The sequence below is a fragment of the Flagellimonas beolgyonensis genome, assembly GCF_003992615.1.
GTDB classification, from domain to species: domain Bacteria; phylum Bacteroidota; class Bacteroidia; order Flavobacteriales; family Flavobacteriaceae; genus Flagellimonas; species Flagellimonas beolgyonensis.
The window spans coordinates 1-102187 of record NZ_RZMY01000013.1; the positions used below are offsets into that span (position 1 = coordinate 1).

Here is a 102187-nt window from a genome sequence, read left to right on the forward strand (position 1 = left end):
GTCGATGTCCGCCTGTATCAGGGCATGGGTGCCCTCGAAGACCCAGTCCTCCCCGACACTGAGGATTCCGTCGTTGTTGTCGTCCTCATTGGGCAGCAGCACGGGTGCCGGCTCATCTATCTGGTCGTCCTGCAGATTGATGGTGTGCAGGTCCACGTTGCCGATGTTGGTCACGGTGAAGGTATAGGTGATGCCGTCCAGACAGCCGTTGTTGTCGATGTCGATGTTGAGAACACCGGATTTGATCAGTTCTATTGATGGAGTTTGACAGCTTGTGAGATCTGTAGAAGTAATCTGATTTTCTAAAACACTGTCATCATCGGAAAGATCTTCTGTGCTAAGCCCAGGAAAACTCCATACATCCGCGGTTACCGTAGCTTGGTTATCCACTTTTCCCGCAAGGATGTCATCCGCAGTGATAACATAAGAAGCCGTATAGGTCCAAACTTCAGTATCTTCCAATCTGGAATTAATGTTGTCATCCCCATTTGGACCATCTATGACAAGTGGAAGATTATTATCAGTTAATTGTACGTTTTCAAATGTTAGACCGGTACCCCCTTCATTGGTTACCGTAAAAGTATATTCAATGGTAGAACAATCTGGGCTTACTACTGCTTCTTTTATCAAAGCAATTTGTGGGGTACAGCCTGAAATGTCCACGACTGTTTCCCGATCTAGGGCTGTATCCGCAAAATCGGAAAGATCTTCAATATTCAAAATGATACTGCCCGCATCTACTGTTCCTGTCACCTTGGCTTGATTTGTCACTGAACCATTAAGTATATCGGCCGTAGTAACGGGTTGGGAAGCTGTAAATATCCAAACCTCTCCAGGGCTCAGTAACCCATCGTTAAGATTATCTGTTTCCGGTCCCGTTATGGTCATGAGTGGAAATGTTAGGTCTGTGACCGTTACATCTTTCATCGGTGCGGTTAGATCACTACTTTCATTGGTTACTGTGAATGTATAGGCAATTTTCTCACAACCGGGTCCATCTCCGACGGCATTCACCACCTCTCCCGTTTTTATCAGACTAAGTGAAGGGGTACAGGGTGAAATATCAATTATGGTGGTGTTGTGTCCATTTAAATCCACGGGATCGGAAACATCTGTAATAAGGATATCTGGACTTTGATTGGCAGATTTTGCTTCAACATACCCCTGAACCTCTATTTTACCGGCCAACCATTCTTCTGCAGTTGGTACATAGGGTACCTTATAAATCCACACTTCGCCTTCATCCAAAATTGATATGTTAATGTCGTTGCCAGCGTCTGGCTCTAAAATATCCCCTACATTGGGATCTTTCAACACCACACTTTCAAAGGTTTCTCCAACAAAACCGGTATTGTGCAGTTCATATGTAAGTTCAACGGATGAACAGCCACCATCGATACCATTACCATCTTTGGTAACACCTGTTAAAATGAGACTTATACCCACGCCACAATTGCTTATTTTGGTCAATGTTGGTCCATCCAAATTCATGTCAGAGGGGTGGGAATCATCGCTAACAATGGAACCAAGACCCACCACTGTAGCTTCAACATGAGCTTGGTGGAACACTTCCCCAACCTGCATATCTGTTGCTGTGATGAGTTTAAATGCTTCATAGGCCCAAACTTCCCCTTCATCAATTTGATTGTTGAAATTGATATCTCCCGCAATCAAATCCCCGATGACCACATCAGGTGCAATGTCTATGGTAATGTTGTTCAATGCTTCACCATTGGTACTGGTATTGAATACCCGTATCACAAATCTAATGTTGGTACAACCAGGAGAATCTTTATAATAGGTTTGGGTGGCGGAGCCCATAGTGGCCGCAATGCCTGGCGCAAAAAAATCGGCATTGTTCCAAGAACCAGAAGCCATGGGTGGTGCCAAATCGTGGTTTAAGGCGACATCGAGGTACTCTTGAGTTACTTTGTGATCATTTTTTTTGAAAGGAACGCCTATTAATATGGAGGCAATCCCAAACAAGAGCAACGATATAAAAAGAAGGTCTTGTTTTTTGAACGGGTAAGATTTGGAGTAGAACATGGCTTCTTCATTGAAAGTTCTAACTCACAATTTTAAGGTGCTCTACTAAATATATAGTATGCTGATTGATGGATACCCCTAACCATTTGATGAAATGGGGATATGGATTTACCGAAAAAGACACTATTTTTTGAAAACCACCGTTTGGAGGTTTAAGAAGAAATGAACGAAGTAGATATGATCTACAACTGAATCACAACTTTTCCTTCAGGTATTTGGCGGTATGGGATTCTAAGTTTTTAACGATTTCTTCAGGAGTACCTTCCATCACCAATTGTCCGCCATTTTCGCCTCCTTCCGGCCCCAGGTCGATAATATAATCCGCACATTTGATGAGTTCAATATTGTGCTCGATCACAATCACCGAATGGCCCTTGGCTAGCAATTCATCAAAGGATTTGAGCAGTTTTTTGATGTCATGAAAATGCAACCCGGTAGTAGGTTCATCAAAGATGAACAGGGCTTTTTCCTTGGTATGGCCCTTAACCAGAAAGGAGGCCAACTTTATCCGTTGGGCCTCACCGCCGGAAAGGGTAGAGGAGGACTGACCCAACGTCACGTAGCCCAGTCCCACATCTTGTAACGGTTGTAGCTTGCCAACAATTTTATCTTGCTTGTGATTTTTAAAATGGGCGATGGCATCGTCTATGGTCATGTTCAAAAGGTCGTCGATGTTCTTCCCTTCAAACTGCACCTCCAAAATGTCTTTTTTAAATCGTTTGCCATTACAGGCATCACATTCCAAATGCACATCGGCCATAAATTGCATCTCCACGGTGATTTCCCCTTCGCCCTTACATTTTTCACAGCGACCGCCATCCACATTGAACGAAAAATGCTTGGCCTGATATCCCCTGAGCTTGCTCAGTTTTTGGGAAGCGAAGAGACTTCTAATATCGTCATACGCCTTTATATAGGTAACCGGATTGGATCTTGAAGATCGCCCGATCGGATTTTGATCCACAAACTCCACGTGTTTAATATGACTGTATTTCCCTACAATGGAGGTGTATTGCCCTGCTTTTTCGCCATAACCCCCAATTTCCTTGAGAATGGCCGGATATAATATTTTTTTGACCAATGTACTTTTACCGCTTCCTGATACACCGGTAACCACCGTTAACACATTCAATGGAAAGGTGACATCAATGTTCTTGAGGTTATTTTCCCGAGCTCCTTTTATTTGGATATAGTGTTTGGAGTTTCTTCGTTCCTTCGGGACTGCTATCTCCATAGTCCCGTTCAAGTATTTTGCGGTCAACGAATCGGCTTTGAGGATGGTTTCCCAGTTTCCTGTGGCCACCACTTCACCACCAAGGGTGCCGGCCTCGGGGCCAATGTCGATGATTTCATCGGCAGCCTTCATAATGTCCTCGTCGTGCTCCACCACAATTACGGTATTCCCGAGATTTCGCAACGATTGCAATACCTCGATCAAATTTTCGGTATCCTTTGGGTGCAAACCAATGCTTGGCTCATCCAAAATGTACATGGAACCTACCAAACTACTGCCCAAGGAGGTGGCCAGATTGATACGCTGGCTTTCCCCACCAGAAAGCGTGTTGGATTTTCGGTTCAACGTAAGATAACCCAAGCCTACCTTATTCAAAAAGTCCAAACGCGTGGTGATTTCCTTTAAAAGCCTGTTGGCAATGGTGTTATCGTGTTCGGAAAGTTCAAGCGTTTCAAAAAAAGGAATCAGTTTTATAATGGGCTGTTCAATCAATTCAGAAATGGATTTACCGCCTACCTTTACATAATTGGCCTCGTTCCGAAGCCTTTTCCCTTTGCAAACGGAACATTTGGTCTTTCCACGGTAGCGCGACAGCATTACACGGTTCTGAATTTTATAGCTTTTCTCCTCAAGCTGCTCAAAAAATTTATGGATGCCGATAAAATGTTCGTTGCCGTCCCAGACCAATTGTTTTTGTGCTTCGGATAGTTGGTACCACGGTTTGTGGATGGGGAAATCAAATTTGTAAGCGGAGTTTACCAATTGGTCCCGATACCATCCCATACTTTCACCCCGCCACGGAAAAATGGCGTTTTCATAAATGGACAATGCGGTATTGGGAATAACCAGGTCCTCATCAATGCCAATGACATCTCCGTACCCTTCACATTTGGGGCAGGCCCCATATGGATTGTTGAAACTGAACAGATGCACGTTGGGTTCCAAGAACTTCATGCCATCCAACTCAAATTGGTTGCTGAACGATTGGGTGTTATTGGTTTCCAAGTTTTGAATGGCGCACACGCCCTTGCCTTCGAAAAAAGCATTGTCCACCGCATTGGCCAATCGGTTGTAAAAATCCTCATCATCCTTTAGAACGATACGATCCACCACTAAATCAAACTTGCGACCGATATCCTGGGGAGCCTGGTCGATGCGAATAACTTCACCTTTATAGGTTATACGCGCATATCCTTGCTTGGAAAATAGCTGCAGGGCCTTTAAGGGTTCACGGTCTTTCGGCACTTGCACTGGGGCCAACAAAAGCATTTTGCTACCCTCTTTGGACTCCTTTATATAGTTCATCACATCGGTGACCGTATGTTTCTTTACTTCTTTTCCAGAAATGGGAGATATGGTCTTCCCAATTCGGGCATATAATAATTTAAGGTAGTCGTAGATTTCGGTGGTGGTCCCAACCGTAGATCTTGGATTGGTGGAATTCACCTTTTGTTCTATGGCAATGGCGGGGGCTATACCTTTTATGTAGTCCACTTTGGGTTTGTCCAATTTGCCCAAAAATTGACGGGCATAGGAAGAAAGGCTTTCCACATACCTCCGTTGCCCTTCCGCATAAAGGGTGTCAAATGCCAAACTCGACTTGCCAGATCCGGACAACCCCGTTATCACAACCAGCTTGTTTCTGGGGATGACAACATCTATGTTTTTGAGATTGTGCAGTTTGGCACCTTTAATGATGATATGCTGCTTTGGATCAACGTTGATATCGATTGCCATATGTTAAAATTAGGGATTCAAAGATACGATACACCACACTTAATACGTATATTGTACCAGTTAACATATAAAAATCGTCATCTCACAACATAGTTTTTAGGTCGCCTGCCTAATTATCTATATTCGAAGTGTAATTAAAATACTGATAGGCCTATACAGCAATAATTACTTTTTTAAGATTAAAGACTAAATACCTACTGTCCTCCCTGGAAAGGGATGACCTTGATTTTAACCAAAAAAAGTAATTTGTATGGAACTACAGATTAATGACTCGATTTTAGTAAAAAACTACATTGCTGGAGACGAAAAAGCTCTAGAAATCCTTATCAACAGGCACAACCAACGAATTTCCAGTTTTATTTACTCCAAAGTATTGGATAGGGATGTGGCCGAAGACATTTTCCAGGACACCTTTATTAAAGTGATCAAAACCTTGAAAAAGGGAAATTACAGCGAAGAAGGAAAATTTTTGCCCTGGGTTATGCGAATCGCGCACAACCTGATCATCGATTACTTCCGTAAGAACAAGCGAATGCCCAAGTTCGAAGGAAGCGACGATTTCAATATCTTCTCCGTGATCAAAGACGAGAAGTTGAACGTAGAGAAACAGATCATTAAAGATCAGATCGAAAGCGATCTTACTCTTTTGATCGAAGAATTGCCCGAAGATCAGAAAGAAGTATTGATCATGCGCATCTACAAGGACATGAGTTTTAAGGAAATATCCGAAAATACTGGTGTCAGCATCAATACGGCTTTGGGTAGAATGCGTTATGCACTGATTAACCTCAGAAAAATAGTAGATCGGAAAAATATCGTTTTGACGAATTAATTTAACACTTTGTCGAAACGGACAATATATCCATTCTAGCGGCGTTATCTATATGAAACATTTATGCTAGAATATGGAAAACATTTACTCTGAAGAACAAAAATCCGTGAAAGCGGTAAAGGCTAGCAAGCAAACCATCGATTTCTTGCTCAGCTATTCAAAATCGATTCATGTAGTTGACTACAAAAAACACCAGTTTGAAGTAACATTAAATTAATTTAAGGATCAAACTGACGAAAAGAGCCGCCACTAGCGGCTCTTTTTGTTTTTAAGGTATTCGTTGATCACCGTTTTCCGGCCAATGGTGCGGGTAATGATATCTTTTTCCAAATCCCAACCTCTTGCTGGGGAGTATTCCCTACCGTACCAAATGATCTGTAGGTGCAATTTGTTCCATACGTTTTCAGGAAACAAACGCTTGGCATCGCGTTCGGTCTGCACCACATTTTTGCCATTGCTGAATCCCCATCGATACATGAGTCTATGAATGTGGGTATCCACAGGAAAAGCCGGGATTCCAAAAGCCTGTGATACTACCACACTTGCCGTTTTGTGACCCACGGCAGGCAATTCCTCCAGCAGTTCAATTTCTTGGGGGACTGCTCCATCATACTTTTCAATCAATATTTGGGATAGGCCATGGATTCCCTTCGACTTCATGGGTGACAGTCCAACAGGTTTGATAATATCCCTGATCTCTTCCACGGATAGTTTGACCATGTCATAGGGATTATCAGCTCTTTCGAACAAAAGCGGGGTTATTTGATTCACCTTTACATCGGTACTTTGGGCCGATAACAATACAGCTATCAATAAAGTATACGGGTCTTTATGGTCCAACGGAATGGGAATGGTCGGATACAATTCATCCAAGGTTTTTATTGTGAAATCTACCTTTTCTTGTTTGGTCATTTTTGTTTAACTTTGAGTAATAAACACTTAAACATTTAAATCAAGACAGAACGCCATGAATATGTTACAAGTAGGGGATAAAGTACCTGATTTTTCAGCAAAAGACCAAGACGGAAATACAATAAACCTTTCCGATTACAAAGGAAAAAAGTTGGTGGTGTTTTTCTATCCCAAGGCAAACACACCCGGTTGCACAGCAGAAGCTTGCAATTTGAGGGACAATTATGCCGAGCTGCAGTCGGCAGGTTTTGAACTTTTGGGGGTTAGCGCCGATTCGGAGAAACAACAAGCCAATTTTAGGAACAAGTTCGAATTTCCGTTTCCCTTGTTGGCCGATGAGGACCATACCGTGATCAATACCTTCGGGGTATGGGGTCCCAAAAAGTTTATGGGCAAAGAATATGACGGCATCCATAGGACCACATTTGTGATCAACGGTGATGGGGTAGTGGAAAAAGTTATAGATAAAGTGAAGACCAAAGACCACGCAGCCCAATTGCTGGATTAAAAAACAAAGGCGCCAAAATTGGCGCCTTTTATTATTCTTTCTCTTCCAACACTTTCCGTGTAAACAAGTGTTTTTTCTTAATGATTTCTGCAATACCCTCTGGGAGTTCATCTTCCCAGCCATCTTCATTGGCAATGATTTTCTTGAGGACATCGCGTGAAAATATGTGCAATACTTCAGGATCGTAATCGATGATATCCATTACCTTTCCATTGTACTTGAAGAATTTGTACAATTCCTTCATTCGTGGATGCACCTTCACATTGTTGCTGGTCAAAATTTGACCGGTTTCTGGATCTTTCATGGGGTATAGGTATACCTTAAGATCCTTAAAGAACAATTTTCCGAAGGCCTCCAGAATGCCACCACTCAAATGACGGTAATATTTTTCATCAAAAACGTCGACCAAGTTGTTCACGCCCATGGTCAATCCAATTTTTGCCTTGGTGTAATTGTTGAAATACTCCACCAGTTTAAAATACTCCTGGAATTTGGAAATCAGTACGGTATGGCCAAGAGAACAAAGTAGTTCTGCCCGGTCCATAAAATCCTGTTCATCGATTTCCCCAGATGCTTTTAGGTTGGATAGGGTTATTTCAAATACCACAATCGTGTTCTCCATGTCCACAGTCTGTTCCCTTATAAAAATCTCATAGGATTTTTGGAACATATCCATGTTCACTTTGGTCACCGGTCTAAAACTTCCGCGCAAAGCCAAGATATTTTTCTTGTACAGCACAGCTGCCGGCAACAAGTTATTCCCATCTGGACCGAACATCACGGCATCCGTCATGTCGTTCTTGATCAACTGCAAGCTCATCAAGCGGTTGTCCACTTCCGCAAAATTGGGTCCGGTGAAATTCACCATATCAATTTCAAGGGTATCCTTATCGATATGATCGTAGAGGTATTTCAACAATTTTTTCGGTCTATCGAACTTAAAGAAAGCACCATAGATCAAATTGACTCCCAAAATACCCAAGGTTTCCTGTTGCAAGCGGGCCTCGTTCTGTTTAAAACGAATGTGCAGAATGATCTCATCATACTCTTTCTGGTCAGGATCCAATTGAAAACGGATTCCAACCCACCCATGACCTTTGTATCGTTTTGAAAAGTCGATGGTCGCCACGGTATTGGCATAGGTAAAGAACAGGTAATTTGGATTGCTTTCCCTACCGATACGCTCCTCTACCAAGCGCATCTCATGGTTCAACATTTTTTTCAAGCGGGACTGCGTTACATAGCGTCCATCTTCCTCAATACCATAAATGGCGTCACTAAAGGATTTATCGTAAGCGCTCATCGCCTTGGCAATAGTACCTGAGGCACCACCAGCCCTAAAAAAATGTCTCGCCGTTTCCTGTCCAGCACCAATTTCTGCAAAGGTCCCGTAAATATCCGGATTCAAATTGATTCGCAGGGTTTTGGCCTTAATGGAAGGTATATTTTCAAAAGCATTTTCCTTGCTTGGTACGGTAGGCATATCCGAAAATTTAATGTTGGACAAAGTTACACTCTTCATTCAATCTATTAAATAAATAAGTTATAATTTTGGTTTTAATGGATGATAGGATGACCATCACTTTTTTGGGCACGGGTACCTCCCAGGGCATACCGGTTATCGGAAGTAATCATCCCGTATGTCTCAGTAAGGACCCCAAGGATAAAAGACTTCGCGTTTCCGTACTGGTTTCTTGGAATAATTACAACTATGTGGTGGACTGTGGGCCGGATTTTCGACAACAGATGCTTACCCACCCCATAGAACGTTTGGACGGTATTTTATTTACCCATGAGCATGCCGACCATACGGCCGGTATTGACGATATCAGACCTTTTTTCTTTCGACAGGGCGACATTCCCATATATGCCCATAAGCGGGTGATCCAATCCCTTAATAGGCGTTTTGATTATATTTTTGCAGATGAAGACCGTTATCCGGGTGCGCCTGCCGTTCAAGTTTTTGAAGTAAAAAAGGATGTGCCCATAGCACTTGGCGATATTGATGTAATACCCATTGAGGTATCGCATAACCGACTTCAGGTGTTTGGCTATCGATTCGGGGAATTTGTGTATTTGACGGATGTAAAACGGGTGGAGGAATCAGAAATCAAGAAAATGAAGGGCGCCAAAGTACTGGTGGTCAATGCACTTCGTATGGAACCCCACCATTCCCACTTTAATCTGGAGGAGGCCATTGCCTTTGCGGAAGAAGTAGGCGCTGACAAAACGTATTTTACACACATAAGCCATTTATTGGGATTTCATGAGGAAGTAGAAAAATCGCTTCCCAAAAACATGCATTTAGCGTACGATAACCTACAATTGAACATATAAACCATGAAAAGTAGAATTTTTTTATACCTCTTTGTATTTACGGCCCTTTTGGTGCTTTTTCAGTATGTTTCCGCAAACAATATGCAAAAAGCATTGAACTCCGATGTAGATCGGTTGACCACCAAAGTCGAAAAGTATGAGGACTCCATCCAATCCCTGCATCTGAAAATTTTGGACATGCAGTATTTTACGTTGGAAAACAATGATGATGCCTTGGCCTATTACGACCATTTGGATTTGGAGAATCCATCGCGCTACATTGAGGACAAACTATTGGAAACCAATGAAAAATCGGGCGATAATCCGTTGATTCCCTACGAAGGAATGGAAAGTGATTTCAAGATCAATAAGATTAAGGTGCTGAACCATAAATGGATCTTGGCCGATTTCTCCGATGGAAAATATTGGGGCGATCTGATCATCAAATATGAATTGAAGGATAATCTAAGTGTCGACTTCACCCTGATGGATCATTTGTTGTACACCAGGAGCAATTAATTTCCTAAATGTCATTTTGAGCAAAGTGAAGAATCTTCTGGGCATATGGTTAGATTCTTCAGGAGTTTTCACTCCTTCAGCATTCCAAGATGCTCACAACTCATTTTTGAGGAATCAAATGTGGTCTTCCAACCACTTTTTGAAGGCGTAAAAATTTTGTTGGGAAACCCCGTGGCCAATCGGAAATTCCTGGTAGGTAGGTTTAATGCCCAACTGCTTTAGAAAATCAGGGGCCCGTTGTGCCCATTCCAAAGGAATGACCTGGTCCACTTGCCCGTGGGAGATGTAAAAATTGAGTTTGCCCAAGTTCTTTTCCGAATAGCCTTCCTTTAAGATTCGTTCATTTATGTAACCGCTCAAAGCAACAACATTCTTGATTTTTTCAGGATAGGAAAGGGCCACGGCATAACTCAAGATGGTGCCTTGGCTAAACCCGAGCAAAGTTATGTTGGTCTCATCCAAATTGTAGGCAGCAATGGCCTCATCGATAAATTTCACGATTTTTTCCCGCGATTCCTTGGCTTGTTCGTCGTCGCTCCATTTTCCTTGTTCCGCATCAAAATTAATGGCATACCAAGCATGGCCAAAAGGTTCCAGATCATAGGGTGCCTTTACCGAAAACACCATCAATTCTGCTGGTAGTTCGGGCGCAAACGAAAACAGGTCTTCTTCGTTACTGCCATACCCATGGAACAAAAAGATCGCCGGCTTTTTGGCAACATCGGAGTTGGATGATCGCAATAAATACTCAAGGGACAATGGGGTGGGGGACATAAGTTGTTGTTATGAAATGAAAGTAAACCATTTTTGAAAATAGGCGCCCAAAAAAGGTAGGGGCTTGGTTTTGCCGTTCAAGGCCTGTAGAAACCCAAAATTCCAAAGGGCGAAATAGAGGATGTAAATGGGGAAAGCCAGATAAACAATCTCTGTATAGGTCAAAATAATGGCCAAAGCATGGAATAAGATGTGTATTCCAAAAGCCTGACGAATGTGAAACCGGGCAAATGCATTTTTGGGTTCAAGGTTCATGGTGAGGGCAATCAAACAGCCCACTATGGTAATATAGGCCACAATGGCCGTAGTTTTGCCAGTTTCAACTTCTCCCATTACAATGTAATTTGGTCGTTATTGATCACCCCATATACCTTACCCTTCAATTCGGCGTTCAGGTACATGCTGTTTTTGGAGGTAGATAAGATATTATCATCCGAAAATATAAAGGTTTCGTCCGGATTGAACAGTGTAAGGCATGCTTTATCACCTTCCTTTATTTTTGGGATCTCCAAGCCAAATCGTTGGTGCCCTTTGGTCAGCAGTACAATGCTTTCTTCCATTCCCATTAGGGTATTTAAAGCACCAAAGGCAGATTCAAGCCCTATGGATCCATCCATGGCGTTGTCAAACTCCACGCGCTTGTGTTCAATATCGATGGGAATATGATCGGAAGTTACGTAATCGATGGTGCCTTCCTTCAATCCTTTCAGCATTGCCTTGACATCCGATTTTTCCCGAAGTGGGGGCGATACTTTGAAGTGGGTGTCGAAACCGGTCAAAGTTTCATCCGTAAAGAACAGGTTATGGATTGCAACGCTACAGGTGACATCCAATCCCTTCTTTTTGGCATTGGCCACAAGCTTTACCGAACCAGCAGTTGAAATGGTGGGGATGTGCAACTTACCTCCCGTATATTCCAAAATATAAAGGTCGCGTGCCACTTGCAGTTCTTCCGCCAGTGCAGGGATACCTTTAAGTCCCAACGTTGTGGAAACCTCACCTTCATGGGCAATGCCATGACCTTTTATGTTATTATCCTGCGGGAAGGAATAAATGAGTCCTCCAAAATTCTGGGCGTACAACAAGGCTATTTTCAACAAGTTGGAGTTTGAAATCTCTTTTTTAAAGTCGTAAAACGCCACAGCTCCTGCATTGTGCATATCAAAAAGTTCGGCCAGATCCACACCTTCTGAATTTCTTGTAAGAGCTCCCAATGGATGCAACCGAGTGGATTTGTTTAGTCCGCGTTCCTTTAGAAAAACGATGTCGGAACTGGTATCGGGAATCGGATGGGTATTTGGGTAAAGCACAATATCCGTAAAACCACTTTTCGCCGCAACTTTAAGTCCGTTGGCAATGGTTTCCCGTTCCTCAAAGCCCGGTTCACCAAAACTCACGCCCGTATCCAACCATCCCAAAGATACATGCAGATTGGGCAAATCCACTATTTTGGCACCGGAAGGGGCTTCCAAACTTGCGCCAACTTTTTCAATAGTACCTTTTTTGATCAGGATATCCCGCTTTTTCAAGTGCAATTCCTTGTTTTCTGGGCATACGATTTTTGCAGACTTCAGCAGAATGTTCATGAAACGAATTTTTGAATGATAACTTCAATGAGCGCCAGAAGCAATGCTAAAATAACAAACCATTTCCAATAAGCGGCAATGTTATTGTCAGCTTCCAAATCCTCAAAAAGTGATGGGATTGATTCTTCGATAGTTAAATTTTTAAACGTTGCCAAATCCAAATAGGAGAGCTGGCTCTCATCCCGTGGGTAATTAAAACTTATGTGTTTTAGCGTTTGCCCATTGTTTTCAATGGAATAGATGCCATCTTCATTGGGTATTTGATCAAAAGTGAGGTTGACCTGATTGGGATACACCTGTTGCATCGGAATAAATTCGTATCCTTCCTTAGCCACTTTAAGCGTGTTGTCGTTACCCAACTGGACAGCCACCGTCACATTGGATTGCCGCCCTAGTTCATGGTAGAGCTCCGGCATCTTAAAACTGGATTGGGCCATATTGTAAAAAGTGGGCACGATCACAGGGGAACTTTTAAAATTGGTGCTCCCATTTTCCAACGATGTGGTGAAAAGGTATAGTCCGTTCAAGCCGACCAAAAAGGCATCTCCTCCTTCCAATCCCAAAATCGTGGGCAGACCTGTACGGATCTTAAAATATTGGTTGACCGTAGGATATTCAAAATTGGTGACCCTGCGTTCAAAAACATTTCGGTATATGGGATGGTCGTACGTTATGGTGGTTACCTTGGAAGTTGTGTTCACCTTTTCCGAAAGTCGGGTATTGGAAAAAGCGGTGAGCAAGGAATTATAGGTGTTAAGATCGGCTTCTGGAGAAGGAATAATGATCAGTGACCCTCCATTGGCGGTAAAGCTACGGAGCGCCTGTTGCAAACTAACAGGAATTTGATCCAGATTATCCAACACCACCACTTGTTGCTTTTCCAAAGCACTATAATCCAATTGGTTCAACTCAACCTTTTGTAATTCAAATTCATCGTTGGTAAACAATCGATTCAAATAATCGCTGCCCGTATTACCGATAGCGAGCACTTTTAGTTTTTCCCTGGAATCGATGTTGAAATAGAAGGTATTGTCAAAACCAAGCGCATTGTCGGCGATGGTAAGTTTGCCATTGATTTCTTGGTTTGCCGGAATGGAGAAAACCACACTTGTTCGTGAGGTTTCATCAAATTGTGCGGCCGATTTTGCTATTAAGTTGGGTCCGTTGTATACTGAAACGGGAACATTTTCATCGGGAGAGCCCCCAGAAAGGAATACTTGGAGCAATGCCGGGTCGGCGGAAGGATCTTGAAGCGCCACTGAGTCGATGGAAATATTTTTACTTTCCCTGATTCGCATTGGAACTGCAAAAGAAGTAATGGTAGAATCGATACCTGCAGTAGAGGGAGCCATGTTTTCCTGAAAATCGGAAAGAATGATCAAATTTTTAATGGATTCCGGTGATTTGGTGAACAATGTGCTGGCCTTCAGATTAATTTCATCCAAGCTCAATTGCTTATAGGTGAAGGGCATCGACAATAAATTGTTCTCTATATCCGCCAAGGTTACGTTGGCAAAGGAATCTTCATTGGTAAAAAGGCTAAAAACCGTTTTGGCGTCCATACTTTTGATTACATCCTGAACCGCCCGTTCCAGCTGTGAAATCCCATTGTTTCTGGCTTGCATACTGAAGGAGTTGTCCAAGTAAATGACGGTTTCCATTGGCTTAAAAGCGGTTTCCTTGGAGGTGAAGGGCTGTGCAAAGGCCATGACCAAAGCAGCCAAAAGCAACAATCTCGTAAACAGCAACAACCATTTTTTCAGCGAATTGCTCTTTCTGGACTCCGCTACCACCTTTTGCAACATGGCAACATTGGTGAACGGTGTTTTTTGAAACCTTCGTAATTGAAAAAGATGGATAATGATAGGAATGACCAGGAGAAAAAGGGCCCAAAGAATTTCTGGATGTTTAAACTGCATTCCCAACTTAGATTGAACAAATATAGGCATTAAAATATTCCATCTTCCCAAATTTCATTGTTAAGACGATGCCAAATTGAAATGGGGCAACTTCAATCGTATCAGCAAAAGAAAAAATAATCGATCATCGGGCTTTGCCCCAATTTTTTAAAATAATCCCGAATTTCCATTTGCGCCTTACTGTTGGCCACGGTTACAATGCTTTGAGGATTTCCCAATGTTTCCAACTCATTAAAATGAACCAATTCTTGGGCGTAAATCTTTTTTCCAATTTTATTGGGATTGTCGCAAAGCCAAGTAAAGGAGATGCCCATCTTTTTAAGCCCTTTGGCTACAGCCTTGCCCTTAAAACCAGCTCCCCAAACCACCAACGGTCGATTTGGGTTAAAATCCAGTTTAAGGAAATAGTGCAGTTTAATATCCAAAAAATAATTTTGGGCATAATGCTCATGTGTACGGGAAGTTCGGGTATCGTAATCCCGCCAAAGATGGAGTACTTCAGTGTTCGGTATTATTTTCAATCCTTTTTCATAAAAACGAAAAGTGAGATCATAGTCTTCTGGGTAGCGATGTGGGTCGAAGGCGCCACTAGCCTCAAAATCCGACCTGTGAACCATCCAACAAGGGGAGGGGATAACGCACTCTTTATATATTTCTTGGTAGTTTTCGCCTTTTGAGGTTAAGTTGTTCAGCCATTTTTCATAACGGGCATATCCATTGCTGATACCTCGGTTCGAAAAATACTTCACCTGTCCGACCGACACATGCCCTGTTCCATTTTTTTGCAAAGTTTCCACCATATGTTCCAAACGGTTGGGTTTCATAATATCGTCGGAATCCATTCGGGTCACAAAATCCCCTGCACTATGGGTGTACGCGGTTTGAAGTGCAGGAATGATGCCTTCTCCTTTATTTTGGAACACTTTTATACGCGAATCTGACCTGGCATAGTTTTCCACCAGTGTGAAACTGGCATCGGTGGAATGATCGTTCACGGCCAATACTTCCCAATTGGGATAAGTTTGGTTTTGGATGGAGTCCAAACATTCCGAAAGATAATGGGCGGTATCCTTAAAGGGGATGATGATGCTTACCTTGGGATTTTGCATTGTACAAAATAACAAAATCCCTAAGTAAGCCGATATCTTTAGAAAAATGGTTCCCCAGTGGCAGCCACATAGGATTGTTTCGCAACTTCATCCAGAAACACATCATACGTATAATGACGACCCAATAGCGACTTGAAATCAGATGTCAATACCGGAAACTCCATAATAAACTCGTTAAAGTTGTTTGCGGTAGATTTTTGCCTAAAATGTTCAACAATGTGTACGGAAGCCACAGTAATCGTAACATGGTATTTGTCTCCTTTCCCGTGCATAATGTCAAACGCCTTGATACCTTGACACGTCTTTACAATAGCTTTTTCCTTGGCATTATGTTGTAAATAGAGCCAAGCCAACCTCAGATGGGCTTCGTGGGTAAATAGACTTGGCTCCAATATGCCCTTCTCAAAACTTTCAAGGAATTCTTCATCCTGTAATTGTGAGTGATGTGTAGGTTCCTTTTTGAATCCATTGTATGAAGTGCAACAGTTCATGGTGTAAAAAGCTTATTCTTTAGAAATATCTTTGAACATCAGCATATCCCATATCCGTTTGGATGCACCATCATAAAAACCGGCTTCATGTTCATAGCCTTTTGGATTGTTGAAAGTGCCAAACAATATATCGAACAAGGAAATATCGGAATAGTTATACGCATGTATGCCCTTTGCATGGTGTACGGTATGTGCCTCCGGTCGTTGGACAAAATACCCGATCCATCTTGGGGTACTTATATTGGCATGTTGGAAAATGGCCAAAAAAGTGGTGATCAAGATGAACAAGGTTGCCGCTTCAGGTGTAAATCCAGCCACAACCACCAAACAAAGGCTGCCCAACAAAGTAAACCCTATCATATCCATTGGACTGAAATAAAAAGCACCATAACTGTCCATACGTTCGGCACTGTGATGCATTTGATGGAAAATTTTCCATAAAGTATCATTCTTATGCATGGCGTAGTGCCAAACATAGAGTCCAAATTCATAGATCATGACGGCCACAAAGGCACCCCATCCAGCACCAAGGGAGGTCAAATCAAAAATTTGATAGTCCACTAAATAGGTGTCCCAAATTAATGGGAAATAGGTGGATAGGTAAAAGAACACGGCAAAGGAGGTAAGCCCCCTTAGTTTCCAGTTTTTGATTTTTGGTAGTTCCCGTGCAGGTGCAAGGGCCTCCCAAAGCATCAAAATGCCATACATGGCCAATACGATCAGTGAAATGGGGTCGATGAGCACTTCCCACGGATTTGGTAAACTTTTTAAAACTTCTAACATTTTTTAATTGATTTGATGTTGTTACTTTACCTGTAGGGCATAAGTTTTTAACTTACATTGTAAGTTTTGCCAGAAGTTTTTTACTAGAATGTCCAGTTATGGGGAGTTTCCGGACTATAGGTGCAAAACGTGCCGGTTTTAATGGCATTGGATAAATGTTTTGCCATTTGTGGGTGTAGGTTGTCTATTTTTTTAATGGCATTTCGAATACGCCATGTAACGGCAGCCCTTGCTTTTTCATGGGATGCACCTGTGGTTCGAATTTTTCCCTGAAGACCGGTAACCTTGCCGATATGAAGTAGCAACGTTTCAAATTCGTCTTTAAACTTTTCCGCTTTTTCCACCATGCCCAGTTCCTCTGCATCTGTAATATCGGCCTGGAGTGATTTTAGTTTGGTTTTATACGCCTTGATGGCTTTTTCATCTGTCATAGCCGTTCCTTTGGCTTCCACCGAGGATCCCATAAGCGTTTCACAATGGAAATCCTTTTCCGGCTGTTTCAAAAGTCTGGCGATATCATGCAAACCCTTGCAATTCTTTATGGTCACCTTCAAGCCTGCATAATTCAATTCCCAAACTTCCCCGAGGTCTATAAAGCTTCCTTCAGACTCATTGTCCAATAATTTTTGAGGTGTTGGGACCTTGGTTGTGGATTTGCCCAAAATAAAATCCCAAAACGGTTCCAGGTTGCTTTTCCCCTTGTATGGATTGACCACTTTTTGCCATGCAACAGCTTCTTCATTTGTCGGCTTTTTACCCTTATTGATGCAGGTCTTAAAAATAGCAAGATACTTGTTCCAGTACATTTGAACCTTATCGTACTGTCCCAGATAATAATAAATGGCAGCGACCATGGCCGGAAAGTCGACCCACGTGGCCAAATGGGTTACCTGAAGACCCAGCCCTAGGGCCTTGTTGAATTCCCCTTTTTCAAAATAGATCAACATACCCATGGGCAAAAAAGCGTTGGGCTGCAATGGGTTCAGGTTTTTTGCTCTTAGATAAAGTTGTTCTGCTTCATCCAAATAACCCAACCATAGTAGACCATTGGAAATGGAAACCAGGTTATTGGCATCGTTGGGATTCATTTTTAGCGACTTTCTGAACAAGTGTTCCGATTTCTCAAAGTCGCCCAAGTACAAAAAGGTGCGACCGAGCACCGCCAACGAAATATAATCGTTCTCATCCAGCTCAATGGCCTTCAATGCATTTTCATGGGCCCCCATCTGGCTGACCTCCCATCTGTCCCATAATTGACAGCTCCATTCGTTGAAATAGGACAGTGAAATTCCCGTGTAGGCCCTGGCAAACATCGGATCGATTTTCAAGGCAGCTTCAAAATAGCCCCGGGCTTTAAGATCACTCTCTGTGGTACCTTTTTTAATTTCGTTCATCCCCAACAACCAATTTTCATAAACGGCAAGATCCACGGATTCCTTTTTATAGGAGTAGGAGAGAAGATCCTGTTCTATTTGCTTTTGCAGCACGCTGACCACTTGTTGGGTGATTTTATCCTGGAATTTTAAAACAGACTCCAAGGTTTCATCGTGGTTGCCGGCAAAAACTATTTTATTGTCGCGTGTTCTAACCAATTGAATGCCAATCCGAAACCCCAAATCTGTTTTCCTGAAGCTTCCTGTAATCAAATAGTCTGCACCTAATTTGGAGATGGCATTGCTATCGGAGAGGTCATGGATATTTTGGGTGGATAATTGGGAAATGACCGACAATCCGACAAATTTGGAAAAATTGATGATCAGATCTTCGGTAAATCCTTGGATCAAGGGACTGATGGATTCGTGTCCCCCTATTACCTGAAAAGGGAGCACGGCCAAAGTAGTCTCTTTATTTTCAATCAGTTCCACTTAAAAAATACACTTGAGCCCCAAAGTTACAAAAGTTGGCTTGCGCGAGCTGATTAGTGGGCTGTTTCTACATGGAAATATCCAGAATCTACATTTTGGACAAACTGTCAATGGCCTCCTTTACCAAACTTTCCATAATATCGTAGCCCGCTTTGGTAACATGTACCTCGTCCGTGGTCAATGCTGCTGGAAGACCATTTCTGTTATCCGCCATTTTTGAAAAATAGTCCAGATACATGGCTTTTTCCTCCATGGCCATTTCTTTGAGCATTGCATTGAGCTTAGGAATTTTGATATTGGGCTCCAGTCCGGGTCGCCATGGGTAGTCGAAAGCAGGCAAAACGGAACATACAATGGGAAAAATTTGATTGGCCTTGGCCAATTGCACCATGGATTGAATGTTATTTCGAATTTCTTCCAAGGTCATGGGTCCCGTGTTTCCGGCTATATCGTTGGTTCCGGCCAAAATAACCACAATGGTCGGCTTTAGGTCAATCACATCTTGACGGAATCGGAGCAACATTTGGGGAGTGGTCTGTCCACCGATGCCTCGGTTCACATAGGGGTTTTCACTAAAAAATTCCGGATGGGCATCCTGCCACATTTCGGTAATGGAATTTCCCATGAAAACCACTCGGTTCTCACCTCTTTCCGGTGCGCTCAGGTTGGCATTTGCCTTTTTGTATTTTTCCAAATTGGGCCAATCTTGGGCCGAAGTTTTGGTAGGGGTTAAAAAACCTAAAAATGAAAACATAACCCAAAGTAGTGTTCGACTTTTCAACATGCGACTGTTTTTGCTAAATGTAAGGATAATGTGATTATCTTAAAAGTAGATAGAGCACCAAAAAGGCAATAATCGTTAAAAGAACGGCCCACCAGGTCCTTCTGATTTCCTTCTCCCGTTGACTGAACATTTGTTTACGAATACGTAGTAAATCCCTTTTCGTGGCTTTTTTGAAATGCAGTTGGGTCACACTATCCTTGCCATAGACGTCATCTTTGGATTCATGCTCCCTCTTTTTTAAAAGAGACCTATTGAACTTGTCTGCTATTTTTGCATGAAAACCGAATCCCATAGTATTTTATGAGTGCCCTATTTTCTTAAGTTGTTACAAAAAAAGGGCAGGAATTACTCCTGCCCTTTTGTATAAATTTATTCCATTCTAATATTTAGCACTCTTTCCGTTGGCCTGGGTCCTTATTATAAAATTACGGATGTCCTCGTTGGCCGATTTCAAATCTTCATGGCGCAGGTACATCATATGCCCCGAACGGTAGCCCTTAAACTCGAAACGATCTTTCATACGACCGCTTGGATCTACTTGTGACATGGTGTATTTGGCCGCAAAATAGGTACAGGCACCATCATAATAACCGGATTGTACCAACACATTCAAATAGGGGTTTTGCGCCATGGCCTGACGCAGATCGTCACGCACATTGTCATTGCTATCGTCCCATGGGCGAACAGGTCCGAACATATTGTATTTAATGTCCGTTTTGAAGCCCAGTTCTTCCTGTAAATAATAGTTGATGGCCGGGGTAAAGCTATGCAACCAAGAAGTCAATTCCGGCGCATAATCGGGTCGTGTTCCAAAAAGGGTCTTGTCGATACCTAAGTAACGGCTGTCCAAACGACCAATAGTGTAGCCCCCGTTGTCCTTCAATAAGGCTTTCCAAAAAAATTGGGTGGGTACCACCAAATTGTGGTCGATAATGTCCTTGGCCTTCAAGCCCGTAAAGTAGGCCATTTTTTCGGCAACCGCATTGCGCTCTGCCTCGGGGATAAATCCACCTTTGGCGATTGCGGGCAACAAGGTGTTGATGGTGTATTCCTCCACTTCGGGCAGCATGTCCAACAGGTCTTTACTTTGTAAAGCAGGTGGCAACATTTTATGGTGCCAAGCCGCAGCAGCAAAATAGGGAAGATTTAAGGCCGCGGACACGGGATCGTTATCGCGGAACACTTTATAATCGGCTGGGGAAACCATGATCACGCCGTTCAAATACATCCATTGTTGGTTTTGAAGCGCCAAAGAAAGACCCATCACACGGGTACCACCATAACTTTCACCCACGATATATTTTGGAGATCTCCAACGATTGTTACGGGTCACAAAGGTGTTCAGCCATTCGGCCAAATATTTGGTGTCAGCGTTGATACCAAAGAATTTGGAACGGTCCACTTCCTTTCCGGTTTCTGGAATGGTTCGGGAATAGCCTGTATTGACAGGATTCACATAAACAATATCAGTCACGTCCAACACGGAATATGGGTTTTCCTTTACGCCATATGGCTGTACGGGATACCCTTCATCATCAATTTTCAATACGCGGGGACCGGTATAGGCCAAGTGCATCCAAACGGAACCGGAACCTGGTCCACCGTTAAAGGAAATCAATAAAGGACGGTCTGCACGGTTCTTCACCCCATTTTTAGTGTAATAGGTGTAGTGCAAAGAGGCAATGGGTTTGCCCAATTCGTCCCAAACAGGCTGTGTACCAGTTGTAGCGGTATAATCGATACGTGCACCATTAATGGTCACAGCATGTTGTGTGGTGATCGTGGTATCGATCGGTAATTTTCGTTCTTGTGCGAACGTAAGGCCGGCGCATACAAATACGCCCAACAGAAGCAGTTTTTTCATAATGTAAGGTTGAATTAGTCTGCCCTAAATTTAAGGTTTTTGAAACTTCTTTTTTTGTTAAAGGAATGGTAAAACCCAAAAATGATCATTGTTCACGGATTCTTTTTAATTTTAAGAGCAAACCAAAATCCATCGCCATGAAACCTATCGACCGAAGAACCTTTAATCAAATGATGGCCAAGGGATCCGCTGGTGCCGCCATTTTATCCGCCGCTCCGTTTGCCTGTGCCATGGGCAGCACACAGGAAAAGCAAAAATTGGGCATCGCTTTGGTCGGTTTGGGAAGTTATAGTACATACCAGTTGGCCCCAGCTTTGCAGGACACCCAACACTGTTACCTCGCGGGCATTGTTACCGGAACACCGGAAAAAGAAAAGGCATGGGCCACTAAATACGGTATTCCCAAAGGGAATATTTACAATTACGACAACTTCGAAAACATTGCCAATAACGATGCTATAGATGTGGTGTATGTAGTACTACCCAACAGCATGCATGCCGAATTTGCGATTCGGGCGGCAAAAGCGGGCAAACATGTGATCTGTGAAAAACCGATGGGCATCAGTGTGGCGGAATGTGATGCCATTATCGATGCCTGTAAAAAGGCAGGGGTAAAGTTGGGTATGGGGTATCGTCTCCATTCCGAACCGTATACCCAGCAGGTGAAGCAATTTGTAAAGGATAAAACATTTGGCGATATCCAATATGTGGGGGCAGAGGCTGCCTATCGATCCACAGGGAATCCGGATCAGTGGCGGTTGAACAAAAAATTGTCCGGTGGTGGGGCATTGATGAACATGGGCGTCTATGCCATTCAGAGTGCCATTTACGGTACAGGTAAGAACCCGATATCGGTTTCTGCACAGGAATTTAGTACGCGACCTGATTATTTTAAAGATACGGATGAGACCATTATGGCCCAATTCGAGTTCCCGAGCGGGGCGGTGGCCAATATGTCCACTTCGCATAATTTCAATGCCAACAGCATGTATGTTTCAGGTACTTCGGGATGGTTTCAGTTGCAACCGGCCAATAATTACGGGCCGTTGAGAGGACGAACCTCGAGAGGGGAAGAGCTCAAGTTTCCGCACGAAAGCCAGCAGAAATTACAAATGGATGATTTTGCCAAGCATGTGTTGTTTGGTGAGCCCAACAAAGCTACGGGCGAAATGGGCAAACGGGATATGATGATCGTAGAAGCGATTTATGCGTCCATCGCCAAAGGTGGGCAGACGATGGGCTTGGATTTTGAACCTGGATTTGGGTTTGGGGGGTGATTAATCAATTTCCTCTGATTGTCTAAAACCCCTCAAAAACCCCTAATCCAAACAAGGCAAAATCATACTTCACCGGATCATTGGGGTCCATTTTACGAAGATTTTTGTCAAGTTCCAACAAGGCCATGGCATCGTTTTGTTTACGTTTCAGCAATTTCAGTTTGCGGCCCACGTTGCCGGTGTGCACATCCAACGGACAGGACAGTTTGCTGGGGGAAATGCCCTTCCACAGGCCAAAATCCACCCCTGTACTGTTGTCACGGACCATCCACCGCAAAAACATGTTGATACGCTTTGCGGCTGAACCCTTGTTGGGATCGGAAATATGTTTGGTAGTCCGGATTTGGTGGGGCAGTTCAAAAAAAACTTCCTTGAATTTGGCAATGGCCGGTTGCATGGAATCCTTTGCTTGATGGGAAGTAAAAACCCCTTCCAATCCGTCGTGGTGGGTATAGATGTTTTGAAGACTGGTTACAAAGTAACCTAAATCGATAGCATTAAAAGTACGGTGTACAAAACCATGGAGTTTTTTCAGGTCGATCTCGGTGTGGTTCATCACAAAATCGTAGGGGGTGTTGCCCATCAAATCCATGAGCTTGGATGCATTGTTGATGATGCTCTTGCGATTGCCCCAAGCAATGGTCGCAGCCAAAAACGCACTGATCTCTATATCTTCCTTTTGCGTGAACCGATGGGGAATCTGTAGAGGGTCATCCTCCAAAAACTTGGGATGGTTGTATTGGAGGACCTTGGCGTCCAAAAATTCTTTGAGTTCGGCTTTGGTCATATCAATTCTTGGAAACGATCACGCCATCCACCATGGTCAGTTTTCGGTCGGCCATGTTCGCCAATTCCATATTGTGGGTTACCAAAACAAACGTCTGTCCAAACTCATCACGCAGTTTAAAAAACAATTGGTGCAGGTTATCCGCACTTTCGGAATCGAGGTTACCACTGGGCTCATCCGCAAAGACCACAGCAGGGTTGTTCATCAGCGAACGGGCCACGGCCACGCGTTGTTGTTCCCCGCCCGATAAGGCATTGGGTTTATGGTCGTACCGATGGGATAGCCCCAAAAAGTCCAATAGTTCTTTGGCGCGTTTTTCGGCTTCGGCCTTGGGTGTTCCTTTGATGAATGCCGGAATACAGACATTTTCCAAAGCGGTGAACTCAGGCAACAATTGGTGAAATTGAAAGATGAACCCAATATGTTCGTTTCGGAACTTGGCCAAGCTCTTTTCGTTGAGTTGGTTGATGTCCGTATCCTGAATCAGCAGCGTACTTTCACCTTTGTTGGTGGGCACATCCAACGTACCTAAAATTTGCAAAAGGGTGGTTTTTCCTGCGCCGGAGGCGCCCACAATGGATACCACTTCACCCTTTTGGATTTCAATGTCCACACCCTTCAGGACCTTAAGATCCCCATAACTTTTTTGAATGTTTGTAGCCTTGATCATAGAAGAACTTCTGTGGGTGAAAATACGGATTACGGGCGAGTGCGCAAAGATGTACGATCCAGAATTAGTTTTTTGGTTTGTCACCGACTAATTCTTGAATAAATAGTACTTGGAAAAATAAAAATATACACAAACTTTGTTTAACTTTGATGAATAATGAATGAACAAAATAATATTCCTGTAGAAACCGCCATTTTTGCTGGCGGTTGTTTTTGGTGTACCGAGGCGGTTTTTCAACGGTTGCAAGGCGTTATTGACGTAGTTCCCGGATACACCGGTGGAAGCATCAAAAATCCAGCGTATCGTGAAATCTGTACTGGACGAACCGGCCACGCGGAAGCTATAAAAATCACATTTGATCCTTCCCAAATTTCATACACTGAGTTGTTGGAAGTATTTTTTGCCACTCACAATCCCACCACCTTGAACCGACAAGGGAATGACGTGGGCACCCAATATCGTAGTGAAATATTTTACACCAGCGAAGATCAAAAACGCTTGGCGGAGGAGTTCATAGCCTTATTGGAAAACAAAAAAGTATTTTCGGACCCTATTGTAACGGTTGCTTCTGAAGAAAAACCCTTTTATTTGGCAGAGGAGGAGCACCATGATTATTACAATGGGCATGGGGAACAACCCTATTGTCAGTTCATCATAGATCCAAAGATCAAAAAATTGAAGACCTATTATTCTAAAAAATTAAAGAATGGCACCCTATAGATACCTCGAAGAATACAACATTGACATTACCAATGAAGTTAAGGATCACTTCTCCAAGATTGTGGACGACATTGGGGAGGATGTCACACGTGAAGGCTTGTTGAAAACTCCGGAGCGGGCTGCCAAAGCCATGTTGTTCCTAACACAAGGGTACAAACAGGATGCCGAGGAAATTTTACGTAGTGCCATGTTCGCTGAAAGTTATGATGATATGGTGATTATAAAGGATATTGAGATGTACTCCCTTTGTGAACACCATATGTTGCCCTTTTTTGGAAAGGCACATATTGCCTACATTCCAAACGGCCATATCGTGGGATTGAGTAAAATTCCTCGGGTAGTGGATGTATTTGCCCGAAGGTTGCAGGTGCAGGAACGATTGACGCATGATATTCTGGAATGCATCAATAATACCCTAAAGCCCAAAGGGGTAGCTGTGGTTATCGAAGCATCTCACATGTGCATGATGATGCGCGGGGTACAAAAGCAGAATTCGGTAACAACTACATCTGGATTTCGAGGACAGTTCGAAAAAATTGAGACCCGTAACGAGTTTTTGAAGTTGATCGGGTCAAATTTGTCCTGACCTATTTTTCCAATTCGGGGGGAATGCCTATTTTTCGTGCATGACAACCGAAAAGGATTCAAAATACCGTAATTTATTATTGGGACTGTTGTTCGACGGTATTGGTATGTTGTCCTTTGTGATTCCCGGTATCGGTGAATTCTCCGATGTGATCTGGGCGCCCATTGCCGGATGGTTGATGACCCGTTTGTACAAGGGCCGAGTAGGACAAGCTGCCGGTTTGATCACTTTTGCCGAAGAGCTTGTTCCCGGATTGGACTTGATACCTACCTTTACCCTGACTTGGATCTACACGTATTTTTTGGCCAAAAAAAAGGGCAACAAATAAAAAATCATCTGCTGCCCGTTCTTATTATCCGCTTCTTTTTATAACGGAATGCTCACATTGAAGGCAATGTTTCTTCCAATGTTCGCAATGCCATCTGGTTTTAAACGGGATAGATGCGAAATATAGTTTTTATCAAATAAATTGTTTCCACTGATCTTATATCCGATTTTTTGGTTGAAAAGAAGTATATCACCACCAAAACCAACATTGAATAGATTGTAGCGTGGTGTTTTGGTTTCAAACTCAGCTACCTTGTTTTGGTCAAAAAAGGTCTGAAGAGTAACAAAGGCGTAACTATTGGACTTGGTCGCTTTGTTGCTCCATTCTACCCGGAAGGTATTGGTCCAACGGTTGGCCGGAATCAAGGGTAGGTTGGTATCGTCTTCCAATTGACCGTATACAATATCGTAGCTACTTTCCAAATGCAACCAGTCTATGGGGTGTGGGTGAATGTGGAATCCAAATTCTCCACCATACAAGGTCGCATTTTGCTGTTGGAACACATAAATGGGATCAACATCCCTAAATTCACCTGTTGGCTGTAAGTAGATGTAGTTGTTTACACCGTTGAAAAACCCGTTGATATATGCTTCCAAGTGTTGGTTGCCGTATTCCAAGGCCAAGTCTATCTGGAAGTTCTGCTCACTTTTAAGGTCTGCGTTTCCAATTTCAAACCGGTTGGCTCCACTGTGCGAACCATTGGAAGTCAATTCTGAAAGGTTCGGCGCCCTAAATCCGGAGGCTAGGTTTAAACGGGCAATAATATTGTCGGAAACATCGGCACGGTAACCTACAGCAGCATTAAAACTGCTAAAATTCCTGTCGATGGCCGGTATGTATTCCTCATCACCCACAATGCCGCTTTCATCGCCATTTATGGACCGTAGATCATAACGAAGACCCAACTGCAGGTCACTTTTTTCGAAGTGGATATGCGAGGTCGCCAAAATGCCAAAATCGTTGGTAATGGCATCTGGAATCAAGACTTCTTCCCCAAAATTCTCATTTTTTTGATGCATGCCCTGTATGCCAAAAATGGTGGTCATTTTACCCCATTGTGGGTTGAACTGGATGTTATAATTGAAAGTGCTCAATTCCATATGAAGTGCCGGACCCTCTTCCTCTTCTTCCAAAACGGGTTCGCCTACAACCGGTTCCTCTTCCTCATGGTGATCTTCAAATTCCTTTCGATCGTTGAAGGTATACCCGAAGGTGGCTTCCAAGCTCGATTTTTTGAAGAAGAAATTATTCTTTGAGCTTAAGATGTGTGTCGAAATTTCTTGATAGGGCAACAAAGGATCGCGGTCGTTGTTCTGCACACCAATTTCTTCTGGAATACCCAATTCGGAAGCGTTATAATTATAGCGTAACTCTGTTTTAAACCTACTGGCTTGGTAGGCCACACCTGTTTTCAAATCAGCTTCCTTAAATCGGGAGTTGGTTACACTGGTACCATTCCCGGTTTCGTAATCGGCATTGGAGGCATAAGCACCCCTGGCCAAAAACTTCAGTTTTTCCCCTGAGGTCTTAAAACCTGCGTTGGCCCCATACCCCAACGTATTTGTAAAATAGTTCATGTTGATATCGCCAGAAGTCTGACCGGGCAACGCAAAATTCTCAGGATTCAAGTAAAGAACACCACCCAAGGCATCCGAGCCATAGAGCAGGGAAGCGGGTCCTTTGATCACCTCAACACTGGAAATACCTGCATCGTTTATGCCCAATCCGTGTTCACCGCCAAACTGTTGGTTTTCCAATCGAACTCCTTGCGTGTAGACGAGCACGCGGTTGAAGCTCAATCCCCGAATCACTGGTTTGCCAATACCCATTCCGGTGGAAACCGAGGAAACGCCGGGAATATTGGTAATCCCGTCTGCCAAAGTTATGGCACCATTACTTTTCAGTTCTGCAATGGATTTCTGTTCCACCTTCATTACATTTTCCCGTTCCAGTTTATGAAAGGGGGTGGAGAGGACCACTTCATCCATTTCTATTACAGAAGGTACCATAGCGTAGGAGAAGCTATTGTTTCCTTCATTGATTTCAAAGGAGGTGGAATAGGTTTCGTATCCTAGGTAAGAAACCACAATTTTGTAGGTTCCTTCTGGCACATTGTTTATGGTGAAATTTCCGTTTTCATCGGTTATGGTCCCTTTTTCCAATTGTGGAATATAAACGGACACTTGCTCCAAAGGACCACTGTTTTCGGCATCGGTAATGGTTCCGGAAATGGTGTTTTGTGAGAATATGTAGATTGGGGCCAATGCCAAGAGCATTGAAATATAAAGTTGTTTCATTGTTAATGTTAAAAGAGGTTAATAAGAACTAAACAGCTAGAGACAATGAAACGCCGGGTGGCCCCCGAAGGGTCTGAAAATTGGTTTTAAAAGGTTTAAAAACAAAGGAGTAATAGGTCTCAAAATGACCTATCTCTTGAATTTCCACCAACTCATAAGTAAATGTTGTGGAAATCAGTAATTTGGAAACAAGCGTAAAATCATGGAACTCACAACCAATATCCGAACTATGGACATGATCGGTTCCTTTAGCAACACATTGCTTTTCCTGGGAATGGCCGTTAAACGCGTGATGCAGTTTGACCAAGGTGGGGGTGAAAATCCCCAAGGTCAATACCAAGGCTATAAAAACGTAGATCCGCTTGTATACTAGTGAGGCCATTGACGCAAATTTAACCAAGTGAAGGGCTTACATTGTGTTAACAAAAACCTAAACTATGGCACCAAAAAGCCCAAACCGATCCGTTTGAGCATTTTTTTCTCAAAATTCCAGAAAAACTCGAATTGGCCGAACAACCATCCAATGCCTACGAGCAGAATTTGATAAATGGGAAAAATAAGGAGGATACGTGAGGTCCAGTAAATTGCGCCATGTACGGAATCACCGGTTAATCCGATCCAATGGGTTAGGGGTGCTGCCAACTTGCCTGCCAAACTTCCAGTAATGGCAAAAACGATAAAAATGGCAATCATTTCCCATTTTTGGTTCACCTTCCATTTGTGTTCCAATTTTTTGAAGCACCACAAAAAGAAACGAACCATTGCAAAATAGAGGGCCAGGCAAATTCCAATAGTGAAGATCCATTCAATGCCGGTATTGTTCAATTCAAACGCATGCAACAAACGTCTGGCAATCCAATAGGCAAAAAGCATGGTAAGTGCTACACCCAATAAGGGGAACAACAACTGCCAATTCTTTTGGATTTCCCAACGCGCTCTAACTTTATCCATAGCAATAATAAAATCAGGGCAAAAATAACATATTAAATCCGGGGAAGAAAGGGCCCTAGACGTTGGTTGTATTTTCGTTGAAAGTAAATGAAGTAATTGTAGAGTTTGTAATTTACTTCGTAGCCATAGTCTATGTTGGGATCGTAGTTGATCTGCATTTCATAAAGATTGGGGTTGAATCGAGTGGGCTGCAATACCCGATTGTTCCAAGTGGTTACCATAATAAGGTTTCTGCTTTCCAAAAAATTTTGGGAATAATAGCCTTCCGGACGCGCAATGGAATTGAGCCAGGTATAAAAACCGGGTTCAATGATGATGATGTCATATTCCGTATCCTCATCCTTGATTTCAACGGGCTCCTCTTCCTTGGAATTGAACACACTCTGCTCTTGGTCTGAAATATCCAACAACTCTTTCTGTGCAGTACAGGAAAGTACCAGCAATCCAGCAAATACAAGGGAAAACAATTTAAACAATAGGTTCTTTTTCATATCCTTAAGGTACAAAAAAAGCCATTTGAAATTCCAAATGGCCTTGTTAAAATACGTTAAGTATTGGTGCTTATTTTCCAAAAAGACCACCAAGCATACCCCCGAGTCCGCCTTTCTTGGAACCTCCACTATTGAGGACCATTCCGGCCAAATCGTCGATAACACTTCCGTCTCCATCGGAATCCAAGAAAGATTCAATCAAAGATTGTTGTTTGGATGCTGCCTTACCGCCGCCCATCAATCCACCCAAAAGGCCGTTCAACCCATCTGGACTGCTCACATTCTGTTGGCGGGTCTGTTTGCCCAAATAGCCCAAAAGAATAGGAGCGGCAATCTGAAGAATTTGCGAAATGGTTCCCGCATCCATACCTGATTTACTGCTTAGGGCATTTTCTACCTGTGGTTGTTTGGAACCCAAAATATGTCCCAAAATACCGGCACCATCGTTCATCACACTCTGGTCCACACCACCGCCGAACAATCCACCCAAATCATCCAAAATGCCGCCATCGTGTTTGGAAGAAAGGGCATTCATAAGGCCTTGTGCGCCTCCGGGGGTAGAGGTATTTTTTTTCATGGCACCCATCAATAAAGGCATGGCCATGGTCAATACATCAGCTGTTTTACTTTCTGGTTGACCGGTTTGCCCGGCAACACCACTGATCAATTGTTTGCCCATTGGGCTATTGATTAAATCCAAAATTCCTGACATGTGTTCTGTGTTAAGGTTAGAGGGACAAGGTACGAAAAAGTGGGTTTTAACAACTTGGATATGTCATATTAATTCCCAATTAATTCAAGGTTGCAATTACCTTTTGGGCCAATTCAATACCAATACGTTGCTGTGCCTCCACGGTTGATGCTCCAATGTGTGGTGTCATGGAAATTTTGGGGTGCATCAAAATCTTAATTTCGGGATGGGGTTCCGATTCGTATACGTCCAATCCCGCGAATGAAAGGTGATCATTGTCCAGAGCCTCCACCAAGGCAACTTCATCCAACACGCCGCCGCGGGAAGTATTAATGATGCCAGCACCGGGTTTCATCAATCCAATTTCCTTGGCTCCGAGCAAATAACTGTCCTGTGCGGGCACATGAAGGCTTACAAAATCGGAATTTGCCAATACGGTTTCCAGATTATCTGCCTTCAATTTGAATTTTAAAGATTGTCCGTCGAAGAAGGTTGCTTCAATTTCCGTTTCCGTAATGGTATGATCCGTAAAAAGAACTTGCATACCCAGCGAAAGTGCCATTCGGGCCGTTGCTTGGCCAATTCGGCCAAACCCGACAATGCCCAATGTTTTGCCCCGCAATTCCGTGCCTCCGGCATAGCTTTTCTTCAAGAATTTGAACTGGCTATCACCTTCCAAGGGCATATTTCGGTTAGAGTCGTGCAGAAAGCGAACCGCAGCGAACAAATGGGCAAACACCAATTCGGCCACCGATTCGGAAGAGGCTTCCGGGGTATTGAAAACTTCAATGCCTTTGGATTCGGCATAAGCTACATCTATATTGTCCATGCCAACACCACCACGACCAATCAATTTAAGGTTGGAACAAGCGTCGATTACTTTTTTGTCCACCTTAGTGGCACTGCGGACCAAAAGCCCCTCAATTTTATGTTCATTGATAAAGTTGGCCAGTTGTTCTTGGGCAACTCGTGTTTCGATTACTTCAAAACCTTCTTTTTCCAAAAGATCTTTACCGGTTCGGGCGATACCGTCGTTCGCTAAAATTTTAATCATTTAGGTTATCCTTTCTTTTCCAATTCACTCATGATATCCACCAAAACTCCGACACTTTCAATGGGAAGGGCATTGTACATGGATGCACGGTAGCCACCCACGGAACGATGTCCGTTGATACCACTGATGCCCGCTTCTTTGCACATAGCGTCGAATTCATCTTTGAGTTCATCATCGGTAATGTTGAAGGTTGCATTCATGATGGAACGATCTTCCTTGGCGGCAATGCCTGAGAAAACAGGGTTCAACTCAATTTCAGAATAGATCAGATTGGCCTTACGCTCGTTGATTTCCTCAATGGCAGCAATGCCACCCAAATCCTTAAGCCATTGCAGGGTCAACATAGAAACATATACTGCAAAAACAGGTGGTGTATTGAACATGCTTTCCTTGCTCACGTGTACTTTATAATCCAACATGGATGGGATTTTACGGCTTACCCTGCCCAAAATGTCTTCCTTCACCACAACCAATGTAGTGCCCGCAGGTCCCATGTTCTTTTGGGCCCCAGCGTAGATAAGGTCAAATTTGGAAAAATCCAGTTGACGGGAAAAAATATCCGAACTCATGTCACAGACCAAAGGCACATCCGTTTCGGGAAATTCCTTGATCTGGGTACCATAAATGGTATTGTTGGAAGTCAAATGTAAATAATCGAGGTCTTTTGGAACCTTGTATCCCTTTGGGATATGGTTGAAATTTTGTTCTTGGGACGATGCGACTTCCACAATCTCACCCAGCAGACGGGCTTCCTTAATTGCCTTTTGGCTCCAAGTACCTGTATTAATATAACCGGCCTTTTTCTCCAACAAGTTAAAGGCCGTCATTAAAAATTGCATGCTGGCACCACCTTGAAGGAAGAGGGCCTGATACCCTTTGCCCTCCAGTTCCAACAATTCCAGGGCCAAGGAACGGGCCTTTTCCATAATGGCCACAAATTCCTTGCTTCGGTGAGAGATTTCTATGAGTGATAATCCAATACCGTCCAGTTCCAAAACGGCCTCGGATGCCTTTTGCATTACCTCTTTGGGCAATATGCATGGGCCTGCGCTAAAATTGTGTTTTTTCATTTCCTTGGTTTACGGGGTAAAGGTCTAAAAATTTCTTGGTTCAAAAAATGGTAAAGAGGGTTAGTGTCAGCCTAAAGCTGCAGCAAAAAAGCCATCGTATCCACACCATCGGCATAATCATCCAATCTGGGTTTTTGGGTTTCACCGAATTTAACTTCGGAACCTATTCCTGTGGCAGTAACCAGACATTGTATGTCTTCCTTCCTGTTTTCCAAAACCTGCGTTAATTCTTCTTTTGTTTCATAATTGGAATAGAACAACACAGAAATAGGGGAAGCAAGTGATTCTTCTTCCTTGAGTACCAGAAAACCATTATCCAACAATTGGAATTCACTCATCAAATAAACGGCCTTGTTGTAATCATAGTTATTGGCGTATTTATGTTGGTGAATGATGTCCTTGTAGGCATACATGGCGTTGAAAAAGGGTTCAAAATCATAGCCTTTGGGGACATAGAGCTTGGACACGTTTCGACATCCCAAACCATAATATCTGAAAACATCCTCGCCCAACGCTTCCAGTTCTTCCTTCGATTCCTCACCGGTAAGAATGGCCACGGAATTTCTGTTTTTTCGTATGATGTTTGGCTTCTTGCCAAAATAATACTCAAAATAACGGCCCGTATTGTTGCTTCCTGTGGCAATCACTGCATCAAAATTCTCCATTTTGCCCTCAACGAATTGTATACGATGGGCCAGTTCTGGATTCACTTTGATTAAAAAATTGGCCAGAAACGGCAATAAAATTTTATCATTGGATGATAGTTTTACCATGACTCGATGTCCGGAAAGCAATACACACAAAAAGTCATGGAAACCGACAAGGGGAATATTGCCAGCCATTACAATTCCCACCGTTTTGGGTTCATCTAGGGGCTTTATTCCATATTTGGAAATCCAGCTTTCCAATTGGTCCTTGGTCAATAAATTGGCCCATTGCTCCAATGCGAATAGAATGTTCTCTTTGGTAAACCAGCCATTGTGTTGTTCTGCTTTGGATATGGCTTCGACCAACGCCATGTCCTGATTTCCAGATTCATTTTGCTGATTTTCGCAAAAATCGGACAAGTATTTTCCAAGTTCGACAAAAGCTTCAATTGTTTGGATATACGGCGCCATTAAATTTGTACACTAATTTGGTAGGGTTTATTTTTGCCAAAAGTAAGCATGCTGAATCGAATCAGCCCAAAAGGAAAAGAAAATTATGGCGATAATTATTACTGATGAGTGCATAAATTGTGGTGCATGTGAGCCAGAGTGCCCAAATACGGCAATTTATGAAGGTGCGGATGAATGGAGATATAGTGATGGTACCTCTTTAAAAGGGGATGTGGTACTGCCCAATGGCAAGGCCGTTAATGCCGATGATGTTCAGGAACCCGTAAGCGACGAAATCTATTATATTGTACCGGACAAGTGTACGGAGTGCAAAGGCTTCCATGAAGAACCACAGTGCGCTGCAGTTTGTCCCGTGGATTGCTGTGTGCCCGATGAGGACCACGTAGAAAGCGAAGAGGTACTGCTGGGCAAGCAACAATTTATGCACCCCAACGGATAAAAGATAAATTCATGTAATTTTACCCGGGCCTAAAAGTGTCCGGGTTTTTTATGGAACAAAAGGAAAAGGAATACAACGGGATTTGGAAACAGGCTGGGTGCATCCTGTCCTTGGTGGCCATTTTTGCCATAATAGCCTTGGTGGTCATGGGCTTCTATCTACTCATCGGTAAATATTAGACCGCAAACCAAAACTTCAACTTATATTTGCACCCTCAAAATAGATAGGATTTAGATGAAAGCTGGTATCGTAGGATTGCCCAATGTCGGAAAATCGACACTCTTCAACTGTTTGTCCAACGCAAAGGCCCAAAGCGCCAATTTTCCATTCTGTACCATAGAACCGAACATCGGCGTGGTAAACGTTCCCGATAAACGTTTGGAAAAATTGGAAGAACTGGTGAATCCGGAACGCGTGGTACCTGCCACCGTGGAGATTGTGGACATTGCCGGATTGGTAAAGGGTGCCAGTAAAGGTGAAGGGCTTGGCAACCAGTTTTTGGGGAACATTCGGGAAACCGATGCCATCCTACACGTTTTGCGCTGTTTTGACAACGATAACATTGTGCATGTTGACGGTTCTGTAAATCCTATCCGTGACAAGGAAACCATTGATATGGAGCTGCAGCTAAAAGATTTGGAAAGCGTTGAAAAAAAGCTGGACAAAGTGAAAAGGGCAGCCAAGACGGGAAATAAGGAAGCCCAAAAAGAAGAAGCCGTTCTGAATGCCCTGAAACAGGGATTGGAAGCGGGCACCTCTGTACGGGCCATCGAACTAAGTCCGGAAGACCGTGCCGAATATGTGAAACCCATGCAATTGATCACGGATAAACCAGTCATGTACGTATGCAACGTGGATGAAAGTGCTGCCACTACTGGAAACGATTATGTGGAACAGGTGCGTGATGCCGTTGCCCATGAAAATGCCGAAGTCATCTTTTTAGCCGTGGGCACCGAGGCTGACATTACCGAATTGGAAACCTACGAAGAGCGTCAAATGTTCTTGGAGGATTTGGGATTGACAGAACCTGGGTCTGCTAAATTGATTCGAGGGGCCTATCGTTTATTGAACCTCGAAACCTATTTTACCGCTGGTGTAAAAGAAGTTCGGGCCTGGACCATTCCTGTAGGTGCCACGGCACCACAAGCCGCAGGGGTGATCCATACCGATTTTGAAAAAGGCTTTATCCGAGCCGAGGTGATTTCCTATGACGACTACATTAAATTCGGTAGCGAGGCCAAGGTGAAGGAAGCAGGCCGCATGCGCGTAGAGGGTAAGGAATACATCGTGAAAGACGGTGATATTATGCACTTTAGGTTCAACGTGTAGTTGCTGACCATTGTAATTTTCCATTGAAGTATTAAACTTCCCATTCGGGTTTCGACTAGTTTTGAGGCATGTCGAACAAAAGCTTGGGGATCATTTACGGTATTCTTGGCGTAGTGCTGTTTTCTTCCAAAGCGGTCATGGTCAAGTTGGCTTACGAGTATCAGGTGGAGACCTTGGACCTTTTGCTGTTCCGCATGTTGTTCTCGTTGCCTTTTTATCTCTTCATCCTTTTTTTGATCCGAAAGAAAAAACCTTTGGTCAACATTACCATAAAAGATTATGCATGGTTGTTTCTTTTTGGTTTTGTAGGCTATTATCTCGCCAGTTATTTTGATTTTTTGGGCCTCAATTACATCAAGGCAGGCTTGGAGCGTATCATTCTGTTCGTGTATCCAACCATTGTGGTGTTTCTCTCCTGGTTATTTTTTAAACAAAAAATCACCAAAGTCCAAGCCATTGCCATAATGATCACCTATATCGGTGTGGTCATTACCTTTTGGAGTGAATTGGACATCAATGGAAACGGGGTACTAATCGGTGGCTTTCTCGTTTTGCTGAGCGCTATTACCTATGCCTCTTATTTGGTGGGGAGTGGCTGGTTGATTCCCAAGTTCGGGGTGCTTCGGTTTACCAGTTATGCGATGGTGGTTTCCACTTGCTGTATTGGGGTGCACTATTTGATTTCCGGCAATTTTGGATTATGGGAATATCCAGCTGCAGTGTATGGCTATGGTGTGGCGATGGCCATTTTGGCTACCTTGATTCCATCCTTTTTGGTATCAGCAGCCATCGAGCGGTTGGGCGCCTCCAATTTTTCCATATTGGGGAGCTTGGGTCCCGTGTCCACCATTTTGTTGGCCTTTGTGTTTTTGGACGAAAAACTGACTTATTGGCAATTGTTCGGGATGTTGGTGGTGATTTTCGGGGTAACCTATCTCTCCATAAGGCGGAAAAAAGGCGCTGGGGCCTGATATGTGTTAACAAAAACCCATGTCCATTGTTGATTACTTTCTTTGATGAAGACTTTTATTTTTGCCCCTAAATTTTATATTAGCAAGGATATTCCCCAGAGTTATGGCAGAAACCCAATATACAGAGGATAATATACGTTCACTCGATTGGAAGGAGCATATTCGCATGCGTCCCGGTATGTACATTGGTAAATTGGGCGATGGTTCCTCGGCGGATGATGGTATCTACATCCTTTTAAAGGAAGTTATCGATAACTGTATCGATGAGTTTGTGATGGGTGCCGGCAAAACCATCGAAATCACCATAAAGGACAATGTGGTGCATGTGCGGGATTATGGCCGTGGCATTCCCTTGGGCAAAGTGGTCGATGTGGTTTCCAAAATGAATACAGGTGGAAAGTACGATACCCGTGCTTTTAAAAAATCCGTAGGACTGAACGGAGTGGGTACCAAGGCAGTGAATGCCTTGTCCACTTACTTTCGTGTGGAATCCAATCGGGATGGGCAATCCAAATCGGCCGAATTTGAGATTGGGAACCTTGTCAATGAGGAACTTTTGGAAGAATCCTCCAGAAGACGCGGCACCAAGGTAAGCTTCACCCCCGACGAGACTATTTTTAGAAATTACAAATACCGAAACGAGTATGTGGAACGCATGCTCAAAAACTATGTTTACCTCAATCCAGGATTGACCATAATTTTCAATGGGGAAAAATACCAATCCGAAAATGGTTTGAAGGACCTTTTGGAGGACAATAACAACCAAGACGACTTTCTATACCCAATCATCCATCTGAAGGGAGATGATATTGAAGTCGCCATGACGCATAGCAAAACCCAGTATAGCGAGGAATACCATTCCTTTGTGAACGGGCAGCATACCACACAGGGAGGTACCCACCAAGCCGCCTTTCGGGAAGCAGTGGTAAAGACCATCCGCGATTTCTATGGCAAAAACTATGATGCCTCCGATGTTCGGAAATCCATTATTTCAGCCATCTCCATCAAGGTGATGGAACCCGTTTTTGAAAGCCAGACCAAGACCAAACTGGGCTCTACTGACATGGGGGGCAATTTGCCCACGGTTCGCACCTATATCAATGACTTTTTAGGGACCCAATTGGACAATTACCTGCATAAGAACCCACAGACTGCTGAGGCTTTGCAACGAAAGATTGTTCAGGCAGAACGTGAGCGCAAGGAGCTTTCAGGTATACGCAAGTTGGCACGGGAACGGGCCAAAAAGGCAAGTCTGCATAATAAAAAGTTACGCGACTGTAGGGTGCATCTTCAGGATATGAAGAATGAACGAAGGTTGGAAACGACACTTTTCATTACCGAGGGGGATTCTGCTTCCGGTTCGATCACCAAATCCAGGGATGTGAATACCCAAGCAGTATTTAGCTTGCGGGGTAAGCCGTTGAATTCTTATGGCATGTCCAAGAAAATCGTCTACGAAAACGAAGAATTCAATCTATTGCAGGCTGCACTCAATATTGAGGAGTCCATGGAGGACCTTCGGTATAACAATATTGTGATCGCTACCGATGCCGATGTGGATGGTATGCACATTCGATTGTTGTTGATCACTTTCTTTCTACAATTTTTCCCTGAATTGATCAAGGAAAATCACCTATACATTTTACAGACTCCATTGTTCCGTGTTCGGAACAAAAAGGAGACCATATACTGCTACAGTGAGGAAGAGAAAAGGAATGCCATACAAAAACTGACCGGAAAACCGGAAATTACCCGATTCAAGGGATTGGGTGAAATTTCCCCTGATGAGTTCAAGCACTTTATCGGTGATGATATCCGACTGGAACCCGTGATGCTCGACAAAGCCATGAGCATCGACAATCTGCTCCAGTTCTATATGGGCAAAAACACCCCGGACCGGCAAGAATTCATCATCAACAACCTTAAAGTGGAACTTGATTTGATCGAAGAAAACCAACTTTAAATAAACCCTATAAATGTTGCCCTTCTAAATGGAAGAGAACGAAGAATTGAATGAGGAAGGTTTAGAAAACCATGAAGAATCCCACGATAGTCTTGTCAAGGTTACGGGGATGTACAAAGACTGGTTCCTGGATTATGCGTCCTATGTAATTTTGGAGCGCGCGGTTCCGGCCATTGAGGACGGGTTCAAGCCCGTTCAGCGCCGAATCATGCATGCCCTAAAGGAGTTGGACGATGGGCGCTACAATAAAGTGGCCAATGTGGTGGGGCATACCATGCAATACCACCCCCATGGTGATGCCAGTATCGCCGATGCCATGGTGCAGATCGGACAAAAGGACCTGCTGATCGATACCCAAGGAAACTGGGGAAATATTTTGACCGGAGATGGAGCAGCAGCACCACGATATATTGAGGCAAGGCTTTCCAAGTTTGCATTGGAAGTGGTATTCAGCCCAAAAATTACAGAATGGCAATTGTCCTACGACGGACGAAAAAAGGAGCCCGTTAACCTTCCGGTAAAATTCCCATTGCTTTTGGCCCAGGGCGCAGAGGGTATTGCGGTAGGACTGTCAACGAAAATTTTGCCCCACAATTTTGTGGAATTGATAGATGCTTCCATCAAACACTTAAAGGGTCAGCGATTCACCTTGTATCCCGATTTTCCAACGGCTGGTATTATCGATGTCACCAATTACAACGATGGCATGCGCGGCGGCAAGATCAGGGTCAGGGCCAAAATATCGACGTTGGACAAGAACACCTTGGTGATCACTGAAATACCCTATGGAACCAACACCTCCTCTTTAATTGATTCCATCTTAAAAGCTAATGATAAGGGTAAAATCAAGATCAAAAAGATAGAGGACAATACAGCGGCCGAAGTCGAAATCTTGGTGCATTTGCCCAGTGGCATATCACCGGACAAAACAATTGATGCACTTTATGCCTTTACGGCCTGTGAATCGTCCATTTCGCCCTTGGGATGCATCATCGAGGACAACAAACCGAATTTTATCGGGGTTAAAGAAATGCTTGAACGTTCAACGGATAATACTGTTGAACTACTGAAATCTGAGCTTGAAATACAGTTGGACGAATTGGAGGAACAGTGGCATTTTGCATCGTTGGAGCGCATCTTTATTGAGAATCGTATCTATCGCGATATTGAAGAGGAAGAAACATGGGAAGGCGTTATTGCTGCCATCGATAAAGGATTGAAACCCCATACTGCCCACCTAAAACGCGCGGTTACCGAAGAGGACATTGTTCGCTTGACCGAAATCCGAATCAAACGTATTTCCAAGTTCGACCTGGAAAAGGCGCAGCAGCTCATTGAAGGGCTGGAGGAAAAGATTGCCCAGACCAAACACCATTTGGAGCATTTGGTGGAATATGCCATCGATTATTTCAAGGAATTGAAAAAGAAATATGGCGCCGGTCGGGAAAGACAATCGGAAATCCGGATTTTTGATGACATCGAGGCCACCAAAGTGGTTATCCGAAATACCAAACTGTACGTAAACCGAGAGGAAGGGTTTATTGGAACTTCCTTAAAACGTGATGAATACGTAACGGATTGTAGCGACATTGACGATATTATCGTATTCACCGAAAAAGGTGAAATGATGGTCACCAAGGTGGATTCCAAAGTGTTTGTGGGCAAGAACATCATCCATGTGGCCGTGTTCAAGAAAAAGGACAAGCGCACCATCTACAACATGATATACAAAGATGGGAAGGGCGGGCCATCTTACATTAAGCGTTTTAATGTGACCAGCATTACCCGAGACAAGATGTACCAATTGGCAGGCGAAAAAGCTTCTGCTGAAGTACTATATTTTTCCGCCAACCCCAATGGTGAGGCCGAAGTGGTCACCGTATTGCTCCGTCAATCCGGAAGTATCAAAAAATTAAAATGGGACCTCGATTTTGCCGATGTCCTTATCAAAGGAAGGGCTTCCAAAGGAAATTTGGTAACCAAGTATCCTGTTAAGCGCATTGAACTGAAAGAAAAAGGAGTATCTACACTGAAACCACGAAAAATTTGGTTTGACGATGTGGTAAGCCGCTTGAATGTCGATGGAAGAGGGGAGTTGCTCGGTGAATTCAAAGGAGACGATTTGTTGCTGGTCATAGACCAAAAAGGAATTGTAAAAACCATTCCCCCAGATTTGTTGACACGTTTCAACGATGATATGATCGTATTGGAAAAATGGAATCCGAACAAACCGATTTCCGTAGTACATTATGATGGTGAAAAGGACCGCTACTACTTGAAACGCTTTTTGGTTGAAAACCCCAATAAGGAAGAGTTGGTCATCTCCGAAGCACCTAAATCACATTTGGAACTGGTGTCCACCGATTGGAGACCGGTAATCGAACTCGAATTCGTGAAACCAAGGGGCAAGGATGCCAAACCCAACCAAGAGATCAATGTGGAAGAATTTATTGCCGTAAAAGGGATCAAAGCATTGGGAAATCAACTGACAACGGACAAAGTAAAGAGCATAAATGTCTTGGAATCATTGCCTTTTGAAGAACCAAAAGAACAAAAAGCCGAGGATATTGAAGTTGTGGATGAGGAAAATATAGAAGATACCAATACCGATATTGATACAAATAATGGAGGTTCTGATCAGACTTCTTTGTTTTGAACCAATTTCTGCCTATATTTTCACTCTTGAGTTACACACCAAAAATTACCTCTTAACAAACTATATGGACTTTACCAACCCCCTGGTATATGGCGTACCTGTTTTTATTGCCTTTATATTGCTTGAACTTACATACAGCAAAACCCATGGCGACGACCATCTGTACAATTGGAAAGATTTAGCCGCCAGTGGATTTATGGGAGTTGGCTCCGCCATTTTGGGGCCATTGTTTAAAGTGGCTTTTGCCATTGTGCTTTTTGAGGGCGTTTACGAACTCTGCAATCCGATAGTCGATGGGGTCAGAACCAATTTCCTGGGTTTTCAATCATTCAGTTATGCTTGGTATGTATGGATTTTGTGCCAATTGGCCGACGATTTCACCTATTACTGGTTTCATAGGGCCAACCACGAAATCCGGATTTTATGGGCGGCGCATATTGTGCACCATTCGTCCGATAATTACAATTTGGGGACCGCCGTTCGTAACGGATGGTTCACCATATTGTACAAACCTTTCTTTTATGCATGGATGCCTGCCATAGGTTTTCCACCTGAAATGGTAGTGGTCTGCTTGGGAATCGAGGCATTGTGGCAATTTCAACTACATTCCGTCTATATCCCAAAATTGGGTTTCTTGGAGAAATTCATGAACACACATACCATGCACCAAGTGCACCACGCCCAGAATGTGGAGTATTTGGACAAAAACCATGGCGGTTTCCTTAATATATTTGACAAAATGTTCGGTACTTGGAAAGAATTAGATGAGGAAATCGACGTGAAATACGGTGTTATCCATTCTCCCGATTCGTTCAACCCCGTTGTTATTCTTACCCATGAATTCAAGGATATTTGGAACGATGTCAAGAAATCGAACAAATTATCGCACAAGTTGATGTACATCTTTGGCCCTCCGGGATGGAGCCACGATGGAAGCACACTTACGGTAAAACAACAACAACGTCTTTTTGAAGAGCATAAAACGGCCAATCCAGAGCTGGCCTACCAGCGGCCGAACTAGGCTTTAATGCTTATCCAAGGCTCCCTTACTTTCTTCAGGATTGGTGTTTTTCTGAATCCGAAGATTTAGAAACTCCACCATTAGCGAAAAGGCAATTGCGAAATACAAATACCCTTTGGGTATGGACCCAACTTCGTTCTTAAATATGATAAGATGTGAAAGGTGGGCTGATTCGGCAATTAGCATGAACCCTATCAAAATCAAAAAGGACAATCCCAGTACTTGGATGGAAGGGTGACGGTTCACAAATTCCCCTACAGGATTGGCAAAAAGCATCATGATCACCACCGAAATGACAACTGCGGTAATCATCAAGACCAAGGCGTCTGTTGGGTTGGGTGAAATTCCGTTGGTCATACCAATGGCCGTGAGTATGGAATCGAAGGAGAAAACAATATTGATTACCGTAATTTGAACTATGGCATTCATTAAGGATGAAGACCTAGACTTTTTCACTTCGCGCTCATCATGTCCACGATCTTCAATTTTTTCATGGATTTCGCGTGTACTCTTATACAACAGAAACAGCCCTCCTGCGAATAATATTACTGCTTGCCAGCTAATGCCACCAGTAATCCATGATTCATTAAAAACCAAAAAAGGTTTTTTCATCTTGGTGAGCCAAGTTATCCCGAACAAAAGGATGATCCGCAAAAGCATGGCCAGAACCAATCCGATATTGGTGGCTTTTTTACGATTTTGTTTCTCCAGTTTCCCTGCAGCGATGGAAATGAAGATGATATTGTCGATACCCAGCACAATTTCCAAAAAAGTCAGGGTCAAAAGAGCCATCCAGGCATCGGGACTGGTGAAGATTTCAAACATGGTCAGTGTATTTTATAGGCAGTTCCTTTAAATTTCCGCTTATCGCCAATGGCGTTGTATTCAAAAGTATACGTGGAGTCTGTCGTGGTCAATATTTTGATATGGATGGATTTTTCCTCCTCCATATTCTTGGGGTTCATGTTTCTTAAAACATATTCACAATCATTGATCCAACGAACGGTGGAGGAATCTATCTTTCCTTCAAATTCATCCACTTCCATGTCCATAGTTCGCGTAAAATAAGTTGTTTTTTCCTCTCCGTTTATGGTGGTGGTAAACGAAAACTTACCAGTTTTAAAGTCAGTACAATCCCTTTGGGGCGGTTGTTTACAGGCAAGAACGAACAGCAAAAGCATACCGAGGAAAACATGTTTTTTCATGTTTACAAAGTAACGGAAAGAATAGGAAAGGGTCAATCCTTTTTTGGGTTGAAAACCTCAAAGGTTCCGTCTGTATAGAACAGTGCGATTTGTTTGGTCTTAATTGTTTTAGAGCCAATGCCCTTGGTGGTTATCGATTCAGTTTCAGAGGGAACGATCGGCGGAGCAATTGTCTTCGTTGTATTCTCATCAACGTTTTGCTTGGATTCAATTGTGGCAGGAGGGAAGCTGCCCTCTCCTTTTAACAACCAATACAAATCCACTTCAGGATACGCGGTGATCAATTTGAGAACAAAATCAAGACTGGGTTTATTTCTGCCATTGAGCAAATGAGATATACTGGATCGTTGCACACCGATCTCATCCGCAAAGGCAGAAACCGTTAAACCGTAGAAGTCTATTACTTGCTGAATCCGTGTAACAATCTCTTCGTTCACAAATGTAAAATTTATAATTCAAAGGTAGAACAACTTCCACTTCTCACCAAGAATAATAGTGATATTGATAATCATAATCTCAACAAAGAGTTTAATTAAATAAAATTAATTATCTGATATATTAGGTGTTATAATTTACTACAAACTAAATGTATGCAATTGTAACAAACTCGACACATACCGATAAATAATAAGTTACATATGTAAATTTAATTATCATTATTGATGATACATTTGTAAACTTATTGATGTTTACTTTTGTCAATGGATCGCAAACCTTCACTATGATTGCTTATTCCCTATTCAAGGAAAAATCCCTATCCGGACGATACATCACTATGGATTTATTAAATGCTACATGCTTTTCGAAGCTCAATGCTCCCATTGTGCAAATAGGTAAATCGGTAGATGGGGAAATCTTGAAGGCATTTTCGATAGGAATGGGCGCCAAGAAAGTTTTGATGTGGTCCCAAATGCACGGTAACGAATCGACCACCACAAAGGCGGTTTGGGACATGGTCAATTTTTTAGGGACACAAGATGAATTGGCCTTGTCCATTTTGGAACAATGCACATTAATGATAGTCCCAATGCTGAACCCCGATGGCGCAAAAGCCTATACCCGTGTGAACAGTAATCAGATAGACCTTAATAGGGATGCCAAGGAAAGGTCGCAACCTGAAAGCCAAGCATTACGCCAATTGTTCCAAAACTTTAAACCCCATTTTTGTTTCAACTTGCACGATCAACGCACGTTGTTCAGCGCTGGAAATGTGGCCAAGCCCGCAACCGTTTCGTTCCTATCCCCAGCGAGTAATAAGGAACGTGACCTTACGCCCAATCGTGAAGTGGCCATGCAGGTGATCGTTGCCATGAACAATAAGCTTCAAGAATTGATTCCGGGTCAGGTTGGGCGGTATGATGATGGTTTTAATGATAATTGTGTGGGTGACGCTTTTCAGATGGCGGGTGTTCCGACGATTTTATTTGAAGCAGGACACTATCCGAAGGATTACCAACGGGAGAAAACCCGGGAGTACATCTTTTATGCCCTGGTGGAAGCGCTGACCACCATTGCAAATAATACTTTCCCCAACTATAGCACATCCGATTATTTCAAAATTCCGGAGAACGAAAAACTTTTCTTTGATATTATAGTGGATAATGCCAATAGTGTAAATCCGAATATAGAAATAGGGCACAGGATTGGTATACGGTATAAGGAAGTCTTGGAAAAAGGTGCCATTTTGTTCAAACCAGAAATTGCAGAAATCGGATTATTGACCGAATATTTTGGGCACGAGACTTGGGATTGTTCGGATTCCGTGGAAAACCTGCCTGCCGAAATTATGGACTTGGTGTTAACAGTCAGCTAATAATCAACAAATTCCACTTCTCTCTTGCATTTTATTTAAAAAAGAACCAATTTTATTATGTAAATTTCCTTAATTAACTAATTTTGTTGAAAATTTCCATACATGAATAAAGTTAAGCTTGACGAAATCGACCATCAGATATTGGATATGCTGATCGATAATACCCGAACTCCCTTTACCGATATTGCCAAGAAATTGTTGATTTCGGCAGGAACAGTTCACGTTAGGGTGAAGAAAATGGAGGAATCTGGCATCATCAAAGGCTCTTCATTGACCTTGGATTATGTAAAACTCGGGTATTCCTTCATCGCTTATGTTGGTATTTTTCTTGAGAAAACCCATCAGACCAAATTCGTTCTCGAAAGGCTGAACCAAATACCCTATGTGACCGTTGCGCACATTACCACCGGAAAATTCAACATTTTCTGCAAGATCAGGGCCCGCGATACCACCCATGCCAAGAACATCATTTTTAAGATTGATGACATTGATGGTATCAGTAGAACGGAAACCATGATTTCCTTGGAAGAAAGCATCAACGACAAAAAGCGTTTGATGCATACTATTTTCAACGAACTTTAATTAGGTCGTTTAACCATGTTTACCTCAGAACTTCCCACTTCTGAATACAATCCGTATTACCACACCTATATTTTGGCCTTGGGAGAAGTAGAACTCATGGCCGAATTGGAAAATGGCAAGAAGAAATTTTTTGCACTCATGGAAAGTTTTCCAGAGGAGAAGTTGGGCCATGCTTACGCTGAAGGCAAATGGACCTTGGCGGAATCTTTGGTTCACATGTTGGATACGGAGCGGGTTTTTCAATACAGGGCGCTTCGTTTTGCAAGAAACGACAAGACCGATCTCCCTGGTTTTGATCAAGATGCCTATGTTCCGAATTCCAATGCTGCGAACCGGACCAAAGCCGATATACTGGAAGAATATAAAGCCGTACGCGAGTCTACACTAACGCTTTTTCGCTCTTTTTCCGATGAAGTGCTGGAACGTAGGGGCGTGGCAAGTGGCTCACAAATGAGTGTACGTGCCTTGGGCTATATTATCTGTGGGCACCAGGCCCATCATGTAAAAATTGCAAGGGAAAGATACTTGAAGGATCAGTAATCGGATTCTGAATCCACATCCTCGCTATCAAAATCAGTGTTCCGGAACGAATCCTCATCAAATTCCGATACTGCTTCGGGAACAAGGTCTTTTTCCAATTCCTTTTCGATGGTTTCCTCAAAATTGGCAATAAAGTTGGAAAGGCTCTTGCTGATTTTCACCAGATATACCGTATCATCCGTTCTGATTTCCACTGCCTCGATAACCTCCCCATTCGGTTTTTTGATGGTAATGATGTCATCATCGCCATAACCATCTGGATAGGAATCAATTAGAATTGATGCCGCTGTGTGGTCGAGTTTCTTGTAATCGATCAAAATTCGTTTCATAATGGTTAGTTATTTGTTTGTTTCCCTAATCTAGGGATTTTCGAATTTGATGGATTCAAAGAGTTGCGAACGCAAAAAAATAGTATATGAAGCCGCTAATCCATGTAGTAAGCAAAGGCTTTAAGAATCAAATTTTCAGGCACTTTAATATCGGTCACAGCGTTTCCAATACCGTGCAATAGCACAAAATTGACATCGCCGTGCGAGTTTTTCTTGTCATACTTCAGCAGTTTCATAATGGCATCGATATCGTGCTCATTAAAACTCACCCGATCAAAATAGTGCAGGAAGGTCGTTTTGATCTCGTCAAGGGATAAACGGGACAACCCTTGCAGTTCGTGGGATAGATAGGCTTCCAATATCATCCCAATGGCAATGGCCTCGCCATGCAGCAGTGTTTTTTTATCGTAATTCTCCAAGCAATACGATTCGATGGCATGGCCCAGAGTGTGTCCGAAATTGAGGATCTTGCGTAGCCCTTGTTCTGTTGGGTCGATCATGACCACTTCATTTTTAAGTGCTATGGACCGCTGAATGTTTGTTGGATCGGAAAAGGCTCCTTCATTTTTAAGTACATCCCAATATTCGGCATCCTTGATCAATCCGTGTTTCAACATTTCGGCAAAGCCGCTGATCACCTGTCTGTTTTCCAACGTTTTTAAAAACTCTGGGAAAACAAGCACCATTTGGGGCTGGTTGATCACCCCAATCTGGTTTTTAAGGGAACCTAGGTCCACACCGGTTTTGCCACCAACAGAGGCGTCCACCATGGATAGCAGGGTAGTGGGGATATTGATGAAATCGATGCCCCTTTTAAAAGTGGAGGCCACAAATCCGCCCATATCGGTGAGCACACCTCCACCAAGGTTGATCAAGAGGCTTTTTCGATCGCCATCAAAATTGGACAATTGCTCCCAAAGGCTTAAACAGGTGTGTATGTGCTTTTGTTCCTCACCAGACTTGATTTCCAGTATTTCGTCAATGTGTCCGGTAAAGGTTTTACTGAATTCCGGTAAACAAAATTTTCGGGTGTTTTCATCCACCAAAACAAAAATTTTGGAATAGTTCTTCTTTTCAACATGCTGATTCAGTGCAGCCTGGGCCAAGGCACCAATGTGGACTTCGTAGGATTGTGATTTTACCGACTCCATAATTCAAATTACTACGCTAAATAAAGATTATTTTATAGAAATGATTCTGTTTTCCGTACTTATATTTGAATCATTAAATGGAATACAAATAATGCAACCCAATTTTGAGAATACCGCAATAGCGTTCGAGCTAAAATCCGACTCCCAACTGGAGCGAGCCTACTTTCTTTTTAAGATGATCGCCAACGAACCCTTGGTCCGTATCGGCACTGCCGTGACCAATTTTGCCATTAAGGCCCATTTGCCCGTGGAAGGGTTGATCAGGGCCACGGTGTTCGATCACTTTTGTGGTGGTGTCAACGAAGAGGATTGCCTGCCCATTATCGACAAAATGTACGAGAAAGGTGTGTGTTCCATATTGGATTATTCGGCCGAAGGCAAGGAAGTGGACAATCAATTTGATTTTGCCATGGAGAAGACGTTGGAAGTGTTGGACTTTGTAAAGGAAAAAGATGCGATTCCCTTTGCCGTGTTCAAACCAACGGGCTTTGGCAGGTTCAAATTGTTCGAAATGATGAGTGCGGGGCTCGAGTTGACCGATGACCAGCAAGCGGAATGGAACCGCATTGTGAACCGCTACGAAAAAGTTTGCAAAAAGGCCCACGACCTGGATGTGGCCTTATTGATCGACGCCGAGGAAAGTTGGATGCAAAAAGCGGCCGATGACCTTGTATTGAAAATGATGCGCAAATACAATAAAGAAAAGGCCATTGTTTTCAATACTTTCCAAATGTACCGATGGGACCGAATGGAATACATTAAACAAGTCCATCAACTGGCCAAGGAAGAGGGCTTTAAATATGGTGCCAAGGTGGTTCGCGGGGCCTACATGGAAAAAGAAAATGAAAGAGCGCAGGAAAAAGGGTATCCCACCCCCATATGCAAATCCAAAAAGGAAACTGACGAAAATTTTGATGCGGCCATTCAGTATTTAATGGACCATCTGGATATTTTCACGGTGTTTTCAGGTACGCACAATGAACAAAGTTGCCATAAATTGGTTTCCCTGATGGCTGAAAAGAAATTGGATCCAAATGACAATAGTGTTTGGTTTGGCCAATTGTTCGGCATGAGCGACCATATCACCTACAATTTGGCGGCAGCTGGTTACAATGCCGTTAAATATGTACCCTACGGGCCGGTAAGGGATGTAATGCCCTATTTGATCAGAAGGGCAGAGGAGAATACCTCTGTGGCCGGACAAACATCACGAGAATTGGCTTTGTTGCAGAAGGAACGTAAACGAAGAAAGTTGGATGATTAATCCTTATAATCCACCAATCCCTAGGTTTTAAAATAGTTTAATACCAAAAAAATCAAATCAGATTTATAAATCCGACGTGAGATTTATAAATCGCACCAACCTTCATTTGCAATTTTTGCTTTTTGCGGGGACATTTAGTCCATGCAAATATTTCCGAAAGAAATCATAGAGAATACCATACAAGCATATTTACCCAAAAACGGTGTGAAAAGCATGGCTATTTATGGTCTTTTGCTGGGTTCCGTATTGTTGGCCATTGTAGCCTTGCCTTTCATTAAGGTAAAAGTATATACGTCCGCCAACGGGATTATAAAACCGACCATAGAGCGAGCTGCCGTTTCAAGCCTTAATTCGGGGAAAGTCCTATTGACCAATATTGAAGACAATAAATACGTAAAAAAGGGAGATATTTTACTTGTGTTGGAAAGCAATGTGCTCTCAGAGCAAATTGCCCTGACTGAATACGATTCTGAAAGATTATCGGAACAGATTAAGGATTTAAAGTATCTGCTCAATACAGCGTCAATACAAAAGGATAGCATTCGTTCTTCAAAATATCAAAAAGAGTACTTCCATTTTTTGGAAAAATCAAATGAATACTTAACTCGTATAAAAAAATTAAGGATAGATTTTGAAAGGAACCACAAACTCTTGTTGAAGGGTGTTATTGCCAGAGTGGAGTTTGAGAATGTAAAATTGGATTATGATTTGGCAAGGAATGCCTACGGCCAATTTAGGAAACAGCAAACAAATTCATGGCAGACCAGTTTAACAGAAATGGAGCACCAACTAAGGATCTCGCAAAACAAAAATGCACAATACAGGGAAAGTAAAAAGGAATATGTTGTTACTGCACCTATCAGTGGATCATTGATCAATATTTCAGGAATTGAACGCGGAAGTATTGTTACTTCAGGAATTGCCCTTGCTGAAATTTCCCCAGATACAGAATTATTGGCCGAATGCTACATAAGCCCATTGGATATCGGTTTGATCGATAAAACTAAGTCGGTAAACTTTCAAATTGATGCCTTCAACTACAACCAATGGGGAATTGCAACCGGAAACATCCAGGAAATATCGAAAGATATAATCTTTATGGACAATCAACCTGTTTTTAAAATGCGCTGTAAAATCAACGAGACATTTTTACAACTTAAGAATGGAACAAAGGGGAGCATAAAAAAGGGAATGACTTTCAATGCAAGGTTTGAACTTACTGAACGGACATTATATCAATTATTATATGACAAAGTTGATAATTGGATGAACCCGGATTTACAGCATGACCCAATCACTTCCAACAATTGAAATGGTAAAAATCAATATAAAACAACATGATATTACAGACTGCGGTGCAGCTTGTTTAGCTTCTATATCAGCACATTATAGATTTCAAATTCCCATTTCCAGAATTCGGCAATATGCAGGTACAGATAAAAAGGGAACAAATGTTTATGGACTTATTAAGGCTGCAGAAAAATTGGGATTTGAAGCCAAGGGTGTTCGAGGTGATTTTGAAAGCTTATTTAAAATTCCAAAACCGGCAATTGCCCATATCATTGTCAAGGAACAATTGCATCATTTTGTCGTAATCTATGAAACGGGCAAAAACCACATTAAGGTGATGGATCCCGGTTCTGGCAAATTGGAAAAATACTCCCATGAAGATTTCAAAAAAGTATGGACAGGTGTTCTCGTACTTTTATTGCCCAGCGAAGATTTTAAAAAAGGAAATGAAAAAGTGTCTGTCTTTAAGCGGTTTTGGTTTCTGTTGCGGCCGCATAGGGGCGTCCTCTTTCAAGCCTTTATTGGCGCTTTGGTCTATACGCTATTGGGTTTTTCAACTTCAATTTATATCCAGAAAATCACGGACCATGTTTTGGTCAATGGCAATATTCAATTACTTAATTTGTTGAGTACAATAATGGTGATCCTATTGGTGGTTCAACTTTTTATCGGGTATTATAAGGATACTTTTCTGTTAAAGACTGGTCAACAGATAGATGCGCGATTGATACTGGGGTATTACAAGCACTTATTGAAGCTTCCTCAACAATTTTTTGACACCATGCGGGTAGGGGAGATCATATCTCGAATCAACGATGCGGTCAAGATCAGAAACTTTATCAATGGTGTATCGTTGAACTTAACAGTAAACGTCCTAATCGTTATTTTTTCATTTGCCCTAATGTTCACCTATTATTGGAAATTGGCCTTGATCATGCTCATCATTGTCCCTATCTATCTTGCCTTATATTGGGTAGTGAACAGGTTGAACAAAAAAGTGGAACGTCGGGTGATGGAAAATGCCGCCGAACTTGAAAGTCAGTTGGTGGAATCACTCAATGCGGTTGGAACGATTAAAAGGTTTGGGTTGGAAGACTTTGCCAATGTTAAAACCGAAACACGTTTCATTACATTGTTAAAAACAGGATACAAATCTGCCTTGAACTTTATTTTTTCCCAAACGTCTTCCAAGGTCATTGCATAGGTATTTGTTATCATCCTACTTTGGACTGGATCGGGTTTTGTGATTGAACGACAGATAAGTCCAGGGGAGCTACTCTCATTTTATGCCATCATAGGATATTTTACAGGTCCCTTGGGTAGTCTGATCGGGGCGAACAAAGAAATTCAAAATGCGTTGATTGCTGCCGACCGCCTTTTTGAGATCATGGATTTGGAGCGGGAAGAAGATGGTGACAAAATCAGTCTCACCCAAGATAAAATCGGTGATATAACCTTCTCAGAAGTTTCTTTTCAGTATGGGACAAGGGTCGAAGTCTTTAAAAATTCAAACCTGACCATTCAAAAGGGCAAGATAACTGCCTTTGTGGGGGAAAGTGGTTCGGGAAAATCGACCCTTGTATCCCTTATCCAAAACATTTATCCGATCCAAAAAGGAAAAATTCGGATTGGGGACATAGATATCAGTCACTTGGAGAACCTGAGCGTTCGAGAATTGGTGAGCGTGGTCCCTCAAAAAATTGATCTTTTTGCAGGAAACGTAATTGAGAATATTGCAGTGGGGGAACTCCAGCCCAACTACGAAAAAGTATACAGAATCTGCAAAGAGATTGGAATTTTGGAGTTTATCGAAAGTCTACCTCATAATTTTAACACCTATTTGGGTGAAAATGGTGCCACTTTGTCCGGAGGACAAAAACAGCGGATTGCCATTGCGAGGGCATTATACAAGGATCCTGAAATTTTGGTGCTGGATGAAGCCACCTCTTCATTGGACGGCAGTTCGGAGAATTACGTACAAAAAACAGTACGCAATTTACGGTTAAAGGGTAAAACAGTGATCATCATTGCCCATAGATTGAGCACAGTGATCCATGCAGACAAAATAGTGGTGTTGGACAAAGGACAGGTATTGGAAGAAGGCTCCCATGACGAACTTTTTGAAGCCAAAGGAGCTTATTTTAATTTATGGCAACAACAGTTTCCATCGTTTTTGTCCGTGTTAAAACCTATTTACTAATGATATAAATGTTTAACAGTATGGCAAAATTGACCCAGCAAATAGCATTAATGGAGCGTATGGATCAATTGATCCGGTTAAAGGCAACAGGCAGGCCAAGGCAATTGGCTAAACGATTGAATGTATCGGAGGCTACCGTGTTTCGAATGATTGAGACCATGAAAGAAATGAATGCGCCCATTTGTTATGACTTGGTAAGGCAAAGCTATGTATATACTGAAAGTACCCGATTTAAATGTGGTTTTTATGTAGAGGATTTGGATGATGTGACGGAAAAGAACCTTTCTGGAGGATATAGTTTTTCCAATATGGAGCAAGTGCTCGCATTTTAACAATTTTATTTTCTTACTCTCATTTTTTGAGAGTATCAATCCCCATATTTAAAAGGTAATACAAAGCGGCGCGCAACAGAATTCCTGGCTTTGGTTGCAAGAATCAATGTTTAATTAAAAAATAACACTTATGGAAAACCTAGAATGTTATGGGGTATTAGAACTTAAAAGAGAAGATATTAAAGAAGTAAATGGAGGATTCCTTGCCTTTTTGGGAGGATTTCTATTAGGCTCAGCAATCGCTATGTTGCTATTTGATAAAAAACAGGATTAAATTAAAAATCAATGTCATGAAAAATTTAGAAAATTTTGGAACACATGAATTAAGTTCGGTTGAATTAACAGAAGTTAATGGTGGATTTCTTTTTTTAGGAGGTTTACTTGTGGGATTCGTTGCGACCGCTTTGGCCCTTCTTTCTAATTAATATTTGTTAATAAAAGGTTATCAGAGGGATGGTTTTACATCCCTCTTTTCTCAGTTATGGCTTTTAATTATATACCGCTTAATTTTTTTTTCATTTCACTCCTATTGTTTGCTCATTGTGGTTTTTCACAAAATACTCAAGTAAATGATAGCCTTTACAAAACACACACCTACAACTTTTCAATTATCAACGGAGATAATTTGTTTACCATGCAGCAAACAAACACAAATTATGTATCTGTAAATCGAATATTGTCTAGGTTAATCAATAAAACCCCTTCTAAAGTCGATAAGTTTCTACAATTTGGAATTTCGTTTTTAGGGGTATCAATTACTCATGAGGAGGGGCATAGATCAATATTGACTGATTTAGAAATAGGGTCGGTAAGTCAACCTTTCTCGATATTAAAAGGTGTTGCCTACGTTAAAGGAGTTACAGACCAAACCTTGATTGAATTAAGGAATAACAATTTGGATGATTATATCAGGTTGCATACAGCAGGATTGGAATCAGACTATGCCCTATTGACAAGAACAGAAACACTTTTGGCCTTTGAGGAAGATAACTTCAAAGACCTTGGTATAGATTATATAACAAGGAAGGCTTCTCTGATTGGGTATTATCTAACAAATTTAATTCCTAGTTTGTTTTCGGAAATAGAAGAAGAAGAAAATGAATTGGAAAGGGATATTGTGGGACATGACATATATGGGGCCATAAAAAACCTTTACCGCCCCAATGAAGCATTTTATAGATACACCAATTATAAAGATTTGTCCATTGAAGAAAAAAAATTCACCAAAAAAATAGGTTGGTTGTCCTTACTCAATTTAGCCAACCCTATGCTTGTGGGTATTAACAACTTCAGAATAAATGAAAATTTAAAGGCAAATGGGGGGATAGGTTATACCATGGCTCCATTTGGTGGTTTCATGGATGAAAATATTTGGCTAATGATAAAGAGCAAACACAAACTCCATTTATACTTTAGACAGTTTCATAACAGAGAAAAACTATTTTTCGGAACTGGATTAAAACTTTTCAATCATTCACTATATAGGGATAAAATTATTCTTAACTCGGAATTTCACATTTGGAACCAACCAGAAGATATGAATTTTCGTGCTTCCAAATCAGATTCTGGCGTAGGAGGAGCAATAGATGTTGGATACAGAGTTTTGAATAATAACAATAATGCTTCAAGTTTCTATTTAAATCTAGGTTTAAGCCACAAATCTGAAGGATTCTTACCGGAATATGCTAGTTTGGACAAAAGGACCATGCTCAAATTGGGATTTTCATTGGGTTGGTGAGTTGTAACATTTAACATTAGGCGTGGACCAAAATTGGAGACTGTCAATCCCCATGTTTGGAATGTTATCTATATTAGCGAGTAACAGATTTTTCGTCTTTGTTTACAGAACAAATGGTGTGATTAAAATTTATTTGAAACGAGGAAACTAGAAAACTTCGATGTGAAAGAACTCCCTGTATCTTCATCAAATACAAATAGCTGGGTACGTGTACTATTATTTGTTGTACCATATGTTGTAATTGTTGGCCTATTTCAACTTTTTGGCGGTTTTATTACCGGGAATGAACTTTCGTCAGAGTCAGCAAATGCCACTACTGAACAACACCTAATTACTTCATTATTTGGCTTTTTGGGCACTTTCTTGGTGGTCTATGTATTTGTTAAATGGGTAGGTAAAATACCATTGATTAACATTGGCTTTCATTTAAAAAATCATCTAAAAGATTTGTTATTGGGTCTTATTGCAGGGGTTGCCATAATGGCATTGGGTTATTTTGCCCTTGACATATCTAATGAGTTTCAGTTTGTTAAGACCGACTATGAAGGAGGGGAGTTTTTCTTGACCATACTGGTATTTCTGCTTGTTTCAGTATCTGAGGAAATGCTATTCCGTGGCTATGTGCTTAGAAACCTCATGGGGTCCATGAACAAATTCCTAGCATTGATAATTTCAGCAATTTTGTTTGCATTGCTGCATGCGGCCAACCCCAATCTTTCTTTAGTTGGAAATATTAATCTTTTTTTGGCCGGGATATTGTTGGGGCTGCCCTACATCTATACCAAAAACTTGATGTTTCCAATCGCTTTTCATTTTAGTTGGAACTTTTTTCAATCCATTTTTGGCTTTAATGTAAGTGGCTTGGATTCTTATTCCATGCTTACATTTCAAATTTCAGATAAGAATATATGGAATGGTGGGGATTTTGGGTTTGAAGGATCTATATTGGCCATTTTTCTCCAAATGGTAAGCATTTATTTTTGCTTTGTCTACTTTAAGAATTTGAAGGGTAAAGAAAATGGAATTTTGTCAAATTGATACCGAACTCAGCACACTATGCCGAAATACGTTTAAAAAACAGACCTGGAGTGACCCCAATTTTCTCCTTGAAAGCTTGTGTGAAAACACCCGTGGAATTGAAGCCATACATTTCTGCAATCTGGATCATGGATTTGGATTTGATTATTTCTGGGTTTTCCATTATGTGATTGATTGCATAGTTAATTCGAACATTTTTTAGGTAACACGCAAAGTTTTTGCCCTTTAATGTGTTAATTGTACTCGAAAGATAAGAGGTGTTTGTGTTCAACACCTTAGCCAAACTTTGCAAGGTTATTGTATTATCTAAAAATCCATTTTGCATTTCCCAGGAATCAAGGTTTTCCAAAATGCTATGATAAATCTCTTCTTTGAGTTTTGATTTCTTCTTAAATTTAAAAATTTGCGAGGAAGTGGATTTTATCTTATTTATCTTTCTAAGTTCAGTTACGAAAATTCCAAGGGAAATCATAAAACCTGCATTAATTTTCTATTCAGTAAGAAAAATAATACTTGCTTGGTGTAATTAGTTTACAAATTGATGGATACACCATTTGAATTGACCAAATGTTTAGGGAACACTATTATTTAATAATAAAATGTCTTCCACAATAACTTGCTCTTTACAGTTTTTGACCTGTAGTTCCAGTTCTTTCCCATTGTTTTCATGCGAAACAAAATAAACTTTACAAGGCTCGGACTTGGTATCGCTTTTACCAAAATCCACATCCCCGTCCATTAAAAATGTCATGATCAGGCTTGTGTCGCGGTATTGCTCCGGCAAGTCTTCTCCAAAGGTCAACGTTTTGGAACGCATATCCTTCAATACTCTACAATTGGGGAAATAGCAGATTTCGAAACCACCTTCACCCGATTTTTTCTTTAAAAAGAAGACCAGAAATAGCATTCCAATGGATAGCCCTACCAAATACCAGCCCAATCGTTTCAAAAACCCCATCTATGTTAAAAAATAAGAAAGTTAATATCACTTGAGTTCATCCCAAACCAATCCCCAACAGATTTATTGGTCAATATCCCGTGATACATGTAAAGTCCGCTCCGCAGTCCTTTATCGAACCGCAGGGAATGCTCCAAACCACCGTCTTCCCCGATTTTCAAGAGATATGGGGTAAAAATATTACTGATGGATATGGAAGATGTTCGCGGATAGCGGGATGGAATGTTGGGTACCCCATAATGGATCACACCAAATTTTTCAAAAGTCGGTTTGCTGTGGGTCGTAACTTCAGAAGTTTCAAAACAACCACCCATATCGATACTGACGTCAATAATCACTGCCCCTTTTTTCATGTTTTCTACCATTGAACTCGACACCACAATCGGTGAGCGGTCTTTGCCACGAGTGGCGCCAATAGCCACATCGCAACGTTTTAAGGACTTGATCAAGTTTTTGGGCTGTATGGTGGAAGTATAGAGCGTTCGGTTCAGATTGGTCTGGAGGCATCTTAATTTACTGATGGAATTGTCGAACACTTTTACGTTCGCCCCAAGTCCCAACGCCGATCGGGCTGCAAATTCGCCCACTGTACCTGCTCCAATGATTACCACTTCCACAGGCGGCACCCCACTGATATTTCCAAACATTAGTCCATTCCCTTGTCCGGTATTGGCCATCAATTCCGCCGCGATCAAAATGGAGGATATTCCGGCAATTTCACTCAGGGAACGCACGGCAGGGTAGTTGCCATCTTCATCCCGAATAAACTCGAACGCTATGGCGGTCAACCGTTTTTTGGCCATGGCCTCAAAATATTCTTTGCGCTGCGTTTTAATCTGGAGCGCAGAAATAACAATGGTCTGGGGATTAATGAAATCGATTTCCGATAGGGAAGGAGGTTCTACCTTTAAAAGAATAGGGCAGGAAAATACCTTTTTAGTATCCCGTGTGATCTCTGCTCCGGCATTGGTGTAATCGATGTCTGAAAAATTGGCGCCTTCACCGGCACCGGATTCAATAAGCACCCTATGACCGTGTGCGGTAATGGCATTTACGGCATCGGGGGTAAGACAAATCCGTTTTTCCTGATATTGGTTTTCCTTGGGAATCCCTATAAAAAGTTCCCCTTTTTGCTTCATGACCTCCAAGGTCTCTTCTTGCGGCAATAACTGCTGTTTGCTGAACGGGGAAGAAGGCTGGTTCATAGGCTGTAAATCGATTCAATGGGCACCAACGGGTACGTGAACAAATTTACATTTTTTTTGAAAGGGATTTTTGGCGCTCTTCCAGTTTCTGTCGCTCTTTACGCAACTCCTCTTTTTCCTTTAAAATCTGTAGTTCGGTATCCATGGCATCCAGGTCGATTCCGTGTACGTGTTTGTCCACCAATTTTATCCTAATGAAGTATACCACGGGGACAACGACCATGGTTACAGCAACCACATACAGTATCTCGTTTTCATCAATTCGTTCACTATTGGAGTAGTTCAAAGCAGTGAACAACTGGAAACTGTACATTGCAAGTGGTATGAGTATAGCGTGGTACCACCAATTTTTGGATGTGACAAACCATATGATTAAAAGAAGTAAAGGAACAAACTTGTTAAAATAGTAATAGATAGCAGTTGCTACCTCTCCAAAGTTATTTTCCTTGAATTCTATTCCCCAAAATGTCCACGATGTGCTATTGGGCGGTATTGGAAGATATTTATAACAATAGAACATTAGAGGGGTGATGGCAATTAAAAATGCAATGGCCCCTTCAATAATAAAGCGTTTTCTAACCGTAGATTTTTTACTCATTACTTTGTAAACTCAAAAAATCCCGGATTATTGTAAAAAAATAACCCCTTTTCGAAAAAAGGGGCTATTATAATCAGTGGATGGAAGTGAAATTAGATTCTTACCAATTTCTTCTTCTCAATACTTACCTTTTGGTCTTTGTCAATCGTTGCAGTAGAAACAGCGGTCATTGCCAAAAAAGCAACAGCAAGTAATCCAAAAAAAACTTTTTTAGTGTTCATCGTAAAAGAGTTTTTGGTTAATAAATGAATTCATTCACAAAACAAATGTAGGAAAATATTTCAACTATCCCTACACTTTATCGATAAATTTGGTTTTTTAACGTAAAAACCTAACATTTTATCGAATCAGACTTGCTTTGTAAAAAGAATGCTTTGAAGATAGCTGGAATGTCCGTTAACATACATTTAACTCGATTGAACGTGTTTTTTCATCGATGAAGTGCAGGTTTAACCTTACAGCGTCTTCAGGAATCAGGGAAGCAATCTTTTCCGGCCATTCAATAAACAACCAGGCATCCGAGGCGAGATAATCATCAAAGCCCATGTCCAGAGCCTCCATTTCATCATTCAATCGGTAAAAATCGAAATGAAACGCCAATTGCCGGCCATCACTATCGGCATATTCGTTCACCAAGCCAAAAGTGGGGCTATTGGCTATATCCACTGCACCCAGTTCCTTTACCAAGGATTTGATCAATGTAGTTTTGCCCACTCCCATGTCGCCATAAAAGCATAGGGTCTTGTTCGGAGCGGCTGCCAAAACCTCTTGGGCCACCCTGTCGATTTCGGATAACTGAAACGTAGTCTTCAAAAGATTTTATTTTGGGTCCAAAACTATAAAAGGAACAATTATTTCTTCCAATGAAACACCACCATGTTGATACGTATTCCGATAATAACTTACATAATGGTTGTAATTGTTGGGGTAGGCAAAGAACAGATCGTTTTTTGCAAAGATGAAACTACTGCTCAAGTTAATATTGGGCAAATGGATTTCCTGCGGATTCTTTGTGGCCAAAACATCCTTTTCTTCATAGGTAAGACTTCTGCCGGTCTTGTACCTAAGATTAAGACTGGTTTCCCGGTCCCCGATAACCTTGGAGGGTTGCTTTACATTGATGGTGCCGTGGTCAGTGGTCAATAACAATTTCATGCCCAGACTTTGGGCCTGTTGTATAATTTCCAACAAAGGGGAATTCTTGAACCAGCTCAAGGTCAAGGAGCGGTAGGCCTTGTCGTTGGAGGCCAATTCCTTTACCACTTCCATCTCGGTTTTGGAATGGGAAAGCATATCCACAAAATTGTAGACCACAACGGTAAGGTCATTTTCCTTTTGGGACCTAAAATTTTGCGCCAGCTGTTTTCCTTGTTTCAGGTTGCTGATTTTATGATACTCCCATTTGAGGTTCAATCCCAATCGCTTTAACTGTTCGCCCAAAAAGTCGGCTTCGTGCAAATTTTTACCCCCTTCGTCCGTGTCGTTTTTCCACCATTTGGGATAACGCTTCTCCATATCCAATGGCATGAGGCCTGAGAACAGCGCATTTCGGGCATACTGGGTGGCCGTGGGCAAAATACTGTAATAGGAGCATTCCTGTTTCTTTTTATAGTGCACGGAAAGAGTTTCTTCAAACGCCAACCATTGATCGTATCTTAAATTGTCTATGACCACCAGTAGGGTTTTGTTCCCCTCAAGTTCCGGTTGAATCTTATTTCGGAACAAGGTATGCGACATTACGGGCCCATCCCCATCCTTGAACCAACTCCGATAATTCTTGTCCACAAATTTCCCAAACTGGGAATTGGCCTCCACTTTTTGGGATTCAAGGATTTCAAACATGCCGGAATCTTCGATTTGTTCCAGTTGCAGCTCCCAATAAATCAGTTTTTTGTAGAGTTCTGCCCATTCTTCATGTGAATTGACCATGGATAGGTCCATTGCTATCTTTCGGAATTCCTGCTGATAGTTTGCCGTTGTCTTTTCCGAAACCAACCGGGAGTTGTCCAAGCTTTTCTTCAACGACAACAATATTTGGTTGGGATTCACAGGCTTGATGAGATAATCGGCAATTTTGGAACCGATGGCCTCATCCATAATATACTCCTCCTCACTCTTGGTAATCATCACCACAGGAATGGAGGGGTCGTATTTTTTGATCTCGTTCAAAGTCTCCAGTCCCGACAGTCCGGGCATGTTTTCATCCAAAAAAACAATGTCGAAGAAGTTCTCACGGATTTCCTCCAGGGCATCCTGACCACTCTGACTGGTAACTACTTCATAGTTTTTGTTTTCAAGAAAAATAATATGGGGTTTCAATAGGTCGATTTCATCATCTACCCAAAGTATTGTAATCTTGTTCATATAGTAGTTATCTTTGTGGCATTAAAACAAAAATCCTTGGTAAAAACCAATAAGCTTAACGTTTTTAACGATCCAATTTACGGTTTTATTGGAACTCCAAACGAACTAATTTTCAGTCTGATCTCGCATCCATTTTTTCAGAGATTGCGACGGATTTCGCAAATGGGTATGTCCTACATGGTGTATCCAGGAGCCCATCATACACGATTTCACCACGCATTGGGAAGCATGCACTTGATGACCAAAGCCATTCATGTGTTGCGCATGAAGGGCATTGAAATTACCGAGGAGGAAGAAAATGGATTGCTTTGCGCCATTTTGTTGCACGATATCGGCCACGGACCCTTTTCTCATGCATTGGAAGGTTTTGTACTGAAAGATTTGAGCCACGAAAAACTTTCCATGCAATTTATGCTGGAACTCAACAAACAGTTCAACGGGCAGTTGGAAACCGCCATTTCCATATTTAAAGGCGACCACCACAAACCATTTTTGAATCAATTAGTGTCCAGTCAATTGGATATGGACCGTCTTGATTACCTTAAAAGAGACAGTTTTTACTCCGGGGTTACGGAAGGCAACATCAATTCCGAACGACTTATTTCGATGCTTCATGTGGTGGACGGGCATTTGGTGTTGGAAGAAAAAGGGATTTACGCCGTGGAAAAATTCCTGATGGCACGAAGGTTCATGTACTGGCAGGTGTATTTGCACAAAACAGGCCTTGTGGCAGAACAGCTACTGGTCCGTATCATGCAAAGGGCTCGGGAACTCTTGCAGAACGGTGATCAATTGGCGGCGAGCGAGCCTTTGTTGTTTTTCCTAAACCAGAATGAAGCAGTTACCATGGACAAGACCATATTGGAGACCTTTGCACGACTGGATGATGTGGATGTATTGGCTGCCTTGAAAAACTGGCAAACCCACGATGATTTTGTGCTCTCCAAAATGTGCAGTATGCTTTTGGACAGAAGGTTGTTGCATGTGAAAATCAAAAAGCAGCCCATGGACCAACAAAAATTGAATGAAAAGTTGCAAGGTATCATCCAAAAGTACGATCTTTCAGTAGCTGAAGCCGCTAACTTTGTGTTTCAGGGTGAGATATCGAACAAGGCCTACAATCAAAAACAACAGGCCATTTACATTCTAAAAAAGAATGGGAAAATTTCGGACGTGTTGAAAGAATCAGACCAATTGAGCTTAAAGGCATTGTCGAAGACCGTTACCAAATACTACAGCTGCTATCCCAAGGAGGCTGTTTAACAAATTTTGTTACTTTTGCACAGATGAAATTTACAGCCACCCAAATTGCCGGACTCCTAGAGGGGGAAGTTGAGGGAAATCCTCAAATCGCTGTCCATAAATTATCGAAAATCGAAGAAGGTGAAAAAGGTTCATTGACCTTTCTTGCCAACCCAAAATACACCTCCTATATTTATTCGACCAAGGCTTCCATCACCATTGTGAACAAGGACTTTGTTCCCGAACAATCCCTTTCCACGACCTTGATCAAGGTGGAAGATGCCTACAAGTCGTTTTCCAAACTATTGGAGTATTACAATCAGGTCAAGAACAATAAATCAGGTATTGAGAACCCCTCTTACATTTCTGACAATGTAAGTTATGGCGAAGGTTTTTATCTCGGTGCGTTTTCGTACTTGGGCAACAATGTGACCATAGGGGACAACGTAAAGCTCTTTCCGAATGTTTTTATTGGCGACAATGTAAAAATCGGAAACAACGTGGTGGTGTTTGCAGGAGCGAAAATTTATTCCGAAACACAGATTGGCAACAACTGTGTGATCCATGGCGGTGCCATTATCGGTGCCGATGGTTTTGGTTTTACGCCCAACGCAAATGGGGAATATAGCAAGGTGCCACAAACAGGCAACGTGATCTTGGAAGACAATGTGGATGTAGGTGCGGGAACCACAATTGATCGCGCCACATTAGGGTCTACCATTTTAAGAAAAGGGGTAAAGCTGGACAATCAGATCCAGATTGCCCATAATGTGGAAATTGGTGAACATACCGCCATTGCTGCCCAAACGGGCATTGCCGGATCAACCAAAATTGGAAAAAACTGTTTGATTGGTGGCCAAGTGGGCATTGTTGGGCATATTACCATTGGAGACAGGGTGCGAATTCAGGCCCAATCCGGTATCGGCAGAAATGTCAAGGACGATGAAGTGCTGCAGGGATCACCAGCCCTAAGTTATGGCGACTTCAACAAATCATACGTACACTTTAAGAATCTACCAAGACTGGTAAATCAAATCTCCAACATAGAAAAAAAGGTTGAAGGTGAACAAAATAAGCAATAAGCAACGTACCATAAAAAAGAAAGTGACGCTACAGGGAGTAGGGTTGCATACTGGGGAAAACGTTACCATGAGTTTTTTGCCCGCGGACGAAAACCATGGGTATGCATTTAAACGCATAGACCTTGAAGGGGAACCCATCATAGAGGCCGATGCCAACTATGTGGTAAACACCCAAAGAGGAACCAACCTTGAAAAAAACGGGGTCAAAATACATACTTCAGAGCATGTATTGGCTGCCTTGGTAGGTATGGAAATCGACAATGTCCTGATTGAATTGGACGCTCCCGAACCTCCCATTATGGATGGTTCCTCCAAGTTTTTTGTAAAAGCTTTGGAAGAAGCGGGCATTGAGGAGCAGGACCAGGAGCGTGAAGAATTTGTGGTAAAGGATGTTATTTCCTATAAAGATGAGACCACGGGGAGCGAGATTACCGTTATTCCAGCAGATCATTACCAAGTAACCACCATGGTGGACTTTGGCACCAAAGTGTTGGGCACACAAAACGCCACTTTGGACAGCATGTCCGATTTTAAGGAGGAGATTGCCGATGCCCGTACTTTTAGTTTCTTGCATGAACTGGAAATGCTATTGGAACATGGCCTGATCAAAGGCGGTGATCTTAACAACGCCATTGTTTATGTGGACAAGGAGATTTCCGAATCCACCATGAAAAAATTGGAAAAGGCCTTTAACAAAGAAAAACTGTCCGTGAAACCCAATGGTATTTTGGACAACCTGACCCTACATTATCCCAACGAGGCCGCGCGACATAAATTATTGGATGTTATTGGTGACTTGGCTTTGGCCGGAACACGGATTCGTGGCAAGGTAATCGCCAACAAGCCCGGACACTTCGTGAATACGCAGTTTGCCAAGAAGCTGTCCAAGATCATCAAGATAGAAAAGCGGAACAAGGTGCCATCCTACGATTTGAACCAGGAACCGTTGATGGATGTGAACAAAATCATGGAAAAATTGCCCCACCGACCTCCATTTTTGTTGGTGGATAAAATTTTGGAACTTTCAGACACCCACGTTGTCGGGGTTAAGAATGTTACCATGAACGAGCCCTTTTTTGTCGGGCATTTTCCTGGAGCGCCAGTAATGCCAGGGGTACTACAAGTAGAAGCCATGGCGCAAACCGGAGGGATTTTGGTACTGAGCACTGTTCCAGATCCTGAAAATTACCTGACCTTCTTCATGAAGATCGATAATGTGAAATTCAAACAGCAGGTGGTTCCCGGAGATACTTTAATTTTTAAATGCGATTTGGTCTCACCCATAAGAAGGGGGATTTGCCATATGCAGGCGTATGCCTATGCCAATGGAAAATTGGTTTCGGAAGCGGAACTGATGGCACAGATCGTTAAAACCAAAAACTTAGATTCGTAGATGAACCAACCATTAGCATATGTGCACCCCGGGGCCAAGATTGCCAAAAATGTGGTGATTGAGCCCTTTACCACCATCCATAACAATGTGACCATTGGTGAAGGCACCTGGATCGGTTCCAACGTAACCATCATGGAAGGGGCCCGTATCGGTAAAAACTGTAATATTTTCCCAGGGGCTGTGATATCCGCCATGCCCCAAGACCTAAAATACCAAGGAGAGGAGACTACCGTTCAAATTGGGGACAATACCACTATTCGTGAATGTGCAACAATCAACAAGGGTACTTCCGACCGAATGAAAACCGTGATCGGCAATAATTGTTTGATCATGGCCTATTGCCACATTGCCCATGATTGTATCGTTGGCGATGGCTGTATTTTCAGTAACAATTCAACGTTAGCAGGCCATGTTACCATTGGTCAGAACGTGGTCTTGGCCGGAATGGTGGCGGTGCATCAGTTTGTATCGATCGGCAACCACGCCTTTGTTACCGGAGGTTCCTTGGTGCGTAAGGATGTGCCTCCATTTGTAAAGGCCGCCCGAGAGCCGTTGTCCTATGTGGGCATCAATTCCATTGGTTTGCGTAGAAGAGGATTCGAGTCGGATAAAATCCGTGAAATCCAGAATATCTATCGCATTCTGTATCAAAAAAATTATAACAATACACAAGCGGCCTCCATTATCGAAGCAGAAATGGAAGCCACCCCGGAACGCGATGAAATTCTTCAATTCATCAGAGATTCGCAACGGGGTATCATGAAAGGCTATTTCAGTTCAAATTAATTATATGGCAAATACTTCCGATATTAGAAAGGGGTTGTGCATTCGATACAACCACGATATCTACAAGATTGTAGAATTTCTTCATGTAAAACCTGGCAAAGGACCTGCATTTGTGCGCACCAAATTGAAAAGTGTGACCACAGGCAAGGTGATCGACAATACGTTTTCCGCAGGTCATAAAATTGAAGATGTACGTGTTGAGACCCGATCGTACCAATATCTGTATCCGGAAGGGGATACGTTCCATTTCATGAACACAGATGACTACAACCAGATTTCCCTTCAAAAGGATGCACTGGATGCACCCGATCTTTTGAAAGAAGGTGAAGTGGTGACCATCATCTTCAATGCTGAGGACAACAGCCCGCTTTCCGTGGAAATGCCTGCCAGCGTTGTTTTGGAAGTAACCCATACCGAACCTGGCGTAAAAGGAAATACGGCTACCAATGCCACAAAACCAGCTACCGTAGAGACTGGGGCACGAATCAATGTGCCACTTTTCATAAATGAAGGCGATAAAATCAAGATCGATACGGAGAAGGGTGCCTATTTGGAACGCGCAAAAGAATAGTTTCAATGAAATTTCCCAAAGCCCATACATTAAAGGAGATCGCGGAAATCATTGGTTCCGAATTCGTGGGGAGTGATGTCTTTCCCGTTTTCGGCATGAATGAGATCCATGTGGTAGAGGAGGGCGATATTGTTTTTGTGGACCATCCCAAATACTACGACAAGGCCCTGAACTCGAGGGCCACTGTTATTCTTATTAATAAGAAGGTAGACTGTCCGGAAGGTAAGGCATTGTTGATTTCGGATGATCCATTTCGTGATTTCAATAAATTGACCCGGCATTTTAAACCTTTTCAAAGTGCTAACGGTAGCATTTCGGATACGGCTAAAATAGGGGAAGGAACAATTATCCAGCCCAATGTTTTTATTGGCAACCACGTAAAGATCGGTAAGCATTGTGTGATCCATCCCAACGTCACCATTTATGATGGTTGTGAAATTGGGGATCATGTCACCATCCATTCGAATACCGTTTTGGGAGCCGATGCCTTTTACTACAAAAATCGTCCTGAGGGATTTGACAAATTGCTTTCAGGTGGAAATGTGGTCATTGAAAACCATGTGGATATTGGTGCCTCCTGCACCATTGACCGTGGTGTTACGGGGGCCACAACCATTAAGGAAGGATCAAAACTGGACAATCAGATCCAAGTAGGGCACGATACTATTATTGGCAAAAAATGTTTGATCGCCTCCCATACGGGCATAGCAGGTTGTGTGGTCATCGAGGATGAAGTGACTCTTTGGGGCCAGGTAGGCATTATCAGTGGTGTGACCATAGGAAAAAAAGCAGTGGTTTTGGCCCAGTCCGGAATTTCAAAATCCCTTGAAGGAGGAAAAACCTATTTTGGCAGCCCTGCAGAAGAGGCGAGGGAAAAGCTCAAACAAATGGCTTCGGTCAAACAAATCCCGCAAATCCTACAAAAACTGAAAAAGAATTAAAAAATCAATAGATAAAAACACGAGTAAACCATATTTTTGCACCTATATTAAGTTAAACCTATGAGCGTCTTAGTAAACAAAGATTCAAAAATAATTGTACAAGGATTTACCGGTAGTGAAGGAACCTTTCATGCCGAGCAAATGATTGAATATGGAACCAACGTGGTTGGAGGTGTTACCCCTGGAAAAGGGGGACAAGAACATCTTGGAAAACCTGTTTTTAATACCGTTGAAGATGCGGTAAAGGCTGTTGGGGCAGATACCACGATTATTTTTGTGCCGCCCGCGTTTGCTGCAGATGCCATCATGGAAGCAGCCAGTGCCGGTATCAAGGTGATCATTACCATTACCGAGGGTATTCCCGTTGCCGATATGGTGAAAGCTTACGATTATATAAAAGATAAGGACTGTACCTTGATCGGACCCAACTGTCCTGGGGTAATTACGCCAGGAGAGGCCAAAGTGGGCATCATGCCTGGGTTTGTCTTCAAAAAAGGACATGTTGGTATCGTTTCCAAGTCTGGAACATTGACCTACGAAGCAGCCGACCAAGTGGTTCGTCAAGGATTGGGTATTACAACCGCCATCGGTATAGGTGGGGATCCCATTATCGGGACCACGACCAAGAAAGCAGTGGAGTTGTTGATCAACGATCCAGAAACAGAATGTGTGGTGATGATCGGGGAAATCGGTGGACAGTTGGAAGCTGAGGCTGCTAGATGGTACAAAGCCAGCGGCAGTAAAAAACCCATTGTTGGGTTTATTGCCGGGGAAACCGCACCGGCCGGTCGTACCATGGGTCACGCAGGCGCCATTGTAGGCGGTAGCGATGACACCGCACAGGCCAAAAAAAGAATCATGCGCGAATGCGGCATCCACGTGGTGGATTCTCCAGCAGAAATTGGCGCAAAAGTGAAAGAAGTGGTTGGATAACCAACCGTTAAATCTATTCTAAATCCCGTTTTTTAGCGGGATTTTTTTTCGTCTAAACCTAAAACAACAACTATATTTGGTAGATAACCATTCAAACAAACGCATCTTATGAAACTTTTGGAAGGGAAAAATGTAATTATAACAGGAGCAAGTAGGGGAATTGGCAAGGGCATTGCCGAAGTTTTCGCAAAACATGGAGCCAATGTGGCCTTTACCTACAGTTCCAGTGAAGCACCGGCCTTGGAATTGGAAAAGGAATTGACGGGAATGGGTGTAAAAGCCAAGGCATATAAGAGCAACGCAGCCAGCTATGAAGATTCAGAGGCATTGGTGGCCAAGGTTTTGGAAGATTTTGATGGAAGAATCGACGTATTGATCAATAATGCAGGAATTACAAAAGATAATTTATTGATGCGAATGGGCGAGGAGGATTTCGATACTGTAATTGAAATCAACCTGAAGTCGGTTTTCAATATGACCAAAGCCGTGCAACGTACCATGTTGAAGCAACGTAAGGGCTCTATCATCAACATGAGCAGTGTGGTGGGCGTAAAGGGCAACGCCGGACAAACCAACTATGCGGCTTCCAAAGCCGGTATGATAGGTTTTACCAAATCCGTGGCACTGGAACTCGGTTCACGAAATATTCGTTGCAATGCAATTGCGCCCGGTTTCATTGAAACCGAAATGACCGATAAATTGGATGAGAAGACCGTTCAAGGTTGGAGGGATGCCATTCCATTAAAACGCGGTGGTACTCCTGAAGATGTCGCCAATGCATGTTTGTATTTGGCTTCCGATCTTTCAGACTATGTTACAGGACAGGTATTGAATGTTGATGGAGGCATGCTAACATAGAATGTATGGAGATGCGCACGGTTTTACTTATTATTCTTTCTGCCGTTGCCGCACTCAGCCTAGTTTTTTATCAGTATTTTTTTAAGAATCCCAGAAAGGGTTCTTTGAATATTATTTTGGCCACAATACGGTTTTTAACCCTATTTTGTGGCCTTTTGCTTTTGGTCAACCCCAAATTCGTTGATCGGGATTATTATGTCGAAAAGGCCAAACTTATTTTTTTGGTTGATGATTCGGAATCTCTGCAGACGACTATTTCAAAAGAATCACTTACAAATACCATTAATCAATTCAAGGATAATGGCGAATTGACTGATCGATTCAATATTGATCAATATGCCTTTGGGGCTGCCATTGAGGCGACCGATAGCCTTACCCTTGCTCAACGGAGCACGGATATCGCCAATGCGTTGTCCACCATTGATCAAATTTATTTGAAGGGCAATAATGTCGTAGTGTTGCTCACTGATGGCAACTCAACGTATGGAAGGGATTACGAGTACCTTAACCTGAATCCTTCACTAACGGTATTTCCCGTGGTAGTTGGGGATACCACCCAATATGAGGATGTATCCATCGGCCTGGTCAATAGCAATACGTATGCATTCTTAAGGAACAAATTTCCAATTGAAGCCACCATCAATTACAGGGGCAATACTGCAATACGTTCGTCTGTTGCCGTAGCAGTGGATGGTAAAACGGTTCATAGGGAACAAATTACACTCAGCCCATCAGTCAACAGCAAAACAATGTCCATTGTTACCGAAGCTACCAGTGTGGGCATTAAGAACATCAAGATTTCGGTGGTTGCCCTGGAAAATGAAAGGAACACCGCAAACAACACCAAAGAAACGGCCATTGAGGTGATTGATGAGAAAACAGATGTGGTCATTGTTTCCGATATGCTACATCCGGATATAGGAGCCTTAAAAAAATCAATTGAGAGCAATGAGCAACGTTCCGTAACCATCATAAAACCCAGTGAAATCAATACACGGGCCGATGCCGACCTTGTTTTGCTATACCAGCCCAACCGTAATTTTTCCAATGTGTATGACATGCTAAAAAAATCGGGGTTGAACTATTTCACCATTACCGGAAGCAAAACGGATTGGAACTTCTTAAACCGTGCCCAACAACGATTTTTTCAAACGGGCAGCAGTCAATCCGAAGAAATAGTGCCTGTGTTGAATAACGCTTTTGGCATTTTCGGCTTGGGTGATTTTAATCTGGACAACTATCCGCCACTTATAGGAAGCTTAGGTGATTTGGAATTGAAAGTAAACAATGAGACCATTCTATTTCAGCAAATACGTGGCGTTGGTCTGAACAAACCCCTATTTTCGATACTAACGGAAGGCAAACATAAGGAAGCCGTGTTGTTCGGGGAAAATATTTGGCGTTGGAGGGCACAGACCTTTCGCAACGATCAAAGTTTTAAGCGTTTCGATGATTTTATGGGCAACTTGATGGTATATCTGGGGTCCGACAATCAGAGAAGTAGGCTCGAATTGGAATACCCTGCAGTTTTTGACAATGCAGGGATGGCAAAAATCAGGGCTTCCTACTTTGACGAAAGTTACCAGTTCGATTCCAAAGCCAATCTCTCCATAACCGTGAATGGCCCAAACGATTTCAGGAGAGAATATCCCATGCTTTTAAAAGGCAGTTATTTCGAAGTGGATCTCAGTGATTTAACTTCCGGATCGTATCAATTTACAGTTTCCGAAGGTCAATCGAACACGAAACGTTCCGGGTCTTTCAGGATTTTGGATTTTAATCCCGAACTGCAGCAAACTGCTTCGGATTATCGAAAGCTTGACCGCTTGGCACAAAAAACAGGAGGCCGAATCACCTACTTGGATTCTTTGACAGAACTTGAAACAGCTCTTGGTTCATCAAAACAATTTGTACCCATCCAAAAGAGCAGGGAGAATGTTGTATCTTTAATAGATTTCCGAATTTTACTCGGATTGATGGCCATAACACTCGCTTTGGAATGGTTCATCAGAAAATATAACGGATTAATTTAAAACAAAATACAAATGGACAGATTACCCAAAATTGCGTTGCCAGCAGTGGCAGCAGTCATTTTTTTAATCATTTTAATATCAAAATCAGCGGTCACCATTGGCTCTGGTGAGGCAGGCGTGCTCTATAGGACCTTCGGAGGAGGTGTGGTCACGGATGAACCACCATTGGGCGAAGGCTTTCAGTTGGTCGCCCCATGGAACCGAGTCTATATTTATGAAGTACGACAGCAGGAAAAGTTGGAAAAAATGAACGTACTTTCATCAAACGGACTGGATATTAAGTTGGAAGCATCGGTTTGGTTTCAGCCCAAATACGCTGAGCTTGGTAAACTGCACCAAGAAAAAAGTGAACAATACATTGACCGTGTTTTACTGCCTGCCATACGTTCCGCAGCGCGTAGCGTGGTTGGGCGATACACTCCGGAACAATTATACTCCAGTAAGCGGGACGCCATTCAACAGGAGATATTTGAGGAAACACAAAAAATTTTAAATGACCAATACATCCAATTGAACGAGGTTTTGGTTCGGGACGTTACTTTGCCACCCACAATCAAAGATGCCATCGAGCGCAAACTGAAACAAGAACAGGAATCCTTGGAATATGAGTTTCGATTGGTAACAGCGGAGAAAGAAGCAGAAAAAGTGCGAATTGAAGCGCAAGGTAAAGCAGATGCAAACCGCATTTTGAGTGCCTCGTTAACGGACAAAATATTGCAAGACAAAGGAATAGATGCCACCTTAAAGCTTGCTGAATCACCCAACACGAAGATTGTAGTTGTGGGCTCCGGCAATGATGGATTGCCATTGATTTTGGGAAATAACTAAATTCCCCTTTTTTGATAAAAAAATATGTGCTACTTTTGAAGCGTTATGAGAAAAACAAACGTACATCACCATCATTTTTATCCTTGCCCTCAAGCGAGATAGAAATGTATTGTTGTATATAAAATATATTCTAACCCGTTTGAGAAATCAAGCGGGTTTTGTTTTTTAGGTCCATTTGGTTTTTCAGACAGAAACTTTCAACAATGACAAAAATTAGAATTGCTGTACAAAAGAGCGGACGTTTAAACGAGGATTCCCTTCAAATCCTAAAAGATTGTGGCATTTCCATCGACAATGGAAGGGATCAATTAAAGGCCACGGCCCGTAATTTCCCCATGGAAGTCTTTTATTTGCGAAACGGGGACATCCCCCAATACCTTCGTGATGGGGTAGTGGACATCGCCATTATCGGCGAAAATGTATTGGTGGAAAAGGGAAAGGACATCACTGTGGCCGAAAAACTCAATTTTTCCAGATGTAGGGTTTCCTTGGCTGTACCGAAAAATGTAAAGTATACCTCTGTAAAGGATTTTGAAGGAAAAAAAATAGCCACCTCGTATCCCAATACGGTCAACGAATACCTAAAATCCCAGGGTGTCACGGCTGATTTGCACTTGATCAACGGATCGGTGGAGATTGCCCCGAACATTGGATTGGCTTTTGGCATCTGCGATATCGTTTCCAGTGGCAGCACCTTATTCAAAAACAATTTGAAGGAAGTCGAAGTCATCCTGAAAAGTGAAGCGGTATTGGCGGTTTCCCCAAAAATTTCCGAGGAGCGCAAAGAAATATTAAAAAAGATCCAGTTTCGAATTCAATCGGTACTTCAGGCCCGCCAAAATAAATATGTGTTGATGAACGCTCCGAACGAAAAACTGGATAAGATCATTTCCATTCTACCGGGAATGCGTAGCCCCACCGTTTTACCGTTGGCAGAAGAGGGTTGGAGTTCGGTGCACACGGTGATCAACAGGGATACCTTTTGGGAGGTCATCGACGAGTTGAAACAGGCAGGTGCCGAAGGTATCTTGGTATGTCCCATTGAAAAAATGGTTTTGTAAAAAATGGAAACAAGATTTTCAGTGGGATGGATTCCAGAAACAAAGTTGAAATCCATACTGAATTTGGTGTATCTGCTGAATGAAGAACGAGTATCAATGGAGCTATTGCAAAATCGATTGGAATCAATGATCCCAATGGGCTATAAATGTATTGGGGTTTATAATGAAGAAGAATTAATTGGTATTTGTGGTGTTTGGGAACTCAACAAACTATATGCAGGAAAGCATTTGGAAGCAGACAATGTTATCATTTCACCTGAATACCAAGGCAAAGGAATTGGAAAACTAATGATGGAGTTTCTTGATGAGTATGCCGTAAAAATAGGCTGTGAAACTGCCGAGGTCAATTGTTACATAAAGAACGAAAAAGGAAAAAGGTTCTGGGAAAACCAAGGTTATGAAGCACTTGGATATCATATGATCAAAAAAATTCAACCATGAACAAGATCTACAACCCGACTCAACAAGAATGGGAGGAAATACTTAGGCGTCCGACACAGTCGGTTTCTGATATTGAAGGAACAGTAGACACCATTTTTAATGAAGTGAAGACCGGCGGAGACGTAATCGTCAAAAAATATACGACCGAATTTGATGGAGCCATTTTGGATGAGCTTTTGGTTTGCCCGGAAGAAATTGCGGCTGCGTCCAAAGCAGTATCCGATGATTTAAAAAAGGCCATACAATTGGCCAAATCCAATATTGAAAAGTTTCACGCTGCCCAAAAAACAACTAGGTTGGAGGTGGAAACTCAACCAGGAGTGCAATGCTGGCAAGAAAAACGACCCATTCAAAAAGTGGGACTATACATTCCGGGAGGAACCGCTCCCTTATTTTCCACTATTTTAATGTTGGCCATTCCTGCTAAGCTGGCGGGGTGCAACAAGGTTATTTTGTGTACTCCACCAAATCAATTTGGTGAAGTAAATCCTGCTATTTTGTATGCGGCCCAGCTTTGTGGAGTCACCCAGATTTTTAAAGTGGGCGGTATTCAGGCCATAGCAGGCATGACATTCGGAACGGAAAGTATTCCCAAGGTGTACAAAATCTTCGGGCCAGGAAACCAATATGTGACCGTGGCAAAACAATTGGCCACTAAGTATGGGGTTGCCATTGATATGCCAGCCGGCCCTAGTGAATTGTTGGTGGTCGCGGACGAAACCGCCAACCCTGCATTTGTGGCGTCCGATCTGTTGAGCCAATCGGAACATGGGGTGGATAGTCAGGTGATTTTGGTATCCACTTCAGAATCCCTTATTGATGATGTGGAAAAGGAAATCAACAAACAGATCAAGAAATTGCCACGTGCTGCCATTGCTGAAAAATCCATGGCCAACAGTAGGCTGATTTTGGTGGAAAATGACCAACAGGCAATTGACCTGATCAACGAATATGGCCCGGAGCATTTTATTGTCTGCATGCAGAATGAGGCATTTTATGTGAAGCACATCCAAAATGCCGGCTCTGTTTTTATAGGCAATTATACCCCAGAAAGTGCAGGTGACTATGCTTCTGGAACCAATCACACACTGCCGACCAATGGCTATGCCAAGCAATATAGTGGTGTTAATCTGGACAGTTTCATGAAGAGCATGACGTTTCAGAAAATTTCGGAAAACGGGATGAAAAATATCGGGAATGCGATTGAGTTGATGGCGGAAGCCGAAGGATTACAAGCCCACAAAAATGCTGTTACCTTGAGATTGAACAGTATAAAAAAACAAGAATAGTGTCAAGTCGAGCGCAGTCGAGACTTTAAGGATATGATAAAAGACTTCAACATAAACAATGTGGTACGGGATTCGGTGAAAATCCTAAGCCCCTATTCATCGGCACGGGATGAATATGTTTCCGATGGCTCGGAAATGATTTTCTTGGATGCCAACGAGAACCCTTTTGATAATGGGGTAAACCGATATCCCGACCCTTATCAGCGCAGTTTAAAGAGTGTGTTGGCCGAACAAAAAGGAATTTCCGAATCGAATATGATGTTGGGCAACGGAAGCGATGAAGTACTGGACTTGATTTTCAGGGCTTTTTGTGAACCTACCCAGGACAATATCATCACCTTGCCACCAACGTATGGTATGTACAAGGTTTTATCCGGCATCAATGCAGTGGAAAACCGCGAAGTTTTACTCACAGCTGATTTTGAACCGGATGTTCCCGCCATTATGGAGGCCGTGGACAAGCATACCAAACTTATTTTCATCTGTTCGCCCAATAACCCAACTGGAAATGCATTTCAAAAAGAAGCGATTCAAAAATTGTTGGAATCATTTCATGGACTATTGGTTATCGATGAGGCTTATATTGATTTTTCCAATCGAGAGAGTTGGCTGAACAGCATTTCGGATTATCCCAACTTGATTGTTACCCAAACCCTTTCCAAAGCATATGGCTTGGCAGGTATTCGATTGGGCATATGCTATGCATCTGAAGAAATCATTGCTGTTCTGAACAAAATCAAACCTCCATACAATGTGAATCAATTGACACAGCAACGGGCATTGGAAAGGGTCATGGATCCCAACATTGTTGAAGTGGAAGTGCAACAAATTTTAAAAGAAAGGGAAGCGTTGATAGATGCTTTGCAAGGCTTGTCTTTCGTGGAAAAAATATTCCCCACAGATGCCAACTTTGTACTGGTGAAAGTGGATAATGCGAACAAAAGATATCAGCAATTGCTCGAAAAACAAGTTGTGGTGCGGAACAGAAGCAATCAACCCCTATGTGAAAATACGCTACGTTTCACAGTGGGTACACCGGAAGAAAATAACACATTGATAGCCATATTAAAACAATTGGACTAATGGGCAAAAAAGTACTTTTTATCGATCGTGACGGAACCATTATCAGGGAACCCGCTGATGAGCAGATTGATGCTTTTGAAAAACTGGATTTTTATCCAAAGGCATTCACCTATTTGGGGAAAATTGCCAAAGAACTGGATTATGAATTGGTAATGATTACCAATCAAGACGGTCTTGGAACGGATATCTTTCCAGAGGAAACCTTTTGGCCCGTGCACAACTTTATTCTGAAAACTTTTGAAAACGAAGGGGTTGTTTTTGATGCCGTTTATATTGACAGAACGTTCCCAAAGGACAACGCGAACACGCGAAAACCGGGAACCGGAATGCTCACATCCTATTTTTCAGAAGTGTATGACCTTGAAAATTCCTTTGTGATCGGTGATCGTTTGACCGATGTGGAACTGGCTAAAAATCTGGGGGCCAAAGGCATTTTCATTAACGATGAAACCCATTTGGGTACAGGTGAGATTACAGTAAAAAGGGATGAATTGGAGGGTTATATCGCCTTGGAAACCAATGATTGGGAAAAGATCTACGAATTTTTAAAGTTGGAAAGCAGGGTAGCTGAAATCGAAAGAAAGACCAACGAGACCGATATCAGAATCAAACTGAATCTGGATGGAACCGGGAAAAGCGACATACAGACCGGTCTTGCCTTTTTTGACCATATGCTCGACCAATTGGCACGTCACGGACAAATGGATTTGGAAATAAAGGTGGATGGCGATCTGGAAGTGGACGAACACCACACCATTGAAGATACCGCCATTGCCCTGGGTGAAGTATTTAGCAAGGCACTGGGCAATAAACTGGGTATAGAACGATATGGGTTTTGTTTGCCCATGGACGATTGTTTGGCACAGGTCGCCATCGATTTCGGGGGTAGAAACTGGTTGGTTTGGGAGGCTGATTTTAAACGGGAAAAGATAGGGGAGATGCCCACAGAAATGTTCATGCATTTCTTCAAATCGTTTACGGATGGTGCCAAAGCCAATCTTAACATCAAAGCAGAAGGCACCAACGAACATCACAAAATTGAAGCTATTTTCAAGGCATTTGCCAAGTCCATTAAAATGGCAGTAAAACGGGATGTGGAAAAAATGGTATTGCCATCAACCAAAGGAATGTTGTAATGAAAATTGTGATAATCGATTACGGTGCAGGAAACATCCAAAGCATCAAATTTTCCATCCAACGGTTGGGATACGAGGCTGTTTTGAGCCATGATGTGGATGAAATCCTAGCTGCCGATAAAGTAATCTTTCCAGGTGTTGGCGAAGCCAGTTCTGCCATGGAAAAACTAAGGGCCACAGGTCTGGATAAATTGATTCCCAATCTGAAACAGCCTGTTTTGGGCATTTGTTTGGGTATGCAACTCATGTGTCATTCCTCTGAAGAAGGCAATACCGAAGGTTTGGGCATTTTCGATTTGGATGTGGTTAAATTTTCGAATGCCGTCAAAGTACCGCAAATAGGTTGGAACCAAATTTCCGATTTAAAGTCCGATCTTTTCAAGGGAATTCCGGAGCAATCCTACATCTATTTGGTGCACAGTTTTTACGCTCCCTTGGGCAAGGAAACCATTGCCACCTCGGAATATGGCTTGAATTATAGTGCAGCCTTGCAAAAGGACAACTTTTTTGGGGTACAGTTTCACCCAGAAAAAAGCAGTGATGTGGGCAGCGACATTTTAAGGAACTTTTTAACCGTCATCTGATATGGAATTCATTATTTCAGAAGATAAGTCGAGGTTGAATGTACGTAAAATACATCAAGAAGTGACCTCTGTGTATTGGGGAACGAATAGAACGTGGGAACAAACCTTGACCACCATTGAAAAGAGCATTTGTTTTGGCATGTATGCAGAAAATGGGGAGCAAATTGCCTATGCAAGAATGATTACCGACGGTCTCACATTTGCCTATTTGATGGATGTGATCGTGTTCGATCCACATAAAGGAAAAGGGTTGGGCAAGAAAATAATACAGTACATTTTGGACCGTCCCGATGTAAAACAAGTGAACACTGTGGCCTTAAAAACAATGGATGCCCACAGTTTTTACGAAGGTTTCGGGTTCAAAAGAGTGGGCGATTCAGAAATGTGGATGTCCATAGATAGGGTTAAATACGATTTGACATGAGATTGATACCAGCCATAGATATTATTGAAGGTAAATGCGTGCGGTTGTCCAAAGGGGATTATGGGACCAAAAAGATCTATAACGAAAATCCTTTGGAAGTCGCCCAAAAATTTGAAGCCCACGGCATTCAACACCTTCATTTGGTGGATTTGGATGGTGCAAAATCCAAGCACATTGTAAACCATAAAGTCTTGGAGACCATTGCAACCAAAACCAACTTGAAAATTGATTTCGGTGGCGGTCTCAAAACCGATAAAGACCTTCATATTGCCTTTGAAAGCGGTGCCCACCAAATTACTGGCGGAAGCATTGCTGTGAAGGATACAGAAACATTTTTAGGTTGGTTGGAAACCTACGGGCCGGAAAAAATTATTTTAGGTGCCGATGCCAATAATGAAAAAGTAGCTGTTTCTGGATGGCAAGAAGAATCGGAACAGGAATTGATACCATTCATTAAAGGTTATCAAAAGGAAGGAATTCAGTATATTATTTGCACGGACATCAGCAAGGATGGTATGTTGCAGGGGCCTTCATTCGATTTGTACAAAAGGATATTGGACAACACCCAAGTTAATGGAAACCCAGGCATTCATTTAATTGCCAGCGGTGGCATTTCAACATTTGATGAACTCCCCAGGTTGGCAGATTTGGGCTGCGAGGGGACCATTATCGGCAAGGCCATTTATGAAAATAAGATCAGTTTACAACAACTGGAAAAATATATTCTGGACAATGGATAGGGATCAACAACTTCAGGAAGAGCTCATTTGGAACGTAGGTTATCGTATGGACGAAAGCCTTCGACAAATCAAAATTTGTTTGGACCTATTGTCCGAAGAAGCCATTTGGCAAAAACCCAACGAATCCAGTAACAGTATCGGCAATTTGATATTGCATTTGTGTGGTAATATCACCCAATACGGCATTGCCTCCATCAAAAATGAAGAAGACAACCGAAACCGGGATGAGGAGTTCTCGGCGAGTTCAGGCTATACGAAGGAAGAACTGATTACAAAATTATCAGTCGCCATCGCGGAAGCCAAACGGGCCTTTTACGATGCGCCCTTAAGTGAATTGTTGCGGAAACGTTCCGTACAGGGGTTTCATTTTTCCGGTGTTGGGAACATTGTACACGTAACAGAACATTTGTCCTACCATACAGGGCAAATTGCCTTATGGACGAAGTTGTTGAAGAATACCGATCTTGGATTTTACAGTGGTATGGACCTGAATTTGAAGAACGAATAGCGTCATTCCGAACTTGTTTCGGAATCACATCAAAATGAAACAAAGTTTTGTTTATATCATGACCAGCCAATACAGAACAACCTTTTATATTGGGGTTACTTCTGATTTGTCCAATCGCATTTTGGAACATACGGAAGGAAAAGGGTCTAACTTTACTGAAAAATACAATCTTACAGATTTGGTTTATTTCGAAGAGTTTTCTGAAATAAATCAAGCCATTGCAAGAGAAAAGCAATTGAAAAATTGGCACCATGATTGGAAAATCAATTTGATAAAAGAGAAAAATCCGAAGCTTGAAACTTTGGACTACTGATAAACAAATGAGACCCTGAAACAAGTTCAGGGTGACAAGTATTACCTATGCTGACAAAACGAATCATACCCTGCCTCGACATTAAAAACGGCAGGACCGTAAAAGGAATCAACTTTGTGGACCTACGGGATGCCGGTGACCCGGTGGAATTGGCTGCCATTTACGCCAAGGAAGGTGCCGATGAGTTGGTGTTTTTGGATATTTCAGCCACGGAAGAAAAACGTAAGACCTTAGCAGAACTGGTCTACCATGTGGCGGAAACCATTAATATCCCATTTACGGTGGGAGGTGGTATTTCTTCCGTGGAAGATGTGGATATTTTGCTCAAAAATGGGGCAGACAAGGTGTCCATCAACTCTTCGGCTGTAAAAAGACCGGAATTGATCAACGAATTGGTCGCTAAGTTTGGGTCACAATGCATTGTCGTCGCCATTGACGCCAAACAGATTGATGGACGATGGAAAGTGCATCTGGTGGGAGGGAAGGTGCCGACCGAACTAGACCTTTTTGAATGGGCAAAGGAAGTTGAAGAGCGCGGTGCAGGAGAAATTTTGTTCACCTCCATGGATCATGATGGCACCAAAAACGGATTTGCCAACCAGGCATTGGCGCAGTTATCCGATTTGGTCAATATTCCCATTATTGCATCGGGTGGCGCTGGGACCATTTCCCATTTCACCGATACCTTTAAAGATGGAAAAGCAGATGCCGCCTTGGCTGCCAGCGTTTTTCATTTTAAGGAAATTGAAATCAACACACTAAAAGAAGAATTGAAGGGAGAAGGCATCCCGGTAAGATTATAAGATATGGAAATAGACTTTACCAAAAACTCGGATGGATTGGTACCGGCCATCATCCAAGATGCAAACACCAAAAATGTTCTGATGCTGGGTTATATGAACCAAGAAGCCCTTGAGGTGACCCAAAAGACCAAAAAAGTCACCTTTTACAGTAGAACCAAACAACGACTTTGGACCAAAGGGGAGGAAAGTGGTAATTTTTTGAACTTGGTAGACCTGCAATCCGATTGTGACAATGATACCCTTTTGATACAAGTGCATCCTGTTGGTCCTACCTGCCACAAGGGAACGGATACCTGCTGGGCAGAGGAGAATGTTCAAGGGTATGGCTTCCTTTCCCAGTTGGAGGACATTATCACTTCCAGAAAAAATGATCCACAAAATCCGGATAGTTATGTGGCTTCCCTCTTCCGAAAAGGCATCAACAAAATTGCGCAAAAAGTTGGGGAAGAAGCAGTAGAGACCGTGATTGAGGCAAAGGACGATAACGAGGAACTTTTCCTGAACGAAAGTGCCGATTTATTGTTTCATTACTTAATTTTGCTACAAGCCAAGGGATTTGAATTAAGGGATGTGGTACAAATATTAGAGTCTAGACACTAAAAAGGGCTCCAAAAGAGCCCTTTTTTATTCCAACCTCATTAATTCTTGTGTATCACTTTGGATGAACCTGACAATTCACTTCTTGTGATGACCGCAGTTCCCTTGTAGTTAAGGGTACTTGCACCGGAGGCGCTTACATCTATAGTTTCATCCACGGATAGAAAAGCAACACTGGCTCCCGCAAGTTCCATGTTCAAATCGAAAATGTGAAGATCATAATCCCGCATTTCACTGCTGCCATATAGTTTGGCATCCAAGGATGAAACATTTCCATAAAGGTCCAAAGTGGAAGCACCATCAATAACAGTATGCAACGCATCTACATCTACCTCTCCATAAACATGGGAAGCCCCTGATACATGGATGCTACCATTTTGGATAACCCATGCATCATCCAACGTAAGCTCGGATGCACCACTAACAAAAAGGGTAGAAAGGTTTTGAGTGGTCACATAGGCATTCAAGGTGGCGTTGCCTTTAACCGAGGTTCTGTTTTTTAACCGAATAATCAACTGATGCCCATCCTTTTCCACCACAATCTTGTCATGTAGATTGTTGTTTGCCTCAATTCGGACACCTTCTTCGGTATCTGAAAAAATAACATGGACCTTAAAAGTATCTGAAACTCTTAACTCACTATAGCCTGTGATGTCGTGCTGTTTGGAGGTTACTTCCCCTTCGGCTTGGATGGTATCATAATCACAGGAGGTTAAAAATGTAAATAGCGTAGCCAGTGAAAAAATAATAGCTTGTTTTTTCATGATGATTGTTTTTTGATTGATTGAGATGTTACCTGGTTGGAATTGGAACCCATTTAAATGGAACCGGCAACCATTCCTCTTCGTTTTTTGTAAAAACTTGATTATTATGGGTATACACCAATTGAATTTCAATCGGCTCTTGTTTTTTGGCGTTCCTTTTCATCAGTCCAATTGTTTTTTGTACCGATTCCTTCCCATATTGAAAACGCCGAGTTTCACCCCTATACCCGCGGAAAATCCGTTGATTCTGTCCACTGGGCTTTGAGCCAAATCTATTTTGCTCGAAAATCTATACCGCATACCCGCCTCCAATTGAACGTGCCTAGAAATATTGAACAACACGTTCATGCCTGGTTCCAAAACAAAAATGGCGTCGATGTCATCATCATTCAAATCCACATTTTCATCATTTATCACCGCTTGATGGTCCACATACCCCACACCGCCACCACCGATCAATATCGGAAAGGATAGGCTTACCCTCTTTTTGCCAAACAAAATAGGTTCCAAATGCAGTCCACCATAGATGGCCACAATATCATCCCTGTTGCTCGTTCTTGGGTTGAAAATATTTTGCTCGGAATAAAGGATATTGGCCATAAAGCCGACTTCAAACTGTCTGTTGGCCACATACGCAACCTTTAACCCTCCGATATAGGTGTCTTCACCCTCAATCTCTCCAAAGTAGGTTGAAAGCCCAAGGTAGACCCCGTGGACCACATTTTTGCGGTCATTGAAAGTGATGTACTGATCATTGTCTTCTTGGGAAAAGGACAAAAGACCCATGAATAGGAAAAAGAAAAGTAAAGTCGTTTTTTGATTGTTCATTTTGTTAGGTTTTTGATTGAATTCTTTATAATGACAATGCATTTGTCAAAGGGTTGCATCTACTAGTAGATTTTAATCGTTCAATGTTACAATACCCTTTATGCCGTTGATGGAAATGCTTCCTTTTTTATCCTTGCCGTAGGTCGCCTCGATTTTTCGGAGTCTACTTCCCTTGTCCAACATATCTGAGTTTACGTTTTCGAACGATTTGGAAAGCCGTACCACACCTTGCTCCAATGTGGCATTAAAACGATGTGAAAAATGGGTGACCGAGAGCGTGATATCCGACGATTCTTGCTCTATGGCTATTTTGGAGTCAGGATTTAAAATCTGTTCTATCCGGAAATCCGCAATCTTCATGTTCAAGTCCGCATCTCCGTTCAAACGTTCCAATCTCAGTGTAGTGAACTCAAGATTTCCGTAAATGGAGCCTGCCTCGTTCAGGGATATATTGTCCTTGTTGGAATAGATTTCCAAGGTACTGGCCAAATTGATTCTTACATCGGTACCATTGCTGTTTAAACGAAGGTTTTCAGAATTTTCCATATCCAATTCCCCATTTTTCAAGGTCAAGTCGGCATATTTCAAATCCTTGGCGCGCAATTTTCCAAACTTGAGAATGATGTTGGCCCTGTCTAAATTTTCACCGATCCACAAATCCCCATGCTCAATCAATGTACTAAGAGGGCCGTTCCAGTTTTCCACAATAACGTCTCCAAATCGATTGGTGACCTTCAGCTCCGCTTTTTGGGGCAGGTACACCTCGTAATCTATCTGTACATGGCTTCGGTCAAAATCAATGGGGTTGGCCCGGTTGAAAAAATCGGCAAACCAACCTGTATTTTTATTGTCGATTTCGGAGACAATCGAGATAAATCCAATGCTCGATTTAATTTTTGGGTTGATGCGCTCCAATAAATCCTTCGCATTCTCCTTTTTTCGATGGTTTACAGTCACGGTCATAGTAACCACAACTTTTTGCTGATTCCAGCCCTTGAGTGTAATTTTCCCATACTTGTTCTCCAACTGAAGCTCCCCGGCATTTGTTAAGGGAAAGGTTTTTTCCAAAGTCTTTGATACGCGCTCCTGGGCCGTACCCACATACACCGAAAACAGCACCAACGCCATCCACAGAATTTTTCTATAATGTGTATCCATAATCATCGTTCGGTTTTTTTGATTCATTTAACTGATGTAACAAATTCTCAATGAGCTCAATACGTTTTTTATAATTGGCTATAATCGCTTCCAACACCCGCTCATTGTCCAGGTTCTTTCTCATTTCTTTTCGAAGAACGTCGTATTCCGCATCCAGATCATCCATGAAGGACAGAAACTCCTCCTTGTTCTCTTCCGTAATGTTCGGGTTGTTCTTTACCAATTGGACTTGGTAGGAAACAAGGTCTTGGTAATACATATCTATCTCCAACAATTCTTTGGAGGCATATTGGGTATCTGCCGAGCTGGCACCGAATTGATACAATCCAATGATTGCGCTAATTCCCAATACCAACACAACAGAAGCGGCTATGCGCAACATCGGTCTTTTCCAAAGTGGAATCACCTTGGGTTCTTTCTTTTGAATCTCTGCCGAGATATTTGCCCACATTTTGGCTCGGTCTGCCTTGTGGGTGTCAAATTTGGTGGCATTTTCCCGAATATGTTTTTCAAAATTGTCCATTACATTCCATCTATAATTTCCAATAACTTTTTCTTTGCTCTATGATACTGGGATTTTGAAGTACTGGTTGAAATTTCCAAGATTTCCCCAATTTCCACATGATCATATCCTTCAATCAAATACAGATTGATGATCTGTCGGTAACCGTCCGGTAATAGGGCAATGCCCCTTTTTACCTTTTCGATGTCCGTAGCCTCAGCTTCCGGTGGTTCTTCATCGGCCAAATGAAACTCATGGGGCTCCATGGGCACCACAGGTATGCGTTTGGCCTTCAAATGGTTGATGCTTTTATTGATGACAATCCGTTTCAACCAAGCCCCGAAACTACTTTCATACTTAAAGTCGTTCAAGTTCTTAAATGCATCCACAAAGCTGTCCTGCACAATGTCTTCGGCATCTTCCGTATTCCCCAAAAACCGTAATCCCACATTGAACATGGCATCCACATAGCGGGAATACAGTTCGTACTGCGAACTGGCATTGCCGGCCTTGCATTGCTCCACGATGGCTTTGTGCGTAAAACGGATGTCGGTTTCCACTGGTTTAGGTTGATGCCTTTGCTGTTGCTAAAGACAAATGCAAAAGTAAAGGGTTGCACCTTCAAGAAAAAAAATTGCAAAAAATGTGGTTTCGAAAAAATAGGAAGGAAAGTTTCTTTAAAAAAGCGGGTATATGCAACCCTTCAAATTTTGGCCTGTCTATGATGGTGAAAATTTTAAGTACAACCATCAAAGCATCAAAAAATGAACAGAAAATCACCGTTGAACCCAGCAATCAAAAGTACCGTTTGGTTGCTGTGGTTTTTCTTTATGGGCTGCATTCTGGCCATGGGTCAGACCAGTCACACCATTAGTGGGACCATTACCGATAAGAGCAATGGGGAAACCCTTTTCGGAGCCTCGGTACTTTTAACGGGAACAACTATGGGCGGCGTCACCAACGAATACGGCTTTTATTCCATCACCGCCCCGGAAGGCGAGTACGTGCTCAGTATTTCGTACATGGGCTACACGGATGTTAACCTCAAAATTAATTTGGACAGCGACTTGAAACACGATGTGGAAATTTCAGAATTTTCAACAGAACTGGATGAAGTAGTGGTCACTGCGGACGAACCCGAACGTGCCATCTTGCGAAAGCCCGAAATGAGCGTTGTGAAAATGAATATTGGGACCGTGAAGCAAATGCCCGTAGTACTTGGAGAACTGGACATATTAAAATCCCTTCAAATGCTGCCCGGTGTCACCAACAATGGGGAAGGTAGCGGAGGTTTCCATGTGCGGGGTGGCGCACAGGACCAGAATCTTGTATTGCTGGATGAGGCCATTATCTATAACACCTCCCATATGTTCGGTTTCTTTTCCGTATTCAATGCAGATGCCATCAAGGATGTAAAACTGTACAAAGGAGGCATCCCCGCACGATTTGGCGGTCGGGTCTCCTCGGTATTGGACATTCGGCAAAAAGATGGGAACAGTAAAAACTTTGAACTGAATGGGGGTATCGGCATCATCTCCAGCCGACTGACTGCGGAAGGCCCCATGTTTGGTGATAAGGGCTCTTTCTTGGTGGCAGGTCGCCGTTCCTATGTGGACCTGTTACTGAAAGCTGCCGGGGAAGATAACAGTGTCAGCTTTTACGACCTAAACCTAAAGACCAACTACAGCATAGACCCTAATAATAAGCTTTTTCTCAGTGGCTATTTTGGGCGGGATGCCTTTAAACTGGGTAATGCTTTTGACAGCAGTTACGGAAATGCCTCAGGCAACCTACGTTGGAACCATATTTTTTACGACCGCCTGTTTTCGAACCTTTCGGCAATTTTAAGTCGATACGATTACGATTTGGAATTTGCCCAAGAGGAGTTTGTGTGGGTATCCTCCATTACCAACTACAATCTTAAGTATGACTTTAAATACTATTTGAGCGATGCCTTCAAATTGGATTTTGGCGCCAATGGTATTTTTTATGATTTTGACCCGGGAGAAGTAACCCCAACAGCTGACACATCCCCTGTAAATGCATTGAAGCTGGACCAAAAGCGAGCCTTTGAAAGTGGTTTTTATCTAAATGCAGAGCATAAATTGAGCCCAAGGTTGACAGCACAATATGGTCTTCGATTTAGCACCTTCTCTAGACTGGGTGGGCAACCCATTAACCAATATATAAACGAACAACCTGTAGTGTACAATCCGCAATTAGGCATTTATGAACGGGGAGAGGTCATAGGCGAAACCAATTATGCAAAGGGTGATGCCATTGAAAACTTCGATAATTTGGAGCCTCGTGTTTCCCTTGCGTATCTGTTGAACGATGATGCATCCATTAAAGCAGGTTTTTCACGAACAGCCCAGTACATCCATTTGTTGTCCAATACTTCATCGGTAACCCCATTGGATGTTTGGACCCCCAGTGGTCCGTTTATTAAACCCCAACTGTCGAACCAGTATGCGTTGGGTTACTTCCGTAATTTTTCGAATAAGATCTATTCCTTGGAAATGGAAGCCTACTACAAAACCGTGGATAATCGAATAGACTACATAGATGGGGCGGAACTGGTAGGGCAAAATTCCATTGAGACCGAAATCTTGAATGGTGAAATGCGTGCCTATGGTTTGGAATTATTACTTCGGAAAAATGAGGGTAACCTAACAGGTTGGATTGCTTATACACTCTCAAAATCCGAACAAAGGACTCTTGGTGGCTATGCTGGAGGCCCCGGCATCAACAATGGGGAATGGTACAATGCGTTTTTTGATAGGACCCATGACATCTCCGTTTCGGGAGCTTATCGTTTGGACGATCAATGGAGTTTTGGTACCAATTTGGTCTTTCAAACCGGCAGACCGGTGACGTATCCCAATGGACAGTATCGATACGAAGGATTGTCCATTGCCAGCTATGCTGATAGAAATTCAGATCGTTTGCCAGCCTATCATCGAATGGACGTTTCCGTGAATTACAAGCCCAGAAAATATCAGAACAAACGCTTTAAAGGGGAGTGGGTACTCAGCATCTACAACTTGTATCACAGAAAGAACGCTGCCTCCATCTCCTTTGGACAAAATTTGGAAACAGGAGCCAATGAAGCCACAAGAACTGCCATTTTTGGCATAGTTCCCTCATTAACCTACAACTTTAAATTCTAGACCATGAAAACATTGAAAGAACTCTTAGCACTGATCATTATAATAATTTTCGCCTCTTGCGAGGATGTAGTGGACGTTGAAGTCCAAGAAGGTCCCAAACGCTTGGTGGTAGAAGCCTCTTTGGACTGGGAAAAAGGTACCATGGGAAATGTACAGACCATAAAATTGAGCGAGTCCACCCCATTTTTTGATACCAATACCATCTCAGCTGTGACCGGTGCCAATGTAGCGGTCACGAATCTTACAAACAACGAAACCTTCGATTTTGCCGATCAAGGCAATGGAGAATATCGCACCACAACGTTCAACCCTGTGTTAGGGCAAAGCTATTCACTTCGAATTGAGTATAATGGGGAAATCTATACTGCTACTGAAACCATGACGGGTGTTACCAACATCACCGATGTATTTCAAGCCCGTGAAGAAGGGTTCGACACCGATGCACTTGAAGTTCATGTGGTATTCACCGACCCCATCGAGGAAGGAAACAATTACCTTTTTAAGTTTCAACGGGATGGAGACTTGCTACCAGATTTAGAAGTGGGCGAGGATGAATTTGTGAACGGGAACGAGCTTGACTGGTGGTACGAAATTGAGGAAAACGAAGAGGAGAACATTACTCCTTTCGCACCTGGTGATATTGTTACCATTGAAATGTATGGTATTTCAGGAGCCTACTACGACTATATGAAAATTTTGACGGCACAGCTGGGAGGTGTAGGACTTTTTGAAACAACCCCAGTGGCGGTAAAAGGGAATTGCATCAATGAGACAAATCCTGAAAACTATGCCTTTGGCTATTTTAGGTTGACAGAGTTTGTTCGGACCAGTTACACTTTTGTGGAAGATTAGTTTAGGTTGGTTGAATGCCAGAGTGTCGGGTTTCTAGGGCCCGGCACTTTTTCTTTATCAACAGTTTCCATTTTGTTGTTGAACAAGAGCGTTAAGTTTTTTCTAAAGCAATCGTCATTACATGGAAATGCCGTAATTTTATGTAATGGCTATGAACACAAGAAAAGGGTTTCGTTTCACCAATTACGAAGCTCCTGATCAAACCCCGTTCGAAAAACTCTTTGAGATTTTTCAAGAACTCATCACGCATACTTCAGGTGATGTGGAAGAAGCTTTGGATTGGCTACGTCAATTGGATCAGGAATATGACCTCACTGATGAGGACTACACCATTGATGATTTTATTGAAGACCTAAAGGCCAAAGGTTATATCCGTGAAGAATTTGACATGGATGGGCAGCAAGGCGGTGAAGCTGAAGAAGGCGATGAAAACGGTGGCGGTGGCAACTTATCCATCACGGCCAAATTGGAGCGAGTACTGCGACAGCGAGCGTTGGACCAAATTTTTGGCAAAATCAAGCGCAGTGGGTCCGGAAACCACCGAACAGGTAAATCGGGGAGGGGAGATGAACATACCGGGGAGTTTCGTGAATATCGTTTTGGGGATTCCTTGGAACATATCTCCGTGACCGAGAGTCTTAAAAATGCCCAAGTAAACCATGGTCTCGACAGTTTTTCCCTGAATGAGGAAGATTTGGTCGTTGAGGATACCCAATACAAGGCGCAGATGAGTACGGTATTGATGATTGACATCAGTCACAGTATGATCTTATATGGGGAGGACCGCATTACACCCGCCAAAAAAGTGGCCATGGCCCTCGCTGAGCTCATCACCACCCGGTACCCGAAGGACACCCTGGACATTTTGGTATTTGGGAACGATGCTTGGCCCATTGCCATCAAGGAATTGCCCTATTTAAAAGTGGGGCCGTACCACACCAATACGGTTGCTGGACTTCAACTGGCCATGGACATGCTTCGACGTAAGCGGAACACCAATAAACAGATTTTTATGATCACCGACGGCAAACCTTCGTGTATCCGTTTGCCCAATGGCGATTACTACAAGAACAGTGTTGGCCTGGACGATTATATCGTGGAAAAATGCTACACTATGGCACAGCAGGCCAGAAAGCTGCACATACCCATTACCACCTTTATGATTGCTGAGGACCCTTATTTAATGCAATTTGTACGGGAATTTACCAAAGCGAACAAGGGGAAAGCCTTTTACACTGGGCTAAAGGGATTGGGCGAAATGATTTTTGAAGATTACGAACAAAACAGAAAAAGAAGAATCAAAGGATAATAACCTCATGAAATTGGACCACATCAAAATAAAAACACTGGGCGAGCTCAAGAATGCAGGCTATAAGAGTAAAAGCATCAAGGATGAGCTTCGTGACAACTTATTGGAAAAAATTCGAAATAAAGAAGAAGTGTTCAAAGGTGTTTGGGGCTATGAAAATTCGGTGATCCCAGAATTGGAACGCGCCATTCTTTCAAGACACAACATCAATTTATTGGGGCTTCGCGGACAAGCCAAGACCCGCTTGGCCCGTTTGATGGTACAACTGTTGGATGAATGGATGCCGATTGTGGCCGGTTCGGAAATCCACGACGATCCAATGTGTCCGATGTCCAGATACGCCATGGAGCTTATCAAGGAAAAAGGCAATGACACACCCATTACCTGGATACATCGAGATGAACGGTTCTTCGAAAAACTGGCCACACCCGATGTTACCGTTGCCGATTTGATAGGCGATGTGGACCCGATTAAAGCAGCCAACCTTAAACTATCTTACGCTGATGATCGCGTGATTCATTTCGGTATGATTCCAAGGGCCAACCGATGCATTTTCGTAATCAATGAGCTGCCAGACCTTCAAGCAAGAATTCAAGTGGCATTGTTCAACATACTGCAAGAGGGTGATATACAAATTCGAGGGTTTAAAATACGATTGCCTTTGGACATTCAGTTTGTGTTCACGGCCAATCCCGAAGATTACACCAATCGAGGCAGTATTGTAACCCCTTTGAAGGATCGTATCGGTTCGCAGATCTTGACCCACTATCCGGAAAGCATCGATATTGCGAAGAAGATAACCAAGCAAGAAGCCCGTTTGGACAATAGGCAATCCGAGCATATTTATGTGCCAGAACTGGCCATGGACCTGTTGGAACAAATCAGTTTTGAAGCACGCAAAAGTGAATATGTGGATGCCAAAAGTGGTGTAAGTGCCCGTATGAGCATCACTGCCTTCGAAAACTTATTGAGTACGGCCGAACGAAGGGCCATATTAAGTGGAGATTCGGAAACATCGGTTCGATTGAGTGATTTTATGGGCGTGATCCCATCCATCACCGGAAAAATTGAATTGGTATATGAAGGTGAGCAGGAGGGAGCTGGATTTGTAGCGGAAACCTTGATCGAGGATGCCGTGAAATCCATATTTCCAAAATTCTTCCCCAAAATTGAAAAATTGCAACGTAAGGAGGAGGAAACCGATTACGATGAATTGGTGCTTTGGTTTTTTGAAGGGGAAGGCTTTGATCTTTTGGATGATGATTCCGATGCTGATTACAGATCTAAATTGGATGCCGTGGGCCCATTGAACCAACTTATCAAGACGCATCAACCTGAAATTTCCAAAGAAGATTCTTATTTCTTGAAAGAACTATTGCTTTGGGGATTGGTCGCGCACAAAAAATTGAGCAAGCACCGTTTCGTGCAAGGGTTTCAGTTCAAAGACCTGTACGGAAGCTACATTCGAGGACTATAACGATTATTGCCAAATATTGAGATTGTCGTTATAATTTTCAAAATTATAAGCCCCAATATATTTTCTACGAAGCCAAAAAGTATAAAATGTCAATAGGGGCAAAAGGCCGTACAGCACCAGGGTTAGGATGGCCATAGGTTGAAATGTAACCGGAATAACATGTTCATCATAGTCTGATACAGAAATCAAAATCTGGTAACTGTCATAAATCTTGTAAAAATAGACTAGAAGTATGGCGTACAGCGTAAATTCTATGTTTCTCATTTTGGGATCCGGCAGTTCATACTCCCGAATTTTGAACCAAACCACATATAAGTATACAAAATGAACGGTACTTAACAACGGAAAGATATAATTGTCGGGTTTTAGAATATAAAAACTATTGGTATACACACCATAGAAATCCAAAACGACCAATAGTATTAAAATTATAGCACTGCTAAGAAGGGTTACTTTCCAATTGAAGATTTTGGTAATTACGTTCATGTTGAATCAAGATTTGGGAATTAAATTCAATTCAAAGAACGCAGTTTGGAAATTAATATTTAAATCAAATCGACAAACCGTAATCAATGTTGGATAATCAGAAAAATCTGATATCTAGCTACGATTTTATGATGCGAAAAAAGGATGTTATCCCTCAAAAAGATCGGAGGATAAATAACGATCGCCACGGTCGCAGACAATGGATACAATGGTTCCACTTTCTAAGGTCTCCGCAAGACGCAATGCCACGGTAGCGGCACCTCCGCTACTCATCCCAGCAAAAATCCCTTCTTCCTTGGCTAGCCTTTTGGCCATTTCGATAGCCTCCAATTCGCTTACTTCCATTACCACATCCACTTTACTTGGATTGAAAATCTTGGGCAAGTATTCCTGTGGCCATTTGCGTATGCCCGGTATCTTGGAGTTATCGGTAGGTTGCACTCCCACAATTTGGACATTTGTACTTTGTTCCTTCAAAAAGGTAGAAGTCCCCATAATGGTTCCTGTGGTGCCCATACTCGATACAAAATGGGTGATTTCACCATTCGTGTCGCGCCAAATTTCTGGTCCCGTGGTTTTGTAATGGGCCTTCCAATTGTCATCATTGGCGAATTGGTTCATCATAATGTACCCTTCATCCTTCACTTTGGACTCCGCGTAATCTCGAGCACCTTCTATGCCCACATCGGCTGGAGTCAAGGTAACTTTAGCACCATAGGCACGCATGGTCTGTACCCGTTCCTTGGTAGAGTTTTCCGGCATTACCAATTCGATGTCCAAACCGAAAAGACTGGCTACCATCGCCAATCCAATACCCGTGTTGCCGCTTGTGGCCTCAATCAACTTCGAGGATTTCGTAAAATCGCCCCGTTCCAACCCACTTTTGATCATGTTGTAGGCTGGGCGGTCCTTAACACTTCCACCTGGATTATTGCCTTCCAGTTTAAATAGCACTTTTACATTGGGATTGGTGTTCAATACCTTGGATTCCACCAAAGGTGTGTTTCCAATAAGATCGAGTATACTTTTAGACATTTGGCGCTGTCTTAATTTTGATTTCAGGGGTATGAAAAACGGTTGAATTTGGTGGGACTGAGGCTGTGACCCATGCATTACCCCCAATTATTGAATTTTCGCCCACAACGGTATTGCCTCCCAAGATAGTTGCGTTGGCATAAATGGTTACATTGCTCATAATGGTTGGGTGTCTTTTGGTCTTCTCCAAATTTTTGGCCACATACAAAGCTCCCAAGGTGACTCCTTGATAAATTTTTACATTATCGTGAATAATGGCCGTTTCCCCAATCACAACTCCAGTGGCGTGATCAATAAAAAACGATTTCCCGATCTGGGCTCCGGGATTGATGTCCACACCAGTCTGTCTGTGTGCATACTCCGTCATCAATCGGGGTACCAAGGGCACATTTTGTTTGTAAAGTTCGTGGGCCAATCGATATATGGAAATGGCATAAAAACCTGGATAAGCCATATAAATTTCCTGGATAGACAAGGAAGCAGGGTCACAGTTCAGGATAGCTTCGGCATCCAGGTTCAATTTTTCCAAAATTTCCGGCAAATGGGAAACATAGTTGTCCCATAACTCGTTGCTGGGTCGTTCCAACTCCAAACAAGCCATATCCATCAAGCGGTTGAACTGCTTTTCCAGCAATTCCAAATTCACCGCTACAGGCGTATTCGCATCAAAAAGAGTGTAAAAAAGGGTATCGGTAAAATCTTCGGTTTCCTGTTTGAGCCTAAAATCGAGATAGGGCAATTTTTTATGCCTGTTCAGTTCGGCTATGATTTTTTCTTTGTCCATAATATGCACTATTGTCCTAAAATTATGCAATTCCTTACCATAGGCAGGGATAAAACGGTAACTTTAGTTTAAAAATAACATATCATCGATATATGGCGACCAATAGTACGATTTCGAAACCTGCATTTGATTTTTTAAAACAACTCGAAAAGAACAATAATAGGGATTGGTTCGAAGAACACAAGTCGGAATTTAAATCCCATGAAAAGACTGTCAAGTCTTTTTTTGAAGCTGTAAAAGATAACCTGAACCATCACGATGACATCGAAAAAATGAAAATGTTCCGTATTTATCGTGATGTGCGCTTTTCCAAGGATAAAACCCCGTATAAATCCCATTTTGCAGGTTCATTTTCTCGTTTGGGAGCCCATTTGAGAGGTGGGTACTATATGCACTTAAAGCCGGGGGAATCCTTTTTGGCCACCGGTTTTTGGGCGCCGAACAAGGAAGATCTTTTTCGCATCCGCAAGGAATTGGAAATGGACGCCTCTGAGTTTAGGCAGGTTATCGGTAATCCGGACTTTAAAGCGGTTTGGGGAGAATTAAAGGGTGAAACGGTGAAAACGGCACCGAAAGGATTTGATAAAGAACACCCCGATATCGATTTGATCAAACACAAACAGTACATTTTTGTACGCAACTTTGCCGATCAAGAAGTGTTATCCCCACAATTTTTAGGAGAAGTCGACCGGTCTTATCGAGCCATACGCCCTTATTTTGATTTGATGAGCGACGTGCTTACCACCAATTTGAACGGGGAATCACTCTTGTAAAAGTGCCTCATGGTCCAATAGTTGGACCTGATCTTTCAAGCGTTCGACCACCATGTTCATCATCCGCTTGTTCAATGCTGATGAATTGGATATGTAATCTGTGTACTCCTCTACGGTAAATTGCCCAATGACCATCCCTTTCAATGAATTTCGGAATTTGATGTCCTTTTGGATGGCACGCTCAATATATTGTAGCTTTTTCTCCAAGGAAAGATCATGAAAAACACCCTTGTGTTTGTTCACATAATTCTTGAATGCTTCTACGAGCAGAAAGTTTTGAAGCTTGATCACGGGTCGTAATGTTCGGTTTTGAAACCGCTCATCAAAACTCATTTGGCTATTAAAATGTGCTTGTGGAATTTCTGGACGAATGTCCAAAAGACTCTTGGATCGTGAATCCATGGCTTTTAGTTTTATTAAAATTACATAATGATCAATCTGTCCGTTTTTAAATCCCCATTAGTTGTCAACGATGTTATGAACATCCCATGCCACAATGCGATCATTTTTTGTCCGATCATCCATTACAAGCCTGCTTATCAAGGACAACGCCTTATTTTCAAGGAATTAAAAATCCAAAAGCCCTAAAATTGCGTACTTGCTATTACGGGAAACCGAATTATTTCAAATTGATAATTATATAAAATTAGTAGGGTTTAGGATGAACAAGCAATGTGAGATCAACCTAACTTTGCGGCAATAATTAATTAGTTTCAATATGCGATTTCATACACGAAAATGGGTAAAACCCGAAGATTTGAACGCCAATGGAACACTGTTTGGCGGGAAGGTCCTGGCCTGGATAGATGAAGAGGCGGTGCTATATAGCATCATTCAGTTGGAAAACAAGAAAGTAGTTACCAAATATATGTCCGAAATCAATTTTATGAGCACCGCAGTGGATGGTGACATCATTGAAATTGGTATCGATGTGATCAAATTCGGGGTCACCTCCATTTCCCTCAACTGTGAGGTTCGAAATAAAATGACCCACGAAAGTATCGTTACCGTGGACAATATCATTATGGTAAATCTGGATGATCAAGGCAATCCTAAGCCCCATGGCAAGACCAAGATCGAATACGTAAAAGATCGTTTGGCCAAGAAGGAAAAGGAGGAAGCCGTTTAGTTCATGGTTTGGGCAACGGCCTGAACCTCGTCCAATACACGCAAGAGATTTCCGCCCCACAATTTGGCGATTTCCTCTTCGGTATACCCTCGTTTTACCAGTTCCAAGGTCACATTGAAGGTTTCAGAGGCATCGGACCAACCTTCTATGCCACCACCTCCATCAAAATCGGAGCTGATGCCCACGTGATCAATACCGATGAGTTTCACCATGTAATCAATGTGGTCCACAAAATCGGACACATTTACAGCAGGGGGAATATTAGGGTCCTTTTCGGCCAGTTCCTTGGCGATATTTACCACTTTGGGGTAGTATTCAAAAAAGGCGTCCCTTTGTTCTTTGCTCAGTGTGGCGAATTGGGAACGTTCGTACCAATCAACGCCCAGGGAATCAGCCACTTTTTGGTACACTTGTTTCATGTAGTCGGCGCGCGCTTCATGTTTTTCCGTATTCAAATAGGAGCTGAAGGCCACGGTCTGCACCACACCACCATTTTCTTTCATGAGGAGCAATTGCTCGTCATCCAAGTTCCTACTATGGTTGCACAACGCTCGAGCTGAAGAGTGGGAGGCGATAATGGGCGCTTTGGTAAGCTCGATCATCTGTTTCATGGCTTCCTTGGAAGGGTGGGAGACATCGATCATGATGCCCACGCGGTTCATTTCAGCAACAGCCTGTTTGCCCAGGTCACTCAATCCATTGTGTAGCCAAACGCTATCCTGCTCACCGGTATTGGAATCACTGAACTGACTGTGTCCGTTGTGTGCAAGAGAAATATATCGGGCACCAAGTTTTTGGTATTCCTCGATTTTAGAAAGATCCTCACCAATGGGATAGGCATTTTCCACCCCGATCATGGCCACTTTTTTTCCAGAGTCCACAATTCGGCGTACATCCGCCGAGGTAAGGGCCAATTCAATTTGGTCGGGAGCTATTTCTTCACACAATTTGTGAATGGCCTCGAATTTGGACATAGCGTTGTCGGAAGCTTTGGCATATCCATCGGTACTCAACGTGTCTTGACCGGTATACACAATCAGCCAAGCCACATCCAATCCACCCTCCCTCATTTTGGGCAAATTGACCTGGGTATCCAGGTTTTGGGTATAGTTGATACTGTCTGTAAAATTTTTGACATTGATGTCGTCGTGGGTGTCAATGGTGATCACCGCATCGTGAATGCGACGGGCTTTTTCTTCCAAGTTTTCAGTGGCTTTAGGTTGTTTCTCTGCACAGGAAATCAGTGCGATAGTGCTCAATAAAAGGTAGAATTGTTTCATGGTTGGTTTTTTACACCTACAAATAACGCAATTTGACAACAAAATCCGAATCCTACGGAACATTAAATTGCCAGCCCTCAAGGGATTCCACATTTTAGGGTAAACATTCATAGTAATCAAACCATTGGGAACACGCGAATTACTCTTATATCTGGAAAAATTGGAAATCGGACTCAGCTCATTCTCATATGAAGAATTGGGCATTGTTGAGGCCGGAGAACTCAAAAAATCCTTTGAAATCTTTAAACACGGACTGGAAGACAAGGTTTTTGGGGTTTCCGAAATGAAACAACTCGAAACCATTTACCAAAAAGTGGGCATAGCAGGTTCAAGCAAAAAGTGCTTGGACAGAAAGGAAGCCAACCAAATGCAAAAATTGATCGCTGCATTGGAACAAACCCCTTTGACCCAAAAACAATATGCCATTGTAAAAGCCTTACAACAACTTACTCAAGAGCTTTTTGAAACAGAATCAAATACCCCGGAAAATATGCCGATCAGTTTTCAGACCATAGAAAAAAGTTTGGATTCGGGCTTTGCTGCCCACAAGATCAATTTAAAACCCGTATTGGAGGATTGCATGGGCCAAATGGAGCTCATGGAAGAACTGGTGCGGATGTTCAAGCACAATGTGTTGGAATTTATAGGCAGTGCCAAAGTACATTTGATGAACGAGGATTTCGTCAACTTGGAACAAGCTTGTCAAAAAATTGTGCCCAATCTAAAAATGATGAAGGCACATGAACTTACCGATATTGTCAACCAAATGGCCTTGATGAGCAAGACCGAACAAGATGCCAAACATCTGGCTTTCCTGTACGAACAATTTGTAATGGAATACCCCATGGTGCAGGAGCAGGTGGATTTTGAAATGGAACTGTTCAGAACCATGTAAATAAAACCGAACTATGGCGACCAAGGAATTGCCCGCATACCTGCAGAGTATTTTTTACCCGTTGTTCAAACATGCGAAAGATCTGGAATGCAAACTTATGTTGATGGATCAAATGCTGGAGGTAGGGGACCGGAAAGAGTTACCTTTTTTAGCGGAACTGGAAACACATGAAAATGCTAAAATCAGTAACAAGGCTTTTGAAATAAAAAGCAAGCTTCAGGATAAACTGGGCCTTATATCGGAAAGCGAACGAAGAAGATTGCCCATGAACCTGTGCTTTATTTATGACGAGTTCAATATACGCCCAAGCAAGGTGGATCCGGACTTGGAATTTGGAGTGACCTTGGATATCATGACCATGGAATAAATGGCAATTACACAACCAAATATGCCAAATTCACCACAAAATATTGTACCCGAATAATCTTTGATATAGATTCACGTTAATAGGTTAGACCCAAATAATAAACCCCGATATTAAAATGTTATACGACACCTACGGAGAAGAATACTTGGCATTTTTACAGGAGTTGAACGAAATTTTGACCGTTAACGAACTGGCCGAGCTTGATTATTTATAAGACACAAAACCCCAAATTCTGAAGCCATGAAAAATTATAATCACGACAACACAGCTTATCTGAATTTTATCCAGGATTTGAATAGTATCCTCACAGATTTTGATATTAATCTATTGAGTCACCCATAAGTTGTTTAAGTGAATATCATGGAAAAGGGGATGCGTTGTGCATCCCCTTTTCTATTTTATATCGAAATCTTTCACTAGCCCAAATAGGACTTCAGAATTTTACTCTTTGAAGTATGTCGCAATTTTCGAATGGCCTTTTCCCGAATTTGTCGAACTCGTTCCCGGGTAAGATCGAAAGTGCTGCCAATTTCTTCCAAGGTCATTGACGGTTGATTCCCGATGCCATAATACAAACGGACCACATCCGCTTCACGTGGTGATAAAGTGTCCAGTGCACGATTGATTTCCGTATTCAGGGATTGGTGCATCAAGCCACGGTCCGGTTTTGGGGAATCGCCCGCACGTAACACATCATACAAATTGGAAGTTTCGCCTTCCTTTAGTGGGGCATCCATGGACACATGGCGACCCGAATTTCGAAGGGATTGCTTTACTTCGGAAACGGTCATGTCCAATTCCTTTGCAATTTCTTCCGCAGATGGTGGACGCTCATGGGCCTGTTCCAAATAACTGAAGGTTTTCTTGATTTTATTGATTGAGCCGATCTTGTTCAGTGGCAGTCGCACCACACGGCTTTGTTCGGCCAAGGCCTGAAGAATGGATTGCCGGATCCACCAAACGGCATAGGAAATAAATTTAAATCCACGGGTCTCATCAAATCGTTTGGCCGCTTTTACCAATCCCACATTTCCTTCGTTGATCAGATCGGGCAGTTTCAACCCTTGGTTTTGGTATTGTTTGGCAACAGAAACCACAAAACGGAGGTTGGCATTGGTCAATTTTTCCAAGGCAACTTGGTCACCCTCCCTAATCCGTTGTGCCAATTCCACTTCTTCCTGCGCAGTGATCAAATCAATTTTACTGATGTCTTGTAGGTACTTGTCTAGGGATTTGGATTCTCGGTTGGTTACCTGTTTAATGATTTTAAGTTGCCTCATTCTTGCTTTGGATTTGAAAGTGATTTAAGCTTATATTATACGTTTTTATACCCGATTTTCCAAGCACAAAATGTTATTCTTATCCAAATCTTATGAGCTTGTACCGGATTTATCTTAAAAAAGGTTAAAGTTTCAATTGTTGATAGAATATTGATAGAATTCCAACATTGGCGTTTCCAGCGCCGACAAAAATCTCCTAATTTTGTAGGGTTTTTGAATTTGGAACGCTTAAGCCATTGATTCTTGGAGGTAAATAAAACAGTACATAAAAAAACACTATACGACTACCAGCAAGAAGATCTACGTAAGATCTTCAAGCATTTGGAAGAACTACCCGAGGGCACCAATATTCTCTACCAATTGCCCACTGGTGGTGGTAAAACCGTAGTGTTCTCCGAAATTACGCGCAGGTATATCCAAAATACCGGTAAAAAAGTCATTGTGCTTACCCACCGCATCGAATTGAGCAAGCAGACCTCACAAATGCTGCATGGATTTGGTGTGGCCAACAAAATCATCAATAGTGAGGTAAAGGAACTGTACGATCAAGACGATTACATGTGCTTTGTGGCCATGGTGGAAACCTTGAACAACCGACTTCAGGAAGAAAAGGTGGACATCAAGAACATCGGTCTGGTCATCATCGATGAAGCCCACTACAACTCCTTCCGAAAGCTGTTCAAATATTTTGATGAGGCGACCATCCTGGGCGTTACCGCGACACCCCTGAGCTCCAACATCAAGCTCCCCATGAAGGACCATTACAAGCATTTGATCATTGGGGAATCCATAAAATCATTGATTGAAAAGGAGTTCTTGGCCAAGGCCAACCTGTACAATTACGATGTTAGCCTAAAGACGTTAAAACTGGGCATCCATGGCGACTATACCGTAAAATCTTCGGATGAATTCTATGGCAACCATAGCATGTTGGGCAAATTATTGACCGCCTACGAAGAAATCGCAAAGGGTACCAAGACCCTAATTTTCAACAACGGTATCAACACCTCGCTCTATGTGTACGAAACCTTTAAAAAGGCCGGGTACAATATTCGCCACCTCGATAATAAGAACACGGCCAACGAGCGAAAGGAAATCCTGGAATGGTTTGCCGAGACTCCCGATGCCATCCTTACTTCGGTAAGTATCCTGACCACTGGTTTTGATGAACCCACCGTGAAATCCATCATATTGAACCGGGCCACACGATCGCTCACACTGTATTTTCAGATGATCGGACGGGGCTCTCGGATTTTGCCCGACAAAGATGAGTTTAATGTCATCGATATGGGAAACAACATTGCCCGATTTGGACCTTGGGATGCACCCATCGATTGGCAGGAAATCTTCCATTTCCCCGATTTCTACTTGGAGAACATTAAAAATGATGAAGAAATCGAGCGTGATTTTGTCTACGAAATGCCGGATGAACTCAAAGCCAAGTTCAGCAAGTCGGAAAACATCACGTTTGATATCAAGGAAGAATACAAGAAAGTCTTTGCTGAAGGAAAGAAATCCAAGTTGGTTTTGGAGCGCAGTATTGAGCAACATGCCCAAATCTGTGTGGAAAACAGCGAAGATGTGTTCGATGCCCGAATCTTGGCCAAGGAACTGAAGGATGAAATCGCCTATCGGGTGAAGCAGTATTCTTACTGTATTATGAATAACACCAAAAACTACAAGGAATGGTTGGAGGAAGACTACGAGCGTAAATTGCGCTCCAGTATTTCCAAAATGTTTGCGGCCCGAATGTAGCTTGCATGAATATTGGATTCTCGGCTCTAAAACTTCATACCTTCAACTTTGTACCTACAACTTCGTACTTTTAGCATTCACCTCTGACCCTTTGCCCAACTGCATGAAAAAGCTCTTTGTTATCGGTTTTGTATGGCCCGAACCATCGACCACGGCTGCCGGCAGCCGCATGCAACAATTGTTGGAAACCTTTAAAACCTTTGGTTATCAGATTACATTTGCTTCCACCGCTACCAAGACAGAATACAGCATGGATTTGGAGCAACTAGGCATTGAGGAGGCAACCATCGAACTCAACAATCCCAGTTTTGACACTTTTGTACAGGCATTGCAGCCCGATGTGGTGGTTTTCGATCGCTTTATGGTAGAAGAACAGTTTGGTTGGCGGGTAGCCGAATTTGCCCCACAGGCCATTCGTGTTCTCAATACCGAAGATTTGCACGCGCTGCGGAAGGCTAGGGAAGAAGCCTTGAACAAGGAGGTCGATTTCACACTGAACGGCTGGAAGAACCATCCAATGACACTGCGCGAGGTGGCCAGTATCTATCGGAGTGACCTGACTTTGATGGTCTCCAGCTTTGAAGAGGTACTTCTGAAGGAATTGGGCATACCTGACCAGTTTTTACTGCACCTGCCCTTGTTTTTTGATGCTATTTCAACAAAAGAAAAAGCTATATGGCCCGACTTTAATACACGAATCGATTTTGTGACTTTGGGCAATGGAAAACATGCTCCCAATGTGGATGCACTTCGTGTTTTGAAAACCAACATTTGGCCCCAAGTTCGACAGCAGTTGCCCAAAGCCCAACTGCATGTGTATGGAGCCTACTTACCGCAGCACGTATACGAATGGAACGACCCAAATACCGGATTTTTGGTCCATGGATGGGCCGAAGATATTTCCGATATCCTTCGAAGCGCGAGAGTGCTGTTGGCACCCCTTCGTTTTGGAGCCGGAATCAAGGGTAAATTATTGGATGCCTTGCGAAACGGCACTCCATCTGTGACTACTAAAATAGGGGCAGAAGGCATGTTCAATGATAAAAACTGGGGTGGTAGGGTAGCCGATAATTGGGCAGATTTTGCCCATGCCGCCGTACAATTTTACACCGACCAAAAACTATGGGAACGAGCCCATGCTGAGGGCATCAGAACCTTCAATGAACACTTTGACAAAGTCACCCATCAAAAAAAGTTGGGAGAGCGGTTGAAATATTTGATGGACAATCTTGATGCTCATCGAACCGAAAACTTCATGGGGCGATTGCTGCAACATCAAACCTTGACCAGTACTAAGTATATGGCCAAATGGATTGAGGCCAAGAATAAAAAACCATAGCTGCCCGACTTCAGTTGGAATCTTCAAAAACAAACACCTCCTCAATCCTCAAATCGAACACTTTGGACACATCATACGCCAATTGCAATGACGGGTTGTATTTGCCTTTCTCCAAAAATACAATGGTTTCGCGCCGCACATTCACCTTTTTGGCCAAATCCTCTTGGGTCAGGTTATGCTTGGCGCGCAACTCTTTAATTCTGGTTTTCATCCTTCAAACCCATTCTTGAATAATAGATCCAAAATCCGATGAAGATCAATCCCATGGCCAGAATCCCGATTTCAATCGGAATTCGGACATCCAGATCAGAGTCCATGGTGAAGATCAAAATAATGGGCCAAAGAATGAACGACACCGAAAAGGCACTGGCACCCGCTTTTTGTTTGATCCGAAGACTCAATTCATCATCTACGGGTAGGCCTTTTTTTTCATCTTTTATGCGTTTTAGCCCAACAAACAGACTTAAAAGCACCACGATCAAAACAAGTATGGCGGTGCCGATTTCCAACAATCCTAGGCTTTTACCTGTGGAGTAAAGCCATAAACCTCCCGAAAACATGACTGCACCTACCAAAACAAGGATCAGTGCGGTTTTTGTTGATTTCATGATTTTATATTTAATGTTAATTATTTCTAACATAAAGATAGAAATATTTCACATTAAAAAAGCCACTTTTACGTTAAAATATTGAAGTGTAAGATTTTGCGGTACTAACCACTTAGGCACGAAGTGTCACTCAGATCAGTTCCCTGAGCGCCCGCCTACCAGACGGGCAGGAAGTCGAAGTACGATGCGGAATCCATAATCTTATTCTTTGGCGGGAATGACAGAACAACATTCTCTTGGACTTCGTACAACTGTCATTTCGAACCGAATGTAGAGAGTGTGAGAAATTTGAAAAAAGAGATTTCTCAATCGGCACCATGCGCCTCATTTCGAAATGACATATTGGACACGAATTGCACGAATCAAACGAATTGTCATGTCCAGAACCCACTGGACGGGCAGGTAGTCGAAGCACGATATGGCATCCATCTTCTTGTTTTATGAA

109 protein-coding genes are annotated in these 102187 nt (G+C 42.5%); 59 read left to right on the plus strand and 50 right to left on the minus strand.

Annotated elements, in window-relative coordinates:
* Positions 1 to 2046: DUF7507 domain-containing protein (locus tag EO131_RS06695; protein ID WP_470295068.1), on the minus strand; the 2046-nt coding region annotated here is incomplete at its 3' end.
* Positions 2047 to 2239: 193 nt separating this feature from the next.
* Positions 2240 to 5017 (minus strand): excinuclease ABC subunit UvrA, encoded by a 2778-nt coding sequence (gene uvrA / locus EO131_RS06700; RefSeq protein ID WP_127020181.1) that lies wholly within the window; start codon positions 5015 to 5017, stop codon positions 2240 to 2242.
* Between the two features lie 250 nt (positions 5018 to 5267).
* On the opposite strand from uvrA, the gene EO131_RS06705 reads away from it, so the two are divergent.
* Positions 5268 to 5849, plus strand: coding sequence for an RNA polymerase sigma factor (locus EO131_RS06705; protein ID WP_127020183.1), 582 nt, complete (start codon positions 5268 to 5270; stop codon positions 5847 to 5849).
* Positions 5850 to 6098: 249 nt separating this feature from the next.
* Here EO131_RS06705 and EO131_RS06710 read toward each other — a convergent pair whose 3' ends face one another.
* Positions 6099 to 6761, minus strand: a complete 663-nt coding sequence (locus tag EO131_RS06710) for an endonuclease III domain-containing protein (protein WP_127020185.1) — start codon at positions 6759 to 6761, stop codon at positions 6099 to 6101.
* Positions 6762 to 6816: 55 nt separating this feature from the next.
* On the opposite strand from EO131_RS06710, the gene bcp reads away from it, so the two are divergent.
* Positions 6817 to 7269: a thioredoxin-dependent thiol peroxidase gene (bcp, locus tag EO131_RS06715; RefSeq protein ID WP_127020187.1), complete on the plus strand. Its 453-nt coding sequence runs from the start codon at positions 6817 to 6819 to the stop codon at positions 7267 to 7269.
* A gap of 31 nt (positions 7270 to 7300) precedes the next feature.
* On the opposite strand, the gene EO131_RS06720 is transcribed toward bcp, so the two are convergent.
* Positions 7301 to 8752, minus strand: a complete 1452-nt coding sequence (locus EO131_RS06720) for a TonB-dependent receptor (RefSeq protein ID WP_127020189.1) — start codon at positions 8750 to 8752, stop codon at positions 7301 to 7303.
* 89 nt (positions 8753 to 8841) lie between these two features.
* Here EO131_RS06720 and EO131_RS06725 point away from each other — a divergent pair, with 89 nt between their 5' ends.
* Positions 8842 to 9606, plus strand: coding sequence for an MBL fold metallo-hydrolase (locus tag EO131_RS06725; protein WP_127021359.1), 765 nt, complete (start codon positions 8842 to 8844; stop codon positions 9604 to 9606).
* Positions 9607 to 9609: 3 nt separating this feature from the next.
* The gene (locus EO131_RS06730; RefSeq protein ID WP_127020191.1) at positions 9610 to 10104 is read left to right on the plus strand and encodes a hydrolase; all 495 of its coding nucleotides are present in this window, start codon (positions 9610 to 9612) and stop codon (positions 10102 to 10104) included.
* 114 nt (positions 10105 to 10218) lie between these two features.
* Here the strand turns inward: EO131_RS06730 and EO131_RS06735 are convergent, their stop codons facing one another.
* From EO131_RS06735 to EO131_RS06785, 11 genes are all read right to left on the minus strand, one after another.
* On the minus strand, positions 10219 to 10878 hold the full coding sequence (locus EO131_RS06735) for an alpha/beta hydrolase (RefSeq protein WP_127020193.1): 660 nt from the start codon (positions 10876 to 10878) through the stop codon (positions 10219 to 10221).
* A gap of 9 nt (positions 10879 to 10887) precedes the next feature.
* Complete coding sequence (locus EO131_RS06740) at positions 10888 to 11211, minus strand: hypothetical protein (RefSeq protein ID WP_127020195.1); 324 nt, start codon at positions 11209 to 11211, stop codon at positions 10888 to 10890.
* Positions 11211 to 12464, minus strand: a complete 1254-nt coding sequence (locus EO131_RS06745; protein ID WP_127020197.1) for a dihydroorotase — start codon at positions 12462 to 12464, stop codon at positions 11211 to 11213. The genes EO131_RS06740 and EO131_RS06745 overlap by 1 nt, the downstream gene beginning before the upstream one ends.
* Positions 12461 to 14383 (minus strand): BatA domain-containing protein, encoded by a 1923-nt coding sequence (locus EO131_RS06750; protein WP_241243804.1) that lies wholly within the window; start codon positions 14381 to 14383, stop codon positions 12461 to 12463. Before EO131_RS06750 ends, EO131_RS06745 begins: the two co-directional genes overlap by 4 nt.
* Positions 14384 to 14484: 101 nt before the next feature.
* The gene (locus EO131_RS06755) at positions 14485 to 15492 is read right to left on the minus strand and encodes a glycosyltransferase (RefSeq protein WP_127020201.1); all 1008 of its coding nucleotides are present in this window, start codon (positions 15490 to 15492) and stop codon (positions 14485 to 14487) included.
* 38 nt (positions 15493 to 15530) lie between these two features.
* The gene (locus EO131_RS06760; RefSeq protein WP_127020203.1) at positions 15531 to 15983 is read right to left on the minus strand and encodes a hypothetical protein; all 453 of its coding nucleotides are present in this window, start codon (positions 15981 to 15983) and stop codon (positions 15531 to 15533) included.
* A 12-nt stretch (positions 15984 to 15995) separates the two neighbouring features.
* Positions 15996 to 16766: a sterol desaturase family protein gene (locus tag EO131_RS06765; RefSeq protein ID WP_206512863.1), complete on the minus strand. Its 771-nt coding sequence runs from the start codon at positions 16764 to 16766 to the stop codon at positions 15996 to 15998.
* Positions 16767 to 16849: 83 nt separating this feature from the next.
* Positions 16850 to 18631, minus strand: coding sequence for a tetratricopeptide repeat protein (locus tag EO131_RS06770; RefSeq protein WP_127020205.1), 1782 nt, complete (start codon positions 18629 to 18631; stop codon positions 16850 to 16852).
* Between the two features lie 88 nt (positions 18632 to 18719).
* The gene (locus EO131_RS06775) at positions 18720 to 19415 is read right to left on the minus strand and encodes an SGNH/GDSL hydrolase family protein (RefSeq protein WP_127020207.1); all 696 of its coding nucleotides are present in this window, start codon (positions 19413 to 19415) and stop codon (positions 18720 to 18722) included.
* Positions 19416 to 19449: 34 nt separating this feature from the next.
* Complete coding sequence (locus tag EO131_RS06780; protein WP_127020209.1) at positions 19450 to 19707, minus strand: hypothetical protein; 258 nt, start codon at positions 19705 to 19707, stop codon at positions 19450 to 19452.
* An 87-nt stretch (positions 19708 to 19794) separates the two neighbouring features.
* Positions 19795 to 21279, minus strand: a complete 1485-nt coding sequence (locus EO131_RS06785) for a S10 family peptidase (protein ID WP_127020211.1) — start codon at positions 21277 to 21279, stop codon at positions 19795 to 19797.
* Positions 21280 to 21416: 137 nt separating this feature from the next.
* Between EO131_RS06785 and EO131_RS06790 the strand changes: the two genes are divergently transcribed.
* Positions 21417 to 22556, plus strand: a complete 1140-nt coding sequence (locus EO131_RS06790; protein ID WP_127020212.1) for a Gfo/Idh/MocA family protein — start codon at positions 21417 to 21419, stop codon at positions 22554 to 22556.
* A 22-nt stretch (positions 22557 to 22578) separates the two neighbouring features.
* Here the strand turns inward: EO131_RS06790 and EO131_RS06795 are convergent, their stop codons facing one another.
* Both EO131_RS06795 and EO131_RS06800 read right to left on the minus strand, forming a co-directional pair.
* Positions 22579 to 23343 carry a TIGR02757 family protein gene (locus tag EO131_RS06795; protein WP_127020213.1) on the minus strand — a complete coding sequence of 255 codons (765 nt, stop codon included), beginning with the start codon at positions 23341 to 23343 and terminating at the stop codon, positions 22579 to 22581.
* Position 23344: 1 nt separating this feature from the next.
* Complete coding sequence (locus EO131_RS06800) at positions 23345 to 24013, minus strand: ABC transporter ATP-binding protein (RefSeq protein ID WP_127020215.1); 669 nt, start codon at positions 24011 to 24013, stop codon at positions 23345 to 23347.
* 156 nt (positions 24014 to 24169) lie between these two features.
* Between EO131_RS06800 and msrA the strand changes: the two genes are divergently transcribed.
* From msrA to EO131_RS06815, 3 genes are read left to right on the plus strand one after another with little or no spacing between them, the layout of a single operon-like run.
* Positions 24170 to 24733 carry a peptide-methionine (S)-S-oxide reductase MsrA gene (gene msrA / locus EO131_RS06805; RefSeq protein ID WP_127020217.1) on the plus strand — a complete coding sequence of 188 codons (564 nt, stop codon included), beginning with the start codon at positions 24170 to 24172 and terminating at the stop codon, positions 24731 to 24733.
* A complete protein-coding gene (gene folE, locus EO131_RS06810) occupies positions 24720 to 25319 on the plus strand; it encodes a GTP cyclohydrolase I FolE (RefSeq protein ID WP_127020219.1) in 600 nt (199 codons plus the stop codon). Before msrA ends, folE begins: the two co-directional genes overlap by 14 nt.
* 40 nt (positions 25320 to 25359) lie before the next feature.
* Entirely contained in the window at positions 25360 to 25647 is a 288-nt protein-coding gene (locus EO131_RS06815; protein WP_127020221.1) for a hypothetical protein, read from the plus strand.
* A 38-nt stretch (positions 25648 to 25685) separates the two neighbouring features.
* On the opposite strand, the gene EO131_RS06820 is transcribed toward EO131_RS06815, so the two are convergent.
* From EO131_RS06820 to EO131_RS06855, 8 genes are all read right to left on the minus strand, one after another.
* The gene (locus EO131_RS06820) at positions 25686 to 27944 is read right to left on the minus strand and encodes a TonB-dependent receptor (protein ID WP_164731638.1); all 2259 of its coding nucleotides are present in this window, start codon (positions 27942 to 27944) and stop codon (positions 25686 to 25688) included.
* 28 nt (positions 27945 to 27972) lie between these two features.
* Positions 27973 to 28326 carry a hypothetical protein gene (locus tag EO131_RS06825; protein WP_127020223.1) on the minus strand — a complete coding sequence of 118 codons (354 nt, stop codon included), beginning with the start codon at positions 28324 to 28326 and terminating at the stop codon, positions 27973 to 27975.
* A 53-nt stretch (positions 28327 to 28379) separates the two neighbouring features.
* A complete protein-coding gene (locus EO131_RS06830) occupies positions 28380 to 28895 on the minus strand; it encodes a DUF6787 family protein (RefSeq protein WP_164731639.1) in 516 nt (171 codons plus the stop codon).
* A gap of 32 nt (positions 28896 to 28927) precedes the next feature.
* Positions 28928 to 29386, minus strand: coding sequence for a DUF6146 family protein (locus EO131_RS06835; protein WP_127020225.1), 459 nt, complete (start codon positions 29384 to 29386; stop codon positions 28928 to 28930).
* A gap of 70 nt (positions 29387 to 29456) precedes the next feature.
* Positions 29457 to 30098 carry a DUF937 domain-containing protein gene (locus tag EO131_RS06840; RefSeq protein ID WP_127020227.1) on the minus strand — a complete coding sequence of 214 codons (642 nt, stop codon included), beginning with the start codon at positions 30096 to 30098 and terminating at the stop codon, positions 29457 to 29459.
* Positions 30099 to 30177: 79 nt separating this feature from the next.
* Positions 30178 to 31128 (minus strand): D-2-hydroxyacid dehydrogenase, encoded by a 951-nt coding sequence (locus EO131_RS06845; RefSeq protein WP_127021367.1) that lies wholly within the window; start codon positions 31126 to 31128, stop codon positions 30178 to 30180.
* Between the two features lie 8 nt (positions 31129 to 31136).
* The gene (gene serC / locus EO131_RS06850) at positions 31137 to 32201 is read right to left on the minus strand and encodes a 3-phosphoserine/phosphohydroxythreonine transaminase (RefSeq protein ID WP_127020229.1); all 1065 of its coding nucleotides are present in this window, start codon (positions 32199 to 32201) and stop codon (positions 31137 to 31139) included.
* Positions 32202 to 32272: 71 nt separating this feature from the next.
* Positions 32273 to 33319: an acyl-CoA reductase gene (locus EO131_RS06855; protein WP_127020231.1), complete on the minus strand. Its 1047-nt coding sequence runs from the start codon at positions 33317 to 33319 to the stop codon at positions 32273 to 32275.
* An 85-nt stretch (positions 33320 to 33404) separates the two neighbouring features.
* On the opposite strand from EO131_RS06855, the gene EO131_RS06860 reads away from it, so the two are divergent.
* The 7 genes from EO131_RS06860 (at position 33405) to EO131_RS06885 (ending at position 41698) form a co-directional block, all read left to right on the plus strand.
* Complete coding sequence (locus EO131_RS06860) at positions 33405 to 33758, plus strand: 4Fe-4S dicluster domain-containing protein (RefSeq protein WP_127020233.1); 354 nt, start codon at positions 33405 to 33407, stop codon at positions 33756 to 33758.
* Positions 33759 to 33808: 50 nt separating this feature from the next.
* Entirely contained in the window at positions 33809 to 33937 is a 129-nt protein-coding gene (locus EO131_RS17385; protein WP_262707782.1) for a hypothetical protein, read from the plus strand.
* A gap of 55 nt (positions 33938 to 33992) precedes the next feature.
* Positions 33993 to 35087: a redox-regulated ATPase YchF gene (gene ychF / locus EO131_RS06865; RefSeq protein ID WP_127020235.1), complete on the plus strand. Its 1095-nt coding sequence runs from the start codon at positions 33993 to 33995 to the stop codon at positions 35085 to 35087.
* A 68-nt stretch (positions 35088 to 35155) separates the two neighbouring features.
* Positions 35156 to 36058: a DMT family transporter gene (locus tag EO131_RS06870; RefSeq protein ID WP_127020237.1), complete on the plus strand. Its 903-nt coding sequence runs from the start codon at positions 35156 to 35158 to the stop codon at positions 36056 to 36058.
* 103 nt (positions 36059 to 36161) lie between these two features.
* Positions 36162 to 38021, plus strand: coding sequence for a DNA topoisomerase IV subunit B (locus EO131_RS06875; protein ID WP_127020239.1), 1860 nt, complete (start codon positions 36162 to 36164; stop codon positions 38019 to 38021).
* Positions 38022 to 38049: 28 nt separating this feature from the next.
* Entirely contained in the window at positions 38050 to 40677 is a 2628-nt protein-coding gene (locus EO131_RS06880) for a DNA gyrase/topoisomerase IV subunit A (protein ID WP_127020241.1), read from the plus strand.
* A gap of 64 nt (positions 40678 to 40741) precedes the next feature.
* On the plus strand, positions 40742 to 41698 hold the full coding sequence (locus EO131_RS06885) for a sterol desaturase family protein (protein WP_127020243.1): 957 nt from the start codon (positions 40742 to 40744) through the stop codon (positions 41696 to 41698).
* A 3-nt stretch (positions 41699 to 41701) separates the two neighbouring features.
* Here the strand turns inward: EO131_RS06885 and EO131_RS06890 are convergent, their stop codons facing one another.
* The 3 genes from EO131_RS06890 to EO131_RS06900 are packed head-to-tail and all read right to left on the minus strand — an operon-like array spanning position 41702 to position 43340.
* On the minus strand, positions 41702 to 42523 hold the full coding sequence (locus EO131_RS06890) for a TerC family protein (RefSeq protein ID WP_127020246.1): 822 nt from the start codon (positions 42521 to 42523) through the stop codon (positions 41702 to 41704).
* A gap of 2 nt (positions 42524 to 42525) precedes the next feature.
* A complete protein-coding gene (locus EO131_RS06895; RefSeq protein WP_127020247.1) occupies positions 42526 to 42903 on the minus strand; it encodes a DNA topoisomerase IV in 378 nt (125 codons plus the stop codon).
* A 32-nt stretch (positions 42904 to 42935) separates the two neighbouring features.
* Positions 42936 to 43340: a helix-turn-helix transcriptional regulator gene (locus EO131_RS06900; protein WP_127020249.1), complete on the minus strand. Its 405-nt coding sequence runs from the start codon at positions 43338 to 43340 to the stop codon at positions 42936 to 42938.
* Between the two features lie 284 nt (positions 43341 to 43624).
* Between EO131_RS06900 and EO131_RS06905 the strand changes: the two genes are divergently transcribed.
* The 3 genes from EO131_RS06905 (at position 43625) to EO131_RS06915 (ending at position 45838) form a co-directional block, all read left to right on the plus strand.
* Positions 43625 to 44716 carry a M14 family metallopeptidase gene (locus EO131_RS06905; protein WP_127020251.1) on the plus strand — a complete coding sequence of 364 codons (1092 nt, stop codon included), beginning with the start codon at positions 43625 to 43627 and terminating at the stop codon, positions 44714 to 44716.
* A 102-nt stretch (positions 44717 to 44818) separates the two neighbouring features.
* Positions 44819 to 45298, plus strand: a complete 480-nt coding sequence (locus tag EO131_RS06910; protein ID WP_036384670.1) for an Lrp/AsnC family transcriptional regulator — start codon at positions 44819 to 44821, stop codon at positions 45296 to 45298.
* A gap of 15 nt (positions 45299 to 45313) precedes the next feature.
* Positions 45314 to 45838 carry a DinB family protein gene (locus tag EO131_RS06915; RefSeq protein ID WP_127020253.1) on the plus strand — a complete coding sequence of 175 codons (525 nt, stop codon included), beginning with the start codon at positions 45314 to 45316 and terminating at the stop codon, positions 45836 to 45838.
* Here the strand turns inward: EO131_RS06915 and EO131_RS06920 are convergent.
* Together EO131_RS06920 and aroB are read right to left on the minus strand one after the other, a co-directional pair.
* On the minus strand, positions 45832 to 46167 hold the full coding sequence (locus tag EO131_RS06920; protein ID WP_127020255.1) for a hypothetical protein: 336 nt from the start codon (positions 46165 to 46167) through the stop codon (positions 45832 to 45834). The genes EO131_RS06915 and EO131_RS06920 overlap by 7 nt on opposite strands.
* Positions 46168 to 46262: 95 nt before the next feature.
* Complete coding sequence (gene aroB, locus EO131_RS06925) at positions 46263 to 47318, minus strand: 3-dehydroquinate synthase (RefSeq protein ID WP_127020257.1); 1056 nt, start codon at positions 47316 to 47318, stop codon at positions 46263 to 46265.
* A 91-nt stretch (positions 47319 to 47409) separates the two neighbouring features.
* Between aroB and EO131_RS06930 the strand changes: the two genes are divergently transcribed.
* The 9 genes from EO131_RS06930 to EO131_RS06955 all read left to right on the plus strand — a co-directional run bounded on the left by EO131_RS06930 (position 47410) and on the right by EO131_RS06955 (position 55180).
* A complete protein-coding gene (locus EO131_RS06930) occupies positions 47410 to 48582 on the plus strand; it encodes a proline dehydrogenase family protein (RefSeq protein ID WP_127020259.1) in 1173 nt (390 codons plus the stop codon).
* A gap of 141 nt (positions 48583 to 48723) precedes the next feature.
* Positions 48724 to 49893, plus strand: coding sequence for an HlyD family secretion protein (locus EO131_RS06935; RefSeq protein WP_127020262.1), 1170 nt, complete (start codon positions 48724 to 48726; stop codon positions 49891 to 49893).
* Positions 49868 to 51076 (plus strand): peptidase domain-containing ABC transporter, encoded by a 1209-nt coding sequence (locus EO131_RS17430; RefSeq protein WP_313790028.1) that lies wholly within the window; start codon positions 49868 to 49870, stop codon positions 51074 to 51076. Before EO131_RS06935 ends, EO131_RS17430 begins: the two co-directional genes overlap by 26 nt.
* 39 nt (positions 51077 to 51115) lie before the next feature.
* Complete coding sequence (locus EO131_RS17435; protein ID WP_313790029.1) at positions 51116 to 52072, plus strand: peptidase domain-containing ABC transporter; 957 nt, start codon at positions 51116 to 51118, stop codon at positions 52070 to 52072.
* Between the two features lie 20 nt (positions 52073 to 52092).
* A complete protein-coding gene (locus EO131_RS06945; RefSeq protein WP_164731640.1) occupies positions 52093 to 52404 on the plus strand; it encodes an HTH domain-containing protein in 312 nt (103 codons plus the stop codon).
* 130 nt (positions 52405 to 52534) lie between these two features.
* On the plus strand, positions 52535 to 52678 hold the full coding sequence (locus EO131_RS17110) for a hypothetical protein (RefSeq protein WP_164731641.1): 144 nt from the start codon (positions 52535 to 52537) through the stop codon (positions 52676 to 52678).
* 16 nt (positions 52679 to 52694) lie between these two features.
* The gene (locus EO131_RS17390) at positions 52695 to 52829 is read left to right on the plus strand and encodes a hypothetical protein (RefSeq protein WP_262707783.1); all 135 of its coding nucleotides are present in this window, start codon (positions 52695 to 52697) and stop codon (positions 52827 to 52829) included.
* Positions 52830 to 53038: 209 nt separating this feature from the next.
* Complete coding sequence (locus EO131_RS06950; protein WP_127020266.1) at positions 53039 to 54142, plus strand: hypothetical protein; 1104 nt, start codon at positions 53039 to 53041, stop codon at positions 54140 to 54142.
* A gap of 453 nt (positions 54143 to 54595) precedes the next feature.
* Complete coding sequence (locus tag EO131_RS06955; RefSeq protein WP_127020268.1) at positions 54596 to 55180, plus strand: CPBP family intramembrane glutamic endopeptidase; 585 nt, start codon at positions 54596 to 54598, stop codon at positions 55178 to 55180.
* 16 nt (positions 55181 to 55196) lie between these two features.
* Here the strand turns inward: EO131_RS06955 and EO131_RS06960 are convergent, their stop codons facing one another.
* The 7 genes from EO131_RS06960 to porX form a co-directional block, all read right to left on the minus strand.
* The gene (locus EO131_RS06960) at positions 55197 to 55652 is read right to left on the minus strand and encodes a helix-turn-helix domain-containing protein (protein ID WP_127020270.1); all 456 of its coding nucleotides are present in this window, start codon (positions 55650 to 55652) and stop codon (positions 55197 to 55199) included.
* 99 nt (positions 55653 to 55751) lie between these two features.
* Complete coding sequence (locus EO131_RS06965) at positions 55752 to 56138, minus strand: DUF4258 domain-containing protein (RefSeq protein WP_127020272.1); 387 nt, start codon at positions 56136 to 56138, stop codon at positions 55752 to 55754.
* Positions 56139 to 56143: 5 nt separating this feature from the next.
* A complete protein-coding gene (locus tag EO131_RS06970) occupies positions 56144 to 57343 on the minus strand; it encodes an alanine dehydrogenase (protein WP_127020274.1) in 1200 nt (399 codons plus the stop codon).
* A 46-nt stretch (positions 57344 to 57389) separates the two neighbouring features.
* Positions 57390 to 57656 carry a hypothetical protein gene (locus EO131_RS17320; protein WP_241243805.1) on the minus strand — a complete coding sequence of 89 codons (267 nt, stop codon included), beginning with the start codon at positions 57654 to 57656 and terminating at the stop codon, positions 57390 to 57392.
* Between the two features lie 377 nt (positions 57657 to 58033).
* Entirely contained in the window at positions 58034 to 58162 is a 129-nt protein-coding gene (locus EO131_RS17395; protein ID WP_262707784.1) for a hypothetical protein, read from the minus strand.
* 175 nt (positions 58163 to 58337) lie between these two features.
* Positions 58338 to 58754, minus strand: coding sequence for a tRNA (adenosine(37)-N6)-threonylcarbamoyltransferase complex ATPase subunit type 1 TsaE (gene tsaE, locus EO131_RS06980; RefSeq protein WP_127020278.1), 417 nt, complete (start codon positions 58752 to 58754; stop codon positions 58338 to 58340).
* 6 nt (positions 58755 to 58760) lie between these two features.
* Complete coding sequence (porX, locus tag EO131_RS06985) at positions 58761 to 60305, minus strand: T9SS response regulator signal transducer PorX (RefSeq protein WP_127020280.1); 1545 nt, start codon at positions 60303 to 60305, stop codon at positions 58761 to 58763.
* 36 nt (positions 60306 to 60341) lie between these two features.
* Here porX and EO131_RS06990 point away from each other — a divergent pair, with 36 nt between their 5' ends.
* The 22 genes from EO131_RS06990 to hisIE all read left to right on the plus strand — a co-directional run bounded on the left by EO131_RS06990 (position 60342) and on the right by hisIE (position 79954).
* Complete coding sequence (locus EO131_RS06990; protein ID WP_127020282.1) at positions 60342 to 61568, plus strand: HD domain-containing protein; 1227 nt, start codon at positions 60342 to 60344, stop codon at positions 61566 to 61568.
* 23 nt (positions 61569 to 61591) lie between these two features.
* Positions 61592 to 62629, plus strand: coding sequence for a UDP-3-O-(3-hydroxymyristoyl)glucosamine N-acyltransferase (gene lpxD, locus EO131_RS06995; RefSeq protein WP_127020284.1), 1038 nt, complete (start codon positions 61592 to 61594; stop codon positions 62627 to 62629).
* The gene (locus EO131_RS07000; RefSeq protein WP_417935631.1) at positions 62619 to 64022 is read left to right on the plus strand and encodes a bifunctional UDP-3-O-[3-hydroxymyristoyl] N-acetylglucosamine deacetylase/3-hydroxyacyl-ACP dehydratase; all 1404 of its coding nucleotides are present in this window, start codon (positions 62619 to 62621) and stop codon (positions 64020 to 64022) included. The genes lpxD and EO131_RS07000 overlap by 11 nt, the downstream gene beginning before the upstream one ends.
* Positions 64023 to 64808: an acyl-ACP--UDP-N-acetylglucosamine O-acyltransferase gene (gene lpxA / locus EO131_RS07005; RefSeq protein WP_127020288.1), complete on the plus strand. Its 786-nt coding sequence runs from the start codon at positions 64023 to 64025 to the stop codon at positions 64806 to 64808.
* A 4-nt stretch (positions 64809 to 64812) separates the two neighbouring features.
* Complete coding sequence (efp, locus tag EO131_RS07010) at positions 64813 to 65379, plus strand: elongation factor P (protein ID WP_127020290.1); 567 nt, start codon at positions 64813 to 64815, stop codon at positions 65377 to 65379.
* A 5-nt stretch (positions 65380 to 65384) separates the two neighbouring features.
* Positions 65385 to 66320, plus strand: coding sequence for a UDP-3-O-(3-hydroxymyristoyl)glucosamine N-acyltransferase (locus EO131_RS07015; RefSeq protein WP_127020292.1), 936 nt, complete (start codon positions 65385 to 65387; stop codon positions 66318 to 66320).
* A gap of 60 nt (positions 66321 to 66380) precedes the next feature.
* Positions 66381 to 67253, plus strand: a complete 873-nt coding sequence (sucD, locus tag EO131_RS07020) for a succinate--CoA ligase subunit alpha (RefSeq protein WP_127020294.1) — start codon at positions 66381 to 66383, stop codon at positions 67251 to 67253.
* Between the two features lie 108 nt (positions 67254 to 67361).
* A complete protein-coding gene (gene fabG, locus EO131_RS07025) occupies positions 67362 to 68111 on the plus strand; it encodes a 3-oxoacyl-[acyl-carrier-protein] reductase (protein ID WP_127020296.1) in 750 nt (249 codons plus the stop codon).
* A gap of 104 nt (positions 68112 to 68215) precedes the next feature.
* Positions 68216 to 70144, plus strand: coding sequence for a vWA domain-containing protein (locus tag EO131_RS07030; protein ID WP_241243806.1), 1929 nt, complete (start codon positions 68216 to 68218; stop codon positions 70142 to 70144).
* A 12-nt stretch (positions 70145 to 70156) separates the two neighbouring features.
* Positions 70157 to 70972 (plus strand): prohibitin family protein, encoded by an 816-nt coding sequence (locus tag EO131_RS07035; protein ID WP_127020300.1) that lies wholly within the window; start codon positions 70157 to 70159, stop codon positions 70970 to 70972.
* 203 nt (positions 70973 to 71175) lie between these two features.
* The gene (gene hisG, locus EO131_RS07040; protein WP_127020302.1) at positions 71176 to 72033 is read left to right on the plus strand and encodes an ATP phosphoribosyltransferase; all 858 of its coding nucleotides are present in this window, start codon (positions 71176 to 71178) and stop codon (positions 72031 to 72033) included.
* A gap of 3 nt (positions 72034 to 72036) precedes the next feature.
* Positions 72037 to 72474 (plus strand): GNAT family N-acetyltransferase, encoded by a 438-nt coding sequence (locus EO131_RS07045; protein WP_127020304.1) that lies wholly within the window; start codon positions 72037 to 72039, stop codon positions 72472 to 72474.
* Positions 72471 to 73763 carry a histidinol dehydrogenase gene (gene hisD / locus EO131_RS07050; protein ID WP_127020306.1) on the plus strand — a complete coding sequence of 431 codons (1293 nt, stop codon included), beginning with the start codon at positions 72471 to 72473 and terminating at the stop codon, positions 73761 to 73763. Before EO131_RS07045 ends, hisD begins: the two co-directional genes overlap by 4 nt.
* Before the next feature lie 36 nt (positions 73764 to 73799).
* Positions 73800 to 74846, plus strand: coding sequence for a histidinol-phosphate transaminase (gene hisC, locus EO131_RS07055; protein ID WP_127021369.1), 1047 nt, complete (start codon positions 73800 to 73802; stop codon positions 74844 to 74846).
* Positions 74846 to 75982 carry a bifunctional histidinol-phosphatase/imidazoleglycerol-phosphate dehydratase HisB gene (hisB, locus tag EO131_RS07060; protein WP_127020308.1) on the plus strand — a complete coding sequence of 379 codons (1137 nt, stop codon included), beginning with the start codon at positions 74846 to 74848 and terminating at the stop codon, positions 75980 to 75982. The genes hisC and hisB overlap by 1 nt, the downstream gene beginning before the upstream one ends.
* A complete protein-coding gene (gene hisH / locus EO131_RS07065) occupies positions 75982 to 76566 on the plus strand; it encodes an imidazole glycerol phosphate synthase subunit HisH (RefSeq protein WP_127020310.1) in 585 nt (194 codons plus the stop codon). The genes hisB and hisH overlap by 1 nt, the downstream gene beginning before the upstream one ends.
* Position 76567: 1 nt before the next feature.
* Positions 76568 to 76990, plus strand: a complete 423-nt coding sequence (locus EO131_RS07070) for a GNAT family N-acetyltransferase (protein WP_127020312.1) — start codon at positions 76568 to 76570, stop codon at positions 76988 to 76990.
* The gene (hisA, locus tag EO131_RS07075; protein ID WP_127020314.1) at positions 76987 to 77730 is read left to right on the plus strand and encodes a 1-(5-phosphoribosyl)-5-[(5-phosphoribosylamino)methylideneamino]imidazole-4-carboxamide isomerase; all 744 of its coding nucleotides are present in this window, start codon (positions 76987 to 76989) and stop codon (positions 77728 to 77730) included. The genes EO131_RS07070 and hisA overlap by 4 nt, the downstream gene beginning before the upstream one ends.
* Positions 77723 to 78238: a DinB family protein gene (locus EO131_RS07080; RefSeq protein ID WP_127020316.1), complete on the plus strand. Its 516-nt coding sequence runs from the start codon at positions 77723 to 77725 to the stop codon at positions 78236 to 78238. The genes hisA and EO131_RS07080 overlap by 8 nt, the downstream gene beginning before the upstream one ends.
* Positions 78239 to 78272: 34 nt before the next feature.
* Positions 78273 to 78551 (plus strand): GIY-YIG nuclease family protein, encoded by a 279-nt coding sequence (locus EO131_RS07085; protein ID WP_127020318.1) that lies wholly within the window; start codon positions 78273 to 78275, stop codon positions 78549 to 78551.
* Between the two features lie 47 nt (positions 78552 to 78598).
* Entirely contained in the window at positions 78599 to 79354 is a 756-nt protein-coding gene (gene hisF / locus EO131_RS07090; RefSeq protein WP_127020320.1) for an imidazole glycerol phosphate synthase subunit HisF, read from the plus strand.
* A gap of 3 nt (positions 79355 to 79357) precedes the next feature.
* A complete protein-coding gene (gene hisIE, locus EO131_RS07095; RefSeq protein ID WP_127020322.1) occupies positions 79358 to 79954 on the plus strand; it encodes a bifunctional phosphoribosyl-AMP cyclohydrolase/phosphoribosyl-ATP diphosphatase HisIE in 597 nt (198 codons plus the stop codon).
* Positions 79955 to 79992: 38 nt separating this feature from the next.
* Here the strand turns inward: hisIE and EO131_RS07100 are convergent, their stop codons facing one another.
* The 5 genes from EO131_RS07100 to EO131_RS07120 all read right to left on the minus strand — a co-directional run bounded on the left by EO131_RS07100 (position 79993) and on the right by EO131_RS07120 (position 83763).
* Positions 79993 to 80715: a head GIN domain-containing protein gene (locus EO131_RS07100; protein ID WP_127020324.1), complete on the minus strand. Its 723-nt coding sequence runs from the start codon at positions 80713 to 80715 to the stop codon at positions 79993 to 79995.
* 162 nt (positions 80716 to 80877) lie between these two features.
* Positions 80878 to 81543: a hypothetical protein gene (locus tag EO131_RS07105; RefSeq protein ID WP_127020326.1), complete on the minus strand. Its 666-nt coding sequence runs from the start codon at positions 81541 to 81543 to the stop codon at positions 80878 to 80880.
* Positions 81544 to 81615: 72 nt separating this feature from the next.
* On the minus strand, positions 81616 to 82701 hold the full coding sequence (locus tag EO131_RS07110; RefSeq protein ID WP_127020328.1) for a hypothetical protein: 1086 nt from the start codon (positions 82699 to 82701) through the stop codon (positions 81616 to 81618).
* Complete coding sequence (locus EO131_RS07115; protein WP_127020331.1) at positions 82685 to 83224, minus strand: hypothetical protein; 540 nt, start codon at positions 83222 to 83224, stop codon at positions 82685 to 82687. The genes EO131_RS07110 and EO131_RS07115 overlap by 17 nt, the downstream gene beginning before the upstream one ends.
* Positions 83224 to 83763: an RNA polymerase sigma factor gene (locus EO131_RS07120; protein WP_127020333.1), complete on the minus strand. Its 540-nt coding sequence runs from the start codon at positions 83761 to 83763 to the stop codon at positions 83224 to 83226. The genes EO131_RS07115 and EO131_RS07120 overlap by 1 nt, the downstream gene beginning before the upstream one ends.
* Before the next feature lie 204 nt (positions 83764 to 83967).
* Between EO131_RS07120 and EO131_RS07125 the strand changes: the two genes are divergently transcribed.
* The 4 genes from EO131_RS07125 to EO131_RS07140 all read left to right on the plus strand — a co-directional run bounded on the left by EO131_RS07125 (position 83968) and on the right by EO131_RS07140 (position 90011).
* Positions 83968 to 86373 carry a TonB-dependent receptor gene (locus EO131_RS07125; protein ID WP_241243807.1) on the plus strand — a complete coding sequence of 802 codons (2406 nt, stop codon included), beginning with the start codon at positions 83968 to 83970 and terminating at the stop codon, positions 86371 to 86373.
* A gap of 3 nt (positions 86374 to 86376) precedes the next feature.
* Positions 86377 to 87225, plus strand: a complete 849-nt coding sequence (locus EO131_RS07130) for a DUF4249 family protein (RefSeq protein WP_127020334.1) — start codon at positions 86377 to 86379, stop codon at positions 87223 to 87225.
* A 145-nt stretch (positions 87226 to 87370) separates the two neighbouring features.
* Positions 87371 to 88534 (plus strand): vWA domain-containing protein, encoded by a 1164-nt coding sequence (locus EO131_RS07135; RefSeq protein WP_127020336.1) that lies wholly within the window; start codon positions 87371 to 87373, stop codon positions 88532 to 88534.
* 7 nt (positions 88535 to 88541) lie between these two features.
* Complete coding sequence (locus tag EO131_RS07140; RefSeq protein ID WP_127020338.1) at positions 88542 to 90011, plus strand: MoxR family ATPase; 1470 nt, start codon at positions 88542 to 88544, stop codon at positions 90009 to 90011.
* A gap of 3 nt (positions 90012 to 90014) precedes the next feature.
* Here EO131_RS07140 and EO131_RS07145 read toward each other — a convergent pair whose 3' ends face one another.
* The 3 genes from EO131_RS07145 to epsC form a co-directional block, all read right to left on the minus strand.
* Positions 90015 to 90497: a hypothetical protein gene (locus EO131_RS07145; protein ID WP_127020340.1), complete on the minus strand. Its 483-nt coding sequence runs from the start codon at positions 90495 to 90497 to the stop codon at positions 90015 to 90017.
* A 147-nt stretch (positions 90498 to 90644) separates the two neighbouring features.
* Positions 90645 to 91532, minus strand: a complete 888-nt coding sequence (cysM, locus tag EO131_RS07150) for a cysteine synthase CysM (protein WP_127020342.1) — start codon at positions 91530 to 91532, stop codon at positions 90645 to 90647.
* On the minus strand, positions 91525 to 92316 hold the full coding sequence (gene epsC / locus EO131_RS07155; RefSeq protein ID WP_127020344.1) for a serine O-acetyltransferase EpsC: 792 nt from the start codon (positions 92314 to 92316) through the stop codon (positions 91525 to 91527). The genes cysM and epsC overlap by 8 nt, the downstream gene beginning before the upstream one ends.
* A 92-nt stretch (positions 92317 to 92408) precedes the next feature.
* Between epsC and EO131_RS07160 the strand changes: the two genes are divergently transcribed.
* Positions 92409 to 93089, plus strand: a complete 681-nt coding sequence (locus EO131_RS07160; protein WP_127020346.1) for a DUF2461 domain-containing protein — start codon at positions 92409 to 92411, stop codon at positions 93087 to 93089.
* Here EO131_RS07160 and EO131_RS07165 read toward each other — a convergent pair.
* Entirely contained in the window at positions 93078 to 93491 is a 414-nt protein-coding gene (locus EO131_RS07165) for a glyoxalase (RefSeq protein ID WP_127020348.1), read from the minus strand. The two genes, EO131_RS07160 and EO131_RS07165, sit on opposite strands and share 12 nt — an antisense overlap.
* A gap of 316 nt (positions 93492 to 93807) precedes the next feature.
* Here EO131_RS07165 and EO131_RS07170 point away from each other — a divergent pair, with 316 nt between their 5' ends.
* Complete coding sequence (locus EO131_RS07170) at positions 93808 to 94218, plus strand: acyl-CoA thioesterase (RefSeq protein WP_127020350.1); 411 nt, start codon at positions 93808 to 93810, stop codon at positions 94216 to 94218.
* Here EO131_RS07170 and EO131_RS07175 read toward each other — a convergent pair.
* Positions 94215 to 95498 carry a dipeptidase gene (locus tag EO131_RS07175; protein ID WP_127020352.1) on the minus strand — a complete coding sequence of 428 codons (1284 nt, stop codon included), beginning with the start codon at positions 95496 to 95498 and terminating at the stop codon, positions 94215 to 94217. The two genes, EO131_RS07170 and EO131_RS07175, sit on opposite strands and share 4 nt — an antisense overlap.
* Before the next feature lie 124 nt (positions 95499 to 95622).
* Here EO131_RS07175 and EO131_RS07180 point away from each other — a divergent pair, with 124 nt between their 5' ends.
* Positions 95623 to 96393, plus strand: a complete 771-nt coding sequence (locus tag EO131_RS07180; protein ID WP_127020354.1) for a hypothetical protein — start codon at positions 95623 to 95625, stop codon at positions 96391 to 96393.
* Between the two features lie 13 nt (positions 96394 to 96406).
* Positions 96407 to 96760 (plus strand): hypothetical protein, encoded by a 354-nt coding sequence (locus EO131_RS07185; protein WP_127020356.1) that lies wholly within the window; start codon positions 96407 to 96409, stop codon positions 96758 to 96760.
* Positions 96761 to 97176: 416 nt separating this feature from the next.
* Here EO131_RS07185 and EO131_RS07190 read toward each other — a convergent pair whose 3' ends face one another.
* Positions 97177 to 98040 carry a sigma-70 family RNA polymerase sigma factor gene (locus EO131_RS07190; protein WP_127020358.1) on the minus strand — a complete coding sequence of 288 codons (864 nt, stop codon included), beginning with the start codon at positions 98038 to 98040 and terminating at the stop codon, positions 97177 to 97179.
* A 243-nt stretch (positions 98041 to 98283) separates the two neighbouring features.
* Here EO131_RS07190 and EO131_RS07195 point away from each other — a divergent pair, with 243 nt between their 5' ends.
* Positions 98284 to 99795, plus strand: coding sequence for a DEAD/DEAH box helicase (locus tag EO131_RS07195; RefSeq protein WP_127020360.1), 1512 nt, complete (start codon positions 98284 to 98286; stop codon positions 99793 to 99795).
* Between the two features lie 103 nt (positions 99796 to 99898).
* Positions 99899 to 101134, plus strand: coding sequence for a glycosyltransferase (locus EO131_RS07200; protein ID WP_127020362.1), 1236 nt, complete (start codon positions 99899 to 99901; stop codon positions 101132 to 101134).
* Positions 101135 to 101144: 10 nt separating this feature from the next.
* On the opposite strand, the gene EO131_RS07205 is transcribed toward EO131_RS07200, so the two are convergent.
* Together EO131_RS07205 and EO131_RS07210 are read right to left on the minus strand one after the other, a co-directional pair.
* Positions 101145 to 101345, minus strand: a complete 201-nt coding sequence (locus EO131_RS07205; protein WP_127020364.1) for a helix-turn-helix transcriptional regulator — start codon at positions 101343 to 101345, stop codon at positions 101145 to 101147.
* Positions 101329 to 101742 carry a DUF2178 domain-containing protein gene (locus EO131_RS07210; protein WP_127020366.1) on the minus strand — a complete coding sequence of 138 codons (414 nt, stop codon included), beginning with the start codon at positions 101740 to 101742 and terminating at the stop codon, positions 101329 to 101331. Before EO131_RS07210 ends, EO131_RS07205 begins: the two co-directional genes overlap by 17 nt.
* Positions 101743 to 102187 lie beyond the last annotated feature (445 nt).

Excerpts from the sequence above, each read along its gene's own strand:
- EO131_RS17395 (WP_262707784.1), bottom strand. The coding sequence starts at position 58,162 with ATGAACACTAAAAAAGTTTTTTTTGGATTACTTGCTGTTGCTTTTTTG.
- EO131_RS07190 (WP_127020358.1), bottom strand. The coding sequence starts at position 98,040 with ATGAGGCAACTTAAAATCATTAAACAGGTAACCAACCGAGAATCCAAA.
- EO131_RS07205 (WP_127020364.1), bottom strand. The coding sequence starts at position 101,345 with ATGAAAACCAGAATTAAAGAGTTGCGCGCCAAGCATAACCTGACCCAA.
- folE (WP_127020219.1), top strand. The coding sequence starts at position 24,720 with ATGGCACCCTATAGATACCTCGAAGAATACAACATTGACATTACCAAT.
- EO131_RS06750 (WP_241243804.1), bottom strand. The coding sequence starts at position 14,383 with ATGCAGTTTAAACATCCAGAAATTCTTTGGGCCCTTTTTCTCCTGGTC.
- porX (WP_127020280.1), bottom strand. The coding sequence starts at position 60,305 with ATGAACAAGATTACAATACTTTGGGTAGATGATGAAATCGACCTATTG.
- EO131_RS06730 (WP_127020191.1), top strand. The coding sequence starts at position 9,610 with ATGAAAAGTAGAATTTTTTTATACCTCTTTGTATTTACGGCCCTTTTG.
- fabG (WP_127020296.1), top strand. The coding sequence starts at position 67,362 with ATGAAACTTTTGGAAGGGAAAAATGTAATTATAACAGGAGCAAGTAGG.
- EO131_RS07110 (WP_127020328.1), bottom strand. The coding sequence starts at position 82,701 with ATGGATACACATTATAGAAAAATTCTGTGGATGGCGTTGGTGCTGTTT.
- EO131_RS06935 (WP_127020262.1), top strand. The coding sequence starts at position 48,724 with ATGCAAATATTTCCGAAAGAAATCATAGAGAATACCATACAAGCATAT.
- hisG (WP_127020302.1), top strand. The coding sequence starts at position 71,176 with ATGACAAAAATTAGAATTGCTGTACAAAAGAGCGGACGTTTAAACGAG.
- EO131_RS06705 (WP_127020183.1), top strand. The coding sequence starts at position 5,268 with ATGGAACTACAGATTAATGACTCGATTTTAGTAAAAAACTACATTGCT.
- EO131_RS07035 (WP_127020300.1), top strand. The coding sequence starts at position 70,157 with ATGGACAGATTACCCAAAATTGCGTTGCCAGCAGTGGCAGCAGTCATT.
- EO131_RS06820 (WP_164731638.1), bottom strand. The coding sequence starts at position 27,944 with ATGAAACAACTTTATATTTCAATGCTCTTGGCATTGGCCCCAATCTAC.
- EO131_RS07115 (WP_127020331.1), bottom strand. The coding sequence starts at position 83,224 with ATGGACAATTTTGAAAAACATATTCGGGAAAATGCCACCAAATTTGAC.
- bcp (WP_127020187.1), top strand. The coding sequence starts at position 6,817 with ATGAATATGTTACAAGTAGGGGATAAAGTACCTGATTTTTCAGCAAAA.
- EO131_RS07070 (WP_127020312.1), top strand. The coding sequence starts at position 76,568 with ATGGAATTCATTATTTCAGAAGATAAGTCGAGGTTGAATGTACGTAAA.
- EO131_RS17390 (WP_262707783.1), top strand. The coding sequence starts at position 52,695 with ATGAAAAATTTAGAAAATTTTGGAACACATGAATTAAGTTCGGTTGAA.
- msrA (WP_127020217.1), top strand. The coding sequence starts at position 24,170 with ATGAATGAACAAAATAATATTCCTGTAGAAACCGCCATTTTTGCTGGC.
- EO131_RS07100 (WP_127020324.1), bottom strand. The coding sequence starts at position 80,715 with ATGAAAAAACAAGCTATTATTTTTTCACTGGCTACGCTATTTACATTT.
- EO131_RS06720 (WP_127020189.1), bottom strand. The coding sequence starts at position 8,752 with ATGCCTACCGTACCAAGCAAGGAAAATGCTTTTGAAAATATACCTTCC.
- EO131_RS17385 (WP_262707782.1), top strand. The coding sequence starts at position 33,809 with ATGGAACAAAAGGAAAAGGAATACAACGGGATTTGGAAACAGGCTGGG.
- hisF (WP_127020320.1), top strand. The coding sequence starts at position 78,599 with ATGCTGACAAAACGAATCATACCCTGCCTCGACATTAAAAACGGCAGG.
- EO131_RS07145 (WP_127020340.1), bottom strand. The coding sequence starts at position 90,497 with ATGAACGTAATTACCAAAATCTTCAATTGGAAAGTAACCCTTCTTAGC.
- EO131_RS06795 (WP_127020213.1), bottom strand. The coding sequence starts at position 23,343 with ATGACCAAAGCCGAACTCAAAGAATTTTTGGACGCCAAGGTCCTCCAA.
- EO131_RS06725 (WP_127021359.1), top strand. The coding sequence starts at position 8,842 with ATGACCATCACTTTTTTGGGCACGGGTACCTCCCAGGGCATACCGGTT.
- EO131_RS06915 (WP_127020253.1), top strand. The coding sequence starts at position 45,314 with ATGTTTACCTCAGAACTTCCCACTTCTGAATACAATCCGTATTACCAC.
- hisA (WP_127020314.1), top strand. The coding sequence starts at position 76,987 with ATGAGATTGATACCAGCCATAGATATTATTGAAGGTAAATGCGTGCGG.
- EO131_RS06825 (WP_127020223.1), bottom strand. The coding sequence starts at position 28,326 with ATGGCCTCACTAGTATACAAGCGGATCTACGTTTTTATAGCCTTGGTA.
- EO131_RS06785 (WP_127020211.1), bottom strand. The coding sequence starts at position 21,279 with ATGAAAAAACTGCTTCTGTTGGGCGTATTTGTATGCGCCGGCCTTACG.
- hisD (WP_127020306.1), top strand. The coding sequence starts at position 72,471 with ATGAACAAGATCTACAACCCGACTCAACAAGAATGGGAGGAAATACTT.
- EO131_RS07085 (WP_127020318.1), top strand. The coding sequence starts at position 78,273 with ATGAAACAAAGTTTTGTTTATATCATGACCAGCCAATACAGAACAACC.
- EO131_RS06710 (WP_127020185.1), bottom strand. The coding sequence starts at position 6,761 with ATGACCAAACAAGAAAAGGTAGATTTCACAATAAAAACCTTGGATGAA.
- epsC (WP_127020344.1), bottom strand. The coding sequence starts at position 92,316 with ATGGACAAAGAAAAAATCATAGCCGAACTGAACAGGCATAAAAAATTG.
- EO131_RS06890 (WP_127020246.1), bottom strand. The coding sequence starts at position 42,523 with ATGTTTGAAATCTTCACCAGTCCCGATGCCTGGATGGCTCTTTTGACC.
- EO131_RS07165 (WP_127020348.1), bottom strand. The coding sequence starts at position 93,491 with ATGGATTCACGATCCAAGAGTCTTTTGGACATTCGTCCAGAAATTCCA.
- EO131_RS06840 (WP_127020227.1), bottom strand. The coding sequence starts at position 30,098 with ATGTCAGGAATTTTGGATTTAATCAATAGCCCAATGGGCAAACAATTG.
- EO131_RS06885 (WP_127020243.1), top strand. The coding sequence starts at position 40,742 with ATGGACTTTACCAACCCCCTGGTATATGGCGTACCTGTTTTTATTGCC.
- EO131_RS06790 (WP_127020212.1), top strand. The coding sequence starts at position 21,417 with ATGAAACCTATCGACCGAAGAACCTTTAATCAAATGATGGCCAAGGGA.
- EO131_RS06835 (WP_127020225.1), bottom strand. The coding sequence starts at position 29,386 with ATGAAAAAGAACCTATTGTTTAAATTGTTTTCCCTTGTATTTGCTGGA.
- EO131_RS17430 (WP_313790028.1), top strand. The coding sequence starts at position 49,868 with ATGACCCAATCACTTCCAACAATTGAAATGGTAAAAATCAATATAAAA.
- EO131_RS07160 (WP_127020346.1), top strand. The coding sequence starts at position 92,409 with ATGGCGACCAATAGTACGATTTCGAAACCTGCATTTGATTTTTTAAAA.
- uvrA (WP_127020181.1), bottom strand. The coding sequence starts at position 5,017 with ATGGCAATCGATATCAACGTTGATCCAAAGCAGCATATCATCATTAAA.
- EO131_RS06910 (WP_036384670.1), top strand. The coding sequence starts at position 44,819 with ATGAATAAAGTTAAGCTTGACGAAATCGACCATCAGATATTGGATATG.
- EO131_RS07200 (WP_127020362.1), top strand. The coding sequence starts at position 99,899 with ATGAAAAAGCTCTTTGTTATCGGTTTTGTATGGCCCGAACCATCGACC.
- EO131_RS07140 (WP_127020338.1), top strand. The coding sequence starts at position 88,542 with ATGAAATTGGACCACATCAAAATAAAAACACTGGGCGAGCTCAAGAAT.
- EO131_RS06950 (WP_127020266.1), top strand. The coding sequence starts at position 53,039 with ATGCAGCAAACAAACACAAATTATGTATCTGTAAATCGAATATTGTCT.
- EO131_RS06760 (WP_127020203.1), bottom strand. The coding sequence starts at position 15,983 with ATGAACTGTTGCACTTCATACAATGGATTCAAAAAGGAACCTACACAT.
- serC (WP_127020229.1), bottom strand. The coding sequence starts at position 32,201 with ATGAAAAAACACAATTTTAGCGCAGGCCCATGCATATTGCCCAAAGAG.
- EO131_RS06740 (WP_127020195.1), bottom strand. The coding sequence starts at position 11,211 with ATGGGAGAAGTTGAAACTGGCAAAACTACGGCCATTGTGGCCTATATT.
- EO131_RS06745 (WP_127020197.1), bottom strand. The coding sequence starts at position 12,464 with ATGAACATTCTGCTGAAGTCTGCAAAAATCGTATGCCCAGAAAACAAG.
- EO131_RS07175 (WP_127020352.1), bottom strand. The coding sequence starts at position 95,498 with ATGAAACAATTCTACCTTTTATTGAGCACTATCGCACTGATTTCCTGT.
- cysM (WP_127020342.1), bottom strand. The coding sequence starts at position 91,532 with ATGTCTAAAAGTATACTCGATCTTATTGGAAACACACCTTTGGTGGAA.
- lpxD (WP_127020284.1), top strand. The coding sequence starts at position 61,592 with ATGAAATTTACAGCCACCCAAATTGCCGGACTCCTAGAGGGGGAAGTT.
- EO131_RS06800 (WP_127020215.1), bottom strand. The coding sequence starts at position 24,013 with ATGATCAAGGCTACAAACATTCAAAAAAGTTATGGGGATCTTAAGGTC.
- EO131_RS06855 (WP_127020231.1), bottom strand. The coding sequence starts at position 33,319 with ATGGCGCCGTATATCCAAACAATTGAAGCTTTTGTCGAACTTGGAAAA.
- ychF (WP_127020235.1), top strand. The coding sequence starts at position 33,993 with ATGAAAGCTGGTATCGTAGGATTGCCCAATGTCGGAAAATCGACACTC.
- EO131_RS17110 (WP_164731641.1), top strand. The coding sequence starts at position 52,535 with ATGGAAAACCTAGAATGTTATGGGGTATTAGAACTTAAAAGAGAAGAT.
- EO131_RS06920 (WP_127020255.1), bottom strand. The coding sequence starts at position 46,167 with ATGAAACGAATTTTGATCGATTACAAGAAACTCGACCACACAGCGGCA.
- hisB (WP_127020308.1), top strand. The coding sequence starts at position 74,846 with ATGGGCAAAAAAGTACTTTTTATCGATCGTGACGGAACCATTATCAGG.
- EO131_RS06780 (WP_127020209.1), bottom strand. The coding sequence starts at position 19,707 with ATGGGATTCGGTTTTCATGCAAAAATAGCAGACAAGTTCAATAGGTCT.
- EO131_RS06880 (WP_127020241.1), top strand. The coding sequence starts at position 38,050 with ATGGAAGAGAACGAAGAATTGAATGAGGAAGGTTTAGAAAACCATGAA.
- EO131_RS06965 (WP_127020272.1), bottom strand. The coding sequence starts at position 56,138 with ATGGGGTTTTTGAAACGATTGGGCTGGTATTTGGTAGGGCTATCCATT.
- EO131_RS07210 (WP_127020366.1), bottom strand. The coding sequence starts at position 101,742 with ATGAAATCAACAAAAACCGCACTGATCCTTGTTTTGGTAGGTGCAGTC.
- EO131_RS06765 (WP_206512863.1), bottom strand. The coding sequence starts at position 16,766 with ATGTTAGAAGTTTTAAAAAGTTTACCAAATCCGTGGGAAGTGCTCATC.
- EO131_RS06895 (WP_127020247.1), bottom strand. The coding sequence starts at position 42,903 with ATGAAAAAACATGTTTTCCTCGGTATGCTTTTGCTGTTCGTTCTTGCC.
- EO131_RS06755 (WP_127020201.1), bottom strand. The coding sequence starts at position 15,492 with ATGCAAAATCCCAAGGTAAGCATCATCATCCCCTTTAAGGATACCGCC.
- EO131_RS06945 (WP_164731640.1), top strand. The coding sequence starts at position 52,093 with ATGGCAAAATTGACCCAGCAAATAGCATTAATGGAGCGTATGGATCAA.
- EO131_RS06870 (WP_127020237.1), top strand. The coding sequence starts at position 35,156 with ATGTCGAACAAAAGCTTGGGGATCATTTACGGTATTCTTGGCGTAGTG.
- EO131_RS06875 (WP_127020239.1), top strand. The coding sequence starts at position 36,162 with ATGGCAGAAACCCAATATACAGAGGATAATATACGTTCACTCGATTGG.
- EO131_RS06905 (WP_127020251.1), top strand. The coding sequence starts at position 43,625 with ATGATTGCTTATTCCCTATTCAAGGAAAAATCCCTATCCGGACGATAC.
- EO131_RS07125 (WP_241243807.1), top strand. The coding sequence starts at position 83,968 with ATGAACAGAAAATCACCGTTGAACCCAGCAATCAAAAGTACCGTTTGG.
- efp (WP_127020290.1), top strand. The coding sequence starts at position 64,813 with ATGGCAAATACTTCCGATATTAGAAAGGGGTTGTGCATTCGATACAAC.
- sucD (WP_127020294.1), top strand. The coding sequence starts at position 66,381 with ATGAGCGTCTTAGTAAACAAAGATTCAAAAATAATTGTACAAGGATTT.
- EO131_RS06960 (WP_127020270.1), bottom strand. The coding sequence starts at position 55,652 with ATGATTTCCCTTGGAATTTTCGTAACTGAACTTAGAAAGATAAATAAG.
- EO131_RS07080 (WP_127020316.1), top strand. The coding sequence starts at position 77,723 with ATGGATAGGGATCAACAACTTCAGGAAGAGCTCATTTGGAACGTAGGT.
- EO131_RS07015 (WP_127020292.1), top strand. The coding sequence starts at position 65,385 with ATGAAATTTCCCAAAGCCCATACATTAAAGGAGATCGCGGAAATCATT.
- EO131_RS06830 (WP_164731639.1), bottom strand. The coding sequence starts at position 28,895 with ATGGATAAAGTTAGAGCGCGTTGGGAAATCCAAAAGAATTGGCAGTTG.
- EO131_RS07105 (WP_127020326.1), bottom strand. The coding sequence starts at position 81,543 with ATGAACAATCAAAAAACGACTTTACTTTTCTTTTTCCTATTCATGGGT.
- EO131_RS06815 (WP_127020221.1), top strand. The coding sequence starts at position 25,360 with ATGACAACCGAAAAGGATTCAAAATACCGTAATTTATTATTGGGACTG.
- EO131_RS07135 (WP_127020336.1), top strand. The coding sequence starts at position 87,371 with ATGGCTATGAACACAAGAAAAGGGTTTCGTTTCACCAATTACGAAGCT.
- EO131_RS17320 (WP_241243805.1), bottom strand. The coding sequence starts at position 57,656 with ATGTACAGTTTCCAGTTGTTCACTGCTTTGAACTACTCCAATAGTGAA.
- EO131_RS06860 (WP_127020233.1), top strand. The coding sequence starts at position 33,405 with ATGGCGATAATTATTACTGATGAGTGCATAAATTGTGGTGCATGTGAG.
- EO131_RS07170 (WP_127020350.1), top strand. The coding sequence starts at position 93,808 with ATGCGATTTCATACACGAAAATGGGTAAAACCCGAAGATTTGAACGCC.
- EO131_RS07045 (WP_127020304.1), top strand. The coding sequence starts at position 72,037 with ATGGAAACAAGATTTTCAGTGGGATGGATTCCAGAAACAAAGTTGAAA.
- EO131_RS06930 (WP_127020259.1), top strand. The coding sequence starts at position 47,410 with ATGCAACCCAATTTTGAGAATACCGCAATAGCGTTCGAGCTAAAATCC.
- lpxA (WP_127020288.1), top strand. The coding sequence starts at position 64,023 with ATGAACCAACCATTAGCATATGTGCACCCCGGGGCCAAGATTGCCAAA.
- EO131_RS06970 (WP_127020274.1), bottom strand. The coding sequence starts at position 57,343 with ATGAACCAGCCTTCTTCCCCGTTCAGCAAACAGCAGTTATTGCCGCAA.
- EO131_RS07185 (WP_127020356.1), top strand. The coding sequence starts at position 96,407 with ATGGCGACCAAGGAATTGCCCGCATACCTGCAGAGTATTTTTTACCCG.
- EO131_RS07130 (WP_127020334.1), top strand. The coding sequence starts at position 86,377 with ATGAAAACATTGAAAGAACTCTTAGCACTGATCATTATAATAATTTTC.
- aroB (WP_127020257.1), bottom strand. The coding sequence starts at position 47,318 with ATGGAGTCGGTAAAATCACAATCCTACGAAGTCCACATTGGTGCCTTG.
- hisIE (WP_127020322.1), top strand. The coding sequence starts at position 79,358 with ATGGAAATAGACTTTACCAAAAACTCGGATGGATTGGTACCGGCCATC.
- hisH (WP_127020310.1), top strand. The coding sequence starts at position 75,982 with ATGAAAATTGTGATAATCGATTACGGTGCAGGAAACATCCAAAGCATC.
- EO131_RS06735 (WP_127020193.1), bottom strand. The coding sequence starts at position 10,878 with ATGTCCCCCACCCCATTGTCCCTTGAGTATTTATTGCGATCATCCAAC.
- EO131_RS06775 (WP_127020207.1), bottom strand. The coding sequence starts at position 19,415 with ATGTTGAAAAGTCGAACACTACTTTGGGTTATGTTTTCATTTTTAGGT.